Raw genomic sequence first — 115343 nt, forward strand, 5'->3', positions numbered from 1 at the left:
GAGTTCGAGCGACACCGGCATCAGCTTGTCCGCCGCGATGCGCGCAATGCCGCGGCCCACTTCGGTGCCGCCCGTGAACGACACCTTCCTCACGAGCGGATGACGCACGAGCACGTCGCCGATCACGGAGCCCTTGCCGGGCACCACGCTCACCACGCCCTTCGGCACACCGGCTTCCTCGCAGATGCGCGCAAGCGCGAGCGACACCAGCGGCGTCACTTCAGCGGGCTTCAGCACCACTGCGTTGCCAGCCGCGAGTGCCGGCGCGAGCTTCTGCGCGTCGGAGGCGATCGGCGAATTCCACGGCGTGATGGCCGCGACGACACCGATCGGCTCGTAGAGGCTCATCGTCAGATAGTCGCCGCGCGAGGGCGTGACTTCTTCGTCGAGCGTTTCGAGGCAGGCCGCGAAATAGCGGAACGTGTTCGCCGCGCTCGCCACGAGCACGCGCGTCTCGCCGATCGGCTTGCCGTTGTCGCGGCGCTGCAGGTTTGCAAGCGCTTCGTGGCGCGCCATGATGAGGTCGGCGATGCGATACAGGATCAGCGCGCGCTGATGCGGCTTCAGACCCGACCAGTCCGGCTTGCGCCATGCCGCGTCAGCGGCTTCGACCGCTTCGCGCGCGTCGTCGGCGCTGGCCGTCGAGATTTCCATGTTGACCGACTGATCCGCCGGATACAGGCTTTTGTACGGGTTGCCGCGCCCTTGCCGCCATTCGCCGCCGATGAAAATATCGCCGTTAGGCACGAGGCTGGTATCGAAGTGAGTCATGTCGGTCATTCCGTTAGCTTTCAAGCCAGGGGCCTGGCAGGTCTTAGATCACGCAGCGCGCCGCGCGATTGCGCAGTGCGCGAATCGCGCTATAGGCGGTCAGCGCGGACGTCTTGGGGTTGTCCGGCAGCGGCTTGCCGCTCATTTCGAGCGACATCTCGCCGAACGCGCCGCGCGCGAGGATGCGATGCACGTTGCGCGTCACGTTCGGATCGGCGATGAGCCTGACCGTCGTGTTGTCGAGGCCGAGGCCCGCGAGCGCGATCGTCGCGGCGACGTTCGCGTTCTTCGGATAGAGCCTGGCCGCGTCGCGCGCGCTGCCTTCGAAAATCACCTTCTCTTCGGTGAGCGTGCGCAGATCGCAGACCTCTTCAGCCGGCGTGCCGAGCCAGCCGGTCGGCGGCTTGCGGCCCGTGTACAGCACTTCGTCGAGGCCGCCGAGACGCGCCGCCGCGAGCGCATCGACGCCGCCGATCGCGCCCGAGAGCAACGTGACCGTCGCGTCGCCTTCGTCGGCTGCGGCGGCGAGCGCATCGAGCAGCGTCACGTCGGAGAGCGCGCCGATCGACGCGACCGCGCAATCGGTGCCCGACTTCAGCAACGGCACGACGTGATCGACGAGCGCGCTGTGCCCCGCGCATTCGAGCGCGAATTGCGGCCGCGTGCTGAGCGCCGGCACCGACGACACCACGTCCACGCTCGCGCCCACGACTCCGCGCACCGACGCCACCTGACTCTCCGGAACGATCACGTGCGACACGCGCACCGCCGGATCGGCGGCGACCGAGCGGTACACCGCCTGGCCGATCGCGCCGAAGCCGATCATCGCGACGTCAATGGGCGCGTGATGTCCCGCGTAGCCGGCCTCATGCATGTTGCGGCTCCTCTTTCTTGACCGGCGGGCCCGCGAACGCGGTCGCGAACGAGCCGACCGACAGCATGTCCACCTCGACCAGCACCGGACCGCTCTTCGCCATGCCCTCGCGGATGATCGCGGCGGCGTCGTCGAGCGACTTGATGCGGTAGTGCGTGAGCTTCAGGCTTTCGCAGAACTGCGCGAAATCCGGTTGATGCAACTGGACGTAGCAGCGGCGGCCGCCGTACTGCGCGTCCTGAATGTTGCGGATCACGCCGTAGCACTGGTCGTTCATCAGCACGATCATCACGTTGGCGTTTTCCTGCACGGCCGTCGCGAGTTCGCCGACGTTGACCATCAGGCCGCCGTCGCCGCACAGGGCCACGGTCTTCGCCGCGCTGCCCGCGAGCGCCGCGCCGATGCCCATCTGCATGCCCTGGCCGATGCCGCCGCCGAGCGCGTGCACGCCAGCGCGCGGCGTGAAGACTTTCAGCAGGCGGTTGCCCCAGGTGCTGTTCGAGATCGTGACGTCGCGCACCCAGTTGTAGTCGCGGCCCACGGCGTCTTGCAGCGCGTCGACGAGGCGCTTATACGGGCCGAGCCCCTTGCTCACGTCGGCGACCGCGCTTTCGCGTGCGGCGGCCAGATCCTGCGCGAACTGCGGATCGACCTTCAGCTTGCCTTCGAGCAGCGTCGCGAGTTCGTCGAGAACGGACGCGGCATCGCCGTGAATGAACATGTCGTTGCGATAGCCGCGGTTGTCGGCGAGCGCATCGGCGTCGATGCGATAGAGCGGTTGCGGCAGCGCGAGCTTGTACTTCAGCGTTTCATTGCCGCGCAGACGCGAGCCGACCACGACCAGCGCGTCGCAGGTCTTGTAGAAGCTCTCGACCGCCGCGTGCACGTTGAACGCGCCCAGCGTGGCCGGATGATCCTCGGGCAGCACGCCGCGGCCCTGCACGCTCGTCACGACGCCGAAGCCGAGCGCGACCAGACGCTCGACCGCCGCGCGCGCGTGACGCGTGCCGCCGCCGAGCCACAGGAGCGGGCGCTTCGCCTTCGTCAGTTGCTCCGCGAGTTGCGCGACGCGCGTCTCGCAGTGCGTGAGCGTCGTGATGTGCGGCGCGGCGAGGTCGTTCGGCCATTCGATTTCGGCGGCCTGAATGTCGATCGGAATTTCGACGCTGACCGGGCCGCTCGGCGCGGTTTGCGCAACGCGCACGGCTTCGCGGATCGTCGGCAGCGCGGTTTCGACCGAACGCACGCGGAACGCGGCCTTCGAGATCGATTGCAGCATCGAGAGCTGGTCCGGCGCCTCGTGGATGTACGCGAGGTCCTGGTCCAGGTATTCGGTTTCGATCTGGCCCGTGACGTGCAGGAGCGCGGTGCCCGCCGTCAGCGCCTCGACCATCGCGCCCGCCGCGTTGCCCGCCGCGGTGCCCGTGCTCGTGAACGCGACGCCGAGGCCGCCGGAGACGCGCGCGAGGCCGTCGGCCATGTTCACCGCGCCGGCTTCGCCGCGTGCGCCGACATAGCGGATCTTGCCGCGCGTGTTGATCGCGTCGAGGATCGGCATGTTGTGGATCGAGATCACGCCGAATGCGGTTTGAACGCCGCATTGCTCGAGAAAGGCGGCGATCAGTTCGCCAACGGTGGTTTTGTTAGACATGTCGTGCAACGCCTCCAGAAACATCGATGTGACTGCCCGTCGTGTACGACGACAGCGTGGTAGCCAGATAAAAAAGCGCTTGAGCGGCTTCTTCGGGACGGCCGAAGCGGCCTAGCGGAATGTTTTTCTTGCGCGCGAGTTCAGCGGTCCAGTCTTCCCAGCTCTGGCCCGGCTGCGCCTGCGTCTCGTAGCGGCGGCGCCACTGACCCGACTCGACGATGCCGATCAGAATCGAGTTGACGCGAATGCGCTGCGGCGCGAGTTCGACCGCCAACGACTTCGTGAGACTCAGAAGGCCCGCGCGCGCCGACGAGGTCGCCACCATGTGCGGCTCGGGCTGCAGCGCCAGCAGCGAATTCACGTTGACGATGGCCGCGTTGCGGCCGGCGCCGGCGGTATCGCTCAGCATCGGCAGAAACGCGCGCGTCGGGCGGATCACGCCGAAGTACTTCAGGTCGAGTTCTTCGCGCCACGCGTCGTCGGTCGTATCGGCGAAGGTGGACACACGGCCCTGGCCCGCGTTGTTCACGAGCATGCCGGTGCGGCCGAAACGCTGCTGCACTGCCTGCGCGAACGCGCTCACGTCATTCGCGTCCAGCACGTCGCAGCGATGCGCGAGCAGTTGCGCGTCGGGACACTTCGCGCTGAGCGCGGCCTGCGCTTTCGCGAGACGCTCACTGTCGCGGCCGCAGATTGCAACCGAGGCGCCCGCGCGCAGAAACAGTTCGGCGGTCGCGAGACCGATGCCGGACGAACCGCCCGTCACCACCGCTACCTGTCCGGTCAAATCGATTTGGATCATCAGAGCCCCAGTGCTTTCATGTATTTGCTGCCCGCGTTCGGCCCGAGCTTCGGCCGGTAGTTGAGCCGCTGCGAAAGTTCTTCGGCCGCGCGGCGCACCTTGTCGACGAGGCCGCTGTCGAGCAGCGACGCGCCGATCTCGCGGCGCGGAATCGTTGTCGTGATGACGGCGACGATGCGGTGCGTGTCGTTGCGCACCGGCGCGCTCACCACCGAAATGCCGCGTTCGAACGACGACTCGCTGATCGCGAAACCGCGCCGCGCGTCGTCGCGAATCCGTTCGTAGAGGTCGTCGACCGTGGCCGGCGTCTGCGCCGTGAAGCGCTCGAGTTCCGGCTCGGGGTAGAGCTTCTTCAGTTCTTCGAAGCTCAGGTCGCCCATCAGCACCTGGCCGTGCGTCGTCGCATAGGCGGGCAGGCGCGTGCCGACGTTGACCTTCACCGAGCTGAAAATCGGCGCATGGCTTTGCGCCTTGGCGACGAACACGACGTCGCGTCCGTCGCGAATCACGATGTGGCTCGTGAGGCCGGTGTCATCGCGCAACCGCTCGATGATCGGCAGACCGAAGTCGGTCAGTTCGAGCGAGCTCAGGTATTCGAAACCGAGCCGCAGCACCGCGACGCCGAGGCGATAGTTGCGGTCCTTGTCGGCGCGTTCGAGAAAGCCGAGCGCTTCGAGTGTTTGCAGGAGACGGAACACCGTCGTGCGCGGAATATTCAGGCGACGCGACAGTTCCGGTGCGCCGAGCACCGGCTCGCGCGGCGAGAACTCCATGAGAATCTTCAGGCCGCGTTCGAGACCGGGCACCCGGTAACCGGAATCGCCGCTGGTTTCGTTGCGCTCGGCATCGAGCGTGTCAGGCCTATCAGGCGTCATTCCGGGCGTCATTCAATGGCTCCGCGTTGGCTCGGTTGAGCGCCGCTTGCGCGGCTGAACGTGTCGATGATCGCGGTGTACGCGGCGGGTTCTTCGATATAGCCCGCGTGTCCCGCGCGCGGCACGACCTGCAGGCGGACCCGCGCGGCAAGCGCGATCTTTTCGCAGGCTTCGGGCGTCGTGATCGTGTCTGCGGCACCGACCACGACGTCGACGCGGCCTTCGTAGCGCGCGAGGTCACCGGCGAGATCGGCGTTGGCGAGCAGGTGAGTAGCCTGCGCGTAGCCGTGCGGAATCACGCGCGACATGTTCCAGCGCACCCATGCGCGCGCTTCGTCGCTCGCGTGGGCGGACAGCATGTTGGCGCTGCGTTTTTCGGCGAGACCTTGCGGGCCGAGTTCGCTCAGCATCACGAGGCGCTGATCGCGCTTCGCCTCGCGCACTTCAGCCGATGCCGCGCCGTAGCCGCCCGCGGGTGACAGCAGCAGCAGGCCGGCGAGACGCTGCGGATGCGCAGCCGCAAACGCGCCGGCGATGATCGCGCCGAGCGAGTGCCCGACCAGCACGCAGCGTTCAATGCCGAGTGCGTCGAGCCATTCCTTCAATACGGCGGCGTAGTCTTGCGCAACCGGCGAGTGCGCCGCGACCGGCGTGGATGCGCCATAGCCCGGCGCATCCCAGGCCAGCACGCGGCGCGTCGCGCCGAGCGCGTCGAACTGCTGCACCCACGATGCCGCGCCCGAGCCAATGCCGTGCAGCAGCACGAGCGGCAGCGCATCGTTGCCGGTGTGACCGGCTTCGCGATAGCTCACGACGCGTTGCGATGCCAGGCTGCTTTGCTGCGCCGGATAGCGTGCGAGACGCGCTTCGAGCGAGGCATGCTGATCGGCGTTGGCGGACGGGACTGCGGACATGATTTCCTTCGCGGGTGAAATAAGACGACGTGGACGGCTTACGGGCGCGCTTTCATTGCGCCTTAATTGCGCTTGATCTTCGCGAGCGGCGAATCCGGCGGATACGTCGGCGTGATCGGCTTCGACGAACCGAGCATCACGCACATCAGCGCGTCTTCCTCGCCGATGTTGATTTCCGTGCGATACACGCCCGGCGGCACCGAGATCAGGTCGCGCTCGCCGAGCACGGCTTCCCACGTCTCGCCGTCACGCTCGCAGACCACTTTCATCTTGCCGCGCAGCACGAAGAAGATTTCTTCGACATCCGTATGAATATGGCTCGGGCCGATGTTGCCGGCCGGAATCACCATCGTCGAGAACGTGAAGCTGCCCGCCGGAATGGTGTTGACGTCCTTTGCGACGCCCGTACCGCCCGTGCCGACGTAGCGCATCTGCGCACGGCGGTACTTCGGGTCGTAGTCGGCCTGGAACTTCAGCGCGTCCCAGTCGTAGCGACGCGTTTCGAGGCGCGCGACGCGCCCGTCCAGCCACTGCTGGAAGCTCGCGTCCGCGGGTTGTTCCCAGGATTTGCGTTCGTTATCGGCGTCCGCCATCTCTTTCTCCTTTCGATTCGACAAGATCAATTCATCACGAAGCCGCCGTTGACCGGCAGCAGTTGGCCGGTCACAAAGCGAGCGGCATCGGACAACAGGAACAGCACGGGCCCGGTCACGTCGTCGGGCACTTGCGCGCGCGTGAGCGCGCGGCCTTGCAGGTAGTACTGGTGACGCTCCGCCGGAACGTAAGCGGTCGCCTCGACTTCGGTGAGGCCCGGCGCGATCGCGTTGACGGTCACGCCGTGCGCGCCGAATTCGCGAGCGAGCGAGCGGGTCATCGAAATCACGGCGCCCTTGCTCGCGACGTAAGCCAACAGCCTCGGCGCGCCCCACATCGCCGTGTCCGAGGCGATGTTGACGATGCTGCCGCGGCCCGAGTCGCGCAGATAAGGCAGTGCGGCGGTGCTCATGAGCCAGGTGCCGCGCACGTTGACGTTCATCACGGCGTCCCACGTTTCCACCGACAGTTCATCCGCGAACTTGCCGCCGGAATTCGTGATCGCCGCGTTGTTGATCAGTGCATCGAGGCCGCCGAGCTGCGCCGCAGCCTGCTCGGCGAACTGCGCGATGCTCGCGGGGTCGGCCAGATCGAGCGGCAGGTAGGTCGCCGCGTGGCCTTGCTCCTGCAGCGACGCCGCGAGCGCACGGCCCGCGTCGTGCAGCACGTCGCCGAACACGACCTGCGCGCCGGCCTGCACGAGCGCGCTCACGAACGCCGCGCCGAGACCGCGCGCGCCGCCCGTCACGAGAATGCGCCGGCCCTTGAGCGCTGTGAGTGCGTCGTTATGCATGGCTGTGACCAGCATCCGTGGCGGCGGGCGCCGCGTTGGCGCGATGCGCCTCGAGTGCGGCGAGATCCTGCTGCGCGCGCTGACGCAGCATGCGGCGCACGCGCGTCATGCCGACGTCGTGCTGATACAGGAACTCGTGCTCGCGCGCGTTCGGCGCGAGGCTTTCGAGCACGTAGCGGTCCTGTTCGAGCACGTCCCAGTGCAGACCTTCCAGGCGGTTGCGGTACAGGAAGCGCCATGCGTCTCGCTGCCAGCCCTGCACTTTGCGGGTGCGCCAGAAATAGACCTGGCAGTTGTTTTCGTCGACGGGCACGGCGAAGCCGATGATCCCGAAGTTGCCGCCCGGGCCGAATTTCTTGCGGTACGGAATCGCGAGGCGCATCCACAGGCAGCCGGTTTCGCCGAGTTCGACCCAGTCGAAGTTCACGTCGCGCTGGCCGACCTTTTCGAACATCAGACCGGTTTCGGTCTTGCGCACGCGCATGTCGGCCTGCTTGTCGCCTTCGGCCATCGAGTGCGAGGTCGCGTGCAGATAGGCGCCGTGCATCGGGTCCATCACGTTGTCGATCGCGTACTGGTAATTGCACTTCCAGTTCGACATGCACAGGAAACTTGCGTATTCCTCACCAACCAGTTCTTCCGGCAACACGAGCGGCGCAGGTTCCTTGTGCGCTTCGTCGCCGAACCACAGGAAGATCGCGCCGGCGTGCTCTTCGGCCGGATACGACTTCACGCACTTCTGGCCTTCGAGCGGACAGCTCGGCACGGCCGGTACGTTCACGACCGTGCCGCTGCCGTCGATTTCGATGCCGTGATACCAGCACGCGACGCTGCCGCCGAGGTTCCAGCCGAGCGACAGACGCGCGCCGCGGTGCGGGCAGCGGTCTTCGAGCGCGTGGACTTTGCCTTCCTGATCGCGCCACAGCACGATCTGATCGCCGAGACGGGTCACGCCGATCGGTGCATTGCCGACCTGCCAGCTCGGGGCGACCGGATACCAGTAGTTGCGCAGACCTTTGTCGAGGTACGACTTGATCGGATCGGCCGTGCCTTCAGTTGTAGCGGGGGACGTCATGAAGAGACTCCAGTACGGATGCGATGAAACGTGTTCGGGAAAGCGCGCCTAGTCGGCGAGCAGACGGAATTCGGCGGCGAGGCGCTCGGTGCTCCACGGAGTGCCTTCCGGGGTGCGGAAACCGTCGCGATTCAAACCGTCGACGACTTCGTGCAATTCCGTCGCGCCGGCTTCGAAAACGCGTTCGAGCGCATCGCCGAAGTCGTTTTCGTACTGGGTCGGCTCGGCCTTGCGGTTCTGCCAGACCATGTTGCCGCTCTCGCCCGGCTTCTCGATCACGCCTTTGCCGGCGACATTGTTCGGTTGCGGCGCGAGCCACGGCTTCAGGAAGGGATTGAAATTCACGGCTACCTCTCGCATGTCATTCCACCTTGATCTGGATTTCTTCACCTGCGAGACGTACCGAGTACATCTTCAGGTCGCGGCCGCCCGGCTCTTTCAGACACTTGCCGGTCGGGATATGGAACACGGCTTCGTGCAACGGACATTCGACGGTGTCGCCGTCGACAAAGCCCTGCGTCAGCAATGCGTACGCGTGGGGGCAGACGTTTTCCATCGCGTAGATCTCGTCGCCCACCTTGTAAATGCCGATTTCCGTGTCGTCGAGCTTGAACTCGAGCGGGGAGTCTTCGGACAGTTCGCCGGCATGTCCGGCGCAGCGCCATTGTTCAGTCATTTCTCGCCTTCTCCTGAGCCTTTTTGTTCCATACAAGGAACATCAGTTCGTGTATGGTCAATTATAGGAGCCGCTCTGCGCGGAGAAAATAAAAAAATGGCCTGTTAGGGGAAAACACTGACTGTCGTATCGACGGCACACCGGCGCGCTCCACGCGGCGCGCAACCTTAAGCCGCGCGGGCCTTTGACGGATATGGCCGGAGCCGAATCATCAGACGAACGCATCGGGGCATGTGCGGGTTTGTACCGATCTGAAATTTATTTTGAATAATTTCAGCTTCACTATACTTTCCATAGGCGATACGTTTGTCCATAGGTGGAACGTAAGGCCCATGAGGTTCTGGCGAAGAAATCAGAACGGTATTCACAACCCCAGGCACAGATCAGAGACAGCACATCCGGCGAGAGTCCACGCCGCATGATCAGGAGAACCAACGGTGAAGCAAATCATTGCAGCCAGCTTGACGGCAACTTGCATGACTACGTGCGCGTGGGCGCAAAGCAGCGTGACGCTATACGGCAGCCTCGATGCCGGTGTCGCGTATATCAGCAACGTGGGTGGCAGCTCGAAGTGGATTCAGGAACAGGGCAACATGCAGCCCGACCGTTGGGGCCTGAAGGGCGTCGAAGATCTGGGCAACGGCCTGAAGGCGGTGTTCCAGCTCGAAAACGGCTTCTATACGAACACCGGCGCGATGGCGAAGCCGGGCGTGCTGTTCAATCGCCAGGCTTACGTGGGCCTCGCCTCGGACCAGATCGGCACGCTGACCTTCGGTCATCAGACGCCGTTCAGCTTCGACGTGCTCGGCACGTTCAGCACCGGTTATCAGGCCGCGAGCTGGTACGCGTTTCACCCGGGCAATATCGACGCGCTCGCCAACACCGCCGTCGTGCCTTACGACAACTCGGTGAAATTCCGTTCGGCGACGTTCGGCGGCTTCAGCGTGGGCGCGATGATGGGTCTCGGCAATACGACCAATTTCGCCACCGGCCGTGAATACGGCTTCGCGGCGACGTATGCGAACGGCGGCTTCAAGGCCGGCGCGAGCTACTCGAACGAGAACAACCGCACGCCGTCGATCGTCACGACCGGCATCACGACCTTCCAGGGCCAGCCCGCCGCGACCTACATGGCCGACAACCTGCAGAACATGGGCCTGGGCCTGTCGTACCAGTTCGGCAGCGTGCTCGTGCACGGCCTGTACACGCGCGTGAAGCTCGAAAGCGCAGGCCACTCGGATACGTATCAGAGCTACGACGCGGGCGCGAACTGGCAGGTCACGCCGTTCAACACGATCGCGGGCGGCGCCGCGACGACCACGTTCGCGGGACATCGCTGGACGCAGTTCATGATCGGCAACATCTATGCGCTGTCGAAATCGACGCAGGTCTATATCAACGCGCTGTATCAGCGCGCGGGTTCGAACACGGATGCGGCGTTCTTCACCGCGGGCGTGTCGAGCGGCCGCAATCAGGCCATCGTCCTGAGCGGCATTCATCACTCGTTCTAAGCGGTTGTCAGGCTGGCTGTGAGGTTGTCAGCCAGCCAGTCTGATATGAAATGACGGGTCCGGCCGCGCGATCAATGAGCCGCAACAGGCCTGCGGCGCGCCTGTATCGCGGTCGGATCGTCCGGGCGCGGACGATAGCTCAGGCGCTCGGACAGATCGAGCGCCGCCTGGCACACCGAGATGATGAGCGGCTCGCGCTCGGCTGCTTCGCCGATATCGGAACGCGGAATCGTGACGGTCAACGCGGCGGCGATCTTGCCGCTCTGATCGCGCACCGGCGCGCTCACCACCGAAATCCCCCGTTCGAACGACGCCTCGCTCACCGCGTAACCGAGCGCCGCGCTTTCGCGTACCCTGCCGTACAGTTCCTCGACGCTCGCCGGCGTGCGTTCGGTGAAGCGTTCGAGCTGCGGCTCGGGATAAAGCTGGCGCAACTCCTCGAAACTCAGATCGCCCATCAGCACCTGGCCATGCACGGTCGCATGAGCGGGCAGGCGCGTGCCGACGTGCACCTTGACCGAGCTGAACATCGGCTCATGCGTCTGCGCCTTGGCGACGAACACGACGTCGCGCTGATCGCGGATCAGCAGATGCGTGCTCAAGCCGGTGGCGTCGCGCAGGCGTTCGAGAATCGGCGTGCCGACGTCGGTCAGTTCGAGCGAATTCAGGTACTCGAAGCCGAGCCGCAGCACCGCGACGCTCAGGCGGAAATAGCGGTCGCCATTGACGCGTTCGAGAAAACCGAGTGCTGCGAGCGTCTGCAGCAGGCGGAACGTCGTGGTGCGCGGAATGCCGATGCGCTTCGACAGTTCGGGCGCGCCGAGCACCGGCTCGCGCGCGCTGAATTCCGCGAGGATGCGCAGGCCGCGTTCGAGGCCCGGCACGAGATAGGTCGATCCGCCGGCGCTCTCGTCGTCAACGGCACCGGCCGCATCGGCGTCCGTGAGCTGCGCCGCTTCGTTCTGCACAGCCGGGACAGCCGCGGCGCGCGGCTTCATCTGCTTGCGTCCCACTCCTGTCTGGTCTTCTTTTGCCATCGTGGCTGCCGTTTCTTTGTGGTTCATCGTGTACAGATCGTCATGATAGCGCGAAGACCGCGGCGCTCCGCGCGGCGCGCCTGCCCCGGCGGCTCGCGCGCCGCCGCAAGCGTATTGCGGATCGCCGGCGCGATGCTATTCTTTGAGCCGGTCCGCCGCGCGGCACGTTGCGCCGCCGCGCGCTCGCGCCGCCCGAGCGTATGGAGGCCACGCCATGTCCGATTCCATCCAGATTCAGGTAGCCGACTCGCATCTTTATCCGGGCTGCCCGGTGCGCATCGCGCATCTGCCCGAACCGTCCGCCGCAGTGGGTCTCGCGAAGGCAATCGTCGAATTCGCGGATGGCTCGGGCGCGCATGCCACCTGCCACCGGCGCGCGCCTGATGAACTCGAATTGGCCGTCGACGGTTATGCGACACAAAAGCGTCATCCCGTGGACGCACGGCACTGGCTACTATTTGCAGTCGATGCAACGCACAACAGCTGGCGCGTGAAGCGCCGGCTGCCGTAAGCCGCGAGGCCCGCCGGCCTCTTCGAATCCGCAACCGGTGCCGCGCGCCGCCGTGTGCGTCGCGGATGCGAGCGTCACCTCAACCCGGAACCAGCCGATGACCGATCACGATCCTCACCTGCCGCCCAATCTCGACAACCCCAACGGCGTCGACAACACCGCCGACTCACCCGACGATCCCGAACGCCGCCGCGTCCTCACCGGTCTCGCGGCGGTCGGCCTCGGCCTCGCGCTGACCGGCTGCAAGACCGGCGAGGGCCTGGCGGGCAACGGGCCGCCGCGCAGCGCCGCCGACCTTCGGCTCGACGCTGCGCTGCACGATCAGGTGAAGAACATCGTGGTGATCTACGCCGAGAACCGCAGCTTCGCGAACCTCTACGGCAACTACCCGGGCGTCCAGCATCCGCTCGACGCGGTCACCGCCGAGCGCTACGTGCAGCTCGACCGCGACGGCAAGACGCCGCTGCCGCGTCTGCCGGCAATCTGGGGCGGGCTCGTGCCGCAGGCGCAGGAAGTGGACGGCAAGCGCTTCATGATCGGCGAGAAGGATCTCGATCATCTGCACAACCGGCCGTTCCGGCTCGTCGACGCGCACGGCGCGCCGCTGCCGAACGGCGTCATCACACGCGACCTCGTGCACCGCTTCTATCAGAACCAGATGCAGATCAACGCGGGGCGCAACAACCAGTTCGCCGCGTGGGGCGATTCCGGCGGCCTCGTGATGGGGCATTACCGCAACTCCGCCGACACATTGCGCCTATGGAATCTCGCGCAGCAGTACACGCTGTGCGACAACTTCTTCATGGCCGCTTTCGGCGGCTCGTGGCTGAACCACATCTTTCTGATCTCGGCGCAGGCGCCCTACTATCCCGACATCCACAACAGCCCGGCGAAGAAAATGGTGTCCGTCGTCGAAGGCGACGACCCGAGCGGCACGCGCCTGAAGCTCGCGCCGAACTCGCCCGCCTCGGCGCTCGACGGTCCGCCGAAATTCGTCAACGACGGCGCGTTCACCGCCGACGGCTACGCGGTCAACACGATGGCGCCGCCCTATCAGCCGAGCAGCGTGCGCCCGGCCGAAGGCGGCAACCCGGCCTTCGCGGACCTGTCGGACCCGCGCGTCATGCCGCCGCAGCATTACGCGACGATCGGCGACCGCCTGACGGACAAGGGCGTCGACTGGGCGTGGTACAGCGGCGCGTGGCAGTTTGCGCTCGATCATCGCGACACGGGCTCGATGCCCGACTTCCAGTACCACCATCAGCCGTTCAACTACTTCGCCAATTACGCGCCGGGCACCGCGGCGCGCCGCCGCTATCTGCGCGACGGCGGCCTCGGCAACGACGCGTCGACCAATCGTCTGATCGCCGATATCGATGCCGGACGCCTGCCCACCGTCACGTTCTACAAGCCGCAAGGCGATCTGAACATGCACGCGGGTTACGCGGACGTCGAATCGGGCGACCGTCATATCGCGACGCTGATCGAGCACATCCAGCGCGGCCCGCAGTGGGCGAATACGGTCGTGATCGTTACCGTCGACGAAAACGGCGGCTGGTGGGACCACGTCTCGCCGCCGATCGGCGACCGCTGGGGTCCGGGCTCGCGAATTCCCGCGCTCGTGATCTCGCCGCTCGCGAAAAAGGGCTACGTCGATCACACGGTGTACGACACGAACTCGATTCTGCGCTTCATCAGCCGCGTGCACGGGCTCGCGCCGCTCGACGGCGTGGTGGCGCGCGACAAGGCGTTTGCGAGCAACGGGCTCGCGCCGCTCGGCGATCTGACGGCCCCGCTCGATCTCGCCTGATCTCCCCTGAGAGCCGGCTCGATAGCGTTTAATTGAGTGCGCGATCCGCTCGCGCCGGCGCCCGGTTTTCGCCGCGATACGTGGTTCGCGACAGGTGCAACCGCTGCGCCCGTCGCGCTGCCGACGCGCCGCACATGCGCCCTTTGTTCTCGCTCAAACACCTCGCACCTTTCGCCTTGCATAACGCGCGGCGCCGCCTAGACTAATAAAGCACTTCGCAATTTGTACGGAACTGACATGCGACTGACCATCCTGATCAACGGTTCCGATCCCACCGTAAGCCACGACTATGCTGTGCTCTGGCTCGACACCGACGAACACCGGTGGTCGCGAGAAGCGCATCAAGGGATCGATCTGCCCCCGTGGGGCGAGTTGCACGACGAGGACGGCGTGACCACCCTCTGTGCGCCGAGCGCGGAAGCACCGCTTTGTACGTTGCGCGGCTTGCATGTCGATCGCAAGGAACGCGTGAGCGCGGCGCAGGGCGCCGCCGCATGGACAGCGCTTCCCACGCACAAGCCGGCCAGCGGATTCTGGCGTCTGCAGGCGGTGGACCGCCAGAAGGTCCGCGCGGAAAACAGCGTGTTCGGTAATTAGGTTCTAGCGCGATTTACCTCTCCTCCTCTTCCGGTCGAAACTTCCGGCTCACGCGCGAACGCTTGCTCGCAGGTGTCACTGCGCGCGTACGTGAACGCGCACATCGGCAACGTAGCGCCGCCACGCTTAAGACGTTCTTAAGCTTGCGTACGTAGAGTCGGAAGTCCACGCATTCGGGTCGCTGCAAAGCGGCCCATTTTTTTGTCCGCTGGTTTATCCCGGCGAGCATCGCGAATTCAATACTGGCGAGCCGCGACGCTATACTTGCGCCCCCATCCATCGATCCCTCGACACATGAAGAAGTGGCTTGCCTGCCTGTTATTCGCTGTCGCCGCGCACGCGAGCGCAGCGCCTTCCTGCACCCAGTTCACGCCGAATGCGCAATGGCCCGTCCTCACCAATCAGAAGATGGCGCCGAAAACGCGCCTGCTCTGCTATAGCGATTTCGCGGTGCTGCATTCGGGCGTCACGCACGGTCCGCTGTGGTCCGCCGAGCATCTGACGCGCGAGCATATCGAAGCGGCGAAAGAGATGACGCGCACCAACAAGTTCTTCGAAGACGCGCGTTTGCCCGACGGCGAAGGCGCAACGCTCGCCGACTACAAACGCAGCGGCTTCGATCGCGGCCATATGAGCCCGGCGGGCAATCGCTGGAACGAACAGGCGATGGCGCAATCGTTCTCGCTTGCCAACATCGTGCCGCAAGACCGTCAGAACAACCAGCGATTGTGGGCACGCATCGAAACGGCGGTACGCAAGATCGCGCTCTCCTACGACGACACATACGTCGTCACCGGGCCGCTCTTCGTCGGCCAGCAGTTGCGGACCATCGGGCCGACGCGCGTATTCGTGCCAACGCAGTTGTACAAAGTCGTCTATGTGCCGTCGCGACACATGGCGTTCGCGGTCGTGGCCGATAATGTCTCGACCAACCGTTACGACATCCGGACGATTCACGAACTCGAAGCGGTATCGGGCATCCGTTTTCCGGGCATTCCGGAGAACCTCAAGGACCAGCGGCCAGGAGGACTGAAAGGTGTTTAAACCCTATTCGAACGATGACGATGTGCTCAACATTCAGGGCGACGCGCTCACGCTCAGCAACGGCACTGCGCGCGTCGTGCTGAACGGCACGCTGGAATTGACACGCGATCAGTCCGGACTGAAGGCGGCGCTCGCACTGAAGGAAGCGGTGGACGCAATCGTTGCGAGCCTGCAGGCGCAAGCGGATTTACCGGCAAAGGTGAAGGACGAGCCCGATGAAAAACCTGGCGTCGTGCGGAATCCGTTTCAATGACGCGGGTGGCTTGCGCTACGCTTTAATCTCGCGGTAGTCGCATATTAGCCAGCCCGCAAAAGCAAAGTATTGTTAAGAGGCGGAAGAGCTCTTCTTCCGCCTCTCTCTTTTGTGCGTTCTTTTGCGCTTTCTTCTTCCCGCTCTCCAGCGAACCGACCGCCGAATCCGGCATTCCGACATGTATCAGCGAAGACGCAGTAGTTACGTTTTGTCACCACGACAGCGTCAACTCCGCTACTGCGCCCTACGTTAAACCGGCAGCGCTGAAATGATTCAGCCGCGACACAAGAATCCACCGGTTCAACCAAGGAGTCACATCATGAAGACGCTTTTCGCCGCTCTCGCTTCTGCTCTGCTCGTGTCGACCGCCTTTGCTCAGACGGCCGCACCGTCGACGACGCAATCCGCACAACCCGCGCAAGCCACGCAAACGCAGCCCGCCGGTCAGGCGAATCTGAAGGCGAGCACCGCCGCGCAAACCGGCGCCACCGACGAAAGCGCTACCGCTACGAAAGCACCCGCGCACGCCACCGCGAAGTCGCATGTGAAAAAGACTTCCGCCCATACGAAGAAAACCCACAAGTCGGCCAAGAAAAAAGCCGTTGAAACGAGCGCCACGAAGACTCCGGCGGGGAGCGCGAAAGAGGCCAGCAATGCCCCGGCAAAAGCCGACGGCGCACAAGCCGACACGACGAAAACGCAATAACACGTGATCGGTTCCGGCGCTTACCGGCCATGCAGGTGTCGTTGAAATAGAAGCTGATCGAAGCCGGGTTGCGCCGTTCAGGGAGGGCGAGTCATATGACTCGCCTTTTTTCCGTGCGGATTGCGCGAAGGCGTGCGAGCCACGTATGGCGCTGTGCGAATGCATACTTTCACGCCGTATCATTTTGCCGACACACACGCGAATTTTTGCACTGTCTTTATTCGCCGAAGTTTAATCTCGAACCGTTCCAACTCATTAGCGCGTCAAACGAACGCTGCATCACATGGCTCTCACGCAACCAATCGGCGAGCTCGCGCCGCAGCCTGCCAGCAGGCAGGTTCAACGCAACAACGTCATCCCGTTTCCGTCGACACGCGCGCTTCTGCACGTGAGCCTGCCCCACCCGCCTCACGATCACGCCGGCACCCAGCTACGCGCGCTGCTTCATTCGCCGCTCGGCGTGTATGTGGTCAGCACGGAAGCCGTGCGAAACGAAATCCGCGTGCAACTCGACATTGCGCGCGAAGATCTCGACTTCACGTTGCACACGCTGCTCTCGACTCTCCCCGCCGCAACGATCGGCCCATTGAAACGGCGTGCCGGCACCGCGGGAGCGCGTTAATTTCGCATGCCGCCAGCCGCTTGCGGCGTGCCGTTCTATTCGTCCGCCAGTGCACGCAGCTTGTCCGCGTCGACGATCTCTATCTCCGCATAGCCGAGCTTCAACGCGCCTTGCGTTTCGAAGTGCTTGAGCACCTGATTGATCGTCTGGCGCGACAACGCGAGCATCATCGCGAGATCTTCCTGTGGGACCCGGAGCACGCGGCGCAGCGCGCCGGCTTCGCCGTAGCCGCCCGCCATCAGCAACAGACGACGCGCCACGCGCTGCGCGGCAGGCAGCAGCGCGGCTTCCTCGATCACGTCGAACACGAGACGCAGCTTGTGCGTGAGCAGCAGGCCGAACACATGCCAGTAAGCCGGTGTGCGTTCGAGCAACGCAGCAAGCGCTGCGCGCGGCACATGAAACAGTTCGGAATCGCGCTCAGCATACGCGTCGTGAGTTCGCGGCCGACTGTCGAACAGCGCTATCTCGCCGAACCAGTTCACCGGCTCGATCACGGCGAGCAATGCTTCCTTGCCCGCCGGACTCGCCGCGCCGATTCTCACGAGACCGTCGAGCACGCAATAGAGCCCATCGTCGGCATCGCCGCGCGTGAAGAGCCGCTGACCAGCAGCGAGGCTTTCGACGCGCCCCGCTTCGATCAACTCCGTGCGCATGCCGGCGGGCGCCGCGCGAAACCACGCGCTGCGCGCAAGCAGCGCGGCAAGCTCATTCGATGAAAAACGCTCAGTCATGGGACGGCATCCGTGCGCGATGGTCGCTGATTTATCGCTGATTGTCGGCTACCCGATGGTTTCAAATTCCGCTACCCGCGATTATGCTGACTTCGACACAGGAGCGGCACTCATGAGAACGCTGACGCAGCAACTGACGCAATACGCGGCCTATCATCGCGACCGGCGCAATATCGCCACGCACTTCGTCGGCATTCCGATGATCGTGCTTGCGCTCGCCGTGCTGCTGAGCCGCCCTGCTTTCGGCGCCGGCATGTTCCCGGTGATGTTGTCGCCGGCGTGGCTGTTGTTCGTCGCTGCCACCGTTTACTACCTCGTGCTCGACGTGCCGCTCGGCGTGACGATGGCCTGCGTCTCGGCGCTGTGCATCGCCTTCGGCGAGTGGATCGCCGCGCAATCGACGCTCGTGTGGCTCACCACCGGCATCGGCCTGTTCGTGATCGGCTGGGTGTTCCAGTTCATCGGCCACGTCGCGTACGAACATCGCAAGCCGGCCTTCGTCGACGACGTGATCGGCCTGCTGATCGGGCCGCTTTTCGTGCTCGCGGAAGCGCTGTTCGGTGCCGGCTGGCGTCCCGATCTGCGCGAGGCGATCGAGGCGCAGGTCGGTCCGACGCGCATCAACGCCGCGCGTGCCGAAGCGCATCGCTGATCGTCACACCGCGCGATGCATTCGAGCCATACCGCTCAATTCGGCGCGAAGCGCACCAGCCGCACGCTATGCAACGCGGTCAACGCCACCGCGATCCAGATCGGCACGTACGTGGCGAGTTGCGCGGCGCTCAGCGTCTCGCGCAGCAGCGTGATCGACACGAGCACGAGCAGCACCGGCTCGACATAGCCGAGAATGCCGAACAACGCGACCGGCAACAGGCGGCTCGCCTTCAGATACGACGCGAGTGCGAGCGTGCTCAACGCGCCGAGGCCCGGCAACAGCACGCACCACATCAGCGGGCGGCCGGCAATCGCATGCAGCGAACCACCGCTGACGATGAGCACGGCAGCCACCGGCAGTATCAACGCCATCTCGACCGTGAACATCGCGAGCGAATCCTGATTGATCCTGCGACGCAGCACCAGGTACGGCGGATAGCCGAGCGCGACGATCAGCGTCGGCCACGAAAACGCGCCCGTCACCCACAGCTCGTGAGCGACGCCCACCGCCGCGCACGCGACAGCGAGCCACTGCAACGCGTCGAGCCGTTCGTGATAGTGGAAGCGCGCGACCAGCACCATCACGAGCGGCATCAGGAAATAGCCGAGCGACACTTCGAGCATGCGCCCATGCAGCGGAGCCCACAGAAAGAGCCACAATTGCAGGCCGAGCAAAGCCGCGCTCGCGCTCATCGCGGCGCCGAGCTTCGGCTCGGTCATCATGCGGCAAAGAAGCTGGCGCAAAATCGGCAGACGTTTGCGCAGCGCGACGAGCAGCAGTGCGCCCGGCACGGTCCACACGATGCGCCACGCGAAGATGTCGAGCCCCGTGAGCGGCGCGAGCAAGGTCGCGTAAGCAGACAGTAATGCGAACATCGCGCACGCGCCGACCGAAAGCGCAATACCGCGCCTGACGTCTTGCTGGTTCATCGCGCGGCCCGTCGTGCGTAGTGCGAAATCGGTGTGGTTGCCCGCACGCGGGCTGGCGGCGCAGCATGCGGGCGCGCGGCATTCGTTGTTGTCATTGGAAGTGAAGTCTCTTGAGCGGGAAGCCTCCGCAAGCCATGCGGCAGGCGCTGCGTCCTGTTCGGGATCAACGGCGCAAGCCGGCATTCTAGACGGGTTATCGGTCGGCGGGGGGCTGCGCTTTTTCGGCAATGAACTGCAATTAGTCCGTGCGCATCGGGCGTCGATGCACTAGAACATAACTTCATGCGCTGCGGCGGGCGAACCGCATTCCGGTGCAAACCTGGTTCAATCCCCGCTTGAGCGCGAATCTTGCTACGAAGCTTTGCACGCTGTTCGTCACGCGTTCGCGACAACAAACGCAGCACTCTCGAGCCGGGCCCGCGAATGCAGTCCCGCACGCCGTCCTGACCTCGGTCAGCCGGCCGTGACGATCACACCCGCGCTTCTCGCCCACGGCATGCGTCAACCGCGTTTCACCGCGCATGCCACTACCCGGCCAGCAATCCCGCTCATCGAATATGACTCCTGGAGCCAGCATGACCCAGTCAGCCCTATCGCTCAGCAACTCGCCTTCCGACCTGCGCGCAGCCTTTGCCGCAGAGGTGCGCGCCGGACTTGCCCACACGCCGCAGAAAGAACTGCCGTCGAAGTATCTGTACGACGAAGTGGGCTCCGCACTTTTTGAAGTGATTACCGTATTGCCCGAATACGGCGTGACGCGCGCCGAGGAACGGCTGCTCACGAAGCACGCGGCGGACATCGTCGAGCATCTGCCTCATGACGTGACCGTCGCCGAACTCGGCAGCGGCAGCGGCCGTAAAACGCGGCGCATTCTTGAAGCACTGTGTAAAAAGCGCCCCACTTCTTACTGCCCGATTGAAATTTCGCGCACCGCATTGCAGTTGTGCCGGCGCGAGCTCGGCGACATCGAGCGGATTTCGATCGTCGGTTACGAGCGCGACTATCTGGCCGGTCTCGCCGAAGTGAGCCGGCAACGCGCGGCGCACGAGCGGCTACTCGTGCTGTTTCTCGGCAGCACGATCGGCAATTTCGGCAGGCTCGCGGCCACGCGTTTTCTGCGCGATATCCGCAACATGCTCGCGCCCGGCGACGCGTTGCTGCTCGGCACCGATCTCATCAAGCCGACGCCGGTGCTGATTGCCGCATACGATGATGCGATCGGCGTGACCGCCTCGTTCAACCTGAATCTGCTCGCGCGCATCAATCGCGAACTCGACGGCGACTTTCCGCTCGACGCGTTCGAGCACGTCGCGCGCTTCAATCCGGACGCGCGCAGCATCGAGATGCATCTGCGCGCGAAGCGCGACGTCACCGCGCATGTGCGCGCGGCGCAATTGACGGTGTCGCTCGAGGAAGGCGAAACGATCTGGACCGAGAGCAGCCACAAATATCGGGCGGAAGAACTACCCGCGATCGCCGACGACGCCGGCTTCGCATGCAGCCATCAATGGATCGAGAAAGAGTGGGGCTTTGCCGAGAGTTTGCTGGTGGCGCGATGAACGTTGCTCAGTGCTGCTCGAAGCGCTCATAGCGCTTTTCCGTTGCGCGCTCCTCGCCGCTCACTTCGCTCACGCGCGCCGCCGGCGGTCCGTGACGCAACCACGAAAGCATCCGGTCGATCTGGTTGGCCGGTCCCTGCAACATCGCTTCGACGGAGCCGTCGGCGAGATTCGCCACCCATCCCTTGATGCCAAGCGCGTGTGCCTGGCGCACCGTCGCATGGCGAAAACCAACGCCCTGCACGATGCCGCGCACCCGCACGTAATACGTTTCGATCCGCTCATCCAGATCCGGGGCCATGCCGCTACCTCCTTTTAATGCCTCACAATCTTTCAAGCCGGCATTCTAGTCGCCTCGCGGCGGGCCTGCTCGATCGCGGTCATCTATCGCACGCGCATCCGACGCGCCACGCGGTGCGCGCGCCACGTACAATCCGTCGACCGTCATGCAGGAAATGGAAACAGAATGACCGAACAGAATCGCGATCTCGTACTAGTGACCGGCGCGTCCGGCTTCGTCGGCTCGTCGGTGGCGCGCATCGCGCAAAGCAAGGGCTTCAAGGTGCGCGTGCTGGTACGCGCGACGAGTCCGCGCAAAAACGTCGAAGCGCTCGATGCGGAAATCGTCGTCGGCGACATGCGCGACGAAGCGTCGATGCGCAACGCGCTGCGCGGCGTGCGCTATCTGCTGCACGTGGCCGCCGACTACCGGCTGTGGGCGCCGGACCCCGGCGAGATCGAGCGCTCGAATCTCGAAGGCACCGAGGCGACGATGCGCGCGGCCTTGAAGGAAGGCGTCGAGCGCATCGTCTACACGAGCAGTGTCGCGACGCTCAAGGTGACCAGCTCCGGCCAGTCCGCCGATGAAACCTCGCCGCTCGCGGCCGGCCAGGCGATCGGCGTGTACAAGCGCAGCAAGGTGCTCGCCGAGCGCGCGGTCGAGCGCATGATCGCCGAGGACGGCCTGCCCGCGGTGATCGTCAATCCGTCCACGCCGATCGGCCCGCGCGACGTCAAGCCGACGCCGACCGGGCGCATCATCGTCGAGGCGGCGCTCGGCAAGATCCCGGCGTTCGTCGATACGGGCCTGAATCTCGTGCATGTCGACGACGTCGCGGCCGGTCATTTCCTCGCGCTCGAACGCGGCAAGATCGGCGAGCGCTATATTCTCGGCGGCGAAAATCTGCCGCTGCAGCAGATGCTCGCCGATATCGCCGCGCTGACCGGCCGCAAGCCGCCGACGCTGAGCCTGCCGCGCTGGCCACTCTACCCGCTCGCAATGGGCGCGGAAGCGGTCGCGAAGATCACGAAGCGCGAGCCGTTCGTGACCGTCGACGGCCTGAAGATGTCGAAGAACAAGATGTATTTCACGTCGGCTAAGGCGGAACGCGAGCTGGGTTATCGCGCGCGGCCTTATCGCGAAGGTCTCGCCGATGCGCTCGAATGGTTCCGGCAAGCGGGCTATCTGAAGTAGTGACTGGGGCGGCGAAGCGTCATTACGGTCCTCGGCTCGCGGTCCTGCTCGTAGCCCTGCCCATAGCCGGGTTTCAACGCTGACTCCTGCATGAACGCCAGCCGCCCAAGGTTCGTCTCGCACGATTGCGTGCGGCCGTAAGCATTTTGTTACAAGTCCCGCGCCCGCGACAGATCAAAGCCCGCGCGCAGCAGGTAAAATCGCGGGTCTTACCAGAGAAACCTCGCATGAATCTTTACGAACAGCTCGGCGCGCTGGAAACGGGCGTCGATCAGCTCATTCAAGATGTCGTGGCCAGGCAGGCCGAAAACATTCCCGAGACACCCGCACAGGCCGCATCGTCGCATGCGGCGGCGAAGCATCGCGTGGCGGAAGCGGCGGTGAACGCACAAGCGGTGGAAACGGCACTTGCCACGCACGAAGCGCCGGACCTCGCGGCCACCGGACACGCGAACACCCACGCGCCCGACGCTACCGCCGAGCAGGCTGCAGCGCCCACGGACGCGCCAGCAGACGCACTTGCGCACCAGCCAGCCGACGCGCAACCGGACACCGATCCGCCCGCCCCGCAACTCCAGCCGACGCTCGAAATCAACCGCCCCGCGCGCGACGAAATCACGATGACGATCGGCAATCAGATGGTCTCGCTGCACCCGGATCAGATCGGCCGGCTGATCGAGGAACTGTCGAATGCGCGCGCCTCGATGACGCCGGAGCAGCCGCAAGGGGTCCCGCCGGGCTGGCAGTTCGTGTCGACGAAGAATCCGGTCATGGCGGTGCAGAAGCAGTCGAACGGCGACCGCCTGCTCATCATGCGCCACACCGGCCACGGCTGGGTGCCGTTCACGTTCTCGCCGGACGTGGTGATTCAGATGTACATGATGCTCAGCAACGCGTAATGCAAAAAAGCGGCGTAAAGCCGCTAACGAGATGGTCAGCCTGACCGAAACGGCCCGATCGGCTTACGCTGATCGGGCCGTTTCCTCTTTCGGGAGACCATCATGGGCATCGTTGCGCTGACCGGTATCGATCCGGGCAGGCACTGTTTCTTTTTTATGCCGTCGCGTGTCGATCGTGCCGACTGGGCCGATCACGTCGGGCGGCTATCCGCGCGACTCTCGATCGCCCGGCGTCACCGCTCCTGCGCGGGCGCCTGCACGCGCGCCTTCCACTGACCGCCCTTGCCGCGCCAGTAACGCACCGCCGACGCGAACGTCGCGCCGACATAGAACAGCGCCACGAGCGGCAGGAACGGCGCCCACAACGGCGAGCGGCGATAGTAGACGAGCATCGGCGCATAAGCGCAGCACATCGCCGCCCACGCGAGCCATGCGGGCCAGCCGAGCGGCCCGAGCGCGAGCGCGGCGACGGGCGGCAGCAGATAGATGATCGCCATGCCGGCGAGCGTGCCCGCGAGCAGCAGCGGCGAGTAGCGCAATTGCGTGAAGGCCGTGCGCGCGATCATGTTCCAGATGTCGCGCCAGCTATCGTACGGCCGCAGCGACACGCTCTTCGCGGCCACGTCGAGCCGGATCGGATGACGGCCCGTGCCGCGATGCTTGATGCGCGCGGCGAGGCTGCAATCGTCGATCAGCTCGGCGCGGATCGACTCGATGCCGCCCGCCTCCTCGAGCGCACCGCGCCGCACCAGCATGCAGCCGCCCGCCGCAGCCGCGGTGCGGTTGCGCGGATTGTTGACCCACGCGAACGGATACAGCTTCGCGAAGAAGAATACGAAGGCCGGAATCAAAGCCTTTTCCCAGAACGAATCGCAGCGCAGCCGCACCATTAGCGAGACGAGGTCGCGCTTTTCCGCGTCGGCACGCGCGACCAGTTGCGTGAGCGCGTCGGCGGGATGGCCGATGTCGGCGTCGGTCAGCAACAGGAACTCGGCAGGCAGGCCGAGCGTGCGCACCGCCTCGATGCCTTGCGACTGCGCCCACACCTTACCGGACCAGCCCGGCGGCAGCGGCTTCGCGCTCAGCACCGTCAGGCGTTCCGGGCATTGCAGTTCCAGCGCGGCGGCACGCGCGGCGTCGGCGGTGCCGTCGGTGCTGTGATCGTCGACGACGATCACGTGGAACGCGCCCTGGTAGTCCTGGCGCAGCAGCGACGTGACGGCCTCGGCGATCACGTCGACTTCATTGCGGGCCGGCACCACGGCCGCGACCGCCGGCCACTCGACGCGCGGCGCGATGGCGAGCGGCGCGGCGGGACGCGCGCGCCAGAAGCCGCCGCGCGCGAACAGCAGCACGCACCAGATCAGCAGGGAAACACACGAAAGAAGAAACAGGACCGCCGCCATTACGCATTACCCTCGATTGATCGCGCCGCCACGCCGACGCGTCTGGACAGTTGCATTGCCACGGTGCGCGCCGCGACCACGCACCAGTCGAACGCGTTGAGCACCGGCCGCTCGCGGAACACATCGTAGTCCGCACGCTCGATGCGTTCGAGAAAACGCAGGCCCGCATGCACGGCGCCGCACAGCTCGAAGCCGAGCCGTCCCGGAACGCGCAACCCGAGCGGCGCGCCGCGCACCAGCATGTCGCGCACGAAGGCCACCTCGTGCGCCATCAGCGCGCGCCACGCGTCGTCGGCGACACCGTTGGCGATCTGCGCCTCGGTCACGCCGAAGCGCCGCAAATCGGCCTGCGGCAAGTACACGCGCTGCCGTTTCCAGTCGGCGGCGACGTCGAGCCAGAAGCTGATCAACTGCGACGCGGTGCAGATCGCGTCGGCGTCGGCGAGATTCCGCGGCGTCGCCGCGCCGATCAGATGCAGCATCAGATGCCCGACCGGATGCGCCGAGCGCCGGCAATAGTCGACGAGCGCGGCGCGATCCTCGTAACGGTACGTGTCGATGTCCTGCGCGCAGCCGTCGAGCAGCTCGTAAAAAGGCTCGAGCGGCAGTTTATATTGCGCGACCACGCCAGCGAGCTTGCCGAACAGCAACGCATGCACGGGCGCCGCGCGACGTTGCGCGAGCGCGTCGAGACCGGCGCGGAAATCCGCGAGACGCGCGTGGCGTTCAGCGGCGCTCCAGTCGCCTTCATCGGCGATATCAGCCGCAGTGCGCACAACCTGATAGATAATGCCGACAGGCGCGCGCAGCGCCTTCGGCAGCAACACGCTCGCGATCGGAAAATTTTCGTGCTGATCGACGTTCATCCAGCGAGCCTCGAAACCATTCTGTAATACAGCGCGTTATGCGCGCCGCAAAGACCGGTAGTTTAAGGGTTCCGCCGAACCCGTGCAGCTATGCCTCATGGCCCAGCGCACCGCTGCGGCGCCTCTGCGGTAGCCGCGGCACGGCTGCCGCCCAACACAGAGGCTGCAGCAGAAAGCAAAGCGGCCCCGATAGCGTTAGAATGCGCGTTTGGTTTTGCTGTACCGGCCCGTCGCCGGGGCTCAAGACGTCAACTAATCAAGATGGTCGCGGCGATAAAGTCAGTTTTACCGACTTCTTCGAAACCCGCGTCAGTCGGAGTTCGCCAACTTATGCGAGTCATCCTTGCTCAGCCCCGCGGCTTTTGTGCGGGCGTTGTCCGCGCAATCGAAATCGTCGATCGTGCGTTACAGCAACACGGCGCGCCCGTGTACGTCCGCCACGAGATTGTTCACAATCGTCACGTGGTCGACAATCTGCGCCAGAAAGGCGCGCGCTTCGTCGAGGAACTCGATGAAGTGCCGCAAGGCGCTGTGGCGATCTTCAGCGCGCACGGTGTCGCGCAAACGGTCGAGCGCGACGCCGAAGCCCGCGGCCTCGACGTACTCGATGCAACCTGCCCGCTCGTCACCAAGGTACACGTGCAAGGGCGCCAGTATGTCGCCGCCGGCCGCACGCTGATCCTGATCGGCCACGCGGGCCATCCCGAAGTGGAAGGCACGATCGGGCAGATTCCGGGCAAGGTGCTGCTCGTGCAAAGCGAAGCCGAAGTCGCGAAGCTCGATCTACCGGCCAGCACGCCGCTCGCCTACGTCACGCAGACCACGCTGTCGGTCGACGACACGCGCGACATCATCGACGCGCTGCTGCGCCGCTTCACCGACATCGTCGGTCCGGACACGCGCGACATCTGCTACGCGACGCAGAACCGCCAGGCGGCGGTGCGCGAGTTGAGCAAAGAGGTCGACGTGCTGCTGGTGGTGGGCGCAACCAATAGTTCCAACTCGAACCGGCTGCGCGAAATCGGCAGCGAGAGCGGCGTCGCGAGCTACCTCGTCGCCGACGGCTCGGAAGTGAAGCCCGAATGGTTTGCCGGCGTGCAGACGGTCGGCATCACGGCCGGCGCTTCGGCGCCGGAAGAGATGGTCGAGAACGTAATCGATGCGCTGCGCGCATTGGGGCCCGTCGATGTCACGACGATGGCGGGCCGTGAAGAGAAAGTCGAATTCAAGTTGCCATCGAAGCTGATGCAACCACTCGCTGCACGCGAAGTTTAAGGAGGACATCTTGTCTATTCCGCTGCTACAGAAGGTCCGCGTCGGCGCATACATCATGCGCCAGCATCTCTCCGGCAACAAACGCTATCCGCTCGCCCTGATGCTGGAGCCGCTGTTTCGCTGCAATCTCGCCTGCAATGGCTGCGGCAAGATCGACTATCCGGATCCGATCCTGAACCAGCGCCTGTCGCTCGAAGAGTGCCTGCAGGCCGTCGACGAATGCGGCGCGCCGGTCGTCTCGATCGCGGGTGGCGAGCCGCTGCTGCACAAGGAAATGCCGCAGATCGTCAAGGGCATCATGGCGCGCAAGAAATTCGTGTATCTGTGCACGAACGCGCTCCTGATGGAAAAGAAGATGGACGACTACGAGCCGAATCCGTACTTCGTCTGGTCGGTCCACCTCGACGGCGACAAGGAAGCGCACGATCACTCGGTGTCGCAGGAAGGCGTGTACGAGAAGGCCGTCGCCGCGATCCGCGAAGCGAAGCGCCGTGGTTTCCGCGTGAACATCAACTGCACGCTGTTCAACGACGCCGTGCCCGAGCGCGTGGCGAAGTTCTTCGACACGCTTGGGCCGATCGGCGTGGACGGCATCACGGTGTCGCCGGGCTACGCGTATGAGCGCGCGCCAGACCAGCAGCACTTCCTGAACCGCGACAAGACCAAGCAGCTGTTCCGCGAGATCTTCAAGCGCGGCAACAATGGCAAGAACTGGTCGTTCAGCCAGTCGGCGATGTTCCTCGACTTCCTCGCGGGCAACCAGAGCTACGAATGCACGCCGTGGGGCAACCCGGCGCGTACCGTGTTCGGCTGGCAAAAGCCGTGCTATCTGGTCGGCGAAGGTTACGTGAAGACCTTCAAGGAACTGATGGAAACCACGGACTGGGACAAGTACGGCACCGGCAACTACGAGAAGTGCGCCGACTGCATGGTTCACTGCGGTTTCGAGGCGACGGCCGTGATGGATACCGTCGCGCATCCGCTGAAGGCGCTGAAGGTCAGCATGCGTGGTCCGAAGACCACGGGCGAGTTCGCGAAGGACATCCCGCTCGACAAGCAGCGTCCCGCCGAGTACGTGTTCTCGCGTCACGTCGAGATCAAGCTCGAAGAGATCAAGCGCACCGGCACGGGCAAGAAGGTGCAGACCGCGACCGTGGCGCATTGAGTGGTTCGATCAGGGTGGCTGCGCGCCGCCCTGCACCGCATGTGATTCTCTGCGCATTATGCGTTGCACATGAAAAAACGCGGTGGTCATTCAAGGCCACCGCGTTTTTCTTTTACCGCTCAAGAAACCTGTCGGCCGGGCTAGGCGCCGCGCGCATTATGCTCGGTCAGGAACTTGATGAGCCCGTCGATGCCGCCTTTGGCGATCTGGTCGGCGAACTGCGTCTGATACACCTGGATCAGCCAGGCGCCCATCATGTTGATGTCGTAGATCTTCCAGCCGGACGGGCCCTTGGTGAGCCGGTAGTCGATTGCATCGTCGCCGCCGTTGCTGATTACGTGCGATTGCACGACGATGTCGGTTGCGCCGCCCGGCACGCTCACCGGCATAAACTTGAACTTCACGTCCTGGTCGCGCAGTTGCGACAGCGATGCGGCATAAGTGCGTGTAAGCAGCAGCGTAAACTGCTCGTACAGCTGCTTCTGCTGCTCGGGCGTGGCGGTCGACCAGGGCTTGCCGACCGCGATACGCGTAGTGCGCTGGAAGTCGGTGGCGGGCAGGAAGTGCGTCTCGACGACATGAGTGATCTTCGCCATGTCACCGCCGCGCGCCTGCGGGTCGGCCTTCATTGCGGTAACCGTGCCTTCGACCGCGCTTTTTACCACCGCGTCGGGCACGCTTTGCGCGAATGCAGCCGTGGACACCACGGCTGCAGCCAGAAAAGCAGACAGATATCGTTTCATACGCTCGTCAGGACCTGAAAGAAGTAGTGCCGGCGGGCCCATGAGCCCAAGGCTAATGAGGGATAGACCAGTATAGCCGGGATTGCGTTCCCATCCCGGCCGGGTGCTGGACTTGCTACCGAAGCCGGTCTGCGTTGCCGTGGCTCCAGGCTCTGTATACTTATGCACCTTCGTCAAAAACAACACCCGTGATAAGGCTACGTCCGCCTACATGCTGAAGTCATCCATCGTCCGTCTCGTCGCGTACTCGGTGCGTCATCCGCTGAGGATCATCGCGCTGTCGATCGTGCTCGCCGTTCTGGGCGGCGTCTACGTCGTGCAGAACTTCAAGATCAACACGGACGTCAGCCGTCTCATCGAGACCGACAAGCAATGGTCGGCGCTGGAGAACGCGCTCGACGCCGCCTTCCCCGATCGCGGCGACACCGTGCTCGTGGTGGTCGAAGCGCGCGCGCCCGAATTCGCCGATGCTGCTGCCAATGCGCTGAGCGCCGCGCTCAGGGCCGATCCGAAGGAGTTCACATCGGTCTCGCAGCCCGCCGGCGGCCCGTTCTTCGAACACAACGGCCTGCTCTTTCCGTCCACCGACGAGGTGATGTCCACCACCTCGCAACTCGTGCAGTCGCGCCCGCTCGTCAATGCGCTTGCGCATGATCCGAGCCTGACCGGCCTCGCCGGCACGCTGACCACGAGCCTGCTGCTGCCGCTGCAACTCGGCCAGGTGAAGCTCGCCGACATGAGCCATCTGCTGTCGCAAAGCGCGAACACGCTCGATCGCGTGCTGGCCGGCCAGCCGGCCGCGTTCTCGTGGCGCGCGCTCGTCGACAAAACGGCCGCCACCGATCCGGCGCGCGCGTTCGTGGTCGTGCAGCCGGTCGTCAACTACGACGCGCTCGAGGCGGGAGCAGGCGCGTCGAAGGCGATTCGCGCGACCGCGGCTTCGCTGCACCTCGACTCGCGCTTCGGCGCGACGATCCGCCTGACCGGCGAGCAGCCGCTCGCGGACGAAGAGTTCGCCTCGGTGCAGGACGGCGCGGTGCTCAACGGCATCGGCACCTTCATCGTCGTGCTGGCCATTCTGTGGCTCGCGCTGCGCTCGGGCCGCATGATCGCGGCCGTGTTCATCACGCTGTTCGTCGGCCTCGCGATCACGGCCGCGCTCGGTCTCATGATGGTCGGCGCGCTCAACATGATTTCGGTTGCGTTCATGGTGCTGTTCGTCGGGCTCGGCGTCGATTTCGGTGTGCAATTCGGCGTCAAGTACCGCGAGGAACGCAACCGCGACAACCGGCTCTCCGCCGCGCTCATGCACACCGCGCACAGCATCGGCGTGCCGCTCACGCTCGCGGCGGTCGCGGTCGCGCTGAGCTTCTTCTCGTTCCTGCCGACCGCGTACCGCGGCGTGTCGGAGCTGGGTCAGATCGCCGGGGTCGGCATGTTCGTCGCGTACTTCACGAACATGACACTGCTGCCGGCCCTGCTGAAGGTCTTCAATCCGCCGGGCGAAGCCGGCTCGCCGGGCTTCAAGCAGCTCGCGCCCGTCGACGACTTCCTCGACCGTCACCGCAAGCCGGTGCTGATCGGCACGCTGATCGTCGTGATCGGCGCAACGCCGTTGCTTACGCATCTGCGCTTCGACTTCAATCCGCTGCATCTGAAGGACCCGCATACGGAGTCGATGGCGACGCTGCTGGCGCTGAAGGATTCGCCGGAAGCGGCGGTCAACAACGTGCATGCGCTCGCGCCGTCGCTCGCCGACGCCGATGCGATCGCCGGGCGTCTGCGCAAGCTGCCTGAAGTGGGCCGCGTGACGACGCTGAGCACGTTCGTACCGGCCGATCAGCAGCAGAAGATGATGCTGATCGCGAGCGCCGCGCAGCAGTTGCTGCCCGCGCTGCAGCAGCAAACCGCGACGCCGGCCACCGACGAGGTCCGCGTCGCTGCGCTCAAGCGCGCATCGAACCAGCTCTCGCTCGCCGCCGAGGACCACCCGGGCCCCGGGGCCGCCGAAGCGCAGCATCTGTCGGCGACCTTGCAGAAGCTCGCAACCGCCGACGCCGCCACGCGCGACCGGGCCGAAACCGCGATGTCCGGAACGCTGCGCCTTGCGCTCAAGCAGTTGGAAAATCTGCTCCAGCCGACCGAAATCACCGATGAGAACCTGCCGAAGGAAATCATCGCGGCATGGATCGGCAAGGGTGGCCGCGCGCTCGTCGACATTGCGCCGAAGGTGCCGCCCGGCGTCGACCCGAACGACGACACGATGCTCGCGCGCTTCGCGCATGCGGTGAAGAAGGCGGAGCCGGGCGCGATCGGCGGCCCGATCTCGATCCTGCATTCCGCCGATACGATCATCAAGGCGTTCCTGCAAGCGGCCGTCTACGCGCTGCTGTCGATCGCGATCCTGCTGTGGATCGCGCTGCGGCGCGTCAGCGACGTGTTGCGCACGCTGGTGCCGCTGCTCGTCTCCGCGCTCGTCACGCTCGAGCTATGCGTCGTGTTCGGCATGCCGCTGAACTTCGCGAACATCATCGCGCTGCCGTTGATGCTCGGCGTCGGCGTCGCCTTCAAGATCTACTTCGTGATGGCGTGGCGCCACGGCCAGACCGGCCTTTTGCAGTCGAGCCTCACGCATGCAGTGCTGTTCAGCGCGGCGACAACGGCCACGGCGTTTGGTAGCCTCTGGCTGTCGCATCATCCAGGCACGTCCAGCATGGGGAAGCTGCTCGCGCTTTCGCTGTTCTGCACGCTGATCGGCGCAGTGGTGTTTCAGCCCGTGCTGATGGGCAAGCCGCGCCAACGTCGCGCGAAGAATAAAGGACTATAAGCATGAAGCTGCATAACACCGCGCTCGCGCTCACCGCCGCCGGTCTGATCTCCGGCTGCGCAACCGCGCCCGACCGCAAGCCGGGCGATCCGTTCGAGCCGGTGAACCGGGTCATTTTCAATTTCAACGACGGCGTGGACCGCTACATCGCGGCGCCGGTCGCGAAGGGCTATCAGAAGGTGACGCCGCAGCCGCTGCGCACGGCCGTGAGCAACTTCTTCTCGAACCTCGGCGACCTAACCAATGCCGCGAACGCGCTGCTGCAGCTGAAGATCACCGATGCAACCGAAGATATCGTTCGCTTCGCGTTCAACTCGGTGTTTGGTATCGGCGGCCTGCTCGACTGGGCGACGCCGGCGGGTCTGCCCAAGCATCATCAGGATTTCGGCCTGACGCTCGGGCATTGGGGCATTCCGTCGGGCCCGTATCTCGTGCTGCCGCTGTTCGGGCCGAGCACGGTGCGCGACAGCATGGGGCTCGTCGTCGACGTGAAGTTCAATCCGCTGAACTACGTGGAACCGGCGACGCGCAATCCGCTGTATGTGCTGCAGTTCGTGAGCACGCGCTCGGACATGCTCGGCGCGACCGACCTGCTGCAGCAGGCCGCGCTCGACAAGTACTCGTTCGTGCGCGACGCCTATACGCAGCAGCGCCTTGCGCGTCTGCGCGGCACGGGTGAGAACGCCGCGCCGCTGCCGAATTACGAGGACCACGGCGATTCCGGCACGGGCGCGCCGAACTACACGGATCCGGGCGCGGCGGCGCAGGCGCCCAATGGTGCATCGGGTGCCGGGGCTGCCAAGGGTGCGCCGAGCGATTTGCCGAACTACACCGACCCGGGCGAGACGACGCCCTCGCCCGATGGCGCATCGGGTTCATCCGGCGCTGGAGCAGCCACAGGTGCGCCAGCCGGCCTGCCCAATTACACCGACCCGGGCGACACAGCCAACGGCAGTGGTGCAGCGGGTGCAGCGCCCGCACCGGCCTCGCCCGCCACCGAAGCGCCGGCCGGCGCATCCGCCACGCCAGCACTGCAAGCTGCGCCAAACACCAGACAACCGGCTGCGGCGCCGGCATCGCAATAAGTCTGTGGCGCAAGAGGCGCTCAAAGCGCAACGGGGCGCCCGCATTGGGCGCCCCGCTGAAAAGGACGACATCTTCTGAGCCAACGCGCCACATCGGCGCTCTTCATGAGCATGGCGCTCGCTCCGGGCGAACCGGCGGACGAACCACGCCACGGCTCCATCCACCCTGGCTTGCCCGCCGCATCAATGCAGGCTATCGACCTCGCTACGCGCCGCCACCCGCTCTTCCTCGATGACTGCCGCGCCCTGCGGCAACGGATCCAGATTCGCGCGATAGTGGGCAAACTGCTCGTCCGCGTCACGAATGCTCGAGCGTTCATGCGGCGCGGAAGCGCCGTTTTCGTCGAGATTGACGAACACCATTTTCTCGATCGTCAGAATGCTCTTGCGCGTGATCTTGTTGCGCACTTCGCAGCGCAGCGTGATCGACGTGCGCCCGAAATGCGTGGCCGTCATGCCAAGCTCGATGATGTCGCCCTGACGCGCCGAGCTGACAAAATTGATCTCGGACATGAACTTGGTCACGACGCGCTGGTTGCCCAGCTGGCAGATCGCGTAGATCGCCGCTTCTTCGTCGATCCAGCGCAGCAGGCTGCCGCCGAACAGCGTCCCGTTGGGATTCAGGTCTTCGGGCTTGACCCACTTTCTTGTGTGGAAATTCATCTGGTACTCCGTGTCTGAGGCTCCTGGCCGGGGGCATCGCGCCCTCGAACCTAGGGTTAACACTGACATTGTACCAAATATAGGGGTTTTCCCTAGTATTTCAACGGTTGCATAATTAATCGCGGCAATAGCCTTCGGGTGGCAGCGGCAAGCGTCGCCGCCGCGTTGTATCAGCCGACGCCTGCCATCCGCAGCGCGCCGCCCTCTGCTAGCGCTCGCCGCGCCTCGATCAGCGTGGTGCGCGCGGCGCGGGCGTCGGCGGCAAGCCGGATCAGCGCGCCAAGCTGCGACGGCTGCCGCAGCAATTCCCGCAGAATCGGCCCGAGCGCCGTGCTGCCGTCGTCGCGCAGGCCAGCCGTGGCGGCCGGCGGCAACGTGCGCCAGGCCGGATCGACGACCGCGCGGCATACCGCGAACGGCAGCCCGTGCGCCGCGGCCGCCCTGCCGGCAATGTGCGATTCCATGTCCACCGCGAGCGCCCCGGTCGAGCCGTGAAGCGCGCGCTTGTCGCCGGCGGTCATCAGGGGCGCAGCGACCGCGGCTGTCGGGCCGCGTCGCAGACGCCCGGCAAGCCCGCCCGGGGTTCCAGCCGCGCTCACGGCGGCGGCGATCCGGTCCGCCCATTGCCGGTCGGTCTCGAGCCGTCCAGCGGGCCCATGCACCGCATCGGCGACGATCAGCGCGCCCGGCTCCAGGTCCGGCGCAAGCCCGCCCGCCGTCCCGAAGCTGACGATGCCCGACGCACCGCGCGCGAGCGCCGCGTTCAACGCGCGTTCGAGCAGATCGGCGCGCGCCGCGTAGACCACCTCGACGCCATCGTCGCCGTCGCCCGCAATACGCGCCTCGAACGCCATGCCCGTCACGACGATCACGGGCAAGCCGCGACGCGCTCCAAGGGACGGCGTTGCCGGCACGCCGCCCGGCGCGGTTGTCGGTGCAGGCATCCGTTACATCCCAACCGTGACGCGCGTGACCCCGTTGCGCTTCAGATGCCGGAACCGCGCGAGCGCCCACAGCGGGAAAAACTTGCGATAGCCGTGATAACGGAGATAGAACACGCGCGGAAAACCGGTCGCAGTGAAGCGCGTTTCGTCCCACAGCCCGTGCTCGCGTTGCTCACGCTGCAGATAGTCGATGCCGCGCACCACCGCCTCGTGATTGACCTCGCCCGCCGCCATCAGCCCGAGCAGCGCCCACGCGGTCTGCGACGCCGTGCTCGGCGCGCGCTCGTAGCCGCGATAGTCGAGCTTGTAGCTCTCGCCGCCCTCGCCCCAGCCGCCATCCTCGTTCTGGATCGAGAGGAGCCACTGCACCGCGCGCTTCATGCGCGGGTCGTCGTGCGGCATGCCGGCTGCGTTCAGCGAACACAGCGCAGTCCACGTGCCGTAGATGTAGTTCAGGCCCCAGCGGCCGTACCAGCTACCGTCGGACTCCTGCTCCTTCAGCATGTACGCGAACGCGCGCTGCGCGGGTTCGCTGCCCTGCGGCAGCTCGCCGATCTGCACGAGCATCGACAGGCAGCGGCCCGAGACGTCCGCCGTCGGCGGATCGAGCAGCGCGCCGTGGTCCGAGAACGGGATGTTGTTGAGGTAGTACTGGGTGTTTTCCGGCTCGAACGCGCCCCAGCCGCCGTCGCTGCTCTGCATGCCGACCACCCATTCGCGCGCGCGCGCAATCGCTTCGCGATCGACGCTGGACTGCGTGAGCGCCGCCGAGCGCTGCATCGCCATCACGACCACCGCCGTATCGTCGACGTCCGGGTAATGCGCGTTGTTGTACTGGAACGCCCAGCCGCCGGGGCGCACGTTCGGGCGGCGCGAAATCCAGTCGCCGCGCACGTCGAGAATCTGCAGCGGACGCAGCCACGCGAGCCCGCGCTCGGCCGCCTGCTCGGCACGCGCCTCGCCGGTTTCGAGCAGCGCATGCGCCGCGAGCGAGGTGTCCCACACCGGCGACAGGCACGGCTGGCAATACGCTTCGTCGTCCTTGACGATGAGCAGCTTGTCGAGCGACTGGCGAGCGATCGCGCGATTCGGGTGATCGGCCGGATAGCCGAGCACGTCGTACATCATCACCGAGTTCGCCATCGCCGGGAAAATCGCGCCGAGGCCGTCCTCGCCGTTCAGCCGCTCGTCGACGAACGCGACCGCCGCGCGGATCGCGCGCTCGCGCGTGGCCTTCGGCAACAGACCGTCAACCGTGCGCAGCAGCGCGTCCACGCTGCGGAAAAAGCCGAACCAGCCCGCATGCTGATGCGGCGCGCGCTCGTTCATGCCGGTGTTGACCGGCGCACCGCGGAACAGCTCGTCGATGCGCACGCGGCGCGGGTTGCGCGCGAGCGGCCGCTTCGCGTTGAGCACGAGCAGCGGCACGATCACCGTGCGCGCCCAGTACGACACCTTCGACAGATGGAACGGGAACCACATCGGCAGCAGCATGATCTCGACGGGCATCATCGGCACCGCGCGCCACGACACCACGCCGAACAGCGCAAGCAGGATCCGCGTGAACACGTTCACTTTTTCGGCGCCGCCGTGCGCGAGGATCGCCTCGCGCGCACGCACCATGTGCTCGGCGTCGACCGGGTCGCCGATCATCTTCAGCGCGAAGTACGCCTTCACGCTCGCGCTCACGTCGAGCGCGCCGTCGGTGAAGAGCGGCCAGCCGCCGTCCGCCAGCTGGATGCGGCGCAGATAGCGCGCGATCTTCTGTTCGAGTTCGAGGTTCGGCGTTTCGCCGAGGTAGTGGACGAGCAGCACGTACTCGGCCGGAATCGTCGCGTCGGCTTCGAGTTCATAGACCCAGTGGCCGTCGGGTTGTTGTGCGGCGAGGATCGTGTCGGTTGCGCGCGTGATCGCGGCGTCGAGCGGCGTTGCGCCGGCCGCCGGCGGCCGCGCGCCGGATGCCCCGGCTTGCGCGAGTGCGGGCGCCGCGTCAGTTACTTCAGTCGCTTCGATCACCGCGGCGGCGGATTCGGCTTCAGGCAGGGCCGCGTCGAGCGGCTGGCGTTGGGATAAATCGTTCATCGGCGTTCCATCGGTTGATTCAGCAGCGTATCCGCAGCCTTCTGGCCGGAGCGGATCGCGCCTTCAAGCGTCGCGGGCAGACCGGTAGCCGTCCAGTCCCCCGCGAGCATGAGGTTGTTCCAGCGAGTGCGCGTGCCCGGCCGCAGCGTTTCCTGATCGGGCAGCGCGGCAAACGCCGCGTGTCGTTCCGTCACGACCTGCCAGGGTGGCATCGGCGTGAGCGGCACATTGACCGCCTGCGCGACTTCGGCCCAGACGGTCGCCGCGAGCGCTTCATGCGGCGTGTCGAGCAGGCGCTCGGCCGCGTTGAGCGTCACCGAGAGACGGCCGTCGAATGCGAACAGCCATCCGGCCGTGCCGTTGAGCAGCCCGGTGACCTGCGGCAAGCCGAACGGCGGCTCGACCGCGAAATGCACGTTGAGCGCCGCCGCGAAGCGGGTCGGCGCGCGCAGCTCCGGCACGAGCGCCGGCGCGGCTTCGGGCGACAGCGCGAGAATCACGGCGTCGTTCGCGTCGAGCGTGATGCTTTCGCCGGCGAAATGCAGCGCCTGCACGCGCGCCGGATCGGCGGCGAACGTGATCTCGCGCAGACCCGAGCCGAGCCGGATCGTCGCGCCGCCGTGTTGCAGCAGCCGCAGCGCCGGATCGACAAACGCACTGCCGAGGCCGTTGCGCGCCGCGAGCGGCCGGCATGCGAGGCCCCCGGCCAGCAGCGTCTCACGCACCATCGCGCCGGTCAGTTCAGCCGACGCCTCGCGCGGCTCCATGTTCAGCAGCGCATGAAACAGCGGCCGCAGCAAACGCTCCCACAGCGGTCCATCACAGCGCATGGTCTGCGCGACGCTGCGCGCCGGCTTCGCGAACAGCAACGGCACGAGCGCCAGATAATCGGCCGGACCCGTGTTCGGCACACGCGCTTGCGCATCGAAAATCCACCACGGCAAAAGCCCCGGCGACAAACGCACGGTCCAGCGCGCCCGCGTCGCCAGATCGACGAATGGATACTCGGGCAGCGACGGGCCGCTCAGTTCGTCGGCGGCGCCGATCGCGCGCAGGTAGTTGAGCGTCGCGGTGTTGCCCGACAGCACGATGTGATTGCCGCTGTCGATCGTCGCACCGAGCTTTGCATCGTAATACGAACGGCAGCGGCCGCCGGCCTGAGCCTGCGCTTCATGCAGCACGACCCGCGCGCCGCGCCGCTGCAACTGCACTGCGGCGGCGAGCCCGGCCACGCCCGCGCCGACCACGTGGACGAGCTTCGGCATCAGCTCAGAAGAGCGCGTACCGCGCGACGATCCACAGCAGGCGCAGCTTCGGCTTGCTGATCTTCGTGCGCGGGATGTCGAAGCCGCGCTCCAGCGTGCGCTCGAGCAGCACACGATAAACGCCCGACATGATGCGCGGCGCGCGCACCTGAGCGCGCGGCTCGCGATCCATGATCGCGTCGGAGGCGGTGAAGTGTTGCTTCGCGCGCTCGGCGAGCGTCGCGCAAACGCGCGGCAGCGAGGGGTCGTCGGCGATCTGCACGGGGTTCGCGACCGCGATGCCTTCGCGCGCGAGCAGTTCGTGCGGCAGATAGCAACGGTTGATATCGGCGTCTTCGTCGATGTCGCGCAGGATGTTCGTGAGCTGCAGCGCGCGGCCGAGATGATGCGCGAGCAGCCGGCCGGCTTCTTCCTGCATCCCGAATATCCTCACCGACAGACGGCCCGCCGCGCTCGCGACACGGTCGCAATAGAGGTCGAGCGTGGCTTCGTCGGGGGCGCAGATGTCGGCGGCGGCGTCCATCGCCATGCCGTCGATCATCGCGTGAAAATCTTCGCGTTGCAGATGAAACGTGTGAATGTGCCGCGTCAGCGCGCGCAACGAGGCGCGCGGCTGGCCTGCATAGCACGCGTCGATGTCGGCCCGCCATTGCTCGAGCGCGGCGGCGCGTTCGGCGCGCGGCATGTCACTGTCGGCGATGTCGTCGACAGCGCGGCAGAAAGCGTAGACCTGATACATCGCATCGCGCTGCGCAGCCGGCAGGATGCGCATGGCAAGATAAAACGAGCTGCCGGACGTGGTGGCAGCAGCGTCGATTTCAGTATCGTCCACGACAAGATTGGAAACAGCCAAGACGATCTCCGCTGGAGGCGCCTGCTGAAAGGCGTTCAAAGAAGTTTTATGCCGACCCGCAGGACAGTGGGCCCGCGCGCGCGGACACGCGCGAAACATCCGGCCGGGATGCCGGAAACGGCGAAAAGTATAACAACCTTTGCAGGTGACCGCAGTCTCACGGGGGAATACGGGGACGGAGACGAAGGCCTGCAGGCGAGGCGGGCTCGAAGCGCGCCACGTCGGCCACGCAATCGTGCGCCCGTTCATCGGGTGGATAGCGGATCGATACGGCGCGAGGTTGATCGACCCGCGACCAGATACAGTGACGGCTGGCGAGATGCGCACCGTCGAAGCAAACCCATGCAAAAGCAACTCGCCAGAAACGCGTTCATTGATAGAATTCTTCCACACAAGCCCGATTTCTTAAAATAATTTAATCATTCCAGCACCTATTTTTTTATATCTATACTTTTGTGTGCGTTTGCACTTCCCGATTCGCCGCTGTTTCAACACCGCTCTCAAGGCGCGCCCGGCACGGCCGGCACCAGAGCGCCACCCTTTGCGGCAACTTTTGCCGCCCCGGCGTCTATGCTTCTTCTGAATGCGGCAATGAGCCGATACCGGGCCGCTAGGAGCCTGCCAGTTCCAGACGACTTTTGGCATCAACGAAAATGACACAAGACCGGGTCGACTCGCCACGGGCGAGCCGCCTTTCCCACTTCTCCCGCGACTCCGCTCGCGAGCAGGACGACGCGTCGTTCCCCGTCGTGCCGGAGCAGAATTTCCACGTGCGGCGCATCACGCTGATCGCGCTGCTGGTCGTGGCCGTCGTGCTGCCGTTCGCCTACGTCGCGGCGATGGCATTCACCGATCTGCGCTCGCGCGAGGCCGACGCGACCGACATGACGCTGCGCACGGTGCGCGTCGCCGAGGAACACGCGCTGAAAGTGTTCGACATGAACGAGGCGCTCAATTCGCGCATCGTCGATCTGACCGAAGGCCTCGACGACGACGGCATCCGCGCGTGCGAACCCACGATTCACGACAAGCTGCGCACGATGGGCGGCGGCTATCCGCAAGTAGCCGCCGTGTCGATTTTCGGACTCGAGGGGGCGCTGCTCGCGAGCAGCCGGTTTTATCCGGTGCCGGTGCTGTCGATCGGCGAGCGCGCGGACTTCGTCGGCATACGCGACGGCAACGAGCTCGAACACGTGTCGAAAGTGATGAACGGGCACGTGGCCGGCGAACAGGTGTTCAACATGGGCGTGGAGCGCAAGGCCGCCGACGGCTCGTTCGCGGGCGTCGTCTCGATCGCGCTGCGGCCGGGCTATTTCGACGCGTTCTACCGCGAGCTGCTCGGCGGCAGCAACGACACGCCGATGGTCATGAGCCTCGTGCGCACCGACGGCGCGGTGCTCGCGCATTATCCCAGCGGCCCGCGCGGGCCGGCGGAACTCACGCCCGCTTCGCCGTTCGCCGAGGCGGTCGCGCAGGGGCGGCGCGCGGGCGTGGTGCGAATGCGCTCGAACCTCGCGAGCGGCAATCTGATCGTCGCGTTCCGGCACGTCGGCTCGTATCCCGTGTATGTGCTGTGCGGCTATCGCACCTCGGCCATCTGGAGCGCCTGGTACCGGCATCTGAGCGTGCTGATCCTGTCGATGTTCACGCCGTCGATCGCGCTGTGGTGCGTGATCTGGCTGTCGCTGCGCCGCCTCGGCGCGGAAGAGGAAGCGTGGGAGCGCTGGCAGGCCGAAGCGTCGATGCGCCGCTCGGTCGAATCCGCGTACCGCCAGTCGCGCAAGATGGAGGCGCTCGGCACGCTGGTCGGCAGCGTCGCGCACGACTTCAATAACCTGCTGATGATCCTCTCGGCCAACGTGCAGATCGTGCGGCGGCGTGGCGTGGGCGGGGTCGATCGTGAACTGTCGGCGATGGAGCGCGCGCTCAAGAGCGGCCAGTCGCTCACGCGGCAGTTGCTCGGCGTCGCGCGCAAGCAGCCGCTGCGCACCGAAACGCTGTCGCTCGAACGCTGGCTGCCGACGTGCCGCGAACTGCTGCGCGCGTCGCTCGGCGCGAAAGTGTCGCTCGTGATCGACAGCGGCGTCGATACGTGGCCGGTGCGCGTCGACGCCGCGGAACTCGAACTGGCGCTCATCAACGTCGCCGTGAACGCGCGCGATGCGATGACCAACGGCGGGCGCTTCACGGTGCGGGCGAGCAATGTCGTGTTCCGTCATGAGGACGGCTTCCCGCTCACCGGCGAGTTCGTGCAGCTCTCGCTCGAAGACACCGGTGCCGGCATGGCGCCCGACGTGCTCGCGCGCGCGTTCGAGCCGCTTTTCACGACCAAGTCGAAGGGCATGGGCACGGGCCTCGGCCTGCCGCAGGTTTTCGCGTTCTGCGAGAGCTCGGGCGGGCTCGCGGCCATCGACAGCGCGATCGGCGCGGGCACCTCGGTGCGCCTCTACCTGCCGCGCGCGAGCGCCGAACCACAGAGCGCCAGCCCGGTCGAAGCGGGCGCCCAGGAAAGCGATGCGCCGCAAGGGCTGCGCGTCCTGCTCGTCGAGGACAACCAGGAAGTGGCCGCCGGCACCGAGGCGCTGCTGCAGATGATGGGCCACCAGGTCACCTGCGTGTTCAACGCCGACATGGCGCTGCGCCTGCTCGACGACGCCCGCGCGAAGCGCGCGGACACCGGCGAGCCGCTGCCGTTCGATCTCGTGCTGTCGGACATTCACATGCCCGGCAAGCTGAACGGCATCGATCTGGCCGAAGCAGTGCTCGCCTTCGACACGCGGTTGCCGGTCATTCTCGTCACCGGCTATGCGGAGGAATTGGACCGCGCGCGGCATGTGAACGTACGCGTACTCTCCAAGCCGTTCGATATCGGCTTGCTCGAGAAACTGCTCGAAGGGATCCAGCACGATCTCGCGCCAACGGACATCGATCCGGCGACACATCCCGCGGATTCCTGACAGCCATCGCCTGGCGCCCACGAGGCACGAGGCACGAGGCACGAGGCACGCCAGCATAGGCGTCATTTACCAGAAACTTGTAAAAGCGCGGCGGCGACACGCCGCGCTTTTTTGCATGGGCGCCCCGCGCGGCGGGCATCAGAGCGAGACATACGGGCGCGCGGCCTACCCCCGGCACGATCGTTGCGGGGTATATCTGAGCAAGGTGGAGGTGGACAGCGCGTCCGACGCTGCCCGTTACGCCTGAACATGTCGGGAGACAGCCATGCAGCATACCGTGATTGGTTTATTCGACACTTACGTGCAAGCCGAAAGCGCCCGCAACACGCTCGTGCAAACCGGTTTTGCGCGCGAGAAGATCGATCTGCAGGCGAACCCCGAGCCGTCGGTCGGCTCGCTCACCGGTGAAGTCGCCAACGCGGGCGTGCTGGCGAATATCGAACGCTTTCTGTCGAGCCTGTTCGCGCCCGGCTCGCGCGCGCCGGACACGGCGCGCTACGCCGAAGCGATGCGGCGCGGCGCGGTGCTCGTGTGCGTCAGCGCCGCGAGCGAGTCGCATGCGGAACTCGCGCGCAATACGCTCGTGCGGCTCGGTGCAACGGACATCGGCGACCAGTTGCCCGACTGGCAAACGCAAACCTCGGCCGGACGCGAATATTCGGTGCTCGACGAACTCGGCATCGGAGCGGTGATGCCGGGCACGCCGCGCACATCGAGCCCGACGACGGCGGCAACGGTCGCACGGGAAGCGACTGGAGCGGCGGGAGCAACTCGCCCGGGCACTGCGGCTGAAAACACCGGCGACAGCGGCGTAGCCGGAACGACAGGCGCGACCCCGGCGGCCAGCGCCCCACGCCAGTCCACGGAGACGACGCCCCGCGATCCGCTATACACCGTGCCCCCGGGCAGTACAGACGCCGAACCGTTCGTGCCGCCGCCGCTCAACGAGCGGCCCACGACCGGCCCCGTCAATGAACCGGTCACGGATCCGCAGGTCGGTCATGCGGAGCGCAGTGCGATCGCAGCAGGCTCGGCGCCGGGCTCGGGCGCGGTAATGCAGCCGTCTGAAATCGTCCCGGAAAGCGGGCAGCCGGATGCCGGCCCTGGCGAGATACCGAACGAATATCTCGAATACGAAGAGGATTTTCGCGCGCACTACGACGAGCAGTACGCGAGCGGAAACGAGCGTTACGAAGACTATGTGCCGGCGTATCGCTATGGCGCGGAAATCGGCAACGATGTGCATTTCCGTGACCGCCCGTGGGAAGAGGTCGAGCCCGAAGCGCGGCGCCATTGGGAAAACACGGCGCCGGAAAGCACATGGGAGCGCTTCAAGCTCGCGGTGCGTCATGGATGGGAGCGGGTGACGGGGCATCACCACGTTTAGGCGAGGTAAGTGGCTGGGCGGGCGGTTAATCGGACGGTGCCGCCGCGTTGTGCTGTGTTGCCCACTGCGCTGCCCGTGCGCGGCGCGGCCGCTGTCTATGCGTCGCGCCGCCCCAAGGTGTTTCTGGTATGGGTTATGCCGCCGTATACCGCTTGACCCAAGCGACGTAGCGATCGACGAACGTCTGCAGGAATTTGCGCGTGCCGTCGTTCACGATCTCGCCTTTTTCGTTGATGGCCGCGGCATCGTGCTTGATGAAGACTTCCGGCTGACCCAGCGTCGCGACATCGAGATAGGCGAGCACGTTGCGCAGATGCTGCTGCGCGAGCGCCGTGCCGGTCGCACCGAGCGACGTGCCGATGACCGCACCGGGCTTATTGCCCCATGAATTCGTGCCCCACGGGCGCGACCCCCAGTCGAGCGCGTTCTTGAGCACGCCAGGCATCGAGCGGTTGTATTCGGGCGTCACGAACAGCAGGCCGTTCGCAGCTTCGACTCGCTGCTTGAGCTTCTTGCCCGCTTCGGGATAGTCGGCGTCGTACTCCTGGCTGTAGAGCGGCAAGGAGCCGATATCGATGAATTCGAAAGTGAAATCGGACGGAGCAAGAGAAATCACCGCCTGGGCCAACTGGCGATTGAACGAGTCCCGCCGCAGGCTGCCGACGACAACTGCAATGTGATAGGCCATGGTTCGTTTCCTCGGGTAAGGCGCTCGACGCGCAAAGGGTACGAGGTGTCCATCATAGGCAAAAGCCGCGCGGCTGGCGACGCGGAGCAGCAAATCGGGGCTTCTTGCGCAAGCCGGAGCGGGATCGCAAAGACAGCGCCGGTGGATAACCTTCTATCCCGCGAAGTTATCCACAAATTCACTGAATAACCTTGTGGATAACTGAGACTTTTGCCTTGTCAATCAAGCCTGCCTCCGGGTCGGGACGATTTGAGGCAAATCGGCGCGAGGACGTTGCAGAAAGGGCGCCGTTTCCGGCGCCCTTTGTTTTGGCCTCGACGCGTTGCTATTGCTATTGCTGCGTCGACGGATTTTCATCTGCCAGCCGGAGCGTACTCGTCCGGCCGCCGCGCTCCGCTCAGTTGCCGAAGAACACGTTGCAATACGATGCCGGGCCGTTGCACGGAGCGGGAGCCGGAGCGGCAGCGTGAGCTGCGCCGGAAGCGGCTGCAAACAGCGCTACGGAAGCAATCAGGGCGGAAAGAATGCGTTTCATGGTGGGAGTCCTCGTTTGCGTGTGGTTCGCGATCTCATGCGATCGATGGCCTGAAGCATAACGAGCCGATGAACACCCACAAACAGCGAAGACAAGAAGACATTATTTTATTAATTGAGATAATCCACCTCACCTTGATGTGCTAATCCGATGCCAAAGCGGCGCAATTTTATTGACCATCACGCCGATATACCGCAGTTTCCGCCAAGTCTTTCGATTTCATTTTTCGCAATAATATGTTGCCGCTGTCATAAGCTGCCGTGACGCGCGACCAAGCTCTTTGGCCATCGCTTACCAAGGGCATATGTTCAATACCGATTCGCTTGCGCCGGAGCATGGGGGAGAATGGCTCCCTCATTTGCAGACACTGCAAGGACGGCCATCCGCTCATGAATCGCGAAGTCCTGGAAAAACACGCGCGGCGCGACAAACGCTGGCCGGCGCATCGGCGGAGCTCGGCATGGCGCAGCTAGGCGGCCCGGCGCTCGACGATCCCGTCTACCTCGCGCAATTGCGGCGCGATCTCGTGCGCTTCGCCCGCCTGCAGTTGCGCGATGCCGCGGCAGCCGAAGACGCCGTGCAGGAAGCGCTCACGGCCGCATGGACCCAGGCCGACCGGTTCGCCGCGCAATCGGAACACAAGACGTGGGTGTTCGGCATCCTGCGGCACAAGCTCGTCGACACGCTGCGCGCGCGACAGCGCACGGTCAATCTGTCGGCGCTCGAATCCGAACTCGACGGCGAGGCGCTGCTCGATCGCGAGCTGTTCAAGGACAACGGCCACTGGTCGCCGGAGACGAAACCGCGCCCGTGGCCGACGCCCGAAACCGCATTGCGTCAGCAGCAATTCTGGACCTTGTTCGAGATGTGCCTCGAACATCTGCCCGAACATATCGGTCGCGTATTCATGATGCGTGAGTTTCTCGATCTCGACATCACGGCCATTTGCGCCGAATTGCAGATCAACGCCAATCATTGCAGCGTGCTGATCTACCGCGCGCGCCTGCGATTGCGCACGTGCCTGAGCGAAAAAGGCTTATCGAGCGAGGATGCGAATGGGGAAGTGTAAGAACATCACGCGCCTGTTATCCGACGCGCTCGACCGGTCGCTCACGGCTGGCGAGTGGTTCGCGATCCGGCTGCATCTGCCGACTTGCAGCGGCTGCCGCAACTATCGCAAGCAGATCCGTTTGCTGCGTGCGGCGGCGCATACGGCGAGCGGAATCGCAACGCCGGATGCGGCCGCGAATGGCGACGATTGAAACGTGGCGGGTGGGAAGAGGTGGCTGGGCGGCTGGGCGCTGAGTGGTGGTTGATGTGCCTCGCCGCCTATGCACATGCATAGGCGCGTCGCACGGCGTCTGTGCCTCGCGGCTCACGTCACGTCAGCCGCACTGGCCGGCTCCGCTCAGCGCTCGCTGGGTGACGTGTCCCGGTAGCGTTCGAAAAAGCGCGCGTGCGACGCTTCATCGATAAAGACGGGATGGGCTTCGGTACGCGCCGGATGTTTCTCGAGCTGCGCACGCGTACGAATCGGTCGATGCTGGAAATTGCCGCCGCAATTCGGGCATACGTTGCGCAGCCTCGTAAACGCACAGACCTCGCAGAACGTGCATTCATACGTGCAGATCATCGCGTCGGTCGCGTTCGGCGGCAGTGACTTGCCGCAGCCTTCGCAGGACGGTCTCAACTCGAGCATGGCGTGGCTCCGCTTTTCAGGAACGCGAGGCGCGGAGTGCGCCTCGTTCGCCAGCCAGTGTAAGCGGCGCGGCGCGCGGGGAGAAGCGGGCAGCGCATGCGTGCATGCATGAGCCAATTGCCGGCGATGACGCTGCGCCCGGCTCCCGGGTGCGGCGTCAGGTCAACGTGGTCCACAACACGAGCGTCAACACGAGTCCGACGACGGACACGATCGTCTGCAATACCGACCAGACCAGCACCGTCTGTTTCAATTGCAGTCCGAAGTATTCGCGGACCATCCAGAAACCCGCGTCGTTCACGTGACAGAAAAATACCGAGCCCGCGCCGATCGCAAGCGCCATCAGCGAATTGTGCGTCGCGCTGAGGCCCGCCACGACCGGCGCGACGATGCCGGCGGTCGTCGTCGTGGCGACCGTCGCCGAACCGGTGGCCTGGCGCAGCGCGACGGCGATGAGCCAGGCGAGCAGAATCAGCGGCATATGCGCGCCCACCGCGATCTTGCCGATCGTCGTGCTGATGCCCGCCACCACGAGCGCCTGTTTCAGGCCGCCGCCAGCGCCAATGGTGAGCAGCAGCGCGGCGATCGGCGGCAGGCTTTTGCGCAGAATGCCGCCGACGCGCTCGCGCGCCATGCCTCGCGACCAGCCCAGCGCCACCACGGCGAACAGCACGGTGAAGCCGAGCGCGACCAGCGGCTCGCCGAGAAAATTCAGCGTGTTGAACAGGAAGGTCTCAGGCTGAAGCAGCAGCTTCGCAACCGTGCGGCCGAGCATCAACACGACAGGCAGCAGGATCGTAATGAGTGAAATCGCGAAGCTCGGCGGCTCGGCGCCGTTCTGCTGGGTGGAGAACAGCTTGCCCATTTCTTCGGGCTCGACGACATGCATCCGCCTGGACAACCAGATGCCATAGAGCGGGCCCGCCAGAATCACGGCCGGAATCGCGACGATGAGACCCAGGCCGAGCGTCAGACCGAGGTCGGCGTGCAGCGCGCTCACCGCGATCAGCGGACCCGGATGCGGCGGCAGCAGCGCGTGCAGCGTGGTCATGCCCGCGAGCGCGGGAATCGCGATGCGCAGAATCGGCTGCTGCGAGCGGCGCGCCATCACGAAGATGATCGGCACCATCATCACGAGGCCGACTTCGAAGAAGAGCGGCAAGCCGATCAGCAACGCGACCACGGCCATCATCCATGGCAACGTGCGCGGCGTCGAATGTTCGAGGATCGTCGACACGAGCCTGTCGGCGGCGCCCGACTCAGCCATCAGCGCGCCGAGCATCGCACCGAGCGCGATGATGATGCCGACGTCGCCGAGCAACGCCCCCGCGCCTTTGCTGAAGGCGCTCGCAATCGCTTCGAGCGGCAGACCGGCCGCAAAGCCCGCCGCGAACGTGCCGACCAGTATCGACAGGAACGGCGCGAGCTTGAGCACGCTGATAAAGACGATGATCAGTGCGAGTCCGAGCGCACACGACAGAATGAGTTGAGTATCGTGGGCGGCCCACGGAGCGAGTGTTGTCGTCAGATGCACGGTGTCCCTTTTCAATCGGTTGAGGCAGGCGCGGCGTTGCGTGGCTGGCACGCGGCTAGCCGCACGGTTGGCAGATTGTAGCGGCCGGTGGCGACCCGCCGCAGCGAGGCGGACACAGTGCGTCGCGGCCTATGCTTCGCTGCGCGTGCGTGATTTGCTTATGCGAATTTATCGGTTCGTCCAGGCGGGCAGACGAATTATCGTCGGAGCCAATCGGGCCATTTCGCGTCCGTCTTTTTTACGAGCACTTTCATGTCCCGTCATTCGCCGCTCACGCGCCGCGCGTTTCTTGCCGGCGCGGGAGCCTCGCTGGCCGCCGCCGCGTTGCCTGTCGTCTCCGCTTCCGTGTTTGCCGCCGATGCGCACGCGAAAGAATTTCGCATCGGCTATCAGAAAGCAGCAAGCACGCTCGTGCTGCTCAAGGCACACGGCACGCTCGAAAAGCGGCTCGCGCCGCTCGGCATCGCTGTCAAATGGACCGAGTTTCCGGCCGGGCCGCAATTGCTCGAAGGGCTGAACGTCGGTGCGATCGACTTCGGCTATGTGGGCGAAGCGCCGCCTGTGTTCGCGCAGGCCGCGGGCGCGAACTTCGTGTACACCGCGTATGAAATTCCGACGCCGCACGCCGAAGGCATCCTCGTGCATCCGGATGCGCCGATCAAAACGCTGGCTGACTTGAAGGGCAAGAAAATCGCGTTGAACAAAGGCTCGGATGTGCACTGGTTTCTGGTCGCAGCGTTGCAGAAGAACGGCGTGAAGTTCAACGAAATTCAACCCGTCTATCTGCCGCCCGCCGACGCGCGCGCGGCTTTCGAACGCGGTGCGGTCGACGCATGGGCGATCTGGGATCCGTTTCTCGAAGCAGCGAAACGGCAGTCGAATGCGCGCCTGCTGGCGGATGCCGAAGGTATCGTGAGTCACCATCAGTTCTTTCTGAGCGCGCGGCCGTTCGCGCAGCAGAACGGCGAGGTACTCGCCATCGCGATGGATGAAATCGGCAAGGAAGGGGAATGGGTACGCGGCCATTACAGCGAGGCCGCCGCGCAGCTTGCACCGATTCAGGGGCTCGACGCGAGCGTGATCGAATCAGGTTTGCGCCATTACGCGCATATCTACAAACCGGTCGATGCGAACGTGCTTGCTGAACAACAACGTATCGCCGATACATTCACCGAACTGCGTCTGATCCCAACGAAAATCGTCACCCGGGATGCGGCGCTGGCAGGCAAAGCCTAGCGCCGCCGCATGACGTTTGCGCCGCGTGACGTTGTTACGTCACGCGAGTTTCTTTACTTCGACATTCACCTGTTCGCTCAGGCGAAGAGTGCCGCGACGTTTTCAGGCGGGCGGCCAATCACGGCTCGCCCGTTTCGCACGACGATCGGACGTTGCAGCAGGATCGGATGCTGCGCTAATGCCTGATATAGCTGCGCGTCGGTGAGCGATGGATCGGCGAGATTGAGTTCCTTGTACTCAGCTTCCGTGTCGCGGATCATTTCGCGGATTGGGCAACCGAGTTGTGCATTGAGCTGCTTGAGCTCGGCGATGCCAAGCGGCTGTTTCAGGTATTCGACAATTTCGGTTGCTTCATTCGCGCTGTTGTAGGTGCTCGCGATGAGTTCGCAGGCAGCGCGTGATTTGGAGCAGCGGGGGTTGTGGTAGATGGTGATCATCGGGTGGTTTGGGGTTTGCGTTGTAGAGGGTCGTTGCAGCGGGATAGAGAGAGATTTTAGCCGCTGACCGGACGAGGATGCAGTGAGGCGATTGCGTGGCCGCTCGCCTGTGGGACAGAAGCTGGATATGCCGGTTTATGCGCATAAAGTCTTGTCCACGCCCCTACCTAACCGAAGCACATCAGTGACGCACGTCAGTGGCGCACGTCGCGGTAACCAGATCACCAGAAACAGAGACTTCCTCGCCAACGCGCAGCGCACGCATGGCAACCGCCGCTTCTCGCAACACCACTTCGTCAAACACTTGAGGAGAAAAGCCGTCAGCCCCTCGGCCCGCACCTGTTTGGCCGAACACTTCCGCGCGCGCCTGTCCTCTTTATGCGCATAAACCTCTGCCGAATGGCTAATTCCTGTTTTCATTTACACAAATCATTTGAAATAGGAATTCATCCAGGTAAAATCCATTTGCGTCTAAAAAGAGGAGGTGAAATTTGGCAGCTGAAATCATCGCGGTAACACAGCAGAAGGGCGGGGTCGGGAAAAGCACAATCGCGATGCATCTCGGCGCTGCGTTTCACGAAAAAGGCAAGCGTGTTCTCGTCGTCGACGCGGATGGCCAAAACACCCTGATCCACTGGGCCAGCGCTTCCTCCGGCGACGTCGGCATTCCATTCCACGTCGTCAACCTCTCAGAAGCAGGCAGCCAGATCCATCGCGAGATCAAGAAGTTCGTGGCTGACTACGACATCATCGTTGTCGACTGCCCACCCTCCATCACTGAAAAAGTTTCCGGCGTCGTGCTGCTCGCGGCAAGCGTCGCGGTGATCCCGACGTCGTCATCGCCCGCCGATTACTGGTCGAGCATCGGCCTCGTCAAGCTGGTCCAGCAAGCCCAGGTCATGAACGAAGACCTGCGCGCCGTCTTTCTGCTCAACAAGACCGAAGAGAAACGGATGCTGACGCGCGAGCTGAAGCGCGCTCTGGAAGAACTCGGCTTCCCTCTGCTCAAGACCCAGATCCCGACCCGCGAAGCCTACAAGCAGGCGATGGCGTTAGGGCAGACCGTGCTTCAGATGAACGACCGCGGCGCCAAGCTCGCCGCTATCGAAGTCAGGGCGTGCGCGAACGAGATCGCCGCCCTGCTCCCCTGAGTTTATGCGCATAAAGGACCCCGAATGAAACCGTCCCAATTCGCCAAAGGCTTTCAAGCACGTCCTGATACGACCAGCAGCGAGAAACGCACGGCGCTCGATCGTCTGAATGCGATCGACGGCCTGGTCAAGAACGCACCGAACAATGCCGCCAACGCCGGGCGTGCGATACCCGCCGTCTTGCCGCCAGGCATCCAGGAAATCGATACCGTCGACACGGCCAACGAATCGGCGGCCTATCGTGCGTGGAGACTCGAGCACGGCTACCGCCCGGGTCAGGTCATCGAACTTGCGCTCAAAGCGATCAAGCCAAGCCCCTTCAATCCGCGGCACTTTTATCTGAAATCGTCGATTGCGGAGCTCGCCGTCAATCTGGCGAAGCAGGGGCAGCAACAGGCGATTCACGTCATCCCCGACTACGATAATCCCGGCACCTATTTTGTCAGCGACGGCGGCCGGCGCGTGCGGGCGCTGAAAGAGGCGAACAAGGAGTCGGTGAAAGCGATCGTCATCGATCTGCCGATTGGCCTCCAGAGCTATAAGCTCGGCTACGACCTGAACGTCCAGCGCGACTCGCAGACGGTGTTCGACAACGCGGTCGTCTGGAAGCGCTTTCTCGATGAGCGGCATTTCCAGAGCCAGAAGGAGTTGGCAGAACATCTCGGGCTGGACGAATCGACCGTCGCGGTCGCGCTGTCCATCGCCAAATTGCCGGAAACCATCATGCACGAGATGGTCGCGCGTCCCGACCGCTTCGGCTCAAACATGGCATACCAGGTGGGCCGGTATCACACCGCCCGGGGCGCGGAAGCCACGCTGCGGCTGATCAACCGGATCCTCTCCGACGACCTGAGCACACGCCAGGTCGCCGACATCGTCAAGGGCAGGGCGACCGCGCAGGAAAGCACCAAGCCGGCAGGCCGGCAACGCTATGCGCAACGTCTGGAAATCAAACTTGAGGGAGTCTCGGTTGGCGACCTCAAGTCCTACGGGGACGATCGGCTCGAGTTGCGCCTGAAAGGCCTCACGCGTGAAAAGCGCGATGACATTCTCCGACAGATCGAAAAGATGCTGAAGTAGGTGGGCGGAGTGGCGGGCGCGTTCGCGCGCCACGCTTCATCGGTGAGTTCATTGAAGACCGCCCGCTAGCGGGCGATATTGACCGCTCAGGCCGCGCGCGACTGGCTCAGCGTAAAGGCGAGCAGGTCACCGTCGGTCGGTTCGCCCCAGGTCTTACGCGCGAGCCAGTCGAAGAAAACCGTTTCGACGATCTTCGAATCCAGCCCACGACGGCGCCAGTCGTCCCGCATGTGGGTGCCAAGCCCCGGCAGTTCCTCTTCCTCGAAAGACTGCCGTGCGATATCCCGTTCCGACTCACCCTGCTCGTTGTACAACTCGTAGGCCTGCTTGCGGCGATACGCGGAGTATTCGCCGAGCAGACGCGCCTTGAGATCGTCAGCCGGCGTCGCGGCGACTTTCCCGACACTGCCGGCCAACGGCAATGTCTCGACGGGCGGCGCATAGCCTTTCTTCAACGCATCCTTGAACAGCGCCGGCGCACTGCGCACCGGCGGCAGCGACGTGCTACGCATGCGCTGCTCGGTCATCTGCAAAGCCGCGCGGATGCGGTTTTCCTCGCTGTCGGCATACAACGTCTGCGCTTCCTTGAGCGGGATGCCGATCTTCACCATCCGGTCGACCAGCGTGCTGTCGAACACGTTGGGATGTTCGTCGAGCGCAAGCATCGGCTGCTTGCGCTCAGTCACGCGAAACTGGATTTCGGCGACGCGACGCCCTTCACGATGCTCGATCAGCTCCACGAAGATGTTCGTCACTGCGTTGACCTCGGCGATCGCCGGACGCAGATAATCGCGCTTGAAATACTTGTACTCGCGCTTCGCTTCGTCGCCCGCTTCCGTGTCCGGCGTGCCCGACAGGATCGGGCGCCACCATTCCCACGTCTCGCGCATCGTCAGATGGCTTGGGTTGGTCAGATAGCGCACGCAGATCTCATAAAGCGCGAGGCCCGCGCTGCTGCGCAACTGGCTCTGGAACTGCAGACTCAGACGGGCATACTGAACCGGATCGAGCAGCTTTTTCTTGATCTTCGGCGCAAACGAGAACTCGACCCAGACGCGGCGAGTGTTCGGGTCTTCGAGAATTTCCGCGTCGGCAATCAGCGTCGAAATACCCCATTTGCGGCCAGGCTTCTGGCTGGACGTGCCGGTGCTCCATTCGACCTGCACCGACACCATGCGGCGCAGGTGCTCCTTGACGAGCGCGGTGTCGTTCGAATCGAATGCCGAGTTCGCAACGATGTCCGACAGCAAGGCGCGGTACGTGTCGCCCGATTCATCCGCCTGCTGGGCCACGGCGAGCAGCACGTTGAACAGCTTGCGGGTAAGCAGCGTGATTTTGCCGCTCTTGGGCTGGATCGCGATCGCCTCGACGGCTTTGCGCAACTCAGCGGAGCTCGGGCTGACTACATCGGTCTTTTTCGCGCGCTTCGTGGCCATGCGTCGAGGTGAAGAGGGAATTTCGCGTGAGCATACCGGCTGTGGTGATACGCGTCTATAGCGTCGATCTCACCGTTGCCGGTGATGCAAGTTTACGAAGCGCGACTCACCTCGAGCAACTCCCGAAAACCCTCACCTGACCCGCGCGCCGCCAGGTTCGGGCTCTCCTTGCAGGTCGCGGCCTTCGCGAATCAGATCAAATTTGCGGTGCGCACGAACGGGGAGCGCTCTATCCCGAATCTTCTCACCTCAAAAAATTTGCGATTTTTTTCGAGCTATCGCATAAACAACGGGGTACCGCGACGTGCCGACCCGGTGGCAGAGCGTCGGATGCGTTTTGCCGCCAGCGGGATGATGCCGTCCAGGCAAACGTCGGATCGACGGATGCATTATCGGCACAGTCTGAGAGGGGAGTGCGTCGAGCCGGGACGGGTTCCAGACCTCACGGGGAGCTCGAAGACTATCGCCATTGAGAGGCTGCGTGCGGCGCAGCGAGGTTAGTCCACAGGATGCCGCCCGGTTAGCTCAGACACCCGCGCTGACAACCTCATCCTCGTCGCAGAAAATCCGGGCGGCCGCCCGGTGACGCTCTCCAACGCCAAACAGGCGATTGCCTATTGATTTAGCCTGACCTGCTGCTCCGTCTCATTCAGAAAACCGGGCTCAAAACGGTGGCTCAAGCCCGCGACCAACCCGAGCTTTGCTCTCTGATCGAAATCTCTTTTCTCAAATGCCCCCGAAAAAGCTCACCTTAACGCCGTCGAACGATGTGAACCAGCGCGCCCTCCAGCCGCGCCAGCACCGCCTCGCACCCAAAAAGCCTCCCGAAAAACCTCGCCTTCAAGGTTTTCCGAAGCAGACGCGCGGCGGCCATAGAAAGTCCCGAAAAACCTCACCTTTCCAGCCGGAGGGACAAGATTTCAATGATTTCAGTGACTTGCGATAATCCACAGGCACCCGCCATCACCCGCTACTCCCGAAAGTTCTCACCTCGAATCACTTTCCGGCCTCGCGAGCCTTTCCACTAATCGCATCCAGGCTTCCCGAAAAACCTCACCTTTGAAATCCAGTATTCGCAAATTAGGGGGCTCGCAACTACCATCAGACGGGCGTCTCCAGCCGATAATCTTGCTCTGGATCCCGAATCTCCTCACCTTGAGGCTTGGAAACGACTTCCAGGCATCCCGAAAAATCTCACCTTTAGCCAAATCGGCAGCCGGATCAGGTCTGCAAGTCCAACCGCTCGCTCACATCCCGAATTCGCTCACCTTTCCGATTGCCGCACTTGCCGGCCGGCCAACGCAGCGGACCGGCTTCGGCCCCTCGACTCGAGTTCTATCCTGTAAAAGCTCACCTTAGCGGCTCGAATGCCCAAAACTGAGGCAAAAATGACCGGCTGGCCCCGTAAAACCTCACCTTCGGTTCGCGTTTTCTCCCGACTCGGCTCACCAATAGGGTTAACAGCCCTAAAACAAGCCCAAAAATCAGCTCCCATCGACCTCCCGAAAGCACTCACCTTTGATCCAACTGACCTAGGAAAGGACTTTCGAGCATGGCCGCGCGATTCAGGGCGCCAGCGTCCCGCAAAATCTCACCTTTGGCCAAACCGCATGTTTACGGCGTTTCCTGAACCCGCTCACGTTCTGTCCCGGACCTTCTCACCAGGATCCCCGAACCCCATCACTCGAGTTCCCCGCAGAGTCTCACCACGTCTCCCGCAAAGCTTCACCTTGACGGGCTAGAATCCCCGCCAGATAAGGGTTTGCTGAGTCGTTAACGTTTTTAACAAGGGTTCAAAGGTGTTTACTTTTATGACTCTCAACTGACTTCCCCCGCGAGCTTCCAAGACACCACCTTCCTAACCCGTCAGCATCAGCAAGCGTTCGTGAAACAGTGCACGATCATTTGAAAATCAATAAAACCTCTTTCTTTACAAGAGCTTATTGGCTATTCTTCGTTTTGTTTCACGGGAAAAAGTCCTCCACGCATATTCAGCAGCGCTCTTTGTCCTTCAAAGCACCTCTGTTTACGTCGACTCCCTCTCCACGAACAAATTGGTAGCAAACGCTACGTAAATTGTTATGATTTATCCAATTTGGGTGACATTGAGGCAGACATGAATCTGGATCTGGAACGGCAAGCCATTCGCAGCGAGCTTGAAGCGATGCGTACGCAAGGGGTGCGCAGGCAGGATCTTTCGCTCCATGCCTGCAAGCGGCTCTTTTTCGATCTGGGCATTCGCCCGTCCATGGCGGCGGTTCGCGATCTCACACAGACCGGCAGCGCCAGCGACATCCCGAAAGACATCGATCACTTCTGGGAACGCATCCGCAATGTGTCGCGCGTCAAAGTTGGCGCTGGCGCGATCCCGAAGGCGCTTGAAGAACGTGCGGGCGAACTATTGGGTGCGCTGTTCGAAGAAGCGGTTGCCGAAGCAAAGGCCGCGCTCGATGGCGAACGCGAAGAAGTCCACGCCCAGATCAGCGCTGCCGATCAACGCGCCCGCGACGCGGAAATTCGCCGCGACGCGGCCGACGAGGCGATCAAACGAAGCGAAGCGCGAACCGAAGCCGCATGGGAGCGGGTTCGCGAACTCGAAAACGAGTTATCGAGCGCGACGACCCACGGAAATGTCCATCTCGAGGGATTGCAGGCGACCACGCGCCGGCTCGACCAGGAAAACGAGGTGCTCCGTCAGCGCCTCGAGACCGAACAGACGGCGAATGCCGCGCTGCGTGACCGGATCGACGCGTTGCATGTCGAATTGCGGCAAAGCACTGAACACTATGCGCAGCAGATCAAGGACGCAGTTGCCGAAGCCGAGCGACGCGTCAAACCGATGCTGGTCGAACTCGATTCGCTGCGTAGCATGGCCGCGACCTATCAGTCGGGCGTTCGCGACGCGAGCCGCAAGGAATTCGAGTTCATTCAGCAGATTGCCGCGGCCAAGGCGCGCGCGGATCGGCTCGACGCGCAGCTGCGCGAACAGTCTGATGAAGTGGATGCGTTGACGAAAGAGGTCACCGCGCTGCGCGGCCAGCAGGGCATCGATCCGGCAATCGCCGCGCTGCTTTGTTCGCTGGTCGGTTCCGGCCGGCTGACCAGCGAAGAGTTGAGCCTGATCGGCACCGCGGCGGACGGCCATGTCACGCTGCCCGCGCGTTGCCCGAAATGTGAAGAAGGTGAGCCGGAACTGTCGCAGGTCGATCACCGTTTCGAGCTGCTCTGCCCAGAATGTGAGCACTCGTCGGGCCTCGGCGAATCAAGGCTGGCGGCGGTCAGCCAGTTTCTGTCGAGCGATTCGGCCGTGCAGTCCGCGCCACCCGTCGGCACCGTGCGATAGCGGATAAAGCGTCAAAAGCGTCAAAGGTGAGGAAATTCGGGAGTTAAAAGGTGAGGATTTTCAGGGCTCATTTGCTCCCGTTTTCCTTGTCACACGGCCGTCACGCCGGGGCGCGGCCAATGGCGGGACCGCCGGGTCCGGCACGTTGGTGACCGGTGAATCCTGCCGATCCATCCACGTTTGCCACGCGCGATACAGCCGGTTCGCGGACACTGCCTGCACGAACCCGAGCCACTGGCCGACCTGCTCCGCTTCCACTCCACTTTCGAACAGATCTGCCGCAAAAGTATTGCGCAGGGTTTGCGGACTCGCGCGCGAGGTCCGCGACGCGGCGATTCCCGCGGCATCGACCAGCGCGTCGACCGCGCGCAGCATCGTAGCCTTGTGCATTGGGCGCCCGGACGGCGAGGCGGGGAAGACGAGATGTCCGGCCAGTTCCGTCAGCCGTCGTTCGGCGAGCCAGGCGTCGAGAATCGCTGTCGCGAATGGCGCAAGCCGTGTGCGCCGCGTCAGCATCGGATTCGCCGACTCGATCGTGACCCAGGGCGAGCCCGCATTTACGCAACTAACCGTGAGCGCTGCCGCTTCGCCCGTCTTCAGTCCACCGCCCAGAAACACGGCGATCAACGCACGATCGCGCCGTTCTCTCCAGCGCTGCGCCGTCGATAAATCCGTCAAGGGCGCAAATAACCGCGCGATCAATGCGGTCCGTTCGGCATGCGAGAGAAAGCCGGTCGGATCATTGTCGCGCGCATTTCTCCATGCTGCTTCGCCATCCTGAGCAATGAAACGGGCCGGATTGGTCGACGCGGATTCAATTTCGCGAACATGATCGAGTACTCGCTCGATCAGCCGCAAATACCTGCTGCGCTGCGTTTTGCGGATCTCGAGTCCAGCGGCGAATTCGGCGATCGTGTGTGTATCGATCGTGACCAGGCTTTTTTGCCGTGCGCCGAGCCAGTCGAGGAATTGTCCCCATTGCGCCTGGTAGACCAATGCGGAAGAACGTCTGAAATGCTGCTTCGCGAGCCACGCGTCGAAAGCAACCTGCGGATCGCGACGCCAGTCTTCGCGGTGCTGATCGAAAAGGTCGGTGGAGGGCGACGGGTGTGGAACGGGATCGGACAGATGAGGAGGTGACATCGGTATTTCTTCCGTTAGTTGCGCATTTTCTTGTACGTATTGTAGGCGCTCATGAACGCAAGTCCGAATGAACGCGAAAACCGGACGAAAAAGCCGAAGAAACCGGAGCCCGCTGCTGCGTTACCCGCCCCAGGCGCGCACGCGCTTCAGTGGTGCATCGCGAGGCGCTGGTTGCGCCGCAAGACGGGCTGCTTCCCGCGCCGCTTCTTCATAGGCGCTCACGGCAAACGCAAACACCGCCGGCAGCGCATTGGACGTGCCGAAATCCACGGTGTCATCGGTTTCGGGATAAGGCAGATCGGACGGCCGCTGGAACAGACCCAGCATCATGTCGTCATGCCGGCTCGCAAACCCGAGGTCGGCCAACGCTTCGGCTTCGATTGCATGCAGCAGACGCCAGGTGAGCGGCACCTGCTTCACGATGTAGCGCGACGCGATGTTGCGCACGATATGTTCGAGATCGCGCGCGGCGGTTTGGTAGCGCAGCGCGGCCAGAGCTTGATCGGTAGGGTCGGTTTTCAGGTTGTTCATTATCGGCTCCAGTCGATACTCGATACTGTACAAACATACAGTACTCGACGCAACCTCGGCCGAACGGTCTATTGCGCGAGCCGCCCGTCATCGGCCGCGTATCCGGCGCTCAGCCGTGAATCACGACCAGCAACGCCTTCGCCTCGCCCTTGCCTGCATTGCGGATTGCATGCGGTTCATCCGCGACGTAGCGCGCGGTGTCCGCCGCTCTGAGCCGTTTCGTCGCGCCTGCTGCCTCGACTTCAATCGATCCGTTCAGCACGGTCAGATGCTCGCGTGTGCCGGGCTCGTGCGCATTCGAGACGAGTGCTCCGCCCGGTTGCAGCGTCAGTTCGTACCACTCGAACTTGCCGGCCAGCTCGATCGGCCCCCACACCCGCAACTGATATTTCGCGTCGTGGCCGCTCAGCGTGGGAATGTCGTGCGCGCCCGAGACCGCGATCGCCTCCGGCGCCTTCGGCGGCGCAAACAGCGAATCGAGGCTGACACCGAGCGCATTGGTGAGCCGCCACGCGACCGCAATCGTCGGATTGGCCTTGTCGCGCTCGATCTCCGAGAGCATCGATTTCGACACGCCCGCCGCGCGCGACAGATCGTCGAGCGTCATGCGCCGTTCGGCCCGCAACCGCTGAATCTGCTCGCCGACGCGCGGCGGCGCCGCACTGGCCGGCGCCGCCGCCGTGCCTGAGGCGGGCGCTGCCTTGAGCGTTGCACCGGCCGCGGCGCGACGTGTACCCGAACTTGCCATTTCCTGACCCATCGTTTAGAGTTGTTCGATATACCGGATTTTAGTTCGAAAAAACGAAAATATCCGGTAAAGCTGACAACCGACTATAACAGGCCGTCCCGCCGCTGCACATGCCATCCATAGGGAATATGCTGATGCTCAGGCGACCGGCCTCACCTCTCAGGAGCTCCGTTCATGCGTGACCAATACCTTGCCCATCTGCGCGGCACCCTCGGGCAGATCCGCGCCGATGGTTTCTACAAGAGCGAGCGCGTGATCGCGAGCCCGCAGTCGGCCAACGTGCGTCTCGCCGACGGCACGGACGTGCTGAATTTCTGCGCCAACAACTATCTCGGCCTCGCCGGCGACGCGCGGCTCATCGAAGCCGCGAAGCAGGGTCTCGACAAGGACGGCTTCGGCATGGCGTCGGTGCGCTTCATCTGCGGCACGCAAACCGTGCACAAGGAACTGGAAGAGGCGCTCGCCGCGTTTCTGCAAACCGACGACTGCATCCTCTATTCGAGTTGCTTCGACGCGAACGGCGGTCTCTTCGAAACGCTGCTCGACGAAAACGACGCGATCATCAGCGACGAACTGAATCACGCGAGCATCATCGACGGTGTGCGGCTTTCGAAGGCAAAGCGTTTCCGCTACAGGAACAACGACCTCACCGATCTCGAAGCGCGCCTCAAGGAAGCCGACGCCGCCGGCGCACGCTTCAAGCTGATCGCGACCGACGGCGTGTTCTCGATGGACGGCATCATCGCGAACCTCGCCGGCATCTGCGATCTCGCGGACCAATACGGTGCGCTCGTGATGGTCGACGACTCGCATGCGGTCGGCTTCGTCGGCGAACATGGGCGCGGCACGCCCGAGCATTGCGGGGTGCTGTCGTGCGTCGACATCATCACCGGCACGCTCGGCAAGGCGCTCGGCGGCGCCTCGGGCGGCTACGTCGCCGCGCGCAAGGAAATCGTCGAACTGCTGCGGCAGCGTTCGCGTCCCTATCTGTTTTCGAACACGCTCACGCCGAGCATCGCCGCGGCGTCGCTGAAGGTGCTCGAACTGCTCGCGAGCGACGAAGGCGCCCACCTGCGCGCGCGGGTCCGCGAAAACGGCGCGCATTTCAGAAGCAGGATGAGCGCACTCGGCTTTACGCTCGTGCCGGGCGAGCATCCGATCATTCCAGTCATGCTCGGCGACGCGCAGCTCGCGGGGAAAATGGCCGATGCGCTGCTGAAGGAAGGCGTCTACGTGATCGGCTTTTCGTTCCCGGTCGTGCCGCGCGGCCGCGCGCGCATCCGCACGCAGATGAGCGCCGCGCATACACCCGCGCAGATCGACCGCGCCGTCGATGCGTTCGCGCGCGTCGGCCGCGAGCTCGGCGTCATTTCGGCATGACAGCGGCGTGACTGGAACGGAGACGCAAATGAAAGCATTGGCAAAACTCGAACGCGCACCGGGCCTTACGCTCACGGACGTGAAGAAGCCGGAAGTCGGCCATAACGACGTGATGATCCGCATCACGCGCACCGCGATTTGCGGCACCGACATTCATATCTGGAAGTGGGACGACTGGGCGCAAAAGACGATTCCTGTGCCGATGCACGTCGGCCATGAATATGTCGGCGAAATCGTCGAAATGGGTGAGGAAGTGCGCGGCTTTGCGATCGGCGATCGCGTGTCGGGCGAGGGGCACATTACGTGCGGCTTCTGCCGCAACTGTCGCGCGGGACGCCGGCATTTGTGCCGCAATACGGTCGGCGTCGGCGTGAACCGCGAGGGCGCGTTCGCCGAATATCTCGTGATTCCGGCCTTCAACGCATTCAAGATTCCGCCCGAAATTTCCGACGATCTCGCCGCGATCTTCGATCCGTTCGGCAACGCGACGCACACGGCGCTGTCGTTCAACCTCGTCGGCGAAGACGTGCTGATTACCGGCGCGGGACCGATCGGCATCATGGCGGTCGCGATTGCGAAGCACGTCGGCGCGCGCAATGTCGTGATTACCGACGTCAACGACTATCGCCTCGAACTTGCGCGCAAGATGGGCGCGACGCGCGCGGTGAACGTGTCGCGCGAATCGCTGCGCGACGTGATGAACGATTTGCACATGACCGAGGGCTTCGACGTCGGACTTGAAATGTCCGGTGTGCCGAGCGCATTCACGAGCATGCTCGAAGCGATGAACCACGGCGGCAAGATCGCGCTGCTCGGTATTCCGCCCGCGCAGACCGCAATCGACTGGACGCAGGTGATCTTCAAAGGCCTTGAAATCAAGGGCATTTATGGGCGCGAGATGTTCGAGACCTGGTACAAGATGGTCGCGATGCTGCAAAGCGGCCTCGATCTGTCGCCGATCCTCACGCATCATTTCAAGGTCGACGATTATCAGCAGGCCTTCGCGACCATGCTCTCCGGCGAGAGCGGCAAGGTGATTCTCGACTGGACCGCCGCCTGAGCCTGCATCCGCAGCACACCGTTCGACCTTGCGACGCCCGTATTGCGCTCACGCGCCTGCGGGCGTTTTCACGAATTCGGCCTGAATACGCACGTGAATGTCGTCGCCGACGGCCGGATACCACGTCGACAGACCGAACTTCGCGCGGCTGAAGTGGCCGTCCGCGGAAAAGCCTAGCGTGTCTTTCTTAGTCAGCGGATCGGGGGCGAAGCCGTTGAACGTGACGTCGAGCGTCACCGGTTGTGTGACGCCGCGTATCGTCAGATCGCCGGTCAGCGTGCCGCGCGATTCGCCCGTGCGCTCGAAGCGCGTGCTCGCGAAACCGATCTCCGGATAGCGCGACATGTCGAGCATGCTGTCGCTCTTCACCATCTTGTCGAGCAGCGGCACATTCGTATCGATGCTCGCGGCATCGATCGTGACCGTTGCCGTGCTTCGTTCGAGGCCGCCATCATTCCAGTCGAGCTGCCCCCGCTTGCGATCGAATCGCATCGTGAAACGCGAGTATTTGAAGTGATCGATGTCGAACGTGATGCTCGTATGATCCGGATCGATGTCATAGCGGCCAGGCGGCACGCGCGCTTCGTTCTGACTGACCGAGTGCGTGAGGACCTGCACCGGCGTGCAGGCGATCACGGTGAGCAGCGTTGCGCCGAGCAGCGCGCGCATGCATGCGCTGCGAACAGAAGATGGATGCATCGAAGTCGTCCAGTTGAGCGATCTTCGTCACGATAGCAGCAAGCGTACTCATCCCGCTGAAAGCTCGCAAAAACAAAAAGGATTTGACGAAGGAGAATGATCGTTCTACCTTTCGGTCATGACACGCGAAACCCTCACCGGCCCAACGCCGCCAGGCGACGCGCGCGAGCGCCTGCTCGACGCCGCCGAAGCACTGATCTACGCGGGCGGCATCCACGCAACCGGCGTGGATGCGATCGTGCGGCAGTCCGGCACTGCGCGCAAAAGCTTCTATACGCATTTCGAATCGAAAGATGCACTCGTTGCGGCCGCGCTCGAACGGCGCGACGAACGCTGGATGAACTGGTTCATCGCCGGCACGCAACGGCGCGGCAAGACCGCGCGCAAACGTCTGCTCGGCATGTTCGACGTGTTGCGCGAGTGGTTTGCGTCGGCGGATTTTCACGGCTGCGCGTTTCTGAACGCGGCTGGTGAGATCGCGTCCGCCGACGATCCGATCCGGATCGTCGCGCGCAAACACAAGGCACGTCTGCTCGATTTCGTGCGGACCGAGTGTGAGGCGTTCGCGGCGGAATCGGATCTGGGTGCGCGGGGTGCGCGCCACGTGGCACGCCTCGCGCGGCAATGGCTCGTTTTGCTCGACGGCGCGATCGCGGTCGCGCTCGTGAGCGGCGAGGCCGACGCCGCGCTCGATGCGCAAATGATGGCGAAGACCTTGCTCGATGCCGCGGTGAAATCCGTAGCGAAATCCGCAGCGAAGCCCGCGCGCGTTTCCACAACCACTGGCGAAACCAGACGGCCGCCATCCCGGCGCACCGCTACCTGACTGAGGAACCATCATGGCCGACACGATCGAAACCCGTCCCCCGCTGCCGCCGTTCACGCGCGAAACCGCAATCCAGAAAGTGCGCGCCGCGGAAGATGCATGGAATACCCGCGAGCCCGAGCGCGTCTCGCTGGCGTATACAACGGACAGCGTCTGGCGCAACCGTGCCGAGTTCGTTCATGGACGCGCGGAAATCGTCGGCTTCCTGCGCCGCAAGTGGGCGAAGGAGCTCGACTATCGCCTCATCAAGGAACTGTGGGCGTTCACCGAAAATCGCATCGCGGTGCGCTTCGCTTATGAATGGCACGACGATTCGAACAACTGGTTTCGCTCGTACGGCAATGAGAATTGGGCGTTCAACGAGCATGGCCTGATGGCGCATCGTCATGCGAGCATCAACGATCTGCCGATCCGCGAGGCCGACCGCCTGTATCGCTGGCCGCTCGGCCGCCGTCCCGACGATCATCCGGGCCTGTCGGATCTCGGTCTGTAGCGGCATTCCGGCATTCGGCGCCGGCGGTGCTCGCCGCGCGCTGCGGATTCACCGCTTTGCCATCGGTTCTCCGTTATCGTTGCGGCTTTGGCTGCGGGGCACGTGTCGTGCCCGGTCGGCCGAGCGTGTCCTCGACATCGCACGCGCGGGTTGAGGTACAGTGCGCGACGGACGGCAAGCAGGCCGCCAGAACATCAATGACACCGGCGCTCGACCGGTGGCGGAGAAAACATGCACTTTCGGCAGATGAACAAGAATATCCGGCGCACGGCGATGGCGCTCCTGACGAGTCTGGCGGCGGCCTCTGCCGCTCATGCGGGCAACTGGTGCGAGGGGGGCGTATGGGTCGACGCGATGCTCGGCTCGTATCACATCAACCCTGATCCCGACACCCATTTCGAACAGTTCAATCCCGGCCTCGGCGTCGAATGTTGGCTGAATAACCAGTGGGCGCTCACCGCAGGCGGCTTTCGCAATTCGCTGCGCCGGCCGTCCTACTATGGCGGCGGCGTCTGGGCGCCCGAGTTCGCGCACTGGGGCTTCGTGCGGATCGCGGCGATCGGCGGGATTATCTCGGGCTATAACTACGGCAACTGGGGGCTCGGCCGCAATCACACGATCGGGCCGGTGGTCGCGCCGATCGTGATGGTCGACTACAAGCGCATCGGCGCGAATTTCATTGTGATACCACCGATCCCTTCGGATAATCTGCCGTTTACGATCGGGTTTCAGGTGAAGTTCAAGTTTTGAAGGTGAGGGTTTTCGGGAGTTGTCACTTCCTGGAAGCCCTCACCATCCTGGAAGAGCTCACCTTTGGCGGCAAGTTCACCTGACTCCTGGAAATCCTCACCATTCGCAACCCGAGCCTCTTGCTGCATCGAATTCAATCGCGCTGAGGCCGGCTGTCTTCTTCATCATGTTCGTTGAAAATGAAGACACCGATCACGCTGATCGCGCTGCAACCCATCACGTACCATGCCGGCGCGTAGAAGCTGCCCGACCAATGCCACAACTCGAGCACGATGAGTTGCGCGAAGCCGCCGAAGAGCGTCACGCCCATCGCGTAGATTATCCCGAGCGATGTTGCACGCACGTCGGGGCTGAACGCCCGAAGAATCAGAACGAACGCGGCGGGGCTGGAGAGCGTCATCAGTGCGACCAGCAATGCGACGACGCCGGTGATCAGATAGATCGACGGAAAGGCGCGAATCGCGTGGAATGCGGGAAGCAGGAGTACGCAGGTGCCGATCGAACTGACGTAGATGAGCGTCTTGCCGCTGCGCAGCCGGTCAGTCAGGCGCCCGGCGAAAGGCGAACCGGCAAGCACCACGAGACCGGCCACACACGCGGCGGCAAGCGAAGCGGACGCGGGTGTGCCGAGCGTCATCGTCAGATACGACGGCAGGAAATAGACCATCGTGTACAGCGTTCCCGTGCCGCCGATCACGATCATCGTGCCGCCCGCGATCTGGCGCAGCCAGCGCGCCGGCATGCGGCCTGCGGTGCGCTGACGGCGCGCCGCATGAGGGAGAGTGTCTTCGAGGAAGGTACGCAGATAGAGGCCGATCGGACCGATCGTGAGGCCGAGCACGAACGGCACGCGCCACCCCCATGCTTCGAGCGCGGCCGGCGAAAGCGTCTTCACCAGCGTCATCGCCACGAGTGCGCCCACCAGCACGGCGCCGCCCTGGCTCGCCATCTGCCAGCTCACGAGCGCGCCCTGGTTGCGCTTGCCGCTTTCCATGAGGAAGGTGGTCGCGGTGCCGACCTCGCCGCCCGCGGAAAAGCCCTGCAACAAGCGTCCGCACACGATGATCGCCGGCGCGGCGAGACCGATGCTCGCGTACGTTGGCGCGAGGCCGATCGCTCCCGTGCCGAGTGCCATCAGCATCACCGTTAGCGTCAGCGCGGGCTTGCGCCCCGCGCGATCCGCGTAGGCGCCGATCAGGATGCTGCCGAGCGGCCGCACGATAAAGCCGACGCCGAAGGTTGCGAGCGACAGCATCAACGCGGCAAGTTGGGTGCTGGCAGGAAAGTACAGCTTGCCGATCAGCGCCGCGAAGAAGCTGTAGACCGTGAAGTCGAAGAACTCGAGGCCGTTGCCGAGCGCGGCCGCGAAGATCGTGCGGCGCTGCACGCGCCGCTCCAGCATGCCGGCCGATGCATCGGCGCGGGCCATCTGATTGAATGCGTCCATTCGTGGTCTCGTATTTAGAAGTTGTGACGCGTGCCGGGCGATGTGGTGACCGGCTTACTCTCAGCTCCGCGCGTTTGTCCGCGCAAGACCGATGATTGCCTGCAGCGCGGCTACGCGCGTTTGCGCATACACCATGCCTTTCCACGCGGCGGCGTCGCAGTAGAAGGCGTCCTTGAGATCGCGCCTGATCTGCGCCGCCTGTTCGGCCGGTGCCTCGGGATGACGATGGAGCCAGTGCTCGGCGCGCAACGCGCTTAGTACGCTAAAGCGCTCGAGCGTGCCGAATTCGAGGCCGAGCGTGGTCTTTTCAACCGACGGACATTCCTCGTACACGAGGTTCAGCAGCGGTCCCTGCGCATCGGTCGACACGGAGCCGGGTTCGAAGATCGGCTTTACGTCGCTGCCCCACCAGTCACGCGCGCGCTGCAATTCGGCGGCATCCCTGCTCATGAAGATCTTTTCGCCATGACCATAAGGACCGAGCCCGGTATGAATGTCGATCCACACCATGCGTTCGTACCGGGACACGTGCGTCGCGAGGCTCGCGCGCAACTGCTGCGTGCTCCAGCACGACGTATTGCCGCCGTAGAACATACCGTCCGTCACCTCGTACTGTCCTTTCGACGTAACGTCGCGCAGCGCTCGCTCGCCGTGCGTGTGGATGTACTGGAGCAACGCGGCGTCGTCCGTCTCGCCGGGCGGCCAGGTGGCGGGCAGCAGCAGCGGATCGAGCGCCTTGTACAACGGATTGGCGGCGGCCGCCACGCGGAAGTCCGTCGCATTGCGATTCAGGTCGACGTTGTCCTCGTTCACGCGACGCAAATGCGCGAATCCATACGGATTGACCGCATGCACGAGAAGCAGCGCGATTTTCCCGTCGAGCAGTTCGTCGAACAGCATGCCGTCGTTCAGCAGCGCGGTCTGGCAACCGGACCCGCAAAATCCTTCGACACCATGTGTGCCCGACGTCACCATGAGGACCGACTTCGCATGCTCGGGCGAGTACAGCGCGACGTCGATGGAGAGCGTCTCGCCGTTGGGGCCCAGCTTGTCGGGATGGTCGGCACGCTGCACGTTCATCGCGCGTTTTTCTGCCGCCTCGATGAACCTGTCGCGCGCCTCGGCGTATGTCTGCGAAAAAAAACTCTCGACTACCATGTCTGGATCTCTGGGATTATTAGACCAACGAAATTGCGCGACGTCGTGTTGGACGAGCGGTTCGCGCTGAGCTTCTTCCTCGCGGCGCGCTGCTGTGCGATCCGGCCTACTGCGTTGCCCTACGGCCTCGGCGGATCATGGCCGCAGCAACCGGCGTGCACAAGCCAGAAAAAATAAAACTCATTAAAATTCTTTTACTACCGAGGAGACTCATGAAACTTCACCAGTTGCAGGTGTTTTTGAGCGTCGTGGAACAAGGCAGTCTTCATGGCGCGGCACGCGCGCTCAAACTTTCGCCGCCGGCCATCACCGTGACGATGCGGGAACTGGAGAAGCTGCTCGGCGTGCCGCTCGTCACGCGCTCGGTCAACGGGGTCAAGCTCACCGAATACGGTGCGCTCTTTCAGCGGCGCGCTCGCCTGCTCGTGAGCGACATGCGGCGCACGCAGGATGAACTGATCGCGATGCGCGACAGCCGCGGGGGGCAGGTTTCGATAACGGTGTCGTCGGTGGTCGCGGGCGCGCTCGCGCCGCAGGCATTTGCGGCGTTTCGCGGGAGCATGCCGAATACATCGGTGGTGTTTCGCGAGTCGCCGTTGCCGGCCGCGCTCAACGCGCTTCACGACGGCGAGACCGACTTCGCGGTCGTGAACTGCGTGCCCGGCACGCAGTGGCCGGATTTCGTCGAGCAGAAAAGTATCCTGTCGATTCCGCTTTTCGCCGTCTCGCGGCAGGGGCATCCGCTTGCGCGTGTGCGAACGTTGAAGCGGCTGCTGGAATCGGAGTGGCTATTGCCGTGCGAGCCGGGCGATGACGTCGACAAGGCGTTTGCGCGCTACTTCGGGCAGCAGGGTTTGCCCGTGCCTCAGCGAATCCTGCGATGCCAGTCGCTTTTCCCGACCATCATGCTGCTGAAAACGACCGATCTGATCGGGATCGTCACAGAACCTACTTTCCGGCTCGAAATGGCGCATCACAAGATCACGGCGCTGCACGTGGCGGAGGCGTTTCCGGACACGACCGTATCGACGGTGGTTCGCCGCGATCGTCCTTTGACTTCCGCGGCGCAGCGCTTTCTCTGCTGCTTTGAAGACGTGGCGAAACGGCTCGCTCACGAGCGCGGCAGACGTTAAGACGTTAGTGTGCGAGAGGGTGCCAACGTCTGCGCGTAGCCGTCAGGACCCGAAGCGATAAAGCCGATACGCGCGCGGCGCCATGACCGAAAGATAACCGTGCACGGCGGTATGCAGCAGACGACGCAGCGCGGCCGTATCGTGAGGTGCCGTGCGCGTCATCAGCGCTTGCGAGACGAGACCGTAGATCATCGCATGCACGGCGAACGCGGCATCTTCTGTCGGCGCATCGGCGGGCCAGTCGGATGCCGATGCCAGCATGCCCGCCCACAACTGCACGAACTCCGCATAGAGCTTGCGGTATGCATCGATGCCGGAAACACGGCGTTCGAGCAGAAAGAGCGTCGACCACTGTTCGGGTTCGGCGAGCGGCGCGCGAATCTGCGCGTTGAGCAAGGCATCGACTCGCGCGGGCAGCGCTTCGGCGCGCGTCGCTGGAATGCATTCGCTCATTTCGGCCGCGATCCGCTTGATGCGCAGATGAACGCATACCGCCGCGAGCGCTTCCTTGCTGGCGAAATATTCGTAGAAGCTGCCGATACCGACGCCCGCGGCCGTCGTCACTTGCCGGATCGACACCTTGTCGTAGCCGTGCTCGACCAGAAGCTGAACAAAGGCCTGCTGAATCGCCTCCGCAGTGACGAGCGCGCGCGACTGCGCGGGCCTGCGGCGGGTGGCTTTGATGGGGAGCGCTTCCTTCATGTCTGTGAATCCGAACACGCGCGCAGAGGGTCGTCCCTATACTGGATGACCGGAAAAAAGCTCGAACGGTGAGCGGAAATGTCCGCCGATGGCGGGTTGACCGTGAACTGGTCGGGATGCTTCGAAAAGGAGACGCTCATGAACTGGAACACCCATGAGGTAACGAACGTCGTGCCGGAGTTGGCCGATTATAACCTCTACACAACGGACCTCGCGCTGCGGGAAGCCGTGCAACGCGCCGGCGCGCAGGCGCACGAATCCGAACTGGCGGACTACGGCGCGCGGCTCGGCAGTGCGCAAACGCTGCGCATGGCCGAAGACGCGAATCACTTCAAACCCGAACTTCATACATTCGACCGCCAGGGAAACCGCATCGATCGCGTCGAATTTCACCCCGCGTGGCATGGGCTGATGACGATGCTGCGCGAGCAGAATCTCGTCTCGCAGCCGTTCTCCGATACGCGGCCCGGCGCATGGGCCGCGTATGCGGCGGGGTTTTCCATGCACGGCCAGATCGAGGCCGGTTCCCAGTGCCCCACGTCGATGACCTTCGCGAGCATCCCCGTGCTGCGCCAGGAGCCCGCGTTGTTCGAGCAACTGATGCCGAAGCTCTATTCACGCCATTACGATGCGCGCGATCTTCCGTTCGAGCAGAAAACGTCGATGCTGATCGGCATGGGCATGACCGAGAAGCAGGGCGGCTCCGACGTGCGCGCAAACCGCACGCACGCCACGCCGATTCATGGCGAGGGGCGAGGCGCCGACTACGAGATCGTCGGTCATAAGTGGTTCATGTCCGCGCCGATGTGCGATGCGCATCTCGTGACCGCACGCACCGGGAACGGACTGTCGTGCTTCTTCGTGCCGCGTTACCGGCCGGACGGCAGCAAGAATGCGGTGCATATCCAGCGTCTGAAGGACAAGGTCGGCAATCGTTCGAATTCGAGCAGCGAAGTGGAATTCCTCGGCGCGTGGGGGCGCATGGTCGGCGAGGAAGGGCGCGGCATTCCGACCATCATCGAAATGGCGTCCTATACGCGGCTGAATTGCGTGATGGGCAGCGCGGGCACGATCCGTCAGGCAGTGGTGCAGGCGATTCACTATGCGCGCGAGCGTCACGCGTTCGGCAAACGCCTCGCGGAACAACCGTTGATGCGCAACGTGCTGGCCGACATGGCACTGGAAAGCGAAGCCGCGACTCAACTGATGATGCGTCTCACGCAGGCGTTCGCACTGGCGGACGACGATCCGTTGCAGCATGCGTATAAACGCATCGTCACGCCCGCCGCGAAATTCTGGGTGGCCAAGCGCAGCATCGAACTGTCGGCGGAAGCGATGGAAGTGTTCGGCGGCAACGGCTATATGGACGAAAGCCCGATGGGCCGGCTGTATCGCGAGGCGCCGGTGATCTCGATCTGGGAAGGATCGGGCAACGTGATGGCGCTGGACATGCTGCGCGCAATCAGCCGTGATCCGCAGGCACTGGCCGCCTTGATCGACGATATCCGGCCCGTCTGCAACGACGATGCGCGATTGCGCCCGCACATCGAGGCGCTGGCCGGCGTACCCGGTGCGGAGAACACCATGCTCGAAGCGCTCGCGCGCCGCGAAGCGCAGCGCCTGATTCTGCTCGTGCAGGCGCGGCTGCTGCGCGAGTATGCGCCCGCCTACGTTGCGGACGCATTCATTGCGAGCCGTTTCGACGCGCAATGGGGCCGTGTTTTCGGCACGCTTCCCGAGCATGAGCAACAGGCGAAGATTATCGAGCGGGCGTGGCCCGTCTGACACAGGGAATCGTTGTGACTACATTTTGGGGCCACCGCGGTGGTTGCCGCGACATTCAGCAAGGAACATAAAACGCTCCATGAACATCGTTTCCCTGTTTGACAGCAACGTCCGCAAGTACCCGGACAAGCCGATGCTCCGCTACGCGGGAACCAGCCATACGTACGCGCAAATGGACGACCTGTCGCGCCGGGCCGCCATCGTGATCGCGCAGCAAGGCGTGAAGGCGGGCGACAGCGTCGCGGTCATGTGCTTCAACACGCCTGGCTTCATGATCGCGATGCTGGGTGTGTGGCGCCTCGGCGCGGTGGTGGTGCCGGTCAATCACAAGCTGCAGGCGCCGGAGGTCGACTTCATTCTTGCGCATGCGAAGGCGAAGCTGTGCATCTTCGACGGCGTGCTTGCGCCGGTCGTGCAACGGTTGTCGGTTTCGGTCGCGATGTTGAGCACCGACAGCGAAGCGCCGGGCCACGCGTCGTTCGATACGCTGCTTGCCCACGCCGACGCATTCGACGGCGCGCCACCCGAAGACGACGTCATCGCTGAAATTCTCTACACGTCGGGCACAACGGGCCGGCCCAAGGGCTGCCTGCTCAGCCATCGCAACGTATGCATCGGCGCGCTCACCACCGCGCAGGCGCTCTCGATGACGCGCGACGAACGCACGCTGATCGCGATGCCGCTCTGGCATTCGTCGCCGCTCAACAACTGGATGGCCGGCACGCTCTACGTCGGCGGCACGCTGATCTTTCTGCGCGAATACCATCCGCGCGCGTTTTTGCAGATCGTTCAGGACGAACGGGTCACGTTGTATTTCGGCGCGCCGGTGTCGTATCTGTTGCCGCTGCAGATGGACCTCGATGTCGCCGCGTTCGATCTCGGCTCGGTCAGAGCCTGGATCTATGGCGGCGGGCCGATCGGTGCCGACACCGCGCGGCGGTTGACGTCCGCTTATCGGAGCGAGCGTTTCTATCAGGTCTTCGGCATGACGGAGACGGGGCCGTCCGGCACCGTGCTTTATCCCGAGGAGCAGGTGACGAAGGCCGGCTCGATCGGACGGGTTGCCGCGCCAGGCGTCGATCTGCGCGTGGTGCGCGACGATGGGCGCGAAGCGCGGGCCGGCGAAGTGGGCGAGATCTGGCTCAGAGCCGAGTCCGCGATGCAGGGCTATCTCGACGACGAACACGCGACGCGGGAAGCGTTCAGCGACGGCTGGTATCGCACCGGCGACCTCGCGCGCAAGGACGCAGACGGCTTCCTTTTCATCGTCGACCGGAACAAGGACATGATCGTCACGGGCGGCGAGAACGTTTATTCGAAGGAAGTGGAGGATGCGTTACTCGCTCATCCGGCGATCAAGGATGCGGCCGTGATCGGCCGCCCGCATGCCGACTGGGGCGAGACGGTGGTGGCGATGCTGGTGCCGGCGCCGGGTACGCAGCCCGATGCCGCGGAGCTCAGTGCTTTTCTTGCGAGCCGCCTCGCCAAATACAAGATTCCTCGCGAATACGTGTGGTGCGAAACACTGCCGCGCACTGCAACGGGCAAGCTGATGAAGCATACGTTGCGTGCAGCGTTGTGAGGAACGGCATCGCCGGAAGGCCAGGTTAGTCTGGTTTGCAAGGGGGCCGCGTGGCAATCGCTCATGTCGGCGATCTGACGCAACCCAGCTCCCGCAAATCCTCACCGTTCGCACTACTTCAGAAGGAGGCCTAATGCGCCGGAGCGCCGCGGCGGAGGTCAATCTGTTTATTAAGCAGAGCAAAGAAAAGTGCGCTGTGCGTCACGCTGCGCTATCTGTTGAAGTGACCGCGGAAGTGACCGCGGAAGTGACCGCGGTGGGATTGCAGGAAGCGACACCGATCCCGTCCGGCCGATGTCGCTTCGCACGACTCAATGACCTGCGCCGCGCCTCGTTCGCACGGTCAACCGGTTCGACACCGCCCTGACGCCACGGACCGAGCGCGCGGCATTGCCGGCCCGCTGGACCTGCGAACGCTGCGGCACCCAGCCGGTCAGCGTCACGACGCCGCGGCGTGCCTCGACGTGAATGCCGGAAGAATTCAGCCCCGTTGTGCGCGTGAAGGCACGGCGGACGTCACGGACCAACTGGCTATCTGATCGGTTTTGCTGCGCGGACGCAGCGATCGGCTGGCTTTGCGCGGACATATCGCCCGGCGGGCCGCCCGGCGTCTGCGCGTTCGCATAGGTCGCGCAAGTCGCAAGGGTCACCGCAAACATCGCACTGAGTATTCTGCTCGCACCATTTGTTTTCATTCTTCCTCCTTTGCCGGTTTGTCAGGAACTGCTGTTCGAGCCGCATAGTGCCAGTGGAGAAGAGGCGGCGAAACGCGATGCCGCCTCCAGACGAGTGTTCGACCGTCGGACCTGATTATATGCCGCGGCGATTGCACGAATGCGTCATTCGCGGCGGCGTCGTGCGGTGGCGCCTCTTGCCTCGTCAACTGATTGATCCGCGTTCCACGGTTGTTCGGTGAGAAGGTTCGGGAGCCGGCGAGGTGAGAATATGCGCACCTGTCTGCGCACTTCAGGATGAAAGGTGAGGGAATCCGGGAGTCGGTCGGTTGTCAAAAAACCGCTGCGGCGAAGTGCATGCCGAACGCTTGCCACAGCCACGCGAAATGCTGGGCGTCGCGCAGGGCAAGCCGTTCTATGCGAGAAAGGTGAGAGTTTTCGGGAGTTGTTCGCGGAAGGCTCTTTGCAAGCACCTTAATCCGTCAAATACACGAATAAACCCATCGGCAAGACGATTATGGCAACGCGCGCATCCCGCCGTGTTTGCTCAAAGGTGAGGATATTCGGGAGCCGCGCGATGCCGAATCGGCCGCACGTTCCTTGCAAATGAGTCATCCAGTTGCGGAAAAAGGCATTTGCCGCGCCGATTGCTTAACGTAACCCGTTGAATGTCCAGTCTATATGCCGCACGCACGGCCAGCATCGCTGCATGCGGACTGCCTGCTTTTGTCTCAAGGTGAGGATTTTCGGGAGCGGCATGTGTCATGCGCGGCGAACTCGCCCAAACAGGCTTTTATCCCGCTTAAAGCCCGAAAGGTGAGGGTTTTCGGGAGCAGCAATGACGGCAATTTGCGTCGATCCGCCATCGCTGCGTGCGAAAGGTGAGGTTTTTCGGGGGGCGTCGAAATCGTCCGTTACGCCGGCTTCGCGATCTCGCGAATATCCGCGGCCGGCGTTTGACCGAATGCGTCGCTGAGCGCGTAGTCGATCAACTGGGCCGCGCATTGTTCGGGCGTCGACAGTTGGCCGTTGCGTTTGAGCTCTTCGAAACGCGCGCGCATCGGAAACTGTTCTTCGCCACTGCCGCGAATTTCCGCCTGCATGTCCGTATCGATCACGCCCGGCGCAAGACTGCAGATGCGCAGCGCGCGGTTCGCGTCGAGCGCAACGGCGCGCGCATGATGATCGAGCGCGGCCTTCGTCGCGCAGTAGATGCTCCAGCCAGGGTACGCATTGCGCGCCGCGCCGCTCGAGATATGGACGATGCGCCGGTCGTTCGCATCGACGGCCGCAGCGGAGAGCGCGCTGGCGAGCATGAGCGGCGTGGCTACGTTGAGACTCACTGCCTTTGCGATGTCCGCCGCGTCCTGTCCTTCGATGGGCCCGATCGGCTGTACCATCCCCGCGTTGTTGATGAGCAGCACCGTTTGCGCGCCGCTCACGAAGTTGCGCAGCGCGTCGGTGGCAATCCATTGCGCAACGCGCGCGGGGTCGGCCAGTTGCAGTTCGATTTCTTCGAGCTGTGCGGAAAAGCGCGTTTTCAGCGTGGCGTGCCGCGAGCGGGACAGACCCAGCACTGCGACGTTGCGCGCGAGCAGTTGTTCGGCAAGTGCTGCGCCGAGGCCGCGCGCGTGGCCGGTGACGATCGCGCGAATCGGAGAAGAGGAGGTCATGTCGTTCCTTGTGATCGTTGGCTTGCAGAGCCCGTCATTTTCTCACGGCCGATTCGATGCGCGCAGGAGCGGCGCGGGCGGGCGCGGGTTGCCGCATCGGATGACATGCTGCGCCGCTGCCTGTCGCTGAACCTGGGAGAGATAGGTCTGCTGCATCAATCACTTGGCAGGCCTATGCGCAGGTTGTCCACAAGCTTGTGCCCAAATTATGTGGACAACTGCATGTCGAGGATGCCGCGCGTCGTACGGCGTCCCTGGCAAACCGGCCTGGCAAACCGGCCTGGCAAAGCGGCCCGGCAGCGCGAGCGGCCACGCAGCGCCAGAGGCTGCCTACGCGTGAACCGCAAACGGATAGTGCTGCTGCATCAAGCACTTGGGCGGACTATGAGACGGTTGTCCACAAGCTTGCCAACAAATTGTGTGGAGAACTGGAGATTGAACGCGTAGTACCTCGTGCGCTGCCCTTGCCACCCAGTTTTTCAGCATGACCGGCCACGCGGCGCCACAGGCTGCCTACGCTTGAACCGCAAGCGGATATTGCCGCTGCTTCAATGACTTGGATTGCCTATGAGAAGGTTGTCCACAGCCTTGCCAACATTTTAGGTGGACAAGTTCCGGCGTCTGCGCGCGGGCGATGTGCAGTGTGTTGCGTGCTGCCACCGTACTGCCAGGCGTCTGCACACCGAAGCAGTGGAACCCGCAACACTTTCGACGCCTCAGGCCTTCAACGCAGAAGCCGCCACGGCTTCCGCCTGCGACTGCACCTGCAAAACCGCATCGCGCTTATCGAGCAGATGCTGCCTGAGAATCGCGCTGAGCTTCTTGCCATCGCGCGCCTCGAGCGCCTTCAGCATCTCATCGTGATCGTGAATCGCGCTGTCCCACTTCGGCGTCTGATAGTTCGAGCGGAACCGCAGCGCCTGCAGGCGCCGGTTGATCGATATATACGTCTGCCGCAGCGCTGAATTTCTCGCCGCCTCGTTGATCTTGTCGTGGATCGCCTGGTTGCGGCTGTAGTAGCCGGGCAGATCGTTCTGCGCGCGGCACGCGAGCATCGCGTAATGGAGCGCCTTGATCTCGGCCAGTTCGGCGGCGGTGATCCGCTCGGCCGCGAGTTCGCCGGAAAACGCTTCGAGGCCGCTCATCAGCTCGAAGGTCTCGCGCACTTCCGCCTCCGACATCTTCGACACCGACGCGCCGCGGTTCGGCGAAATCTCGATCAGCCCTTCGGCGGCCAGCACCTTGAGCGCCTCGCGCAACGGCGTGCGCGAAATGCCGAGCGTTTCGCACAGCTCGCGCTCGTTCAGTTTCTTGCCGGGCTCCAGCACCCCCTCGACGATAAAGCGGCGGATGTGCTCCACCACCGTGTCGTGCAGCCGCTGCCGCTCGACCTTCGGCATCAGCGGGGCAGCGGCGACTCCTGCATCGAAATCCGAATTTTGCATACAAAAACCCTTGGTTCAACGTTAAATGGGATTCTATCGGAAGAGCGAAAATTAGTTAATAAACCGGGTAAACCCAGGCGCCAGAACGCTTAATTGTCCTTTGGAACGTCGCAGTTCGTCTGATATAGTTTTTTGAATGCAAAATTCAATCGGAGAAGCCCGATGCTCAAGCTGGATTTCCACCTCGCTGGCCGTCACTTCCTGCAGATTCCAGGGCCGAGTCCGGTGCCCGACCGGATCCTCCGCGCGATCAGCTATCCGACCATCGATCATCGCGGCCCCGAGTTCGGCGAACTCGGCCTCAAGGTGCTCGCCGGCATCAAGCAGATCTTCAAAACGCAGCAGCCGGTGGTGATTTATCCGGCGTCCGGCACGGGCGCGTGGGAAGCGGCGCTGTCCAATACGCTGAGTCCCGGCGACGCGGTGCTGATGTTCGAGACCGGCCACTTCGCGACGCTGTGGAAAAAGATGGCGGAAAAGCTCGGGCTCAAGCCCGAATTCCTGGGGCTGCCAGGCATCGAGGGCTGGCGGCGCGGCGTGCAGCCGCAGATGATCGAGGAGCGTCTGCGCGCCGACACGCAGCACGCGATCAAGGCGGTCTGCGTCGTGCACAACGAAACGTCCACGGGCGTCACCTCCGACATCGCCGCGGTGCGCCGCGCGATCGACGCCGCAGGTCATCCGGCGCTGCTGCTCGTCGACACGATCTCGGGCCTCGCGTGCGCCGATTACCGTCACGACGAATGGGGCGTCGACGTGAGCGTATCGGGCTCGCAGAAAGGTTTGATGCTGCCGCCGGGCATCAGCTTCAACGCGATTTCGCCGAAAGCGATGGCCGCGAACCAGCACGCAAAGCTGCCGCGCAGCTTCTGGGACTGGACGGAAATCGTCGAGATGAACAAGAGCGGTTACTGGCCGTACACGCCGAACACGAACCTGCTGTACGGACTCTCCGAAGCGCTCGACATGATTCTCGGCGAAGGGCTCGACAAAGTATTCGCGCGTCACGAGCGTCTTGCCGAAGCGACGCGCCGCGCGGTGCGCGCGTGGGGCCTCGAAATCCAGTGCGCCGATCCCTCCGTGTATAGCCCGGTGCTGACCGGCGTGATGACGCCCGAGGGCGTCGATGCCGATGCAGTACGCAAGCTCATCTACGAACGTTTCGACATGTCGCTCGGCACGGGCCTCGGCAAGGTGAAGGGTCGCATGTTCCGCATCGGCCATCTCGGCGATTGCAACGACCTGACATTGCTCGCAACGCTCGCCGGTTGCGAGATGGGTCTGCGGCTTGCGGGTGTGCCGCTCAGGGAAAGCGGCATGCCGGCTGCCATGGAGTGGTTGAGCGAAGCGCCGAAAACGCTGGGGTCGAAAGCGGCCTGAGCGACATGCAACGCGTCCACAGCGGCCGTTGCCGATAACGGGCGACAGCGGGCGACGACGAAGCGCGCCACTTCAGGCGCGCCGTCGACACATGCCATGGAGAGAGACGATGAAGCGGTTTCGTTTGACCAGTGCGACCCGTATCGTTCTAGTGATGCTATGCGTCATGTACTTCATCACCTACCTCGACCGCGTGAACGTCAGTACCGCGGCGGCGGGCTTCGGCAAGGAGTTCAATCTCACGCATACGCAGGTGGGCCTCGTGTTCTCGGCTTTCGCGTATCCGTATCTGCTGTTTCAGGTGATCGGCGGCTGGGTCAGCGACCGCTTCGGCGCGAAGCGCACGCTGCTGTTCTGCGGCGCGATCTGGGGGCTTGCCACCGTGTTCACGGGGTTCGCGGGCGGACTTGCTTCGCTGCTCGTCGCGCGCCTCGTGCTCGGTTTCGGCGAAGGCGCGACGTTCCCCGCCGCGACGTCCGCGATGTCGCGCTGGGTCGCGAAAGAGAAGCGCGGCTTCGCGCAGGGCATCACGCACGCGGCGTCGCGTGTCGGCAATGCGGTCGCGCCGGCGCTCATCGTGCTCGTGATGGCGACCTGGGGCTGGCGCGAATCGTTCTATATCTGCGGCGCGCTGAGCCTGGTGTGGGTCGTCGTGTGGGCGGTCACGTTCACCGAACATCCGAAAGATCATCCGCGCATCACGCCTGAGGAGCTCGCCGTGCTGCCGGCGCCGAAGCCGAAGGTCACGGGCCTGCCGTGGGGCAAGCTGTTTCGCCGCATGACGCCGGTCACGATCGTGTACTTCTGTTACGGCTGGACGCTGTGGCTGTTCCTGAGCTGGATACCGCTGTACTTCCTGCACAACCATCATCTGCAACTGCAGAAGTCGGCGATCTTCGCTTCCGTCGTGTTCTTCGCCGGCGTGATCGGCGACACGCTCGGCGGCCTCGTGACCGACGCGATCTTCAAGCGCACCGGCAGCCTCAAGCGCGCGCGCAGCTGGATGGTGTCGGTGTGCATGCTGTTCTGCCTGCTGTCGCTGATCCCGCTGATGTTCACGCACAACCTGGCGCTGTCGATCGCGTGTCTCGCATCGGGCTTCTTCTTCGCCGAAATGACGATCGGCCCGATGTGGGCGATCCCGATGGACATCGCCCCGGAATTCTCCGGTACCGCGAGCGGCATGATGAACACGGGCTCGGCGCTCGCCGCGATCATCTCGCCGGTGATGGGCGGCTTCCTGATCGACTACTTCGGCAATTGGGATTTGCCGTTCGTCGGCAGCATGTTGCTGATGGGCGTCGGGGTCGTGCTCGCGTTCCGCATGCAGCCGGAAAGCCGCTTCGAACTGGGCGCGTCGGAGAAGGCGCAGGTTTCCACGCGCATGGGCACATAAAACATGGCTTCATTCATATCCCCCAGACCGACGATATGACGAACCCCACTGCCAACGTACTCGTCAAGCCGATCCATCTGGTCCCGTCCGCCGCACGCATGACGAGTCCGCTCGCACAGCATCTGCGCAAATCGCTGCGCGGCGACGTGCTCTTCGACATCGCGAGCCGCGGCCGTTACGCGACCGATGCGTCGATCTATCAGATCATGCCGGTCGGCGTCGTGGTGCCGCGCGATCAGGACGATCTGCGCATCGCGCTCGACATCGCGCGTAGCGAGAAGGTGCCGCTGCTCGCGCGCGGTGCGGGTACGAGCCAGTGCGGGCAGACGGTCGGCGAAGCGCTCGTGGTCGACACGAGCAAGTGGCTCAACAACATCGTCGCGTTCGATGCCGTCGCACGCACGGTCACGGTCGAGCCCGGCGTCGTGCTCGATCATCTGAACGCGTGGTTGAAGCCGCATGGCCTGTGGTTTCCGGTGGACGTATCGACGGCCGCGCAATGCACGATCGGCGGCATGGCAGGCAACAACTCGTGCGGCTCGCGCTCGATCGAGTACGGCAACATGGTGCACAACGTCGAGGCGATCGACGCGATTCTCGCCGATGGCAGCGAAGCGCGCTTCGCATCGCTGCGCGAGCCGCCGCAAGGCGAGCGCTTGCAGCGGATCATCGCGGACGTCACGCGGATCGCGCAGCGCGAGCGCGACGAGATCGTCGAGCGCGTGCCGAAGGTACTGCGCCGCGTGGCGGGCTACAACATCGACCTGTTCGATTGCCAGAATCCGCGTGCCTATACCGATGACGGCAGCGCCAACCTCGCGCATCTGCTGGTCGGCTCGGAAGGTACGCTCGCGTTCAGCCGGCAGATCACGCTGAAGCTCGCGCCGCTGCCCGCGTACAAGACGCTCGGCGTCGTCAACTTTCCGACGTTCCGGCAATCGATGGCGCTCACACAGCACATCGTCAGGCTCAAGCCGGTCGCGGTCGAGCTCGTCGACCGCACGATGATCGATCTCGCGTTGAGCAATCCGGCGTTTCGTCCGGTAATCGCGAAAGCGCTGGTCGGCGAGCCGCAGGCGATTCTGCTCGTCGAGTTCGCGGGCGAGGACCGCGCCGCGCAGCTCGCATCACTTCGTCAGCTTACCGAACTGATGAGCGATCTCGGCTTGCCTGATTCGGTCGTCGAAATGCCGGACGCGAACGAGCAGAAAGCGCTGTGGGAAGTCCGCAAGGCCGGGCTCAACATCATGATGAGCATGAAGGGCGACGGCAAGCCCGTTTCCTTCATCGAGGATTGCGCCGTGCCGCTCGAACATCTGGCCGATTACACGAGCCGGCTCACCGAGGTGTTTCACCGCCACGGCACCGAAGGTACGTGGTACGCGCATGCGAGCGTCGGCACGCTGCATGTGCGGCCGATTCTCGACATGCGCCGCGATGGCGCGATCAGGATGCGTGCGATCGCCGAGGAAGCGGCGGCGCTCGTGCGTGAGTACAAGGGCGCGTATTCGGGCGAACACGGTGATGGCCTGTGCCGTGGCGAATGGGTCGCGTGGCAATACGGGCCGCGCCTGAACCAGGCGTTCGGCGAGATCAAGGCGCTGTTCGATCCGGACAACCGCTTCAATCCCGACAAGATCGTGCGTCCGCCGAAGATGGACGACGCGCGCAATTTCCGCTTCGCGCCGGGCTACAGGGAGCAGCGGCTCGACACGGTGCTCGACTGGTCGGCGTGGAACGTCGAGCGCGATCCGCTGACGGGCGTGGAAAGCGCGCCGGGCAGCGGCGGCGATCTGAGCGGCGGTCTCGCGAAAGCGGTCGAGATGTGCAACAACAACGGCCACTGCCGCAAGTTCGATGCGGGCACGATGTGTCCGAGCTATCGCGTGACAAAGGACGAGCAGCACCTCACACGCGGGCGCGCCAATACGTTGCGGCTCGCGATCTCAGGGCAGCTCGGCGAAAGCGGCCTCGCGAGCGACGACGTCAAGGAGACGCTCGACCTCTGCGTATCGTGCAAGGGCTGCAAGCGCGATTGCCCGACCGGCGTCGACATGGCGAAGTTCAAGATCGAGGCGCGGGCGGCGCGCATGAAGCGGCATGGTCTGCGTCTGCGCGACAGGCTCGTCGCTTTCATGCCGCGCTATGCGGGCGCGGCGAGCCGCATGCCGGGGTTGCTCGCGCTGGCGGACAACGTGCCGGTGCTGTCGGCGTGGTTCAAGCGCTCGGTCGGCTTCGCGACACAGCGCAGTTTGCCGCGCTTCAGGAAGCCGTTTCTCGCCGATGCGCTGTCCCGCGAGCAGAGCGGCATGGTAGGCAGCGGGGTGAGCCGCAATGCGAGCGCCGGGCCCGCACGCAACGCGGCGCAAGAACCTACGCGAAAGCCCACGCTAAAAGAAGTCCTGCTCTTCGTCGACACCTTCAACAATCACATCGAGCCCGATAACGCGCGCGCCGCGCAGCAGGTGCTCGAAGCCGCGGGCTACACGGTGCATTTCAATGCGCGCGAGGGCGAACGCCCCGTATGTTGCGGACGCACGTTTCTCGCCGCGGGTCTTGTCGATGAAGCGAAGCAGGAAGCACGGCGCATGCTCGATCTGTTCAGGCCATTCGTCGAGCGTGGCGTGCCGGTCGTGGGGCTGGAGCCATCGTGTCTGCTGTCGTTGCGCGACGAGTTCCTGCAGTACGGTTTCGGCGACGAAGCGCGGCGGCTTTCGCAGCACGCATTTCTGTTCGAGGAGTTTCTGGTGCGCGAGGAAAAGGCCGGACGTTTGCAGCTTGCGTTGAAGCCTCTGCCGATGCGGCAGGCGCTCGTGCACGGCCACTGCCATCAGAAAGCGTTCGATGCGTTCACGCCGGTGCAGACCGTGCTGAAGTGGATTCCGGAGTTGGCGGTGTCGACGGTCGAATCGTCGTGCTGCGGCATGGCCGGCAGCTTCGGCTACGAAGCCGAGCACTATGCGACGTCGCAGGCGATGGCCGAACTGTCGCTGCTGCCCGCGGTGCGCAAGGTCGACAGCGCTACCGTGGTGGTCGCCGACGGCACCAGTTGCCGGCATCAGATTCACGATGGCGCGGGCGTCGAGGCGATCCACGTCGCGCGCGTGCTGGCGATGGCGCTGCGATGATGATGTGGATCAAACGCCGACAACCTGCCGATACGCACTCGGCGTCACCCCCGCGCTCTCGCGAAAGCGGTGGCTAAAGTGGCTCGCATTCGCATAACCGCACTGCTCGGCGATCTGCGCGAGCGGCAATGCGGTGGTGCGCAATAGCATGCGCGCCCGCTCGAGCCGCTGCTGCGCGATCCACGCGGCAGGCGGCAGGCCGAACGACTCGCGGAACATGCGCGCAAGATGAAACTCCGAGAGCGCCGCAACGCCCGACAGCTCGCCGAGCGTAAGCGGCTGCGCGAGATGGTTGTCGATGTAGTCGCGCAGTCGCCGGCGCGTCGCGACCGACAGGCCGCCCTTCGGCGATACGCCGGCGCGCCGCACGCCTTGTCCACGCAACAGTTGGCTCAGCACTTCGTGCGCGGTCTCGTTGGTGCGCAGGAGGCCGTCGGGGCTCTGCCAGTCTTCGTTGACGAGCGATTGGCATAGCGTCGCGAGATGCGGGTCTTCGAAATAGGTGCGGTCGGCGAGCGTCAGTTCGCGCGGCTCGCGGTCGAGTTCCCGCACCGCGCGCCGCGTGAAGTGCTCGGGCAGGAAGTACAGGTGCATGAAGTGCATGTGACCGCGCACCCACCAGCGCGATTCGTGATCTCCAGGCAGCGCGCACAGCCGCGACGGCGCACCGTAGTGGCCCGGCATCTTCTGGCGCTCGGTGCGGTAGCCGCCGTCCAGATAGCACGACAGCGTGTGATGGCCGGGCTGCTCGTAGACGGTCTCGGCTTCTTTCGTGTCGCGCGTCCAGACGGCGATCGCGAGTCCGTCGCCGAGCCACGCGAAGCGGTCCAGGTTCGCGTTGGCGCTGGCGAGCGTGTGACAGACCGACTGCAAACCGAAGGGCGTTTCGGCAGCGGATATCACGGGGGCGGACGGGCTGGCGTTCACGGCGGCGAGCGGACGATTTCCGATGAATGATCGAGCGCCCAGTATACGGCGAGCCTCGCCTGGCGGTGCATCGGCGCGAAAAAGTGCGCAATCCTGGACAAGCGCGGGCGGCGGCGCGGCGGCATAGTCGGGTTCCGTCCCTGTTGCTTGTTACCGGCGCTCGTCGTTGCTGAGCGAGATTGCCGCCTGAGGCCCGACCATGAATCTTCTGCTCTATGTTTCCACCGTGCTGATCTGGGGCACGACGTGGATCGCGATCAAATGGCAACTCGGCGCGGTGCCGCCGCCCGTGTCGATTGCGTGGCGCTTCGGAATCGCGGCGCTCCTGCTGTTCGCGCTGCTGCGCATCATGCGCCGGCCGATCTGGCCGCCGCGTGCAGCGTGGCGCTTCCTCGCCGCGCAGGGCCTCGCGCTTTTCTGCCTCAATTTCCTGTGCTTTTACTACGCCGAGCAGATCGTGCCGAGCGGCCTCGTGGCGGTGGTGTTTTCGACCGCACCGCTGCTGAACTCGATCAATGGGCGGCTGTTCATGGGCCGGCCGCTGCAACCGACGGCGATAGCGGGCGCGTTGCTCGGGCTCGTCGGTATCGTTTGTCTGTTCGTTCAGCAGATGGCCGGGCATCTCGGCGATCACACCGCGTGGCTCGGTCTCGGCGTCGCGTTTCTCGGCACGATGTGCTTTTCGGCCGGCAATCTGCTGTCGAGCCGCATGCAGTCGATGGGTTTGCATCCGTTCGCGACCAATAGCTGGGCCATGCTGATCGGTGCCGCCATCCTGACGATCGGCAGCATGCTCGCCGGCTACTCGTTCGCGCTCGATCTTTCGCCGCGCTATCTCGGCGCGCTCGCCTATCTCGCGGTGTTCGGCTCGGTGATCGGCTTTACCGCGTATCTGATGCTGGTCGGACGCATGGGACCGGAGCGCGCCGCTTACTGCACGGTGCTGTTTCCAATCGTCGCGCTGGCGGCGTCGACGGTCTTCGAGGGCTACCGGTGGTCCGCGCTCGCGGTGGTTGGACTGCTGCTCGTGGTAGCCGGCAATCTGGTCGCGTTCGACCTGACGCGGCGGATTTTCGTGCGGCGTGCGGTGACGGGTTCATGAGGACGGCTGCGACGTGATCGCTCAAGGTGAGTATTTACGGGGGCGGAGAAACCGGCTGAATTGACGGCAGGTGAGTGTTTCCGGGAGCCGGCTTTTATCGGTTCCGATATCGGCGTATTAATGCATCGAATACGCATGCTGGCGAAGCACGCGAGAACGGCGAGTACGTCGTGCTGCTCGAAGACGACGCGCGCGCGAAGATCCTCATGTATCGCTGGACGCCTTGATGCGGATCGCACTCGCGCCGAACACGAATGGACGGCGGCGCATGATCGGTATATAACAACGTGACAGGCTGGTCCACCGATGCATTAACAGGAGCGATGTTTCATCATGACGCAAGATGTTTCTCCCAAGCCGCCCGCTGACGATCGTCCCGAGATGGAGCACCTCGACGCGGCGCTCAGCCACGTCGATCAGCAGGTGTCGTCCGGCAATATTGCATCGGGCGCGGCGAAGGGTATTGTCTACAGTCTGATCGAAACGCTCGGCGCGTTGGTCGGCGATCCCGATCTGCCCGAGCATGCGCGTTCGGGTTACGAAGGACTGCTGGAAGCCGCGCGCGAGTTGCGCTCAAAGCTGGACCGTTGAGTGGGCAGGATAGGCCGCTGAAGCGCGTGTTTGCGGCGGCGCTGCGTGGGCGGCGCTGTCTACGGAAAAAAGCGCACTGTGTGATTCACAGTGCGCTTTTTTCATGGTCTTTGCGATGGCTATGGCGATCGCATTGCTGGCCGCCGGTATCGTCGTGGTACTGCTCACGCGCCCAGCGCCACCACTTCCCCGTTGAATGCCGCCAGCAATTGATGAATCTGCGCGACGACGGCCGCGCCTTCCCCGACCGCCGCGGCCACCCGTTTCGTCGATCCCGCGCGCGCGTCGCCGATCGCGTACACGCCTTCGACCGTGGTCGCGAGATCGCAGGCCGCGGCCGAGCCGTCCGCGCCGATGCCGGTCAGCACGAAGCCCTTCGCGTCGAGTTGCACGCCGCAGGTGCGCAGCCATTCGGTGTTCGGGTCCGCGCCGGTGAAGAGGAACAGATGCCGCGTGTCGAAGTGATCGACGCCATCGGATAGCGGCTTTTTCAGCGCGACCGAGACCAGTCCGTCTTCATCGCCTTCGAGCCGTCCGACTTCCGAATGCGGATGCACGAACACGTTCGGCAGCGAGCGGATCCGGTCGATCAGATAGCGCGACATCGTCGCTTCGAAACCGCTGCGGCGGATCAGCACGTGAACCTTCTCCGCATGCGTCGCCAGATAGACGATGGCCTGGCCGGCCGAATTGCCGCCGCCCACGAGCACGACTTCCTGGCGCTTGCACAGCTTCGCTTCGACCGGCGACGCCCAGTAGTAGACGCCGCGCCCGTCGAAGCGCTCGAGCCCTTCGAGCGCGGGCCGCCGGTACACCGCGCCGCTCGCGATCACGATCGCATGCGCGCTGATGTGGCCGCCGCACTTCAGTTCGAGCCGGTACGGCGACTGCCCGCACTGCAGCGCCTTCACGTGGACCGGAATCGCGACGTGCGCGCCGAACTTCTGCGCCTGCACGAACGCGCGGCCCGCGAGCGCCTGGCCGGAGATGCCGGTCGGAAAGCCGAGGTAGTTTTCGATGCGCGAACTAGCGCCCGCCTGGCCGCCCGGGGCGCGGCTGTCGAGCACGATCACCGAGAGGCCTTCGGAGGCCGCGTATACCGCGGCGGCGAGGCCCGCCGGTCCGGCGCCGACGATCGCGACGTCGTAGACGTGCGAGTCGTCGAGATCGGGCAGGAGGCCGAGGCAGGTCGCAAGTTCCGGCGTACTCGGATGACGCAGCACGGAGCCGTCCGGGCAGATCACGAGCGGCATGTCCTCGCGCCGCGCGGCGAATTGTTCGATGAGGCGCAGCGCGTCTTCGTCGCGTTCGTCGATCACGGAATGCGGATGGCCGTTGCGCGACAGGAAGCCTTGCAGCATCACGAGCCGCGCGTCGCTGCTGTTGCCGATCAGGATCGGGCCGCCCGCGCCCTTTTCGATCAGCGATACGCGCCGCAGGATCAGCGCGCGCATGATGCGCTCGCCGAGTTCGGCCTCGGCGACGATCAGCGCACGCAGCCGGTCAGGCGGAATCAGCAGCGCCTGAACTGCGCCGATCGCCATGCCGTTTACTAGCGCGGGCCGCCCCGACAGTTGCCCGACCTCGGCCAGAAAATGTCCCGCGCCGTGCTCGCCGATCAGGACCTCGCGGCCGATGCCATCGCGCTGATAAACCTTCACGCGTCCTTCGAGCAGCACGAACATGCCGGGGCCGGGATGGCCGGTCTCGAACAGCAATTCGCCGGAGCGCCAGTGGCCGACCTCGCCGAAGCGGCGCAGCCGGCCGATTTCCGCGCAGGTGAGCGCGGGGAACATCTGATGCATGCGCGTCGAGAGCGACGAAAACGGCGCGTCGGCGACGACTCCCTGCTGGCCTTCCACCTCTTGAGTCGAAACGTCCTGAGTCGAAAGCATTGAACCGCTCCTTCGGTGTTCACTTGAACGATTGAACGGGGGTGCGAAACGGTGCGGCGCGGCGCGCGAGCGCGCGCTCAGGCGGACGCCGCCGCGCTATACGGCTTTGGGCGCGATGTCGTCGACCGCGACTTCCGGCGGCGACGCCTCGGGCAGCGCGTCTACCGGCTTGCCCGAGTCGCGCCAGGCTTCCATGCCGCCGCGCAGCGGCAGCACGTCGGAGAAGCCGGCCTCGTTCAATTGCTTCGCCATCCATGCCGCGGAAATCTCGTTCGGGCAGGAACAGTAGATCACGAGTTTCTGATCGTGCGGATAGGTGGCGACGATGCTGTCGAGTTGCCGTTCGTCGGCGAATTGCGCGCCTGGAATCACGAACGGATCGAGCTTGCGTTTTTCCTGCGAACGGATGTCGAACAAGACCGGCGGCTTGCCGGCCGCGAACAGCTTCGCGAGTTCGTTGACCTCGATACGCGCGGATGCGAGCTTCGAGATCAGCTGACGGCGCCGGATCCACCGGTACGCCGCGTACAACAGCAGCAGCGCGACGACGACGACGGCCGCGGTGCGGCCGAGCCGCCCGGCGATCGCGAACAGCATGTCGATCTGCCGCGCGAACAGCGCGCCGATGATGAGGCCGGTACCCGACCAGAGCGCGGCGCCGATGCTGTCATAGGTGAGGAAGGTGCGGTAGCGGGTGCGCATGGCGCCGGCCATCGGAATCGACACGATCGACAGGCCCGGCACGAACTTCGCGACGGCCAGCACGCGTACGCCCCAGCGGCCGAAAAAGCGCTCGGTTTTCTTCACGCAGGTGTCACGGGAAAGCGATAGCCGGCAGATCGTTTTCAGCGTATTGCCGCCGTAGATGCGGCCGGCGAGATACCACGCGCTGTCGCCGATCAGCGTAGCGAAGATCGATAGCACGAGAACGGGCAGCAACTGCGTGCCGACCGAGCCGGGGTGCATCGCCGCCATCGCGCCGAACAGTACGAGCGACGGCATCGCCGGCACCGGCAACCCGAGCGCGGCGGCCAGCACGTTGACGAATACGAGCGCGGGGCCGTATTGCTCGACGAGGTCATGTAGCATCGGTTTACATCCATGCCCTTGCGGGCGCAGCACGGTTAGGAGAGCAAAGGGGGATGCAAGGATTATGGACGCATTTTCGAGACGTGCAAACGGCCTGAAAATCTGCCCGCCACGCGGGCGTTGAAAGCGCTGTCACGCGGTGCCGAAGGCGACGCAGGCAGGTTCGGCCGTGAGCGTAAAAAAGCGCGCAAACGCGTGGAAAAGCGCACGGAAAAGTGCGGATTGGCCGCCTCGCCGGAACAAGGAAAGCGGATCGGCGCTCGCAGGGGCGGTAAGCGCGAACAATGCCGCATACCCGCGTCTATGCTCAGCGAGCGAGACGGGCAAGGCACGCGGCGATCACGCTCCCGCGTCTCGCAGCATGCCAAATGTCACTGACGATGATTGTGCTGCTCACCCGGCAATTCGGCGCCGTGCGCGCGGATCGCGGCAATCAGTTCGGCGGGCGTGATTTCGTAGCGCACTTCGCGATGTATGCCCGGCTTGCGCTCATCGACCTCGATCAGCAGGATGCCTTTGCCGTCATCTGTCGATTCGAGGCGCAGCGAGCGGAGTTCGCGCGCCGTTGCGTCGTCGTATTCGGTGAGCAGGGCCATTGACCCGGAGGACCCGGTGATGCGCATCGAAGTTGTCCTTCTTCCGTTGTTGATCGAATCATTGTACGAACGGGAGCGCGCCGTCTGCCGCGCCGCCGTGCCTGGCTTTCTCTGTAACGCCCGGGTTTTACTTGAGTGTGACGCCGCCAGTATGGTCACTCCCGGAGCGTGGCAATCAGTTTAACGCGACTCCCCGCCATAACGGACGCATTTTTCAGGCCGCCTTGGCGACGCGATGTGTGTTCACGATTGTCATGCGGGCGACGTACGAGTGACGTACGAAAGACGTGCGGGCGGGTCGGGCGGACGTGGATCGCTTTGCGTCAGGAGGCGGCACAAGAGGCGGCACAGCGCGTCGCATTTCACCCACATGCAGAACGGCCGCGCAAAAAATGGCCCATCCGGATAAGTGGACGGGCCATCAAACGCCGTTGTTACTCGGGTCAGCCTGCCCTTGCAACGATTGGGCGCTGACACTCTCATCCTCTTGCTTCAATAGCGGCTTGTCGAGGTGGGAGTAATGCCGATTTATCAGACCAATACAGCGGAGCCGGTAAAAAACACCGGCGCCCGAGGGGCAATGCAAAACGGCGTATGCCGCTGCCTCGCCACGCGTTCCGCTCAAACCAGTCCGGTCGCGTAATACACCGAGATCACGAAGAACACCGCGAGCGTCTTGATGACCGTGACCGCGAAGATGTCGCGATACGACTGGCGGTGCGTCAATCCAGTCACCGCCAGCAACGTAATCACCGCACCGTTGTGCGGCAGCGTATCCATGCCGCCGCTCGCCATGGCAACCACGCGATGCAGCACCTCGAGCGGAATATGCGCGGCTTCCGCGCCCTTGATGAAGACGTCCGACATGGCCGCGAGCGCGATGCTCATGCCGCCCGACGCCGAACCCGTAATGCCCGCGAGCGTGCTGACCGAAACGGCCGCATTGACGAGCGGATTGGGAATGCTCTTCAGCGCGTTGCCGACCACGAGGAAGCCCGGCAGCGCGGCGATCACGCCGCCGAAGCCGTATTCCGACGCGGTATTCAGCGACGCGAGCAGCGCGCCTGCGACCGCCGCCTTCGTGCCGACCGCGAAGCGCTGGCTCACGCGGCCGAACGCCGTTACGACGACCATCACGATGCCGAGCAGCAGCGCGCCCTGCACAGCCCAGATCGCGACCACGGCCTTGACGGTCGTTTCGACCGGCGCATGCAGGCCCGGCAGGATGTCCGGCGTGATCGTGTAGGTCGGACCGTACCAGACCGGAATCCAGCGGGTCAGCAGGAAGTTCGCGACGCCGACCACGACGAGCGGCGCGACCGCGAGCAGCGGGTGCGGCAGCTGCTTCGATTCGACGCGCTCCGGCTCGTTGACGAGCTCGGTGCCATAGCCCTCGCCGGTCGCCATCGCGGCGCGGCGGCGCCATTCCAGATACGACAGGCCGACCACGATGATGAACAGCGAGCCGATCACGCCGAGCGTCGGCGCGGCCCACGAGGTCGTCTTGAAGAACGTGGTCGGGATGATGTTCTGGATCTGCGGCGTGCCGGGCAGCGAATCCATCGTGAACGAGAACGCGCCGAGCGCGATCGCGCCCGGCATCAGGCGCTTCGGAATGTTGCTCTGGCGGTACAGTTCGGCGGCGAACGGATAGACCGCGAACACCACCACGAACAGCGACACGCCACCGTAGGTGAGCAGCGCGCACACCGCGACGATCACCGCATTCGCGCGCGAGCGGCCGATATAGCGGATCGCCGCGGCCACGATCGATTCCGAGAAGCCCGACAGCTCGATGACCTTGCCGAATACGGCGCCGAGCAGGAACACCGGGAAGTAGAGCTTCACGAAGCCGACCATCTTGTCCATGAAGATGCTCGTGAACACCGGCGCGACGGCGGCCGGTTCGGTCAGCAGGACGGCGGCGAGCGCGGCAATCGGCGCGAACAGGATGACGCTGTAGCCGCGGTACGCGGCGAACATCAGGAACGCCAGCGCGGCGAGGACGATGACAAAGGACATTGGGTCTCCAAAACTTGGTTGTTCTGCATATGTGCCGCCTTGGCGAAGCGACGGTGCGGGGCGGGCAGAACGCAGGTTCCATGCCACACCGGTCGCCACGGCGCTGAAAGCGCCGCAAGTGCCGATGGCGCAAGCCTAACGCTCGCGTCGGCGTCGCAAGGCCGCGCGGCCGATTGTACCGAAACGTCTCCAGAACAGGATTCGAATTCATCGAAGATACGCTCGACCTGGGATAAACCTTGATGCAGTAGGCTTGCCGCTCATATCTCCAGTTGTAGATAATGTTGTCTACAAATAGAGACAAACACAATCACGAGCCTACGTGGAGACAGCGACAGCATGATGACCGACTGGGCGGGCTTGCCCGTCACCTACGGCGATGTATTGCGCCGGGCGATGGATTCGCTCTTTCGCACCTTCGAGAATTTCAGCGAAGGCACGTTCATCGTCGATGCGCAGGCGCGCGTCGTCTGGATCAACAAGCGCTACGCGGCGCGCTTCGGCTTTTCGGATCCGCGGCAGGCGATCGGCCGCGATTGCGAAGCGGTGATTCCCAACAGCCTGATGCGCGAGGTCGTGAACACCGGCAAGCCGATCCTGCTCGACATCATGGAGACGGACCGCGAACCGCTCGTCGTTACGCGCCTGCCGCTCAAGGACGACGCCGGCGTGACGATCGGCGCGGTCGGCTTCGCGCTGTTCGACGAACTGAAGGCGCTCACGCCGCTCTTTTCCCATTACTCGCGGCTCCAGCAGGAGCTGATCGCGACGCGCCAGTCGCTCGCGCAGGCGCGCCGCGCCCGCTATACGTTCGGCAGCTTCGTCGGCACGAGCGCGGCCTCGCTCGAAGTAAAGCGCCAGGCGCGGCGCGCCGCGCAACTCGAATCGCCGGTGCTGCTGCTCGGCGAAACCGGCACCGGCAAGGAACTGCTCGCGCATGCGATCCACGGCGGCTCGGCGCGCGCGAATCAGCCGCTCGTGAGCGTCAACGTCGCGGCGATTCCCGAGACGCTGCTCGAAGTCGAGTTCTTCGGCGCCGCGCCCGGCGCGTACACGGGCGCCGATCGCAAAGGGCGGGTCGGCAAGTTCGAGCTGGCGAACGGCGGCACGCTCTTTCTCGACGAAATCGGCGATATGCCGCTGCCTTTGCAGGGCAAGCTGCTGCGCGTGTTGCAGGACAAGGAGTTCGAGCCGCTCGGCTCGAACCGGATCGTGCGCGCGGACGTGCGGATCATCGCCGCGACGTCGGCCGATCTGCCCGCCCTCGTCGCAGCCGGGCGCTTTCGCGCAGACCTGTTCTACCGGCTCAACGTGCTGACGATCCACGCGCCCGCGCTGCGCGAGCGGCCTTCCGACATCGAGGCGCTCGCGTACGCCATGCTCGAAGACCTCGCGGCGCAGGCGCGCGGCGGCGGTCACCTCGAATTGCAGGACGACGCGTTGCGGCTGCTCTGCGCGTACGCGTGGCCAGGCAACGTGCGCGAGTTGCGCAATACGCTCGAGCGCGCCGTGATGCTGTCCGACAGCGAGCGGATCGATGCGCGAACGCTCGCGCCGTTCATCGGATCGGGGCAGGGTGGCGGCAGTGGCTTGCATGGCGCGCCGGGGCGGGTCCAAACGCCGACGCCCGTGCACGGGCGGACGCCGTCGCCGGCCACCGCGGACGCGGCCGCCGAACCCGCGTCATGGAGCGACGCGATGGCCGCCTTCGAAAAGCGCTTCCTGAGCGACGCCTTGCGCGCGAACGGCGGCCGCGTGCTCGACACGGCGAAACAGATCGGCATGGGACGTGCGACGCTATACAAGAAAATCGCCGCGCACGGAATCGAGGTCTGAGGCATCGCGCTTGCCCGGCTGCGCGTCGCCGACTGCACCGAACCCGCATGGCGCGGCAACTGACGCAGCGCAAGTGCCGCGTGGCACAATTGTGTGATCGAACAACAAGACGTGACCGGGGTTTCCAATGAAACGCAGTCTTTCCTTCTTCGCACGCCGCTTGAGCGCCATGCTGGCCGCCGGCGCAATCGTCGTGCTTGGCGGCTGCAGCAGCAGCGCGCCGTTGTTCCTCTCGGATGGCCGCGCGACCACGCTCGTGCAATGCCGGGTCGGCTCCGATTCCTGCTCGCAACAGGCCAGCGCTGCGTGCAACGGCGCGTACGACGTCGTGCGCCAGTCCAGCGAGGGCGGCACGCTCAATCTGATCTACGCCTGCCGCGCGAAGTAAGTACGCGCTCACACCGCGCCGGTGCAATGCCGGTGCGGCCACGCGAGCTGATCGATAAACGTATGGTCGTCATAAATCCGTCCGCCCAATTTACGTCAGATAATCGGTTAGCATACGTATCGCTTTTATACGCGGCCCTTTGCTGGGGCGACTCGCGTATCGCCAATTATTCTCCCAGCCGGACCTCGCAATAATCGCTATCCGGTTTGCCGTCGAACGGAGTCGGTGCGGAAGCTAACGGAACGCGAAGTTCAGTAGCAGTATTCTTTTTCGAACCGTTAGCGATTTAACCTTGGCAGGCAGATTTTGCCGGGTTTTTCTGACGCAGGAGACGCTCAGGAAGTATTTTCCGCTCCCGGTAGCGCTGCGCCCGCGCCCGCTGGCCATTGCGCCCTCCATGCTTCGATTTTTGCTTCAACACTAATTTAATAGAATCCGGGGAAAAGCAATGAATCATCAACAACTCGAAAAAGATATTGAGCATCTGGAGCAGATTATTTCGCATATATCGGCGGAGGATCGTATTCCGCTCTCTTATTGGCGCAACCGGATCGATCTGGTTTCCGGCGCGGTTCTCGTGCCGGCGCAGGCGACTCGCGTCAGACGTTTGAATGCGGCGCTGTGCGCGCTCGAAAAGCGGCAAAAAGCCTGAATGCCGGAAAGTGAATGTCAGCAATAAAGAAAGTCCGTCGTATACTCTTCGATCGGATAAGTTTTATGGCTGGACTTTCCCTTGACTGACACAGGACGAACATGCAAATAGCAGGGCTTTGCGCGAGCCGGCTGGCGGCTTTGACCACCGCGATGCAAGGTTACGTGGAGCGCGGCGAAGTGGCAGGGGTGGTGTCGCTCGTGTGGCGGCGCGGCGAAATCGGCTATTTCGAACCGCTTGGCCTGCGCGATGAAGCCGCGCAATTGCCGATGGAGCGCGACACGCTGTTTCGCATCGCCTCGATGACCAAGCCGGTCACGAGCGCCGCGATCATGCTGCTGATCGAGGAAGACCGGCTCGCGCTCGATTCGCCCATTTCCCTGTGGCTGCCCGAACTCGCGGCGCCGCGCGTGCTGCGCGATCCCACCGGCCCGCTCGACGACACCGACTCGGTCCGTGCGCCGCTCACGGTGCTCGACCTCCTCACGCATCGCGCGGGTTTCGCCTATCACTTCACGGCGACGGGTCCGCTGTCCGAAGCCTATGCGGCCGCCTTCAACGGCTTCGAGGCGAACGGCGGCAACAGCGCGTGGCTTGCACGCATCGCCGCGTTGCCGCTGATGTTCCAGCCGGGTTCGCGCTGGCACTACGGCGTCGCGACCGACGTACTCGGCGTGCTGATTGAGCGCGTGAGCGGCATGCCGCTCGGCGAGTTTTTCCGCACGCGCATTTTCGAGCCGCTCGGCATGCGCGACACCGCGTTCTGGGTACCCGACGCACAGCTTGCGCGCCTCGCCACCGCGTATAACGTCGATCCGGACACGCGGCGGCGCGTGATCGAGGATCATCCGGCGGCGAGCCGTTGGGCGAATCCGCGGCGCTTCCAGAGCGGCGGCGGCGGGCTCGTCTCGACCGCCGAAGACTACCTGCAATTCGCGCGGTTGCTGCTCGGGCGCGGGCGCGTCGGCGAAACGCGTCTGCTGTCGCATCGCTCGGTCGATCTGATGCGCAGCAACTTCCTGACGCGCGAGCAGCGCCGCCTGCCGGCCTTCGGGCACGTGATCTGGGCGGGGCAGGGTTTCGGCCTCGGCCTGTCGATCGTCGACGATCCGGCGCAGCAACTGCCGCTCGGCTATCGCTCGCCCGGTTCGTTCGGCTGGCCGGGCGCGTACGGCACGAGCTGGTTCGCCGATCCGGTCGAAAACCTGATTGGCGTGATGCTGATTCAGCGCCGCTCGATCGCCCCCTTCCCGATGGCAACCGACTTCGAACGCCGCATCTACGACGCGATCGACGACTGAGCGCGCTTGCGGCGCTTACCGGCTCCCATCGCTCCAACTGCCCTCACCGCCCTCACGGCGCGGCCAGCACGGCCTGCGCAGCGTCTGCCTCATGCATAGGGCCGCGTGATTCACTATGCTGTGCCTTATTCGTCTGATAATGTCCGCACAGCAGTTCGTCCAACCGATGGGGGAACACCGCATGGCCTCTTACAAGCAGTTGACCGCGCAACTCGAAAAGCTCCACAAGGAAGTCGCAGCGGCCCGCGAACGCGAAGTCGCGCAAGTGATTGCCGAGATCAGGCAGAAGATCGCCGAATACGATCTGACCGCCGAGGAACTCGGCTTCACGAGCGCGGCGAAGCCGAGGCGCAAGGCGGCTTCGGCTTCGGTCGCCAGGTACCGCAATCCGAAAACCGGCGAAACGTGGAGCGGCCGCGGCCGCGCGCCCGCGTGGCTGGCAGGCAAGAATCGCGAGCGGTTTCTGATCGACGCTTGATGCAGGTGCAAGCCTGCTTGCCGGGGCTGTCGAGGCCTACCGAGGGCCGTCAGCGCGTTGCGATCGTCGCGTGATGCTCGCCGCGATCCGCGATCATGCCGCGCATCTTTCCTGAAGCGATACGCCGTACGCTTTCTTCCGCGCCGTTGCGCGGGTCCTGAAAACGCTCACCTTTGAATCGAGCCTGAACGCGATCCGCGAGCTTGGCCGGCGCGTTTGCTCTTCATGCGCTTGCTTCGGTGAGCCAGGCTCTGTCACGCGACGCACCGCCGGGCGCATGTGCCGCCACCGCGTTGCGCTGATGCGCATGCCTCGCCGGAAAGCCGCGCGAGCCTTTGCTGGCGGGCATTCCCTGGCATTTCCAGGCATTCCACGCGCGGCGTGCCGGTGGTCTTTCAGAGCATGGCTGCGGCTTCTACACGGTTTGTCTTCCTGTTCGATCTGCCGCTGCGGGTGCGCGGATGATCTTCGCGATCCTCACCTTTCGCGGCGATTCGACACGCGTCGCGACGAGTCCCGAAAGCACTCACCTTTGCGCGCGTGCATGCGCGCACGCCGGGCGTCGCGCCTGAGCAAAGCCGGTGCTCGGGGCAAACCCGGAGTTGAGTTCGCCTCATACCCCAGCTCAGAACTCATCGATACATGGTCGCCAAGGCCACGCGCCACAATCGGTCATCCACTCAAACCGACGGAAAGACCATGAGCGCATCGACGGACAAAACACTCTTTATCGGCGAAGGATTCGAAGGCCCGGGCGTCAATCTCGCGCATATCAACGTGCTGGTCGGCCCGCGCAACGGTCCGGCAGGGCAGGCGTTCGCCACGGCGCTCGCGACGCCGTCGGCGGGTCACGCGCCGTTCGTCGTGATCGCGCGTCCCGGCGTGCCGACCAAGCCGCTCACGCTCTATGTGAACAAGGCGCAGATCGCGAACGACTTCCACGGCAACGCGACGTGGGGCGCGTCGCAGGCCGGCATCGCGAAGGCGGTGGCCGAATCGCTGGAAAACGGCACGTTGCCGCCCGAAGCGGAAAACGACTGGGTCGTCGTGTCGGCGAACTGGGTCAACCCGGCCACCGACAATCTCGACGCCGTGTTCGAGAACAACTACCGCGCATGCAAGAACGCGATTCTCGCGGCGATGAAGGGCTTGCCGCATCGCGATGAAGTCTTCGCCGCCGCGCGCGACGTGTCGAACCCGTTCTACACGCCGAAACAGCGTTGAGCGCGCGACGCGGATAAGGTGCGTCGCCGGGCGCCCCGCATTGCGCATTCGCTATCAGGATACCTAAACATACTTCGGGCGGTGTCGAAGAGATCGACATGCCCGGCCGCAACCATCTTGCATGGGATCGGAGTAGGTGCCAAAGCGCCAACCACGAATCAACCGCTAAAGCACTCACTCCGATCGACAAAGGAGACAAGCAGCATGGAATACATTCGCCTCGGCCAGTCCGGCCTGAAGGTTTCGCGTCTGTGCCTCGGCACGATGAACATGGGCACACCGCAATGGAAGCCGTGGATCTTCGACGAAGCGCAAAGCGAGCCGATCGTGCGTCACGCGCTCGACGCGGGCGTCAACTTCATCGACCTCGCCGATTTTTATTCGACCGGTGTCGGCGAGGAAGTGGTGGGCCGCATTCTGAAGCGCGTCGCGCGCCGCGAGGAAATCGTCGTGACGACCAAGGTCGGCTATGACATGGGCGCGTATCAGAACGCGGGCGGCCATTCGCGCAAGCACGTGATGGACGGCATCGACGGCTCGCTCAAGCGCCTCGGCATGGACTACGTCGACATCTACATGCTGCATTTCTTCGACGTGAACACGCCGGTCGAAGAAACAATGGGCGCGTTGAACGACATCGTGTGCGCGGGCAAGGCGCGCTATATCGGCGTGTCGACGATGTACACGTGGCAGCTCGCGAAGATCATGCAGGCCTGCGAGCGCAACGGCTGGCACAAGCCGGTCAACATGCAGTTGCAGTTGAATCTCGCGTATCGCGAGGAAGAGCGCGAAATGATTCCGTACTGCCGGGATCAAGGCATCGGCGTGTCGGTGTTCAGTCCGCTCGCGCGCGGGCTACTGACCTGCGAGCCGAACTCGACGCGCAATCAGACCGATTTCTTCACCGCGCAGATGTACGGCGATCGCGCCTCGCGCGAAATCGCGGCGTCCGTCGCGCGCGTGGCGGCACGGCGCGGCGTGGCGGCCGCGCAGATCGCGCAGGCGTGGGTGCTCAATCACGGCGGCGTCGCGAGCATGCTGGTCGGCGCCGATACGCCCGCGCAATTCGACAGCGCGCTCGCCGCGCTCGGCACGACGCTCACCGACGACGAACTGTTCGAGCTCGAGCGCAACTACACGCCGTGCGATCTCATCAACGACTACACCGCGAGCCGGCGCATCGCTCGCGAGCCGCGGCTCGCGCAAGGCGTGTTCGCCGACAATCTGGAGAAGGCCGCATGAACGAATTTCTTCGCACAGGGCATTACATCAACGGCGAGTGGTACGACGGCGCCGGCAAGAGCACCTATGCGGTGCTGAATCCCGCGACGGGCGAAGTGATAGCCGAGGTCGCGAAAGGCGGCGCGGCGCAAACCGCGCAGGCGATCGCCGCCGCATCCCGCGCGTTTCCCGCATGGCGGGCGTTGACCGCGAAAGAGCGCGGCGCGCGCGTGAAGCGCTGGGGCGAGCTGATGCTCGAGAATCGCGACGCGCTCGCCGAACTGCTGACGCTCGAGCAAGGCAAGCCGCTTGCCGAAGCGCGCGGCGAAGTCGGCTATGCGGCGAGCTTCTTCGAGTGGTTCGCGGAGGAGGCGAAGCGCGCCTATGGCGACGTGATCCCGAGTCCCAATCCGAACGCGAAGATCGTCGTGACGCGCGAACCGGTCGGCGTGGTCGCGGCCATCACGCCATGGAATTTTCCGCTCGCGATGATTACGCGCAAGGCCGGCCCCGCGCTCGCGGCCGGCTGCACGATGGTGCTCAAGCCGTCCGAGGAAACACCGTTGTCCGCGTTCGCGCTTGCGGTGCTCGCTGAGCGCGCGGGCATTCCGGCGGGCGTGTTCAACATCGTGTCCGGCGATGCGGTCGCGATCGGCGGCGCGCTCACCGAATCGGACGTGGTGCGCAAGCTCTCGTTCACGGGCTCGACGCGCGTCGGCAAACTGCTCGCCCGGCAATCGGCGGATACGCTGAAGAAGCTCTCGCTCGAACTCGGCGGCAACGCGCCGTTCATCGTGTTCGACGACGCCGATGTCGACGCGGCCGTGCAGGGCGCGATGGCATCGAAGTTCCGCAACACCGGGCAGACCTGTGTGTGCGTGAACCGCTTCTACGTGCAGGACGGCATCTACGAGGCGTTCACTGCAGCGCTCACGCAGGCGGTGCGCGGGATGCGCGTCGGCAACGCGCTGCGGGGCGAGGTCGAGCAGGGACCGCTCATCAATCAGGCGGCGTTGAAGAAGGTCGAGGCGCACGTCGCCGATGCGTTGCAGAAGGGCGCGCGCGTGTTGACCGGGGGCAAGCCGCATGCGCTCGGCGGCACGTTCTACGAGCCGACCGTGCTCGCGGACGCGTCGAGTTCGATGCTGATCGCCAGCGAAGAAACCTTCGGTCCGGTCGCCGCGTGCTTCCGCTTCAAGACCGAGCAGGAAGCGATCGCCGCAGCCAACGACACGCCGTTCGGTCTCTCCGCGTATTTCTACACGCGCGATCTCGCGCGGGCCTGGCGCGTCGGCGAGGCGCTCGAAAGCGGCATGGTCGCCATCAACGAAGGGATTCTGTCGACCGAAGTCGCGCCGTTCGGCGGCGTCAAGCAATCGGGGCTCGGCCGCGAAGGCTCGAAGTACGGGCTCGACGAATACATGGAGCTCAAATACATGATGATGGGCGGCCTCGGGCGCTGACGGAAGCGCAAGCAAGCGCGGAACCCGAAGCAAACGTGAAAGCGAACGGGGACGCAGCACAGGGCGCAGCCGCCAGCACGGGCTGCGTCAGGGATCGATACCAACAGCAAGCATCTTGCATGTGACCGGAGTAAGTGCTGAAGCACTCGCTCCGGTCGACAAAGGAGACAGCGTGAGCAATCAGGACATTCAGGTGGCCGCTCTGGGCCTGCCCCACCATTTGCCGGCGACGGCCGCCGCGCGCGGCGCCATTTCTCTCGACGACGTTCCGCTGAACGCGTTCCACGTGAAGATCGCCGGCCTCACGTTCGGCGCGCACTTCACCGAAGGTTTCGCGCTCGGCACGATCGGCTATGCGCTCGCGTCGATGAATCGCCAGATGCCGCTCGACGCCTTCTGGATGGGCATGGTCGGCAGTTCCGCGCTGATGGGCATTTTCATCGGCAGCCTCGTGTTCGGCTGGCTGTCGGACCGCCTCGGACGCCAGAAGATTTTTCTGCTGAGCTTTCTGATTATCACGGCGGCTGCGTTTGCGCAGTTCTATGTGCGCTCGCCGCTGGAGCTATGTCTGCTGCGGGTATTGATCGGCTTCGGCATGGGCGGAGATTTTGCCGTCGGTCACGCGATTCTCGCCGAGTTCTCGCCACGCAAGCATCGCGGCACGCTGCTCGGTTCGTTCAGCGTGGTGTGGACCGTCGGCTACGTGATCGCGAACGTGCTCGGTATGCATTACGCCGATGCGTCGCCCGATGCGTGGCGCTGGCTGCTCGCGTCGGCGGGCGTGCCCGCGCTGTGTGTCCTCGTGCTGCGCATGGGCACACCGGAGTCGCCGCGCTGGCTGCACGGCAAAGGCCGGATTGCGGAGGCTCGCGCGATCGTGACGAAGTACTTCGGCCCGAACGTCACGCTCGACGTCGCCGACGACGACCACGCGCCCGCGCCCGGCGGCTTCATGCGCCTGTTCAAACCGGACCTGATTCGCCGGACCATTTTCAACTGCGCGTTCTTCGTGTGTCTGGTCATTCCGTACTTCGCGATCTACACGTTCCTGCCGACGATCCTGAAGGCCATTCACCTGAACCACGACTCGGGCGCGGACTTCCTGCTGAACGGCTTTCTCGTGCTCGGCGCGCTGATCGGCATCTGGCTCACGATCAAGCTGCCGCGCCGCGTGTTCCTGATCGGCTCGTTCGCGGTGACGTGCGTGTCGCTGCTCGCGCTGAGTCTGTTGCCGGGGTCGGCGAGCGCCGGCATGATCGTCGCGTTTGCGGTGTTCACGCTGACGATGTCCGCGTTCTCGAATCTCGTCGGCGTGTTTCCGCCGGAGTGCTTTCCCACCGAGGTGCGCGCGTGCGGCGTCGGCCTCGCGATTGCATGCAGCCGGCTCGGCTCGGCGGTGGGCACGTTCCTGCTGCCGCTCGGCATCGTCCACCTCGGTTTCCAGGTCACGATGATGGTGCTGGCGGCCGTGCTGCTGATCGGGATGATCGTGTCGATTGCGTGGGCGCCGGAAACGCGGCATCTGACGTTGAACCAGGCAAGCGGGGCGTAACAGGCCGGACTTTCCTCTCTTCTTAGGCCCGGATCGCCGGGAATGCGCGCCCGAACCATGTTGTGGTTCGGGCGCGGTTCGTTTTCGGCGTGGCTTGGCCGCGTGCAGCCCGCTTTCCCCCGGCTGCCGCGCGAGGCGTGTATCATTCGCACCTTGCGCCGTTCTGCGCTGGCGATTCCCGTATTGTCGAACGTTGGGCCGAGGCCCGGTTTGCGGCCTTTGCCGCAGCCAGGTTGGCGGCCACGTTCGTAGCCTGTTTCACGACGCGGCGAGATCTCCAGTCGTTTCCGGGCTTTCGCCCGACTCGCGCAGCTCGCCGCCGCCGCGCCATGCGCGGCATACCGGCCGCCCGAGGGCGCCGGGAACCGCCTGAACCCCTTTCCGTGACCGCCAGACCCGATGTCAGTCTCCGAACTCAAACGCCGCCGCACGTTCGCGGTCATTTCCCACCCGGACGCGGGTAAAACCACGCTCACCGAAAAGCTGCTGCTGTTTTCGGGCGCGATCCAGATCGCCGGCACCGTGAAGGGCCGCAAGAGCAACCGCTACGCGACGTCCGACTGGATGGAAATCGAAAAGCAGCGCGGCATTTCGGTCGCCAGCTCGGTGATGCAGTTCGAGTACGGCGAGTGCGTCATCAACCTGCTCGACACGCCGGGTCACGAGGACTTCTCCGAGGACACCTATCGCGTGCTGACCGCGGTCGATGCCGCCGTGATGGTGATCGACGGCGCGAACGGTGTCGAAGCGCAGACGCTGAAGCTGCTCGAAGTCTGCCGCAGCCGCAAGACGCCGATCGTCACGTTCATCAACAAGCTCGACCGCGAGGTGCGTGAGCCGCTCGAACTGCTCGATGAAATCGAGCAGCACCTCGGCGTGTCCGCCGTGCCGTTTACCTGGCCGATCGGCATGGGCAAGGATTTTCAGGGCGTCTACGACGTTCAGCGCGATCAGGTGCGCGTGTTCCGCGCGGGCCAGGATACGGCCGGCGGCGCGGTGGAAACGCTGCAGGCGCTGGGCGGCGAGGAAGGCGAGCACCGTTTCGGCCACGCCTGGGTGCGCGCGAAGGAAGAGATCGATCTGATCAGCGGCGCGACGCCCGAGTTCGACCGCGAGCAGTTCCTTGCCGGCCAGCAGTCGCCGGTGTTGTTCGGCTCGGCGATCAACAACTTCGGCGTGAAGGAAATTCTCGACGCGCTCGTCGACCTCGCTCCGCCGCCGTCGATGCGCATGACGGTGCAGCGTCCGGTGCTGCCGGAAGAGCCGAAGTTCACCGGCGTCGTGTTCAAGGTGCAGGCGAACATGGACCTCGCGCACCGCGACCGCGTCGCGTTCATTCGCGTGTGCTCGGGACGTTTCGAGCGCGGCATGGCCGTGAAGGTCACGCGCTCGAACAAGTCGTTTCGCGCGAACAACGTCGTGACGTTCCTGTCGCAGCGCCGCGAGACCGTGAGCGAGGCGTATCCGGGCGACATCATCGGGATTCCGAATCATGGCACGCTCAGTCTCGGCGATACGCTGACCGAAGGCGAGCAGCTGCAATTCGTCGGCTTGCCGTTCTTCGCGCCGGAAATTTTCCAGACGGTCGAAGTGGTCGATCCGATGCGCGCGAAGCAGCTCGGCGAAGCGCTCAAGCAGCTCGGCGAGGAAGGCGCGATTCAGGTGTTCCGTCCGGAGGCGGGCGGACTGATGATTCTCGGCGCGGTCGGGCAACTGCAGTTCGAAGTGGTGTCGCACCGTCTGTCGACCGAATACAAGGTCGACGTGCGCATGGCGCCCGCGCGTTACCGCCTGTCGCGCTGGGTGACCTGCGACGACTCGGCCGAATTGCGCCGCTTCACGGATTCATACTCGGCGCGGATCGCGCTCGATGCATCCGACGCGCCGACCTATCTGGCCTCGCACGTGTCGGAGATCGAAGTTGCGCAGAAGGCGTGGCCGAAGATCGTGTTCAATGAATTGCGCGAGCATTCGGGAGCGCCGTTCAGGAAGGCGATGTAAGAGTGGGTGATGGCGGGCAACCGCCAACCGCCCGCAGCTTCGGCTTCACAACAGAAAGCCGCGTCATTCGACGCGGCTTTTTTCCTGGCGGCACAGCACCCGCACGGTCACCGCATCTTCAACACCTCATCGCGCAGCCACCCCCCAAACGCCTGCACATATTCGAGCGCCGCATGCCCTTGCGCGACATCGAGCCAATAGCCGAAAGGACCTGCCACCTCGATATCGGAAAACTGCGCGAGCGTGCCGCTCGTGAGTTCCTCGACGATCATGTTCCTGTCGACGATCGCTAAACCCGCACCCTTGCTCGCCGCGCGAATCGCCTGTTCGAGCGTCGAGAATTCGATGCCGTTTTCCGAGTAGCGCGCGGGCAGCCCGGCCTTGGCGAGCCAGTTGGGCCACAGTTCGAGGCGCGCGTCGTTGTGCAGCACGTGTAGCGCGGGCATCGAGTCGAGCAGCGCGTCGAGCGGCCGGCCGAGCAGTTGCGGCGCGCCGACGAGGACGTGCCGCTCCATCATCAGCAATTCGGAATGCGTGTCCGGCAGCGCGTGGCGCGCGAAGCGGATCTGGCAGTGGCAATCGGCGCTCGGCTCGGTGCGGATCGACAGTTCGACGTCGGGCAATTCCACCGCGAGCGAGCCGAGCCGCGGCGAGAACCACTGCGTCGCGAAAGTAGGCGGCACGGCGACCACGAGGCGGCGGCGCCCCTTGACTACGGTTATCTGACGAAAGCCGCGCTCGATCGTGTCGAAAGCTTCCGTGAGACAGGGCAGCAACTCGAGGCCCGCTTGCGTGAGGCGTATGCCCTTGTGATCGCGCTCGAACAGCTTTGTGCCGAGCGATTCCTCGAGCAGCTTGATCTGCCGGCTCACCGCCCCTTGCGTGACGCACAGCGCTGCGGCTGCCCGATTGAAACTCATATGCCGGGCCGTTTCTTCGAAGAAGCGCAACGCGATCAGCGATGGCAAGCGCCGCATAAATCACCTTCTGTTTCTTGTAGTCGCCCGGGCCTCACATACGCCTGTCGCGCGGGGTCCGGGTTGCTGCTTGCCGGCTGCGCGTCGAGTCGTCTCCTGCGCGCAATTTCACCCGCCATCCGCCGGCGATTCATGCGAGGCAAACCGCTTTGCCTTCCTTCGGATGGCCGAATGATTGTCGCATTGCCACTCGGTTTTGTGCTTGATCAGGTTGCAAAATATCTTGACCGTGCGCTCGCCGGTTGCAGGGGAGGGGCACGTTAGCCGCACGCTGATCCCGTGCGTTTCGCGCATGTCATGGTCGCGGCGAGACGCCCCGCGCCCGCGCGACTTCGCCTATGCTGACGGAAGCGCGCGCGCTCGCGCCGCACCGGCCTGTCTCTCTTACTTCGTGGAGCGCCCGTGACCGTTCGCAATCTCGACGCCCTGTTTCGACCCAAATCCGTCGCCGTGATCGGCGCGTCCGAACGGCCGGGCAGCACCGGCGCGATGGTGTGGGCGCGCGTGCTCGAAGGCGGCTTCGCGGGCCCGCTGTGGCCGGTCAATCCGAAGTACGAAACGCTCGCTGGCCATGCGGTGATCCGCGACGCCGGCGATCTGCCGCAGGCGCCCACCGTCGCGGTGATCTGCACGCCGCCCGCGACGTGGCCCGCGCTGATCCACCGGCTCGGCGGCATGGGCACGCGCGCGGCGATCATCGTCGGCGAGGTGCGTGGCGACGAAGACCGGCTCGCGCTGCGGCACGCGCTGTCGGCCGCGCGTCCGTATCTGCTGCGCATCGTCGGGCCGAGCAGTCTCGGTGTGGTGTCGCCGGCGCTCGGCGCGCATCTGGGGGCGCCGTCGTGCACGGTCAAGGCAGGCGGCGTCGCGTGGGTGTCGCAGTCGAATGCGCTGACCAACGCGGTGCTGGGCTGGGCGCACGCGCGCGGGCTCGGTTTTTCGCATGCGGTGGCGCTCGGCGAGGAGGCCGACGTCGACGCGGGCGACGTGCTCGACTATCTCGCGAGCGACCCCGGCACGCGCGCGATCCTGCTCGAACTCGATACGGTGCGCGCCGCGCGCAAGTTCATGTCGGCCGCGCGCGCGGCGGCGCGCAACAAGCCGGTGCTCGCGCTGCGCTCGGGCCGCGACGATCCCGCCGACGGGCTCTACACGGCGGCGTTCCGGCGCGCGGGCCTCGTGCGCGTCGACGCGCTCGACGATCTGCTCGACGAAATCGAAACGCTCGGTGTGGGACGCGTGGCGGCGGGCGCGACGGCGACGCTGATTACGAGCGACCGCGGCCTCGCGACGCTCGCGTGCGACGCGTTCGCCGCCGCCGGCGGGACGCTCGCGCCGTGGCCCGCCGAGGCATCGGACGCGTTGCGCGAGGCGCTGCCGCATGTGGTCGGCGGCAATCCGCTGCAGCTCGGCGACGACGCGCGTCCCGAGCATTTCGGCACCGTGCTGAAGCTGCTCGCCGAGCATCGCAGCACGGGCACGGCGTTCGTGGTCCACGCATCGACGCACGGCGCGCCGGTCGACGAGGTGGCGCAGGCGTTGATCGCGCATCAGCGCTTCGCGTATCGCGGGCTGCTCGCGTGCTTCTTCGGCGGGCTCGACGCGACGATGCGCGACGCGCTGCACGCGCAGGGCATCCCGGTTCACACGACGCCGCAGCGGCTCGCGCGCGCGTTTGCGCGTCTCGTCGATTACCGGCTGGGCCGCGAGCTGCTGATGCAAACGCCGGAGGGCCTGGCCGCGCAGATTCCCGAGGCGATCGACGCGGCTCAGGCGCAGGCTCGCGCGGCGCTCGACGCGGGGACGAGCCGGCTCACGGGGGAAGCGGCGGCGCGGTTTCTGGCGCGCTTCGGGTTGCAGGTGGAGGGGGCGAATGGAGAGGACGCGGCGAGCGGCACGACCCTCGCTCCAAACTCCATCGTCGACATCACCGTCGAACTCCACGACGACGATAACTTCGGCCCCGTGTTCCGCTTCACCGCGCCACCGGTCGATGGCGTGTCCGACGCGTTGAGCGTCTATGGTCTGCCGCCGCTCAATCCGATACTCGCGCGCGACATCGTCAAGCGTTCGCATTACGCGCGGCTCGTCGCACCCGAGCCCACGCTCGCGGCGCTGACGGCGCTGTCGCAGGCGGTCTGCAATGTGCGCGAGATCGTCGGGATTGCGTTGACGCTCAGGGTCTACCGGGACTGCGTGATGGTGGTCGAGCCGGTGCTGAGTCTTGGCGCGCAACGCAGCCGCCTCGCGATCGTGCCGTATCCGCGGCGCTTCGAGGAAACGCTCGACTGGCACGGCATGCGCGTGACGGTGCGGCCGATCCGTCCCGAAGACGAAGTCGCGCATCGCGACTTCGTGCAGGCGATGACGCCCGAGGATTTGCGGCTGCGTTTTTTCGGCGCGGTCGGGACGTTCGACCACTCGCAACTCGCGCGCATGACGCAGATCGACTACGACCGCGAAATGGCGCTGATCGCGACGATCGACAACGAGGAAGGTGTGGCGCAGACGCTCGGCGTGGTGCGCGCGGTGGCCGATCCCGACAACGAGACGGCCGAATTCGCGGTGGCCGTGCGCTCGGACCAGAAAGGCCGGCGTCTCGGCCAGCTGCTGATGCAGCGGATCATCGCGTACGCGCGGGCGCGCGGGATTCACTGGCTCGTCGGCGAGGCGCTGCGCGAGAACGGCGTGATGATCGCACTCGCGAAGGCCAGCGGCTTCACGATCACGCGGACCGAAGATCCCGCCGTGGTCGGCTTTCGCATGGCGCTGGACGAGGTGGCCGGGGCGGATGCGACGAGCGGGCCGAAGTCGGATCCAAAGTCGGACCCGAAGTCAGGACAGAATCAGCCCGCGCGTTGAGCGAGCGGCCGAGGGGGAGGCGTCGACGCCTGGCGTTACCTCACCCATTCCACTCACGCCGCCAGCTTCCCCGCCGCCTCATCGACCTGCGCGCGCGTCACGGCTAGTTCCTCGAGCCATGCCTGCGCGTACACCGCGCCGGTTTCGCGCTCGAGACGCGCGATCGTCGCCGCGCAACGGTTCGCGTCCTTCAGCGTCGAGATGAACGACTTCACCGATTCGCCGCCCTTGAACGCGTCGAACAGCGGCACGCGGATTTCGTCGGGCAGCGGACGCGTCGTCCATTGATACGGCTTACCGTTGAACGTCAGCGAAGGCGGCAGCACGCGCTCCTTGCGCGCGGCCGGAATCAGGCCGTAGGTGCGCGCCGCTTCGCCGATCTGCTCGGGCGAAAACAGCTCGTCGGGCGTGATGTCGAATTGCTGGATGAAGGTCTCGATGCTTTGCATCGCGGCAGCGCGATCGTCGCGGCGCTTTTGCGCGTGAGCGACGATGTCGCGCAGCTCGTCGGCTTCTTCAGGGGTGATCGTGAAGCTCGACTGCTTCTGCTGGAGTTCGGAAAAACGCTGGAATTCGGAATCGGTCAGAAGTTTGGCCATTGCTCAATCGATGCGCGCACGAGCCCGCTCATGCGGCGTAATTTTGGAAGGGCCGCCATTCTAAACCATGTGCGGGAGCGGCCGATATGCAGTGGACAGTCCTTTCCGCGAGCATTCCCACTCTCGGTCGAAACCCCCTACGCCGCCTGCTCCCGAAACATCGACAATGCCTGCACCGTCTCGCGCAGCAACACGGTAGCCGCTTCGAGCGTCGGCGCGACGTATTCGTCGATACGCCGCAGATACGGGCACGTGAGCACCGCAATCGCCTGGCCGGCCGGCCCGAGAATCGGGAACGTCAGATCGGTCACGCCGAACGTCTGCTGACTGTCCTTCTGTGAGAAACCCGCCGCGCGAATCCGCTCGCACGCGTCTTCGAGCGCTTCGCGATCGATCGTGACTTCGCCCTTCACACGGGTGTGCTCGGCAAGCATCTGGCGGCGCTGCTCGACGCTCTGAAACGAGAGCATCACGCGGCCCGATCCGGTGTCGATCAAACCGACCCGCGAGCCGAGCCGCACCGACATCCCCCACGTGCCCGGCCCGTCGACCTGGGCGATCACGAGCAGGTTGCCACGGTCGTACACGACGAGGTGGCACGACTGCTCGGCCGTATCGGCGAAGCGCTGCATCAGCGGCAGCGCCTCGGCGATCAGCCGGTTCATCGGCGGATGACGATGGGCGAGCGCATACAGCTTCAGGCTCAGCGAATAGCGGTCGCCGGCCGCCGAGCGCACCACGTACTGGCGCGCAACGAGGCGCTCGAGCATCCGGTACATCTCGCTCGCGTTGCGGCCCAGCAGTTTCGTGATCTCGGCGCGCGTGAGCCCTTCTTTCTGCTCCGAAAGCAGTTCGAGGATGTCGAGGCCTTTGTCGAGCGCGGGGGCCCGGTAACGGTCGTCGTCTTTGTCTTCTGCGTCCATCGTCGTTGTAAGCGGATTTGCGTGTGCAGTTCTCATTATCTGGCGCGCGCGGGCAAGTGCGTAGCGATTCGCAAGCGACGTGTTGTTCGTCCAGGGAAAACACGGACGCTTCCTGTCGCGCATGCCGCTTGACTAAAAAAAGTTCGTATATGAATAATACGTTCATTGGTGAATGAATGCCAATATCCCCGAAAAAGAAAACGCAGGACCAAGTGCCGGCATCGACGACCGGCTCACGCAGTTCAACTACACCTGGCAGGAGACAACCATGTCGTTTGCTCAAAAGCCCCACGCTGGCCGCCGTTTGTTCCGCCGCTCACTTTCCGCACTGGCCGCCGCCGCGTGCGTCGCCGGGCTCGCCGCGAGCGGCCCCGCGCATGCCGCCGACACCGGCAAGATCGGGCTCGATCTGCCGCTGCTCACGTCGCCGTTCTGGCAGTCGTACAACAACTACCTGCCGAAGTACGCGAAGGACATGAGCCTCGACATCCTCGCGCCGGTCAATTCGAACGGCGATCCCGCGCAGCAGATCACCGACATGAACAACCTGCTGAACCTCGGCTCGAAGGGCATCGTGGTCGGCCCGCTCGATTCGGCGGCGATCAGCCGCGCGCTCGACGCCGCCGCGGCGAAGAACGTGCCGGTCGTCGCAGTGGATGTCGCGCCGACGCAGGGCAAGGTCGCGATGGTCGTGCGCGCCGACAATCACGCGTACGGCGAGAAGGCGTGCAAATACATCGGGGAGCATGTGAAGTCGGGCAAGGTCGTGCAGATCATGGGCGACCTCTCATCGGTGAACGGGCGCGATCGTTCCGAGGCGTTCCGCGCGTGTCTGAAGGGCTATCCGGCTCTGTCGCTGCTCGAAATTCCGGCGAGCTGGAAGGGTGACGTCGCGGCTACCGCGCTCGACAGCCTGCTGACCGCCAATCCCGATGTGAAGGCGATCTACATGCAGGCGGGCGGCGTCTATCTGTCGCCGACGCTGCAAACGCTGCGGCGCAAGCAGATGCTGTTTCCGGCTGGCAATCCGAAGCACATCGTGATCGTAAGCAACGACGGTATTCCTCAGGAATTCGAAGCGATTCGCCGCGGCGAGATCGACGCGACCATATCGCAGCCGGCCGATTCATACGCGAAATACGGGCTCTTCTATATCAAGGCCGCGCTCGCGGGACAAACCTTCAAGCCGGGCCCGACCGATCACGGCAGCAACATCATCCAGCTCGCGCCGGGCTTGCTTGAAGATCAACTGCCCGCGCCGCTCGTGACGAAGGCGAATGTCGACGACAAGGCGTTGTGGGGCAACACCGTCAAATGAGCACGATGGCTTCCCAACCGATTGTCACGCCGGTTGCGCCGCGGGAATCTCCCGCGGTCGTCGAAGCGCTCGAAGTCGGCAAGCGCTTCGGCTCGCACGCCGCGCTGAAAGACGTCAGCCTGCGCGTGATGGCCGGCGAGTCGCATGCGCTTGTCGGGCGCAACGGCGCGGGAAAATCGACGCTCGTGTCGATTCTCACCGGCCTGCGCAAGTCCGACACCGGCGAGGTGCGTTTCGGCGGCGAGCCTGCGCCGCCGATCTCGGATCGCGATGCCTGGCGCGAGCGCGTCGCCTGCGTTTATCAGCATTCGACGATCATCCGCGAGCTGAGTGTCGCCGAGAACCTCTTCATCAACCGGCAGCCGTCGCGTGGCGGCATGATCGACTGGCACGCGATGCGCCGCGATGCGCGCGCGTTGCTCGACCACTGGAAGATCGACGTGCGCGAAGACGCGCGCGCCGGCGACCTGACGGTCGAAGCGCGGCAACTCGTCGAGATCGCGCGGGCGCTGTCGTATGGCGCGCGCTTCATCATCCTCGACGAACCGACCGCGCAGCTCGACGGCGACGAAATCAAGCGCCTGTTCCGGCGCATCGGCGAGTTGCAGCGCGAGGGCGTGACCTTCCTGTTCATCTCGCATCATCTGCAGGAGGTCTACGAAATCTGCCAGGCCGTGACGGTGCTGCGCGACGCGCGGCATATCGTGAGCGCGCCGGTATCCGCGCTGCCGCGCGAAAAGCTGATCGAAGCGATGACGGGTGAGCGCGGCGGGCTCGCGGTGACCGATGCGGCGTCGCGTGCCGCCTTGCCCGCCGATACCGCGGTTGCGCTGCAAGTCGAGAATCTCGCCGGCGCCGATTACGACGGCGTGTCGTTCGACCTCAAGCGCGGCGAGGTGGTCGGCCTGACCGGCGCGACCAGCAGCGGCCGCACGAGCGTCGCCGAGGCGATCGCGGGCCTGCGCGCGGCGAAGCGCGGCACGATCCGCGTCGACGGCAAGGTGCTGCCGCCCGGCGACGTGCCCGCCGCGCTTGCGCATGGCATCGGCTGCGTGCCGAAGGACCGGCATCACGAAGGGCTCGTGCTGTCGCAATCGGTTGCGGAAAACGCGTCGATGACGATTGCGCGCATGCTCGGCAAGTTCGGCATCGCGCCACCCGCGAAGAAGAACGCGTTCGGCCGCAAGATGATCGACGCGCTCGGCATCGTCGCACAGGGTCCCGAGCATGTCGTGTCGGGCCTCTCGGGCGGCAATCAGCAGAAGGTGGTGATGGCGCGCGCGCTCGCCACCGATCCCAATGTGCTCGTGCTGATCGACCCTACCGCGGGCGTCGACGTGAAATCGAAGGAAGCGCTGCTCTCGGTCGTCGACCGTGTGCGCGAAGAGGGCAAGGCCGTGCTGATCGTGTCCGGCGAACTCGACGATCTGCGCACCTGCGACCGCGTGCTCGTGATGTTCCGCGGCCGTGTCGCGGCCGAGTTTCCCGCTGGTTGGCAGGACCACGACCTGATCGCATCCGTTGAAGGAGTCAGTCTCCATGAAGAATAGTGTGCCCAGCCCCGCCTTCGGTGCGGCGGCTGCCTCGTCGCAGCAGAATGCGAGCGCAACGGGCGGCAAACGCGCCCGCTTCGAACTCGCGCGTCTGCGCGATCTGGCGCTCGTGCCCGCGCTCGCACTGCTGATCGTGATCGGCGCGTTCGTGAGCCCGAGCTTTCTGACGCGCGCGAATCTCATTAGCGTGCTCGGTGCGTCGGCGGCGCTCGCGCTCGTCGTGCTCGCGGAATCGCTGATCGTGCTGACCGGCAAGTTCGATCTCTCGCTCGAATCGACGGTCGGCATCGCGCCCGCAGTGGGCGCCATGCTCGTGATGCCGGCGGCGTCCGCGGGCTTCGGCACGCAGTGGCCCGCGGCGGCCGGACTGCTCGCGATCGTCGCGGTCGGCGCGGTGATCGGGCTGATCAACGGCTTTCTGGTGGTGCGTTTGCGGCTGAATGCATTCATCGTCACGCTGGCGATGCTGATCGTGCTGCGCGGCATGCTGGTCGGCGCGACCAAGGGCGGCACGCTGTTCGACATGCCGCCGTCGTTCTTCACGCTCGCGACCACGATCGTGTTCGGCCTGCCGCTCTCGGTGTGGCTCGCGGCGGCAGCGTTCGCGGTCGCCGCGTTCATGCTGCGCTATCACCGCCTCGGACGCGCGCTGTATGCGATCGGCGGCAATCCGGAAGCGGCGCGCGCGGCGGGTATTCGCGTCGAGCGCATCACGTGGGGCGTGTTCGTGCTCGGCAGCATGCTCGCTTCGCTCGGCGGCCTGATCGTGACCGGCTACGTCGGCGCGATCAACGCGAATCAGGGCAACGGCATGATCTTCACGGTGTTCGCGGCGGCCGTGATCGGCGGCATTTCGCTCGATGGCGGCAAGGGCACGATGCTCGGCGCGCTCTCCGGCGTGCTGCTGCTCGGCGTCGTGCAGAACCTGCTCACGCTGGCCCAGGTGCCGTCGTTCTGGATTCAGGCGATTTACGGCGCAATCATCCTCGGCTCGCTGATGGTCGCGCGCCTCGCGAGCGGCGAAGGCCAGAACTGATGCGCACGCCTGATGTGCACGTATTACGGAGAACTGCTTTGACGAGTCATTCATTGCCAACCGACCCGCGCCTGATCCTGCTCAGTCCCGCCGACAACTGCCTGATCGCGGCGGCGCGGCTCGCGGCGGGCACACAGATCGAGATCGAAGGCGAGCGCGTCACGCTCGCGAAGACCATCGAACTCGGCCACAAGGTCGCGCGTCGTGAACTTGCGAAAGACGACAAGGTGCTGCGCTACGGCGCGCCGATCGGTCACGTGACCGAAGCGGTGCCGCGCGGCGCGCATCTGCATACGCACAACCTCGCGAGCGACTACCTGCCGACTTACACGCACGACGCGGGCCACGAGTTCGTCCATCACTGACACGATCATGACTGACATTTCTTCTGTAGCAAGCGCCGCGCAGCAGCCGATGCTGCAAGGCTATCTGCGCAGCGACGGCCGCAAGGGCATCCGCAACGTGGTCGCGGTCGCCTATCTGGTCGAATGCGCGCACCACGTGGCGCGCGAAATCGTCGCGCAGTTTCGCGAACCGCTCGACGCGTTCGACAAACCCGCCGCCGAACGCGAGCCGCCCGTGCATCTGATCGGTTTTCCGGGCTGCTATCCGAACGGTTATGCCGAGAAGATGCTCGAGCAGTTGACCACGCATCCGAACGTCGGCGCGGTGCTGTTCGTGTCGCTCGGCTGCGAGAGCATGAACAAGCACTATCTCGCCGATCTCGTGCGCGCGAGCGGCCGTCCCGTCGAAGTGCTGACGATCCAGGAAAAGGGCGGCACGCGCAGCACGATTCAATATGGCGTCGACTGGATTCGCGGCGCGCGCGCGCAACTCGCCGCGCAGCGCAAGGTGCCGATGGCGCTCGCCGAACTCGTGGTCGCCACGATATGCGGCGGCTCGGACGGCACGAGCGGCATCACCGCGAACCCGGCCGTGGGCCGCGCGTTCGATCATCTGATCGACGCGGGCGCGACCTGCATCTTCGAGGAAACCGGCGAACTCGTGGGCTGCGAGTTCCATATGAAATCGCGCGCGGCGCGGCCCGAACTCGGCGATGAAATCGTCGCGTGCGTCGCGAAGGCGGCGCGCTACTACTCGATTCTCGGGCATGGCAGTTTCGCGGTCGGCAATGCGGACGGCGGCCTCACGACGCAGGAAGAAAAGTCGCTCGGCGCGTATGCGAAAAGCGGCGCGTCACCGATCGTCGGCATCGTCAAGCCGGGCGACGTGCCGCCGACCGGCGGCCTTTATCTGCTCGACGTGGTGCCCGACGGCGAGCCGCGCTTCGGCTTTCCGAACATCAGCGACAACGCGGAAATCGGCGAGCTGATCGCGTGCGGCGCGCATGTGATCCTGTTCACGACCGGGCGCGGCTCGGTGGTCGGCTCGGCGATCTCGCCGGTCATCAAGGTGTGCGCGAATCCGGCGACCTATCGCAATCTGTCCGGCGACATGGACGTCGACGCGGGCCGCATTCTCGAAGGCCGCGCCACGCTCGACGAAGTGGGCCGCGAAGTGTTCGAGCAGACGGTTGCGGTGTCGCGTGGCGCGGCGTCGAAATCGGAAGTGCTCGGGCATCAGGAATTCATCCTGACCTACAAGACGTTCGAGCCGGTCGGGCCCGCGTGCTTGCCGTCGAGTGCGGCGCCGCGTGCGGTCGTGACGCTCGCGCAGCATTGATCGGACTGCGGCCAGGTAACGCGGCAGGCAAGCGTATGGGCAAACGAAGCCCATGCGTGGTAAAACACTAGACACTAAAACATGAGACCGGAGTACGTGCTGAAGCACCCGCTCCGGCAGACAAGGAGACGCGCACCATGACGGCAACGATCGGATCGAGGATCGGGCAGCGGCGCCGCATCGGCCGCGGCTCGCTGCAAGTAAGCGGATTGAGTCTCGGCACGGCGCCGCTCGGCGGCCTGTACCACGACCTGTCCGACGAGGAAGCCCATGCGACCATCGCCGCGGCATGGGACGCAGGCGTGCGCTACTTCGACACCGCGCCGCACTACGGCAACACGAAGGCCGAGCATCGGCTCGGCGCCGCGTTGCGCCGCTATCCGCGCGGCGAGTACGTGCTCTCCACCAAGGTGGGGCGCCGCTTCGTGCCGCGCACCACGCCGTTCGACGACCGCGAAGGCTGGCAAAACCCGCTGCCGTTCGAAGCGATCTACGACTACACGCACGACGGCATTCTGCGTTCGTTCGAAGACAGCCAGCAGCGCCTCGGCATCATCGACATCGACATTCTGCTCGTGCACGACATCGGCCGTGTCACGCACGGCGAGCAGCATCCGCATTACTGGCGGCAACTGACCGAAGGCGGCGGCTTTCGCGCGCTGGACCGCCTGCGCTCGACCGGCGCGATCAAGGCGGTCGGCCTCGGCGTCAACGAAGGCGCTGTCATACTCGATGCGATGGCCGAGTTCGATATCGATTGCGCGTTGCTGGCGGGCCGTTATACGCTCCTCGAGCAGACCACCCTCGACGATCTGCTGCCCGCCTGCGAAGCGCGCGGCGTCAGCATCCTGTTAGGCGGCGCGTTCAACTCGGGCATTCTGGCGCGCGGTGTCGCGGGCGATCTGAAGTTCAATTACGGCGCCGCGCCGGCGGAAGTGATCGAGCGCGTCGCGCGCCTGGAGGCAGTGTGCCGCGCGCATAACGTGCCGCTCGCCGCCGCCGCGTTGCAGTTTCCGTATGCGCATCCGGCGGTCGCCACCGTGCTGACCGGCGCGCGCAGTGCCGACGAATTGCGCGAGAACGTCGCGTCGTTCGAGCAGCCGATCCCCGCGGCCTTGTGGTCCGCGTTGCGCGACGCCGGTCTGCTCGACGCGCGCGCGCCCGTACCGGAGGATTGACTGCACCATGCCGATCGACGCTCACCAGCACTATTGGGATCCCGCGCGAGGCGATTACGAGTGGCTCACGCCGGAGCTGAAAATTCTCTACCGGCCGTTCGGCCCGGCGGATCTGAAGCCGCTGCGCGAGCAGGCGGGCATCGAGCGGACGGTGGTCGTGCAGGCGGCGCCGACGCTCGACGAAACGCGCTATCTGCTGGAGATCGCGCGGCACGAGCCGTCGATCGCGGGCGTGGTCGGCTGGGTGCCGCTCCTGCTGCCGGATGCGCACGAGGTGATCGAGGCGCTCGCGCGCGAGCCGAAATTCAAGGGCGTGCGGCCGATGCTGCAAGACCTGCCCGATGACGGGTGGATCGCGAATCCCGATCTCGCACCGGCAATCGAAGCGCTGATCGCGCACGACCTCGCGTTCGATGCGCTGATCTACGCGCGCCATGTCGAGTACGTCGAAATCTTCGCGCAGCGTTTTCCGGCGCTGCGCATCGTCGTCGATCATGGCGCGAAGCCGCAGATCCGGTACGGTCAGGCGGGCTATCAGGTATGGGCCGATGCGATCACGCGCCTCGCGGCGCTGCCGCAGGTGCATTGCAAGCTCTCGGGCCTTGCGACCGAGGCCGCGCCCGGCTGGACCGAGGACACGCTGCGGCCTTACGTCGAGCATCTGTTGAATTCGTTCGGCCCCGCGCGGCTCATGTGGGGCAGCGACTGGCCGGTGCTCGAACTGAACGGCGACTATCTGCTCTGGCATTCGGTGGCGACCACGCTGCTCGCGTCGTTGAACGACGCCGAGCGCGACGCCGTATTCGGCGAGAACGCCGCTGCGTTTTACCGGCTCTGATTCCGGCAACCCAAGCTCTGGCAATTCAGGCAACTCTGCACGTTAGCAGCCCATCCAACTGGAGTCGTAGATGACACAAAGACTGGCCGGCAAAACGGCCCTGATCACCGCGGCGGGACAAGGCATCGGTCTCGCCACCGCCGAACTTTTCGCGCGCGAAGGCGCGCGCGTGATCGCCACCGACATCCGCATCGACGGACTCGCTGGCAAGCCGGTCGAGGCGCGCAAGCTCGACGTGCTCGACGGCGCGGCGATCACGGCGCTCGCCGCCGAACTCGGCCCGATCGACGTGCTGTTCAATTGCGCGGGCTTCGTGCACGCGGGCAACATCCTCGAATGCAGCGAGGAGGATTGGGACTTCGCGTTCGACCTCAACGCGAAGGCGATGTACCGTATGATTCGCGCGTTTTTGCCGGGCATGCTGGAGAAGGGCAGCGGCTCGGTCATCAACATGTCGTCGGCGGCGTCGAGCGTGAAGGGCGTGCCGAACCGCTTTGCGTACGGCGCCTCGAAGGCCGCGGTGATCGGGCTCACCAAGGCCGTCGCTGCGGACTTCGTCACGCGTGGTGTACGCTGTAACGCGATTTGCCCGGGCACGGTGTCCTCGCCGTCGCTCGAACAGCGAATCGCCGCTCAGGCTCAGGCGCAGGGCGCGACGCTCGACGCGGTGCAGGCCGCGTTCGTTGCGCGTCAGCCGATGGGCCGCGTCGGCAAGCCGGAAGAGATCGCCGCGCTGGCGCTGTATCTCGCGTCCGACGAATCGTCGTTCACGACGGGTCAGATCCACGTGATCGACGGCGGATGGTCGAACTGATTCTGATTGATTGACGAACCGAACACTACTGAACGTAAAGGGAAGTGCAACGATGAAACTGCTTCGTT

Annotated in this window: 103 protein-coding genes (2 of these 103 cut by a window edge); 57 read left to right on the forward strand and 46 right to left on the reverse strand. The window is 64.5% G+C overall.

Annotated features, from left to right (window positions below; translation table 11 throughout):
- The 11 genes from B9Z01_RS26275 to B9Z01_RS26325 all read right to left on the reverse strand — a co-directional run.
- A protein-coding gene (locus B9Z01_RS26275; RefSeq protein ID WP_085488599.1) for an aldehyde dehydrogenase crosses the window boundary here: on the reverse strand, positions 1–771 show its 5' portion. 720 nt of this gene lie to the left of the window's left edge; 771 of the gene's 1491 nt are visible here — the first part of the coding sequence; it begins with the start codon at positions 769–771; the stop codon falls past the left edge of the window.
- A gap of 43 nt (positions 772–814) precedes the next feature.
- Positions 815–1645, reverse strand: a complete 831-nt coding sequence (locus B9Z01_RS26280) for an aspartate dehydrogenase (protein ID WP_085488476.1) — start codon at positions 1643–1645, stop codon at positions 815–817.
- The gene (locus B9Z01_RS26285) at positions 1638–3296 is read right to left on the reverse strand and encodes a thiamine pyrophosphate-binding protein (RefSeq protein ID WP_085488477.1); all 1659 of its coding nucleotides are present in this window, start codon (positions 3294–3296) and stop codon (positions 1638–1640) included. Before B9Z01_RS26285 ends, B9Z01_RS26280 begins: the two co-directional genes overlap by 8 nt.
- Positions 3289–4098, reverse strand: a complete 810-nt coding sequence (locus tag B9Z01_RS26290; RefSeq protein WP_085488478.1) for an SDR family oxidoreductase — start codon at positions 4096–4098, stop codon at positions 3289–3291. The genes B9Z01_RS26285 and B9Z01_RS26290 overlap by 8 nt, the downstream gene beginning before the upstream one ends.
- Positions 4098–4973, reverse strand: coding sequence for an IclR family transcriptional regulator (locus B9Z01_RS26295; protein WP_208626226.1), 876 nt, complete (start codon positions 4971–4973; stop codon positions 4098–4100). The genes B9Z01_RS26290 and B9Z01_RS26295 overlap by 1 nt, the downstream gene beginning before the upstream one ends.
- Before the next feature lie 8 nt (positions 4974–4981).
- Positions 4982–5887 carry an alpha/beta fold hydrolase gene (locus B9Z01_RS26300; protein WP_085488480.1) on the reverse strand — a complete coding sequence of 302 codons (906 nt, stop codon included), beginning with the start codon at positions 5885–5887 and terminating at the stop codon, positions 4982–4984.
- Positions 5888–5949: 62 nt separating this feature from the next.
- Entirely contained in the window at positions 5950–6480 is a 531-nt protein-coding gene (locus B9Z01_RS26305) for a cupin domain-containing protein (RefSeq protein ID WP_085488481.1), read from the reverse strand.
- 26 nt (positions 6481–6506) lie between these two features.
- A complete protein-coding gene (locus B9Z01_RS26310; protein WP_085488482.1) occupies positions 6507–7274 on the reverse strand; it encodes an SDR family oxidoreductase in 768 nt (255 codons plus the stop codon).
- A complete protein-coding gene (locus B9Z01_RS26315; RefSeq protein ID WP_085488483.1) occupies positions 7267–8349 on the reverse strand; it encodes an aromatic ring-hydroxylating dioxygenase subunit alpha in 1083 nt (360 codons plus the stop codon). Before B9Z01_RS26315 ends, B9Z01_RS26310 begins: the two co-directional genes overlap by 8 nt.
- 48 nt (positions 8350–8397) lie before the next feature.
- The gene (locus B9Z01_RS26320; RefSeq protein ID WP_085488484.1) at positions 8398–8709 is read right to left on the reverse strand and encodes a recombinase-like helix-turn-helix domain-containing protein; all 312 of its coding nucleotides are present in this window, start codon (positions 8707–8709) and stop codon (positions 8398–8400) included.
- Position 8710: 1 nt separating this feature from the next.
- Positions 8711–9025, reverse strand: a complete 315-nt coding sequence (locus tag B9Z01_RS26325) for a non-heme iron oxygenase ferredoxin subunit (RefSeq protein ID WP_062130507.1) — start codon at positions 9023–9025, stop codon at positions 8711–8713.
- Between the two features lie 437 nt (positions 9026–9462).
- Between B9Z01_RS26325 and B9Z01_RS26330 the strand changes: the two genes are divergently transcribed.
- Complete coding sequence (locus tag B9Z01_RS26330; protein WP_085488485.1) at positions 9463–10536, forward strand: porin; 1074 nt, start codon at positions 9463–9465, stop codon at positions 10534–10536.
- A 71-nt stretch (positions 10537–10607) separates the two neighbouring features.
- Here B9Z01_RS26330 and B9Z01_RS26335 read toward each other — a convergent pair whose 3' ends face one another.
- On the reverse strand, positions 10608–11573 hold the full coding sequence (locus tag B9Z01_RS26335) for an IclR family transcriptional regulator (protein WP_085488486.1): 966 nt from the start codon (positions 11571–11573) through the stop codon (positions 10608–10610).
- A 214-nt stretch (positions 11574–11787) separates the two neighbouring features.
- Here B9Z01_RS26335 and B9Z01_RS26340 point away from each other — a divergent pair, with 214 nt between their 5' ends.
- From B9Z01_RS26340 to B9Z01_RS26370, 7 genes are all read left to right on the forward strand, one after another.
- Complete coding sequence (locus B9Z01_RS26340) at positions 11788–12084, forward strand: hypothetical protein (protein ID WP_085488487.1); 297 nt, start codon at positions 11788–11790, stop codon at positions 12082–12084.
- Between the two features lie 97 nt (positions 12085–12181).
- Positions 12182–13894, forward strand: a complete 1713-nt coding sequence (locus B9Z01_RS26345; RefSeq protein WP_085488488.1) for an acid phosphatase — start codon at positions 12182–12184, stop codon at positions 13892–13894.
- Positions 13895–14131: 237 nt separating this feature from the next.
- Positions 14132–14491 carry a DUF3564 domain-containing protein gene (locus B9Z01_RS26350; RefSeq protein ID WP_085488489.1) on the forward strand — a complete coding sequence of 120 codons (360 nt, stop codon included), beginning with the start codon at positions 14132–14134 and terminating at the stop codon, positions 14489–14491.
- Between the two features lie 294 nt (positions 14492–14785).
- Entirely contained in the window at positions 14786–15535 is a 750-nt protein-coding gene (locus B9Z01_RS26355) for a DNA/RNA non-specific endonuclease (RefSeq protein ID WP_085488490.1), read from the forward strand.
- The gene (locus tag B9Z01_RS26360; RefSeq protein ID WP_085488491.1) at positions 15528–15788 is read left to right on the forward strand and encodes a hypothetical protein; all 261 of its coding nucleotides are present in this window, start codon (positions 15528–15530) and stop codon (positions 15786–15788) included. The genes B9Z01_RS26355 and B9Z01_RS26360 overlap by 8 nt, the downstream gene beginning before the upstream one ends.
- Before the next feature lie 319 nt (positions 15789–16107).
- Positions 16108–16494, forward strand: coding sequence for a hypothetical protein (locus tag B9Z01_RS26365; RefSeq protein ID WP_085488492.1), 387 nt, complete (start codon positions 16108–16110; stop codon positions 16492–16494).
- 283 nt (positions 16495–16777) lie between these two features.
- Positions 16778–17116 (forward strand): hypothetical protein, encoded by a 339-nt coding sequence (locus B9Z01_RS26370; protein WP_085488493.1) that lies wholly within the window; start codon positions 16778–16780, stop codon positions 17114–17116.
- A 35-nt stretch (positions 17117–17151) separates the two neighbouring features.
- Here the strand turns inward: B9Z01_RS26370 and B9Z01_RS26375 are convergent, their stop codons facing one another.
- Positions 17152–17850, reverse strand: coding sequence for a Crp/Fnr family transcriptional regulator (locus tag B9Z01_RS26375; protein WP_085488494.1), 699 nt, complete (start codon positions 17848–17850; stop codon positions 17152–17154).
- Positions 17851–17962: 112 nt separating this feature from the next.
- Between B9Z01_RS26375 and B9Z01_RS26380 the strand changes: the two genes are divergently transcribed.
- Positions 17963–18502 (forward strand): Mpo1 family 2-hydroxy fatty acid dioxygenase, encoded by a 540-nt coding sequence (locus B9Z01_RS26380; RefSeq protein WP_085488495.1) that lies wholly within the window; start codon positions 17963–17965, stop codon positions 18500–18502.
- Between the two features lie 35 nt (positions 18503–18537).
- On the opposite strand, the gene rarD is transcribed toward B9Z01_RS26380, so the two are convergent.
- Entirely contained in the window at positions 18538–19434 is an 897-nt protein-coding gene (gene rarD / locus B9Z01_RS26385; protein WP_085488600.1) for an EamA family transporter RarD, read from the reverse strand.
- 575 nt (positions 19435–20009) lie between these two features.
- Between rarD and egtD the strand changes: the two genes are divergently transcribed.
- Entirely contained in the window at positions 20010–20993 is a 984-nt protein-coding gene (gene egtD, locus B9Z01_RS26390) for an L-histidine N(alpha)-methyltransferase (protein ID WP_085488496.1), read from the forward strand.
- Between the two features lie 7 nt (positions 20994–21000).
- Here egtD and B9Z01_RS26395 read toward each other — a convergent pair whose 3' ends face one another.
- Positions 21001–21294 carry an acylphosphatase gene (locus B9Z01_RS26395; protein ID WP_085488497.1) on the reverse strand — a complete coding sequence of 98 codons (294 nt, stop codon included), beginning with the start codon at positions 21292–21294 and terminating at the stop codon, positions 21001–21003.
- 165 nt (positions 21295–21459) lie between these two features.
- Here B9Z01_RS26395 and hpnA point away from each other — a divergent pair, with 165 nt between their 5' ends.
- Positions 21460–22467, forward strand: coding sequence for a hopanoid-associated sugar epimerase (gene hpnA / locus B9Z01_RS26400; RefSeq protein WP_085488498.1), 1008 nt, complete (start codon positions 21460–21462; stop codon positions 22465–22467).
- 227 nt (positions 22468–22694) lie between these two features.
- The gene (locus B9Z01_RS26405; RefSeq protein WP_085488499.1) at positions 22695–23366 is read left to right on the forward strand and encodes a hypothetical protein; all 672 of its coding nucleotides are present in this window, start codon (positions 22695–22697) and stop codon (positions 23364–23366) included.
- Between the two features lie 233 nt (positions 23367–23599).
- Here B9Z01_RS26405 and B9Z01_RS26410 read toward each other — a convergent pair whose 3' ends face one another.
- Positions 23600–24772, reverse strand: a complete 1173-nt coding sequence (locus tag B9Z01_RS26410) for a glycosyltransferase (RefSeq protein WP_085488500.1) — start codon at positions 24770–24772, stop codon at positions 23600–23602.
- Positions 24772–25638 carry a squalene synthase HpnC gene (hpnC, locus tag B9Z01_RS26415; RefSeq protein WP_085488501.1) on the reverse strand — a complete coding sequence of 289 codons (867 nt, stop codon included), beginning with the start codon at positions 25636–25638 and terminating at the stop codon, positions 24772–24774. Before hpnC ends, B9Z01_RS26410 begins: the two co-directional genes overlap by 1 nt.
- A 330-nt stretch (positions 25639–25968) precedes the next feature.
- On the opposite strand from hpnC, the gene ispH reads away from it, so the two are divergent.
- Complete coding sequence (gene ispH / locus B9Z01_RS26420; RefSeq protein WP_085488502.1) at positions 25969–26913, forward strand: 4-hydroxy-3-methylbut-2-enyl diphosphate reductase; 945 nt, start codon at positions 25969–25971, stop codon at positions 26911–26913.
- A 10-nt stretch (positions 26914–26923) separates the two neighbouring features.
- Positions 26924–28078, forward strand: a complete 1155-nt coding sequence (hpnH, locus tag B9Z01_RS26425; RefSeq protein ID WP_085488503.1) for an adenosyl-hopene transferase HpnH — start codon at positions 26924–26926, stop codon at positions 28076–28078.
- Positions 28079–28218: 140 nt separating this feature from the next.
- On the opposite strand, the gene B9Z01_RS26430 is transcribed toward hpnH, so the two are convergent.
- Positions 28219–28821 carry an MlaC/ttg2D family ABC transporter substrate-binding protein gene (locus B9Z01_RS26430; RefSeq protein ID WP_085488504.1) on the reverse strand — a complete coding sequence of 201 codons (603 nt, stop codon included), beginning with the start codon at positions 28819–28821 and terminating at the stop codon, positions 28219–28221.
- Between the two features lie 211 nt (positions 28822–29032).
- On the opposite strand from B9Z01_RS26430, the gene hpnN reads away from it, so the two are divergent.
- Both hpnN and B9Z01_RS26440 read left to right on the forward strand, forming a co-directional pair.
- Positions 29033–31648 carry a hopanoid transporter HpnN gene (gene hpnN / locus B9Z01_RS26435; protein ID WP_085488505.1) on the forward strand — a complete coding sequence of 872 codons (2616 nt, stop codon included), beginning with the start codon at positions 29033–29035 and terminating at the stop codon, positions 31646–31648.
- Between the two features lie 2 nt (positions 31649–31650).
- Positions 31651–32733, forward strand: a complete 1083-nt coding sequence (locus tag B9Z01_RS26440) for an MlaA family lipoprotein (protein ID WP_085488506.1) — start codon at positions 31651–31653, stop codon at positions 32731–32733.
- A gap of 183 nt (positions 32734–32916) precedes the next feature.
- Here the strand turns inward: B9Z01_RS26440 and B9Z01_RS26445 are convergent, their stop codons facing one another.
- The 5 genes from B9Z01_RS26445 to hpnD all read right to left on the reverse strand — a co-directional run bounded on the left by B9Z01_RS26445 (position 32917) and on the right by hpnD (position 38540).
- Positions 32917–33396 (reverse strand): acyl-CoA thioesterase, encoded by a 480-nt coding sequence (locus B9Z01_RS26445; protein WP_085488507.1) that lies wholly within the window; start codon positions 33394–33396, stop codon positions 32917–32919.
- 170 nt (positions 33397–33566) lie between these two features.
- Positions 33567–34340, reverse strand: a complete 774-nt coding sequence (locus B9Z01_RS26450) for a phosphorylase (protein WP_085488508.1) — start codon at positions 34338–34340, stop codon at positions 33567–33569.
- A gap of 3 nt (positions 34341–34343) precedes the next feature.
- Entirely contained in the window at positions 34344–36422 is a 2079-nt protein-coding gene (shc, locus tag B9Z01_RS26455; RefSeq protein ID WP_085488509.1) for a squalene--hopene cyclase, read from the reverse strand.
- Positions 36419–37687: a hydroxysqualene dehydroxylase HpnE gene (gene hpnE / locus B9Z01_RS26460; RefSeq protein ID WP_085488510.1), complete on the reverse strand. Its 1269-nt coding sequence runs from the start codon at positions 37685–37687 to the stop codon at positions 36419–36421. The genes shc and hpnE overlap by 4 nt, the downstream gene beginning before the upstream one ends.
- Positions 37688–37691: 4 nt before the next feature.
- Positions 37692–38540: a presqualene diphosphate synthase HpnD gene (gene hpnD / locus B9Z01_RS26465; RefSeq protein ID WP_085488511.1), complete on the reverse strand. Its 849-nt coding sequence runs from the start codon at positions 38538–38540 to the stop codon at positions 37692–37694.
- A gap of 653 nt (positions 38541–39193) precedes the next feature.
- On the opposite strand from hpnD, the gene B9Z01_RS26470 reads away from it, so the two are divergent.
- Together B9Z01_RS26470 and B9Z01_RS26475 are read left to right on the forward strand one after the other, a co-directional pair.
- Positions 39194–41497: a hybrid sensor histidine kinase/response regulator gene (locus B9Z01_RS26470; protein ID WP_085488512.1), complete on the forward strand. Its 2304-nt coding sequence runs from the start codon at positions 39194–39196 to the stop codon at positions 41495–41497.
- Positions 41498–41762: 265 nt separating this feature from the next.
- Complete coding sequence (locus tag B9Z01_RS26475; RefSeq protein WP_085488513.1) at positions 41763–42884, forward strand: hypothetical protein; 1122 nt, start codon at positions 41763–41765, stop codon at positions 42882–42884.
- Positions 42885–43017: 133 nt separating this feature from the next.
- Here B9Z01_RS26475 and B9Z01_RS26480 read toward each other — a convergent pair whose 3' ends face one another.
- On the reverse strand, positions 43018–43572 hold the full coding sequence (locus tag B9Z01_RS26480; protein WP_085488514.1) for an NADPH-dependent FMN reductase: 555 nt from the start codon (positions 43570–43572) through the stop codon (positions 43018–43020).
- 995 nt (positions 43573–44567) lie between these two features.
- On the opposite strand from B9Z01_RS26480, the gene B9Z01_RS26485 reads away from it, so the two are divergent.
- Both B9Z01_RS26485 and B9Z01_RS26490 read left to right on the forward strand, forming a co-directional pair.
- Positions 44568–45176: an RNA polymerase factor sigma-70 gene (locus tag B9Z01_RS26485; protein WP_085488515.1), complete on the forward strand. Its 609-nt coding sequence runs from the start codon at positions 44568–44570 to the stop codon at positions 45174–45176.
- Positions 45163–45369, forward strand: a complete 207-nt coding sequence (locus B9Z01_RS26490; protein WP_085488516.1) for a zf-HC2 domain-containing protein — start codon at positions 45163–45165, stop codon at positions 45367–45369. The genes B9Z01_RS26485 and B9Z01_RS26490 overlap by 14 nt, the downstream gene beginning before the upstream one ends.
- Before the next feature lie 146 nt (positions 45370–45515).
- Here the strand turns inward: B9Z01_RS26490 and B9Z01_RS26495 are convergent, their stop codons facing one another.
- Together B9Z01_RS26495 and B9Z01_RS26500 are read right to left on the reverse strand one after the other, a co-directional pair.
- A complete protein-coding gene (locus tag B9Z01_RS26495) occupies positions 45516–45806 on the reverse strand; it encodes a DUF1272 domain-containing protein (RefSeq protein WP_085488517.1) in 291 nt (96 codons plus the stop codon).
- 157 nt (positions 45807–45963) lie between these two features.
- A complete protein-coding gene (locus B9Z01_RS26500) occupies positions 45964–47340 on the reverse strand; it encodes a GntT/GntP/DsdX family permease (protein ID WP_085488518.1) in 1377 nt (458 codons plus the stop codon).
- A gap of 252 nt (positions 47341–47592) precedes the next feature.
- Between B9Z01_RS26500 and B9Z01_RS26505 the strand changes: the two genes are divergently transcribed.
- Entirely contained in the window at positions 47593–48576 is a 984-nt protein-coding gene (locus tag B9Z01_RS26505; protein WP_085488519.1) for a sulfonate ABC transporter substrate-binding protein, read from the forward strand.
- Between the two features lie 77 nt (positions 48577–48653).
- Here B9Z01_RS26505 and arsC read toward each other — a convergent pair whose 3' ends face one another.
- On the reverse strand, positions 48654–49013 hold the full coding sequence (arsC, locus tag B9Z01_RS26510) for an arsenate reductase (glutaredoxin) (RefSeq protein WP_085488520.1): 360 nt from the start codon (positions 49011–49013) through the stop codon (positions 48654–48656).
- 491 nt (positions 49014–49504) lie between these two features.
- Here arsC and parA point away from each other — a divergent pair, with 491 nt between their 5' ends.
- Complete coding sequence (gene parA / locus B9Z01_RS26515) at positions 49505–50164, forward strand: ParA family partition ATPase (RefSeq protein ID WP_085488521.1); 660 nt, start codon at positions 49505–49507, stop codon at positions 50162–50164.
- Between the two features lie 24 nt (positions 50165–50188).
- Complete coding sequence (locus B9Z01_RS26520) at positions 50189–51244, forward strand: ParB/RepB/Spo0J family partition protein (RefSeq protein WP_085488522.1); 1056 nt, start codon at positions 50189–50191, stop codon at positions 51242–51244.
- Positions 51245–51330: 86 nt separating this feature from the next.
- On the opposite strand, the gene B9Z01_RS26525 is transcribed toward B9Z01_RS26520, so the two are convergent.
- A complete protein-coding gene (locus B9Z01_RS26525; RefSeq protein ID WP_085488523.1) occupies positions 51331–52680 on the reverse strand; it encodes a replication initiation protein in 1350 nt (449 codons plus the stop codon).
- A gap of 2116 nt (positions 52681–54796) precedes the next feature.
- Between B9Z01_RS26525 and B9Z01_RS26530 the strand changes: the two genes are divergently transcribed.
- Entirely contained in the window at positions 54797–56023 is a 1227-nt protein-coding gene (locus B9Z01_RS26530; RefSeq protein WP_085488524.1) for a DNA-binding protein, read from the forward strand.
- A gap of 60 nt (positions 56024–56083) precedes the next feature.
- On the opposite strand, the gene B9Z01_RS26535 is transcribed toward B9Z01_RS26530, so the two are convergent.
- The 3 genes from B9Z01_RS26535 to B9Z01_RS26545 form a co-directional block, all read right to left on the reverse strand.
- Positions 56084–57166: a tyrosine-type recombinase/integrase gene (locus B9Z01_RS26535; protein WP_085488525.1), complete on the reverse strand. Its 1083-nt coding sequence runs from the start codon at positions 57164–57166 to the stop codon at positions 56084–56086.
- 120 nt (positions 57167–57286) lie between these two features.
- Complete coding sequence (locus B9Z01_RS26540) at positions 57287–57697, reverse strand: DUF2471 family protein (protein ID WP_085488526.1); 411 nt, start codon at positions 57695–57697, stop codon at positions 57287–57289.
- A gap of 109 nt (positions 57698–57806) precedes the next feature.
- The gene (locus tag B9Z01_RS26545) at positions 57807–58457 is read right to left on the reverse strand and encodes a helix-turn-helix domain-containing protein (RefSeq protein ID WP_085488527.1); all 651 of its coding nucleotides are present in this window, start codon (positions 58455–58457) and stop codon (positions 57807–57809) included.
- Positions 58458–58619: 162 nt separating this feature from the next.
- Between B9Z01_RS26545 and B9Z01_RS26550 the strand changes: the two genes are divergently transcribed.
- Together B9Z01_RS26550 and tdh are read left to right on the forward strand one after the other, a co-directional pair.
- Positions 58620–59825: a glycine C-acetyltransferase gene (locus B9Z01_RS26550; protein ID WP_085488528.1), complete on the forward strand. Its 1206-nt coding sequence runs from the start codon at positions 58620–58622 to the stop codon at positions 59823–59825.
- Between the two features lie 28 nt (positions 59826–59853).
- On the forward strand, positions 59854–60885 hold the full coding sequence (tdh, locus tag B9Z01_RS26555) for an L-threonine 3-dehydrogenase (protein WP_085488601.1): 1032 nt from the start codon (positions 59854–59856) through the stop codon (positions 60883–60885).
- A 48-nt stretch (positions 60886–60933) separates the two neighbouring features.
- Here tdh and B9Z01_RS26560 read toward each other — a convergent pair whose 3' ends face one another.
- Entirely contained in the window at positions 60934–61584 is a 651-nt protein-coding gene (locus B9Z01_RS26560; protein WP_085488529.1) for a YceI family protein, read from the reverse strand.
- Positions 61585–61702: 118 nt separating this feature from the next.
- Between B9Z01_RS26560 and B9Z01_RS26565 the strand changes: the two genes are divergently transcribed.
- The 3 genes from B9Z01_RS26565 to B9Z01_RS26575 all read left to right on the forward strand — a co-directional run bounded on the left by B9Z01_RS26565 (position 61703) and on the right by B9Z01_RS26575 (position 63653).
- A complete protein-coding gene (locus B9Z01_RS26565) occupies positions 61703–62410 on the forward strand; it encodes a TetR/AcrR family transcriptional regulator (RefSeq protein WP_085488530.1) in 708 nt (235 codons plus the stop codon).
- Positions 62411–62423: 13 nt separating this feature from the next.
- Positions 62424–62903 (forward strand): nuclear transport factor 2 family protein, encoded by a 480-nt coding sequence (locus B9Z01_RS26570; RefSeq protein WP_085488531.1) that lies wholly within the window; start codon positions 62424–62426, stop codon positions 62901–62903.
- Between the two features lie 231 nt (positions 62904–63134).
- Positions 63135–63653, forward strand: coding sequence for a hypothetical protein (locus tag B9Z01_RS26575; protein ID WP_085488532.1), 519 nt, complete (start codon positions 63135–63137; stop codon positions 63651–63653).
- Positions 63654–63786: 133 nt separating this feature from the next.
- Here B9Z01_RS26575 and B9Z01_RS26580 read toward each other — a convergent pair whose 3' ends face one another.
- Positions 63787–65100 carry an MFS transporter gene (locus B9Z01_RS26580; protein ID WP_085488533.1) on the reverse strand — a complete coding sequence of 438 codons (1314 nt, stop codon included), beginning with the start codon at positions 65098–65100 and terminating at the stop codon, positions 63787–63789.
- A 60-nt stretch (positions 65101–65160) separates the two neighbouring features.
- Positions 65161–66258, reverse strand: coding sequence for a M14 family metallopeptidase (locus B9Z01_RS26585; protein WP_085488534.1), 1098 nt, complete (start codon positions 66256–66258; stop codon positions 65161–65163).
- 212 nt (positions 66259–66470) lie between these two features.
- Here B9Z01_RS26585 and B9Z01_RS26590 point away from each other — a divergent pair, with 212 nt between their 5' ends.
- The gene (locus B9Z01_RS26590; protein WP_167387572.1) at positions 66471–67391 is read left to right on the forward strand and encodes a LysR family transcriptional regulator; all 921 of its coding nucleotides are present in this window, start codon (positions 66471–66473) and stop codon (positions 67389–67391) included.
- A gap of 42 nt (positions 67392–67433) precedes the next feature.
- Here the strand turns inward: B9Z01_RS26590 and B9Z01_RS26595 are convergent, their stop codons facing one another.
- Positions 67434–68093 (reverse strand): TetR/AcrR family transcriptional regulator, encoded by a 660-nt coding sequence (locus B9Z01_RS26595; RefSeq protein ID WP_085488536.1) that lies wholly within the window; start codon positions 68091–68093, stop codon positions 67434–67436.
- 138 nt (positions 68094–68231) lie between these two features.
- On the opposite strand from B9Z01_RS26595, the gene B9Z01_RS26600 reads away from it, so the two are divergent.
- Positions 68232–69878, forward strand: a complete 1647-nt coding sequence (locus B9Z01_RS26600) for an acyl-CoA dehydrogenase family protein (RefSeq protein ID WP_085488602.1) — start codon at positions 68232–68234, stop codon at positions 69876–69878.
- A gap of 79 nt (positions 69879–69957) precedes the next feature.
- Positions 69958–71460, forward strand: a complete 1503-nt coding sequence (locus B9Z01_RS26605) for a class I adenylate-forming enzyme family protein (protein WP_085488537.1) — start codon at positions 69958–69960, stop codon at positions 71458–71460.
- Between the two features lie 311 nt (positions 71461–71771).
- Here the strand turns inward: B9Z01_RS26605 and B9Z01_RS26610 are convergent, their stop codons facing one another.
- The 3 genes from B9Z01_RS26610 to B9Z01_RS26620 all read right to left on the reverse strand — a co-directional run bounded on the left by B9Z01_RS26610 (position 71772) and on the right by B9Z01_RS26620 (position 75252).
- The gene (locus tag B9Z01_RS26610) at positions 71772–72155 is read right to left on the reverse strand and encodes a BON domain-containing protein (protein ID WP_085488538.1); all 384 of its coding nucleotides are present in this window, start codon (positions 72153–72155) and stop codon (positions 71772–71774) included.
- 893 nt (positions 72156–73048) lie between these two features.
- Positions 73049–73807, reverse strand: coding sequence for an SDR family oxidoreductase (locus B9Z01_RS26615; RefSeq protein WP_085488539.1), 759 nt, complete (start codon positions 73805–73807; stop codon positions 73049–73051).
- A gap of 716 nt (positions 73808–74523) precedes the next feature.
- The gene (locus B9Z01_RS26620) at positions 74524–75252 is read right to left on the reverse strand and encodes a GntR family transcriptional regulator (protein ID WP_085488540.1); all 729 of its coding nucleotides are present in this window, start codon (positions 75250–75252) and stop codon (positions 74524–74526) included.
- Positions 75253–75414: 162 nt separating this feature from the next.
- Here B9Z01_RS26620 and B9Z01_RS26625 point away from each other — a divergent pair, with 162 nt between their 5' ends.
- The 3 genes from B9Z01_RS26625 (at position 75415) to B9Z01_RS26635 (ending at position 81156) form a co-directional block, all read left to right on the forward strand.
- Positions 75415–76632, forward strand: a complete 1218-nt coding sequence (locus B9Z01_RS26625) for a pyridoxal-phosphate-dependent aminotransferase family protein (protein ID WP_085488541.1) — start codon at positions 75415–75417, stop codon at positions 76630–76632.
- Between the two features lie 109 nt (positions 76633–76741).
- Positions 76742–78028 carry an MFS transporter gene (locus B9Z01_RS26630; RefSeq protein WP_085488542.1) on the forward strand — a complete coding sequence of 429 codons (1287 nt, stop codon included), beginning with the start codon at positions 76742–76744 and terminating at the stop codon, positions 78026–78028.
- Between the two features lie 35 nt (positions 78029–78063).
- Positions 78064–81156 (forward strand): FAD-binding and (Fe-S)-binding domain-containing protein, encoded by a 3093-nt coding sequence (locus tag B9Z01_RS26635; protein ID WP_085488543.1) that lies wholly within the window; start codon positions 78064–78066, stop codon positions 81154–81156.
- A gap of 9 nt (positions 81157–81165) precedes the next feature.
- Here the strand turns inward: B9Z01_RS26635 and B9Z01_RS26640 are convergent, their stop codons facing one another.
- Positions 81166–82083, reverse strand: coding sequence for an AraC family transcriptional regulator (locus B9Z01_RS26640; RefSeq protein ID WP_085488544.1), 918 nt, complete (start codon positions 82081–82083; stop codon positions 81166–81168).
- A 199-nt stretch (positions 82084–82282) separates the two neighbouring features.
- On the opposite strand from B9Z01_RS26640, the gene B9Z01_RS26645 reads away from it, so the two are divergent.
- Together B9Z01_RS26645 and B9Z01_RS26650 are read left to right on the forward strand one after the other, a co-directional pair.
- Complete coding sequence (locus B9Z01_RS26645) at positions 82283–83185, forward strand: DMT family transporter (protein WP_085488545.1); 903 nt, start codon at positions 82283–82285, stop codon at positions 83183–83185.
- 333 nt (positions 83186–83518) lie between these two features.
- A complete protein-coding gene (locus B9Z01_RS26650) occupies positions 83519–83776 on the forward strand; it encodes a hypothetical protein (RefSeq protein WP_085488546.1) in 258 nt (85 codons plus the stop codon).
- A 164-nt stretch (positions 83777–83940) separates the two neighbouring features.
- Here B9Z01_RS26650 and B9Z01_RS26655 read toward each other — a convergent pair whose 3' ends face one another.
- The 4 genes from B9Z01_RS26655 to B9Z01_RS26670 all read right to left on the reverse strand — a co-directional run bounded on the left by B9Z01_RS26655 (position 83941) and on the right by B9Z01_RS26670 (position 89378).
- The gene (locus tag B9Z01_RS26655) at positions 83941–85671 is read right to left on the reverse strand and encodes an FAD-dependent oxidoreductase (protein ID WP_085488547.1); all 1731 of its coding nucleotides are present in this window, start codon (positions 85669–85671) and stop codon (positions 83941–83943) included.
- A gap of 96 nt (positions 85672–85767) precedes the next feature.
- On the reverse strand, positions 85768–86760 hold the full coding sequence (locus B9Z01_RS26660; protein ID WP_085488548.1) for a DedA family protein/thiosulfate sulfurtransferase GlpE: 993 nt from the start codon (positions 86758–86760) through the stop codon (positions 85768–85770).
- A gap of 371 nt (positions 86761–87131) precedes the next feature.
- Positions 87132–87383, reverse strand: coding sequence for a hypothetical protein (locus B9Z01_RS26665; RefSeq protein ID WP_027195395.1), 252 nt, complete (start codon positions 87381–87383; stop codon positions 87132–87134).
- Positions 87384–87977: 594 nt separating this feature from the next.
- Positions 87978–89378, reverse strand: coding sequence for a GntP family permease (locus B9Z01_RS26670; protein WP_085488549.1), 1401 nt, complete (start codon positions 89376–89378; stop codon positions 87978–87980).
- Positions 89379–89717: 339 nt separating this feature from the next.
- Between B9Z01_RS26670 and B9Z01_RS26675 the strand changes: the two genes are divergently transcribed.
- From B9Z01_RS26675 to B9Z01_RS26720, 10 genes are all read left to right on the forward strand, one after another.
- Positions 89718–91214 (forward strand): sigma-54 interaction domain-containing protein, encoded by a 1497-nt coding sequence (locus B9Z01_RS26675; RefSeq protein ID WP_085488550.1) that lies wholly within the window; start codon positions 89718–89720, stop codon positions 91212–91214.
- Between the two features lie 127 nt (positions 91215–91341).
- Positions 91342–91602, forward strand: coding sequence for a hypothetical protein (locus B9Z01_RS26680; RefSeq protein ID WP_085488551.1), 261 nt, complete (start codon positions 91342–91344; stop codon positions 91600–91602).
- 448 nt (positions 91603–92050) lie between these two features.
- Entirely contained in the window at positions 92051–92254 is a 204-nt protein-coding gene (locus tag B9Z01_RS26685) for a hypothetical protein (protein WP_085488552.1), read from the forward strand.
- 101 nt (positions 92255–92355) lie between these two features.
- The gene (locus tag B9Z01_RS26690; RefSeq protein ID WP_085488553.1) at positions 92356–93555 is read left to right on the forward strand and encodes a serine hydrolase domain-containing protein; all 1200 of its coding nucleotides are present in this window, start codon (positions 92356–92358) and stop codon (positions 93553–93555) included.
- Positions 93556–93736: 181 nt separating this feature from the next.
- Positions 93737–94033 (forward strand): H-NS histone family protein, encoded by a 297-nt coding sequence (locus B9Z01_RS26695; protein ID WP_085488554.1) that lies wholly within the window; start codon positions 93737–93739, stop codon positions 94031–94033.
- Positions 94034–94732: 699 nt separating this feature from the next.
- A complete protein-coding gene (fae, locus tag B9Z01_RS26700; protein WP_085488555.1) occupies positions 94733–95257 on the forward strand; it encodes a formaldehyde-activating enzyme in 525 nt (174 codons plus the stop codon).
- Positions 95258–95461: 204 nt separating this feature from the next.
- Entirely contained in the window at positions 95462–96499 is a 1038-nt protein-coding gene (locus B9Z01_RS26705) for an aldo/keto reductase (RefSeq protein WP_085488556.1), read from the forward strand.
- The gene (locus B9Z01_RS26710) at positions 96496–97941 is read left to right on the forward strand and encodes an NAD-dependent succinate-semialdehyde dehydrogenase (RefSeq protein WP_085488557.1); all 1446 of its coding nucleotides are present in this window, start codon (positions 96496–96498) and stop codon (positions 97939–97941) included. The genes B9Z01_RS26705 and B9Z01_RS26710 overlap by 4 nt, the downstream gene beginning before the upstream one ends.
- Positions 97942–98113: 172 nt before the next feature.
- Positions 98114–99493: an MFS transporter gene (locus B9Z01_RS26715; protein ID WP_085488558.1), complete on the forward strand. Its 1380-nt coding sequence runs from the start codon at positions 98114–98116 to the stop codon at positions 99491–99493.
- A 399-nt stretch (positions 99494–99892) separates the two neighbouring features.
- Positions 99893–101494, forward strand: coding sequence for a peptide chain release factor 3 (locus B9Z01_RS26720; protein WP_085488559.1), 1602 nt, complete (start codon positions 99893–99895; stop codon positions 101492–101494).
- A 107-nt stretch (positions 101495–101601) separates the two neighbouring features.
- Here the strand turns inward: B9Z01_RS26720 and B9Z01_RS26725 are convergent, their stop codons facing one another.
- Complete coding sequence (locus B9Z01_RS26725; protein WP_085488560.1) at positions 101602–102471, reverse strand: LysR family transcriptional regulator; 870 nt, start codon at positions 102469–102471, stop codon at positions 101602–101604.
- Positions 102472–102873: 402 nt separating this feature from the next.
- Between B9Z01_RS26725 and B9Z01_RS26730 the strand changes: the two genes are divergently transcribed.
- Complete coding sequence (locus tag B9Z01_RS26730) at positions 102874–105333, forward strand: GNAT family N-acetyltransferase (protein WP_085488561.1); 2460 nt, start codon at positions 102874–102876, stop codon at positions 105331–105333.
- A gap of 53 nt (positions 105334–105386) precedes the next feature.
- Here B9Z01_RS26730 and B9Z01_RS26735 read toward each other — a convergent pair whose 3' ends face one another.
- Both B9Z01_RS26735 and B9Z01_RS26740 read right to left on the reverse strand, forming a co-directional pair.
- Positions 105387–105932, reverse strand: coding sequence for a hypothetical protein (locus tag B9Z01_RS26735; protein ID WP_085488562.1), 546 nt, complete (start codon positions 105930–105932; stop codon positions 105387–105389).
- A gap of 137 nt (positions 105933–106069) precedes the next feature.
- The gene (locus B9Z01_RS26740; RefSeq protein WP_085488563.1) at positions 106070–106855 is read right to left on the reverse strand and encodes an IclR family transcriptional regulator; all 786 of its coding nucleotides are present in this window, start codon (positions 106853–106855) and stop codon (positions 106070–106072) included.
- Positions 106856–107123: 268 nt separating this feature from the next.
- On the opposite strand from B9Z01_RS26740, the gene B9Z01_RS26745 reads away from it, so the two are divergent.
- The 9 genes from B9Z01_RS26745 to B9Z01_RS26785 form a co-directional block, all read left to right on the forward strand.
- Positions 107124–108173, forward strand: a complete 1050-nt coding sequence (locus B9Z01_RS26745; RefSeq protein ID WP_085488603.1) for a sugar ABC transporter substrate-binding protein — start codon at positions 107124–107126, stop codon at positions 108171–108173.
- A 5-nt stretch (positions 108174–108178) separates the two neighbouring features.
- Positions 108179–109723, forward strand: coding sequence for a sugar ABC transporter ATP-binding protein (locus B9Z01_RS26750; RefSeq protein WP_085488604.1), 1545 nt, complete (start codon positions 108179–108181; stop codon positions 109721–109723).
- A complete protein-coding gene (locus B9Z01_RS26755; RefSeq protein ID WP_085488564.1) occupies positions 109713–110762 on the forward strand; it encodes an ABC transporter permease in 1050 nt (349 codons plus the stop codon). The genes B9Z01_RS26750 and B9Z01_RS26755 overlap by 11 nt, the downstream gene beginning before the upstream one ends.
- The gene (locus B9Z01_RS26760) at positions 110762–111127 is read left to right on the forward strand and encodes a UxaA family hydrolase (RefSeq protein ID WP_085488565.1); all 366 of its coding nucleotides are present in this window, start codon (positions 110762–110764) and stop codon (positions 111125–111127) included. The genes B9Z01_RS26755 and B9Z01_RS26760 overlap by 1 nt, the downstream gene beginning before the upstream one ends.
- 7 nt (positions 111128–111134) lie before the next feature.
- On the forward strand, positions 111135–112445 hold the full coding sequence (locus tag B9Z01_RS26765) for a UxaA family hydrolase (RefSeq protein ID WP_085488566.1): 1311 nt from the start codon (positions 111135–111137) through the stop codon (positions 112443–112445).
- A 137-nt stretch (positions 112446–112582) separates the two neighbouring features.
- The gene (locus tag B9Z01_RS26770) at positions 112583–113623 is read left to right on the forward strand and encodes an aldo/keto reductase (protein ID WP_085488567.1); all 1041 of its coding nucleotides are present in this window, start codon (positions 112583–112585) and stop codon (positions 113621–113623) included.
- A 7-nt stretch (positions 113624–113630) separates the two neighbouring features.
- Complete coding sequence (locus B9Z01_RS26775; protein WP_085488568.1) at positions 113631–114461, forward strand: amidohydrolase family protein; 831 nt, start codon at positions 113631–113633, stop codon at positions 114459–114461.
- A 70-nt stretch (positions 114462–114531) separates the two neighbouring features.
- Entirely contained in the window at positions 114532–115275 is a 744-nt protein-coding gene (locus B9Z01_RS26780; protein ID WP_085488569.1) for an SDR family oxidoreductase, read from the forward strand.
- Between the two features lie 52 nt (positions 115276–115327).
- Positions 115328–115343 carry the 5' portion of an ureidoglycolate lyase gene (locus B9Z01_RS26785; protein ID WP_085488570.1) on the forward strand. Its footprint extends 833 nt past the window's final position, so the window shows 16 of its 849 coding nt (coding positions 1–16); its start codon is at positions 115328–115330; the stop codon falls past the right edge of the window.

Source organism: Paraburkholderia susongensis, from assembly GCF_900177725.1.
GTDB lineage: Bacteria > Pseudomonadota > Gammaproteobacteria > Burkholderiales > Burkholderiaceae > Paraburkholderia > Paraburkholderia susongensis.

Bases quoted from the DNA above. Each gene is read 5' to 3' on its own strand.
- B9Z01_RS26300 (WP_085488480.1), bottom strand. From the start codon at position 5,887: ATGTCCGCAGTCCCGTCCGCCAACGCCGATCAGCATGCCTCGCTCGAA.
- B9Z01_RS26675 (WP_085488550.1), top strand. From the start codon at position 89,718: ATGATGACCGACTGGGCGGGCTTGCCCGTCACCTACGGCGATGTATTG.
- B9Z01_RS26740 (WP_085488563.1), bottom strand. From the start codon at position 106,855: ATGGACGCAGAAGACAAAGACGACGACCGTTACCGGGCCCCCGCGCTC.
- B9Z01_RS26470 (WP_085488512.1), top strand. From the start codon at position 39,194: ATGACACAAGACCGGGTCGACTCGCCACGGGCGAGCCGCCTTTCCCAC.
- B9Z01_RS26530 (WP_085488524.1), top strand. From the start codon at position 54,797: ATGAATCTGGATCTGGAACGGCAAGCCATTCGCAGCGAGCTTGAAGCG.
- B9Z01_RS26310 (WP_085488482.1), bottom strand. From the start codon at position 7,274: ATGCATAACGACGCACTCACAGCGCTCAAGGGCCGGCGCATTCTCGTG.
- B9Z01_RS26290 (WP_085488478.1), bottom strand. From the start codon at position 4,098: ATGATCCAAATCGATTTGACCGGACAGGTAGCGGTGGTGACGGGCGGT.
- B9Z01_RS26545 (WP_085488527.1), bottom strand. From the start codon at position 58,457: ATGGGTCAGGAAATGGCAAGTTCGGGTACACGTCGCGCCGCGGCCGGT.
- B9Z01_RS26325 (WP_062130507.1), bottom strand. From the start codon at position 9,025: ATGACTGAACAATGGCGCTGCGCCGGACATGCCGGCGAACTGTCCGAA.
- egtD (WP_085488496.1), top strand. From the start codon at position 20,010: ATGACCCAGTCAGCCCTATCGCTCAGCAACTCGCCTTCCGACCTGCGC.
- B9Z01_RS26380 (WP_085488495.1), top strand. From the start codon at position 17,963: ATGAGAACGCTGACGCAGCAACTGACGCAATACGCGGCCTATCATCGC.
- B9Z01_RS26765 (WP_085488566.1), top strand. From the start codon at position 111,135: ATGACTGACATTTCTTCTGTAGCAAGCGCCGCGCAGCAGCCGATGCTG.
- B9Z01_RS26755 (WP_085488564.1), top strand. From the start codon at position 109,713: ATGAAGAATAGTGTGCCCAGCCCCGCCTTCGGTGCGGCGGCTGCCTCG.
- B9Z01_RS26525 (WP_085488523.1), bottom strand. From the start codon at position 52,680: ATGGCCACGAAGCGCGCGAAAAAGACCGATGTAGTCAGCCCGAGCTCC.
- tdh (WP_085488601.1), top strand. From the start codon at position 59,854: ATGAAAGCATTGGCAAAACTCGAACGCGCACCGGGCCTTACGCTCACG.
- B9Z01_RS26280 (WP_085488476.1), bottom strand. From the start codon at position 1,645: ATGCATGAGGCCGGCTACGCGGGACATCACGCGCCCATTGACGTCGCG.
- B9Z01_RS26560 (WP_085488529.1), bottom strand. From the start codon at position 61,584: ATGCATCCATCTTCTGTTCGCAGCGCATGCATGCGCGCGCTGCTCGGC.
- B9Z01_RS26705 (WP_085488556.1), top strand. From the start codon at position 95,462: ATGGAATACATTCGCCTCGGCCAGTCCGGCCTGAAGGTTTCGCGTCTG.
- B9Z01_RS26720 (WP_085488559.1), top strand. From the start codon at position 99,893: ATGTCAGTCTCCGAACTCAAACGCCGCCGCACGTTCGCGGTCATTTCC.
- B9Z01_RS26600 (WP_085488602.1), top strand. From the start codon at position 68,232: ATGAACTGGAACACCCATGAGGTAACGAACGTCGTGCCGGAGTTGGCC.
- B9Z01_RS26770 (WP_085488567.1), top strand. From the start codon at position 112,583: ATGACGGCAACGATCGGATCGAGGATCGGGCAGCGGCGCCGCATCGGC.
- B9Z01_RS26335 (WP_085488486.1), bottom strand. From the start codon at position 11,573: ATGGCAAAAGAAGACCAGACAGGAGTGGGACGCAAGCAGATGAAGCCG.
- ispH (WP_085488502.1), top strand. From the start codon at position 25,969: ATGCGAGTCATCCTTGCTCAGCCCCGCGGCTTTTGTGCGGGCGTTGTC.
- B9Z01_RS26370 (WP_085488493.1), top strand. From the start codon at position 16,778: ATGGCTCTCACGCAACCAATCGGCGAGCTCGCGCCGCAGCCTGCCAGC.
- B9Z01_RS26315 (WP_085488483.1), bottom strand. From the start codon at position 8,349: ATGACGTCCCCCGCTACAACTGAAGGCACGGCCGATCCGATCAAGTCG.
- B9Z01_RS26660 (WP_085488548.1), bottom strand. From the start codon at position 86,760: ATGCTACATGACCTCGTCGAGCAATACGGCCCCGCGCTCGTATTCGTC.
- B9Z01_RS26630 (WP_085488542.1), top strand. From the start codon at position 76,742: ATGAAGCGGTTTCGTTTGACCAGTGCGACCCGTATCGTTCTAGTGATG.
- B9Z01_RS26430 (WP_085488504.1), bottom strand. From the start codon at position 28,821: ATGAAACGATATCTGTCTGCTTTTCTGGCTGCAGCCGTGGTGTCCACG.
- B9Z01_RS26655 (WP_085488547.1), bottom strand. From the start codon at position 85,671: ATGCTTTCGACTCAGGACGTTTCGACTCAAGAGGTGGAAGGCCAGCAG.
- hpnC (WP_085488501.1), bottom strand. From the start codon at position 25,638: ATGAACGTCGATCAGCACGAAAATTTTCCGATCGCGAGCGTGTTGCTG.
- B9Z01_RS26505 (WP_085488519.1), top strand. From the start codon at position 47,593: ATGTCCCGTCATTCGCCGCTCACGCGCCGCGCGTTTCTTGCCGGCGCG.
- B9Z01_RS26410 (WP_085488500.1), bottom strand. From the start codon at position 24,772: ATGGCGGCGGTCCTGTTTCTTCTTTCGTGTGTTTCCCTGCTGATCTGG.
- B9Z01_RS26285 (WP_085488477.1), bottom strand. From the start codon at position 3,296: ATGTCTAACAAAACCACCGTTGGCGAACTGATCGCCGCCTTTCTCGAG.
- B9Z01_RS26760 (WP_085488565.1), top strand. From the start codon at position 110,762: ATGCGCACGCCTGATGTGCACGTATTACGGAGAACTGCTTTGACGAGT.
- B9Z01_RS26365 (WP_085488492.1), top strand. From the start codon at position 16,108: ATGAAGACGCTTTTCGCCGCTCTCGCTTCTGCTCTGCTCGTGTCGACC.
- B9Z01_RS26605 (WP_085488537.1), top strand. From the start codon at position 69,958: ATGAACATCGTTTCCCTGTTTGACAGCAACGTCCGCAAGTACCCGGAC.
- B9Z01_RS26710 (WP_085488557.1), top strand. From the start codon at position 96,496: ATGAACGAATTTCTTCGCACAGGGCATTACATCAACGGCGAGTGGTAC.
- B9Z01_RS26480 (WP_085488514.1), bottom strand. From the start codon at position 43,572: ATGGCCTATCACATTGCAGTTGTCGTCGGCAGCCTGCGGCGGGACTCG.
- B9Z01_RS26580 (WP_085488533.1), bottom strand. From the start codon at position 65,100: ATGGACGCATTCAATCAGATGGCCCGCGCCGATGCATCGGCCGGCATG.
- fae (WP_085488555.1), top strand. From the start codon at position 94,733: ATGAGCGCATCGACGGACAAAACACTCTTTATCGGCGAAGGATTCGAA.
- B9Z01_RS26495 (WP_085488517.1), bottom strand. From the start codon at position 45,806: ATGCTCGAGTTGAGACCGTCCTGCGAAGGCTGCGGCAAGTCACTGCCG.
- B9Z01_RS26590 (WP_167387572.1), top strand. From the start codon at position 66,471: ATGAAACTTCACCAGTTGCAGGTGTTTTTGAGCGTCGTGGAACAAGGC.
- B9Z01_RS26680 (WP_085488551.1), top strand. From the start codon at position 91,342: ATGAAACGCAGTCTTTCCTTCTTCGCACGCCGCTTGAGCGCCATGCTG.
- B9Z01_RS26305 (WP_085488481.1), bottom strand. From the start codon at position 6,480: ATGGCGGACGCCGATAACGAACGCAAATCCTGGGAACAACCCGCGGAC.
- B9Z01_RS26670 (WP_085488549.1), bottom strand. From the start codon at position 89,378: ATGTCCTTTGTCATCGTCCTCGCCGCGCTGGCGTTCCTGATGTTCGCC.
- B9Z01_RS26585 (WP_085488534.1), bottom strand. From the start codon at position 66,258: ATGGTAGTCGAGAGTTTTTTTTCGCAGACATACGCCGAGGCGCGCGAC.
- B9Z01_RS26490 (WP_085488516.1), top strand. From the start codon at position 45,163: ATGGGGAAGTGTAAGAACATCACGCGCCTGTTATCCGACGCGCTCGAC.
- B9Z01_RS26570 (WP_085488531.1), top strand. From the start codon at position 62,424: ATGGCCGACACGATCGAAACCCGTCCCCCGCTGCCGCCGTTCACGCGC.
- B9Z01_RS26440 (WP_085488506.1), top strand. From the start codon at position 31,651: ATGAAGCTGCATAACACCGCGCTCGCGCTCACCGCCGCCGGTCTGATC.
- B9Z01_RS26405 (WP_085488499.1), top strand. From the start codon at position 22,695: ATGAATCTTTACGAACAGCTCGGCGCGCTGGAAACGGGCGTCGATCAG.
- B9Z01_RS26750 (WP_085488604.1), top strand. From the start codon at position 108,179: ATGGCTTCCCAACCGATTGTCACGCCGGTTGCGCCGCGGGAATCTCCC.
- B9Z01_RS26550 (WP_085488528.1), top strand. From the start codon at position 58,620: ATGCGTGACCAATACCTTGCCCATCTGCGCGGCACCCTCGGGCAGATC.
- B9Z01_RS26520 (WP_085488522.1), top strand. From the start codon at position 50,189: ATGAAACCGTCCCAATTCGCCAAAGGCTTTCAAGCACGTCCTGATACG.
- B9Z01_RS26745 (WP_085488603.1), top strand. From the start codon at position 107,124: ATGTCGTTTGCTCAAAAGCCCCACGCTGGCCGCCGTTTGTTCCGCCGC.
- B9Z01_RS26355 (WP_085488490.1), top strand. From the start codon at position 14,786: ATGAAGAAGTGGCTTGCCTGCCTGTTATTCGCTGTCGCCGCGCACGCG.
- B9Z01_RS26535 (WP_085488525.1), bottom strand. From the start codon at position 57,166: ATGTCACCTCCTCATCTGTCCGATCCCGTTCCACACCCGTCGCCCTCC.
- B9Z01_RS26565 (WP_085488530.1), top strand. From the start codon at position 61,703: ATGACACGCGAAACCCTCACCGGCCCAACGCCGCCAGGCGACGCGCGC.
- B9Z01_RS26395 (WP_085488497.1), bottom strand. From the start codon at position 21,294: ATGGCCCCGGATCTGGATGAGCGGATCGAAACGTATTACGTGCGGGTG.
- B9Z01_RS26575 (WP_085488532.1), top strand. From the start codon at position 63,135: ATGCACTTTCGGCAGATGAACAAGAATATCCGGCGCACGGCGATGGCG.
- B9Z01_RS26775 (WP_085488568.1), top strand. From the start codon at position 113,631: ATGCCGATCGACGCTCACCAGCACTATTGGGATCCCGCGCGAGGCGAT.
- B9Z01_RS26340 (WP_085488487.1), top strand. From the start codon at position 11,788: ATGTCCGATTCCATCCAGATTCAGGTAGCCGACTCGCATCTTTATCCG.
- rarD (WP_085488600.1), bottom strand. From the start codon at position 19,434: ATGAACCAGCAAGACGTCAGGCGCGGTATTGCGCTTTCGGTCGGCGCG.
- B9Z01_RS26780 (WP_085488569.1), top strand. From the start codon at position 114,532: ATGACACAAAGACTGGCCGGCAAAACGGCCCTGATCACCGCGGCGGGA.
- B9Z01_RS26375 (WP_085488494.1), bottom strand. From the start codon at position 17,850: ATGACTGAGCGTTTTTCATCGAATGAGCTTGCCGCGCTGCTTGCGCGC.
- B9Z01_RS26645 (WP_085488545.1), top strand. From the start codon at position 82,283: ATGAATCTTCTGCTCTATGTTTCCACCGTGCTGATCTGGGGCACGACG.
- B9Z01_RS26485 (WP_085488515.1), top strand. From the start codon at position 44,568: ATGGCGCAGCTAGGCGGCCCGGCGCTCGACGATCCCGTCTACCTCGCG.
- hpnA (WP_085488498.1), top strand. From the start codon at position 21,460: ATGACCGAACAGAATCGCGATCTCGTACTAGTGACCGGCGCGTCCGGC.
- B9Z01_RS26665 (WP_027195395.1), bottom strand. From the start codon at position 87,383: ATGCGCATCACCGGGTCCTCCGGGTCAATGGCCCTGCTCACCGAATAC.
- hpnE (WP_085488510.1), bottom strand. From the start codon at position 37,687: ATGCCGAAGCTCGTCCACGTGGTCGGCGCGGGCGTGGCCGGGCTCGCC.
- B9Z01_RS26695 (WP_085488554.1), top strand. From the start codon at position 93,737: ATGGCCTCTTACAAGCAGTTGACCGCGCAACTCGAAAAGCTCCACAAG.
- B9Z01_RS26345 (WP_085488488.1), top strand. From the start codon at position 12,182: ATGACCGATCACGATCCTCACCTGCCGCCCAATCTCGACAACCCCAAC.
- B9Z01_RS26685 (WP_085488552.1), top strand. From the start codon at position 92,051: ATGAATCATCAACAACTCGAAAAAGATATTGAGCATCTGGAGCAGATT.
- B9Z01_RS26725 (WP_085488560.1), bottom strand. From the start codon at position 102,471: ATGCGGCGCTTGCCATCGCTGATCGCGTTGCGCTTCTTCGAAGAAACG.
- shc (WP_085488509.1), bottom strand. From the start codon at position 36,422: ATGAACGATTTATCCCAACGCCAGCCGCTCGACGCGGCCCTGCCTGAA.
- B9Z01_RS26615 (WP_085488539.1), bottom strand. From the start codon at position 73,807: ATGACCTCCTCTTCTCCGATTCGCGCGATCGTCACCGGCCACGCGCGC.
- hpnN (WP_085488505.1), top strand. From the start codon at position 29,033: ATGCTGAAGTCATCCATCGTCCGTCTCGTCGCGTACTCGGTGCGTCAT.
- B9Z01_RS26735 (WP_085488562.1), bottom strand. From the start codon at position 105,932: ATGGCCAAACTTCTGACCGATTCCGAATTCCAGCGTTTTTCCGAACTC.
- B9Z01_RS26650 (WP_085488546.1), top strand. From the start codon at position 83,519: ATGACGCAAGATGTTTCTCCCAAGCCGCCCGCTGACGATCGTCCCGAG.
- B9Z01_RS26635 (WP_085488543.1), top strand. From the start codon at position 78,064: ATGACGAACCCCACTGCCAACGTACTCGTCAAGCCGATCCATCTGGTC.
- B9Z01_RS26295 (WP_208626226.1), bottom strand. From the start codon at position 4,973: ATGACGCCTGATAGGCCTGACACGCTCGATGCCGAGCGCAACGAAACC.
- B9Z01_RS26625 (WP_085488541.1), top strand. From the start codon at position 75,415: ATGCTCAAGCTGGATTTCCACCTCGCTGGCCGTCACTTCCTGCAGATT.
- B9Z01_RS26690 (WP_085488553.1), top strand. From the start codon at position 92,356: ATGCAAATAGCAGGGCTTTGCGCGAGCCGGCTGGCGGCTTTGACCACC.
- B9Z01_RS26320 (WP_085488484.1), bottom strand. From the start codon at position 8,709: ATGCGAGAGGTAGCCGTGAATTTCAATCCCTTCCTGAAGCCGTGGCTC.
- B9Z01_RS26475 (WP_085488513.1), top strand. From the start codon at position 41,763: ATGCAGCATACCGTGATTGGTTTATTCGACACTTACGTGCAAGCCGAA.
- B9Z01_RS26450 (WP_085488508.1), bottom strand. From the start codon at position 34,340: ATGCCTGCACCGACAACCGCGCCGGGCGGCGTGCCGGCAACGCCGTCC.
- arsC (WP_085488520.1), bottom strand. From the start codon at position 49,013: ATGATCACCATCTACCACAACCCCCGCTGCTCCAAATCACGCGCTGCC.
- B9Z01_RS26595 (WP_085488536.1), bottom strand. From the start codon at position 68,093: ATGAAGGAAGCGCTCCCCATCAAAGCCACCCGCCGCAGGCCCGCGCAG.
- B9Z01_RS26350 (WP_085488489.1), top strand. From the start codon at position 14,132: ATGCGACTGACCATCCTGATCAACGGTTCCGATCCCACCGTAAGCCAC.
- B9Z01_RS26610 (WP_085488538.1), bottom strand. From the start codon at position 72,155: ATGAAAACAAATGGTGCGAGCAGAATACTCAGTGCGATGTTTGCGGTG.
- B9Z01_RS26540 (WP_085488526.1), bottom strand. From the start codon at position 57,697: ATGAACAACCTGAAAACCGACCCTACCGATCAAGCTCTGGCCGCGCTG.
- B9Z01_RS26445 (WP_085488507.1), bottom strand. From the start codon at position 33,396: ATGAATTTCCACACAAGAAAGTGGGTCAAGCCCGAAGACCTGAATCCC.
- B9Z01_RS26620 (WP_085488540.1), bottom strand. From the start codon at position 75,252: ATGCAAAATTCGGATTTCGATGCAGGAGTCGCCGCTGCCCCGCTGATG.